At 72.7% G+C, this 113,718-nt stretch carries 104 protein-coding genes, 2 pseudogenes and 1 riboswitch (1 of these 107 running past the window's edge); of the genes and pseudogenes, 69 read left to right on the top strand and 37 right to left on the bottom strand.

Annotated elements, in window-relative coordinates; all coding sequences use genetic code 11:
- The first annotated feature begins 76 nt into the window (after positions 1 to 76).
- From H0H10_RS12345 to H0H10_RS12330, 4 genes are all read left to right on the top strand, one after another.
- A complete protein-coding gene (locus H0H10_RS12345) occupies positions 77 to 1,258 on the top strand; it encodes an ArsA family ATPase (protein ID WP_188180952.1) in 1,182 nt (393 codons plus the stop codon).
- 57 nt (positions 1,259 to 1,315) lie between these two features.
- Positions 1,316 to 1,822 (top strand): DUF5304 domain-containing protein, encoded by a 507-nt coding sequence (locus H0H10_RS12340; RefSeq protein ID WP_188180951.1) that lies wholly within the window; start codon positions 1,316 to 1,318, stop codon positions 1,820 to 1,822.
- Between the two features lie 63 nt (positions 1,823 to 1,885).
- Positions 1,886 to 2,839, top strand: coding sequence for an ROK family glucokinase (locus H0H10_RS12335; protein ID WP_188180950.1), 954 nt, complete (start codon positions 1,886 to 1,888; stop codon positions 2,837 to 2,839).
- Between the two features lie 80 nt (positions 2,840 to 2,919).
- Complete coding sequence (locus tag H0H10_RS12330; RefSeq protein WP_188180949.1) at positions 2,920 to 3,681, top strand: endonuclease/exonuclease/phosphatase family protein; 762 nt, start codon at positions 2,920 to 2,922, stop codon at positions 3,679 to 3,681.
- A 34-nt stretch (positions 3,682 to 3,715) separates the two neighbouring features.
- On the opposite strand, the gene H0H10_RS12325 is transcribed toward H0H10_RS12330, so the two are convergent.
- Together H0H10_RS12325 and H0H10_RS12320 are read right to left on the bottom strand one after the other, a co-directional pair.
- Positions 3,716 to 4,324 carry a hypothetical protein gene (locus H0H10_RS12325; RefSeq protein WP_188180948.1) on the bottom strand — a complete coding sequence of 203 codons (609 nt, stop codon included), beginning with the start codon at positions 4,322 to 4,324 and terminating at the stop codon, positions 3,716 to 3,718.
- On the bottom strand, positions 4,317 to 5,114 hold the full coding sequence (locus tag H0H10_RS12320; protein ID WP_188180947.1) for an alpha/beta hydrolase: 798 nt from the start codon (positions 5,112 to 5,114) through the stop codon (positions 4,317 to 4,319). Before H0H10_RS12320 ends, H0H10_RS12325 begins: the two co-directional genes overlap by 8 nt.
- 179 nt (positions 5,115 to 5,293) lie before the next feature.
- Between H0H10_RS12320 and H0H10_RS12315 the strand changes: the two genes are divergently transcribed.
- From H0H10_RS12315 to H0H10_RS12295, 5 genes are all read left to right on the top strand, one after another.
- Positions 5,294 to 6,088 carry a lysophospholipid acyltransferase family protein gene (locus H0H10_RS12315; protein ID WP_188181053.1) on the top strand — a complete coding sequence of 265 codons (795 nt, stop codon included), beginning with the start codon at positions 5,294 to 5,296 and terminating at the stop codon, positions 6,086 to 6,088.
- Between the two features lie 60 nt (positions 6,089 to 6,148).
- Positions 6,149 to 7,381 carry a MacS family sensor histidine kinase gene (gene macS, locus H0H10_RS12310; protein WP_188180946.1) on the top strand — a complete coding sequence of 411 codons (1,233 nt, stop codon included), beginning with the start codon at positions 6,149 to 6,151 and terminating at the stop codon, positions 7,379 to 7,381.
- Positions 7,378 to 8,055, top strand: coding sequence for a response regulator (locus H0H10_RS12305; protein WP_188180945.1), 678 nt, complete (start codon positions 7,378 to 7,380; stop codon positions 8,053 to 8,055). Before macS ends, H0H10_RS12305 begins: the two co-directional genes overlap by 4 nt.
- 58 nt (positions 8,056 to 8,113) lie before the next feature.
- The gene (locus tag H0H10_RS12300) at positions 8,114 to 9,142 is read left to right on the top strand and encodes a 6-phosphofructokinase (protein ID WP_188180944.1); all 1,029 of its coding nucleotides are present in this window, start codon (positions 8,114 to 8,116) and stop codon (positions 9,140 to 9,142) included.
- A 61-nt stretch (positions 9,143 to 9,203) separates the two neighbouring features.
- On the top strand, positions 9,204 to 10,199 hold the full coding sequence (locus H0H10_RS12295) for a 2-hydroxyacid dehydrogenase (protein WP_188180943.1): 996 nt from the start codon (positions 9,204 to 9,206) through the stop codon (positions 10,197 to 10,199).
- On the opposite strand, the gene H0H10_RS12290 is transcribed toward H0H10_RS12295, so the two are convergent.
- Positions 10,151 to 12,043 (bottom strand): anthranilate synthase family protein, encoded by a 1,893-nt coding sequence (locus H0H10_RS12290; protein WP_188180942.1) that lies wholly within the window; start codon positions 12,041 to 12,043, stop codon positions 10,151 to 10,153. The two genes, H0H10_RS12295 and H0H10_RS12290, sit on opposite strands and share 49 nt — an antisense overlap.
- A 103-nt stretch (positions 12,044 to 12,146) precedes the next feature.
- Positions 12,147 to 12,203: a trp operon leader peptide gene (locus H0H10_RS41225; protein ID WP_071659820.1), complete on the bottom strand. Its 57-nt coding sequence runs from the start codon at positions 12,201 to 12,203 to the stop codon at positions 12,147 to 12,149.
- A gap of 125 nt (positions 12,204 to 12,328) precedes the next feature.
- Between H0H10_RS41225 and H0H10_RS12280 the strand changes: the two genes are divergently transcribed.
- The gene (locus H0H10_RS12280) at positions 12,329 to 13,681 is read left to right on the top strand and encodes a class II 3-deoxy-7-phosphoheptulonate synthase (protein WP_188180941.1); all 1,353 of its coding nucleotides are present in this window, start codon (positions 12,329 to 12,331) and stop codon (positions 13,679 to 13,681) included.
- 148 nt (positions 13,682 to 13,829) lie between these two features.
- Positions 13,830 to 14,099, top strand: a complete 270-nt coding sequence (locus H0H10_RS12275; RefSeq protein ID WP_188180940.1) for a (2Fe-2S)-binding protein — start codon at positions 13,830 to 13,832, stop codon at positions 14,097 to 14,099.
- Here H0H10_RS12275 and bfr read toward each other — a convergent pair.
- The gene (bfr, locus tag H0H10_RS12270; protein WP_188180939.1) at positions 14,096 to 14,614 is read right to left on the bottom strand and encodes a bacterioferritin; all 519 of its coding nucleotides are present in this window, start codon (positions 14,612 to 14,614) and stop codon (positions 14,096 to 14,098) included. The two genes, H0H10_RS12275 and bfr, sit on opposite strands and share 4 nt — an antisense overlap.
- A 183-nt stretch (positions 14,615 to 14,797) precedes the next feature.
- On the opposite strand from bfr, the gene H0H10_RS12265 reads away from it, so the two are divergent.
- Complete coding sequence (locus H0H10_RS12265) at positions 14,798 to 15,445, top strand: sulfite oxidase-like oxidoreductase (protein WP_188180938.1); 648 nt, start codon at positions 14,798 to 14,800, stop codon at positions 15,443 to 15,445.
- 19 nt (positions 15,446 to 15,464) lie between these two features.
- Here H0H10_RS12265 and H0H10_RS12260 read toward each other — a convergent pair whose 3' ends face one another.
- The 5 genes from H0H10_RS12260 to thiO all read right to left on the bottom strand — a co-directional run bounded on the left by H0H10_RS12260 (position 15,465) and on the right by thiO (position 20,694).
- On the bottom strand, positions 15,465 to 16,343 hold the full coding sequence (locus H0H10_RS12260) for a deoxyribonuclease IV (RefSeq protein ID WP_188180937.1): 879 nt from the start codon (positions 16,341 to 16,343) through the stop codon (positions 15,465 to 15,467).
- A 37-nt stretch (positions 16,344 to 16,380) separates the two neighbouring features.
- Entirely contained in the window at positions 16,381 to 18,306 is a 1,926-nt protein-coding gene (pknB, locus tag H0H10_RS12255; RefSeq protein WP_188180936.1) for a Stk1 family PASTA domain-containing Ser/Thr kinase, read from the bottom strand.
- A 207-nt stretch (positions 18,307 to 18,513) separates the two neighbouring features.
- A complete protein-coding gene (locus H0H10_RS12250) occupies positions 18,514 to 19,311 on the bottom strand; it encodes a thiazole synthase (protein ID WP_188180935.1) in 798 nt (265 codons plus the stop codon).
- A gap of 4 nt (positions 19,312 to 19,315) precedes the next feature.
- Entirely contained in the window at positions 19,316 to 19,516 is a 201-nt protein-coding gene (thiS, locus tag H0H10_RS12245) for a sulfur carrier protein ThiS (RefSeq protein ID WP_188180934.1), read from the bottom strand.
- Positions 19,513 to 20,694, bottom strand: a complete 1,182-nt coding sequence (gene thiO / locus H0H10_RS12240; protein WP_188180933.1) for a glycine oxidase ThiO — start codon at positions 20,692 to 20,694, stop codon at positions 19,513 to 19,515. Before thiO ends, thiS begins: the two co-directional genes overlap by 4 nt.
- A riboswitch (TPP riboswitch) is annotated at positions 20,692 to 20,803 on the bottom strand. It overlaps the preceding gene by 3 nt.
- A gap of 52 nt (positions 20,804 to 20,855) precedes the next feature.
- On the opposite strand from thiO, the gene H0H10_RS12235 reads away from it, so the two are divergent.
- The 6 genes from H0H10_RS12235 to H0H10_RS12210 all read left to right on the top strand — a co-directional run bounded on the left by H0H10_RS12235 (position 20,856) and on the right by H0H10_RS12210 (position 26,256).
- Positions 20,856 to 21,197, top strand: a complete 342-nt coding sequence (locus H0H10_RS12235; protein ID WP_188180932.1) for an avidin-fold protein — start codon at positions 20,856 to 20,858, stop codon at positions 21,195 to 21,197.
- Positions 21,198 to 21,276: 79 nt separating this feature from the next.
- A complete protein-coding gene (locus tag H0H10_RS12230) occupies positions 21,277 to 22,527 on the top strand; it encodes an NAD(P)/FAD-dependent oxidoreductase (RefSeq protein WP_309141776.1) in 1,251 nt (416 codons plus the stop codon).
- Positions 22,528 to 22,604: 77 nt separating this feature from the next.
- Positions 22,605 to 22,970: an Rv2175c family DNA-binding protein gene (locus H0H10_RS12225; protein ID WP_188180931.1), complete on the top strand. Its 366-nt coding sequence runs from the start codon at positions 22,605 to 22,607 to the stop codon at positions 22,968 to 22,970.
- 613 nt (positions 22,971 to 23,583) lie between these two features.
- Positions 23,584 to 24,231 (top strand): thiamine phosphate synthase, encoded by a 648-nt coding sequence (gene thiE / locus H0H10_RS12220; protein ID WP_188180930.1) that lies wholly within the window; start codon positions 23,584 to 23,586, stop codon positions 24,229 to 24,231.
- Between the two features lie 121 nt (positions 24,232 to 24,352).
- Positions 24,353 to 25,276, top strand: coding sequence for a methylenetetrahydrofolate reductase [NAD(P)H] (metF, locus tag H0H10_RS12215; RefSeq protein ID WP_188180929.1), 924 nt, complete (start codon positions 24,353 to 24,355; stop codon positions 25,274 to 25,276).
- A gap of 56 nt (positions 25,277 to 25,332) precedes the next feature.
- Positions 25,333 to 26,256, top strand: coding sequence for an SCO2102 family sporulation regulator (locus tag H0H10_RS12210; RefSeq protein WP_188180928.1), 924 nt, complete (start codon positions 25,333 to 25,335; stop codon positions 26,254 to 26,256).
- A 31-nt stretch (positions 26,257 to 26,287) separates the two neighbouring features.
- On the opposite strand, the gene H0H10_RS12205 is transcribed toward H0H10_RS12210, so the two are convergent.
- The 4 genes from H0H10_RS12205 to H0H10_RS12190 form a co-directional block, all read right to left on the bottom strand.
- Entirely contained in the window at positions 26,288 to 27,784 is a 1,497-nt protein-coding gene (locus H0H10_RS12205; RefSeq protein ID WP_188180927.1) for a phytoene desaturase family protein, read from the bottom strand.
- A 489-nt stretch (positions 27,785 to 28,273) separates the two neighbouring features.
- A complete protein-coding gene (locus H0H10_RS12200; protein WP_188180926.1) occupies positions 28,274 to 28,903 on the bottom strand; it encodes a TetR/AcrR family transcriptional regulator in 630 nt (209 codons plus the stop codon).
- Positions 28,904 to 28,950: 47 nt separating this feature from the next.
- Positions 28,951 to 31,035 carry a YhgE/Pip family protein gene (locus H0H10_RS12195; RefSeq protein ID WP_188180925.1) on the bottom strand — a complete coding sequence of 695 codons (2,085 nt, stop codon included), beginning with the start codon at positions 31,033 to 31,035 and terminating at the stop codon, positions 28,951 to 28,953.
- Entirely contained in the window at positions 31,007 to 31,804 is a 798-nt protein-coding gene (locus H0H10_RS12190) for an ATP-binding cassette domain-containing protein (RefSeq protein WP_188180924.1), read from the bottom strand. The genes H0H10_RS12195 and H0H10_RS12190 overlap by 29 nt, the downstream gene beginning before the upstream one ends.
- 186 nt (positions 31,805 to 31,990) lie before the next feature.
- Here H0H10_RS12190 and H0H10_RS12185 point away from each other — a divergent pair, with 186 nt between their 5' ends.
- The 3 genes from H0H10_RS12185 to H0H10_RS12175 all read left to right on the top strand — a co-directional run bounded on the left by H0H10_RS12185 (position 31,991) and on the right by H0H10_RS12175 (position 34,176).
- Entirely contained in the window at positions 31,991 to 32,554 is a 564-nt protein-coding gene (locus H0H10_RS12185; protein ID WP_188180923.1) for an SAV_6107 family HEPN domain-containing protein, read from the top strand.
- Between the two features lie 172 nt (positions 32,555 to 32,726).
- On the top strand, positions 32,727 to 33,497 hold the full coding sequence (locus H0H10_RS12180) for a methyltransferase (RefSeq protein ID WP_188180922.1): 771 nt from the start codon (positions 32,727 to 32,729) through the stop codon (positions 33,495 to 33,497).
- Between the two features lie 277 nt (positions 33,498 to 33,774).
- A complete protein-coding gene (locus tag H0H10_RS12175) occupies positions 33,775 to 34,176 on the top strand; it encodes a spore wall synthesis complex protein (protein ID WP_188180921.1) in 402 nt (133 codons plus the stop codon).
- Between the two features lie 291 nt (positions 34,177 to 34,467).
- On the opposite strand, the gene H0H10_RS12170 is transcribed toward H0H10_RS12175, so the two are convergent.
- The 4 genes from H0H10_RS12170 to H0H10_RS12155 all read right to left on the bottom strand — a co-directional run bounded on the left by H0H10_RS12170 (position 34,468) and on the right by H0H10_RS12155 (position 40,188).
- Complete coding sequence (locus H0H10_RS12170; protein WP_188180920.1) at positions 34,468 to 36,858, bottom strand: transglutaminase TgpA family protein; 2,391 nt, start codon at positions 36,856 to 36,858, stop codon at positions 34,468 to 34,470.
- A 115-nt stretch (positions 36,859 to 36,973) separates the two neighbouring features.
- On the bottom strand, positions 36,974 to 38,338 hold the full coding sequence (locus H0H10_RS12165) for a DUF58 domain-containing protein (RefSeq protein ID WP_188180919.1): 1,365 nt from the start codon (positions 38,336 to 38,338) through the stop codon (positions 36,974 to 36,976).
- The gene (locus tag H0H10_RS12160) at positions 38,338 to 39,375 is read right to left on the bottom strand and encodes an AAA family ATPase (RefSeq protein WP_188180918.1); all 1,038 of its coding nucleotides are present in this window, start codon (positions 39,373 to 39,375) and stop codon (positions 38,338 to 38,340) included. The genes H0H10_RS12165 and H0H10_RS12160 overlap by 1 nt, the downstream gene beginning before the upstream one ends.
- 264 nt (positions 39,376 to 39,639) lie before the next feature.
- Positions 39,640 to 40,188 carry a beta-class carbonic anhydrase gene (locus H0H10_RS12155; protein WP_188180917.1) on the bottom strand — a complete coding sequence of 183 codons (549 nt, stop codon included), beginning with the start codon at positions 40,186 to 40,188 and terminating at the stop codon, positions 39,640 to 39,642.
- 424 nt (positions 40,189 to 40,612) lie between these two features.
- Between H0H10_RS12155 and rsmH the strand changes: the two genes are divergently transcribed.
- The 16 genes from rsmH to divIVA all read left to right on the top strand — a co-directional run bounded on the left by rsmH (position 40,613) and on the right by divIVA (position 58,361).
- Positions 40,613 to 41,569, top strand: a complete 957-nt coding sequence (rsmH, locus tag H0H10_RS12150; protein ID WP_188180916.1) for a 16S rRNA (cytosine(1402)-N(4))-methyltransferase RsmH — start codon at positions 40,613 to 40,615, stop codon at positions 41,567 to 41,569.
- A gap of 49 nt (positions 41,570 to 41,618) precedes the next feature.
- Positions 41,619 to 42,140 (top strand): cell division protein FtsL, encoded by a 522-nt coding sequence (gene ftsL, locus H0H10_RS12145; protein ID WP_188180915.1) that lies wholly within the window; start codon positions 41,619 to 41,621, stop codon positions 42,138 to 42,140.
- Entirely contained in the window at positions 42,137 to 44,101 is a 1,965-nt protein-coding gene (locus H0H10_RS12140) for a peptidoglycan D,D-transpeptidase FtsI family protein (RefSeq protein ID WP_188180914.1), read from the top strand. The genes ftsL and H0H10_RS12140 overlap by 4 nt, the downstream gene beginning before the upstream one ends.
- A 173-nt stretch (positions 44,102 to 44,274) precedes the next feature.
- Entirely contained in the window at positions 44,275 to 45,795 is a 1,521-nt protein-coding gene (locus H0H10_RS12135) for a UDP-N-acetylmuramoyl-L-alanyl-D-glutamate--2,6-diaminopimelate ligase (protein ID WP_188180913.1), read from the top strand.
- 4 nt (positions 45,796 to 45,799) lie between these two features.
- Positions 45,800 to 47,215, top strand: coding sequence for a UDP-N-acetylmuramoyl-tripeptide--D-alanyl-D-alanine ligase (locus H0H10_RS12130; protein WP_188180912.1), 1,416 nt, complete (start codon positions 45,800 to 45,802; stop codon positions 47,213 to 47,215).
- Positions 47,215 to 48,306 carry a phospho-N-acetylmuramoyl-pentapeptide-transferase gene (gene mraY / locus H0H10_RS12125; RefSeq protein WP_188181051.1) on the top strand — a complete coding sequence of 364 codons (1,092 nt, stop codon included), beginning with the start codon at positions 47,215 to 47,217 and terminating at the stop codon, positions 48,304 to 48,306. Before H0H10_RS12130 ends, mraY begins: the two co-directional genes overlap by 1 nt.
- On the top strand, positions 48,288 to 49,745 hold the full coding sequence (murD, locus tag H0H10_RS12120) for a UDP-N-acetylmuramoyl-L-alanine--D-glutamate ligase (protein WP_188180911.1): 1,458 nt from the start codon (positions 48,288 to 48,290) through the stop codon (positions 49,743 to 49,745). Before mraY ends, murD begins: the two co-directional genes overlap by 19 nt.
- A 73-nt stretch (positions 49,746 to 49,818) precedes the next feature.
- Complete coding sequence (gene ftsW / locus H0H10_RS12115) at positions 49,819 to 51,180, top strand: putative lipid II flippase FtsW (RefSeq protein ID WP_188180910.1); 1,362 nt, start codon at positions 49,819 to 49,821, stop codon at positions 51,178 to 51,180.
- 6 nt (positions 51,181 to 51,186) lie between these two features.
- Positions 51,187 to 52,281 carry an undecaprenyldiphospho-muramoylpentapeptide beta-N-acetylglucosaminyltransferase gene (murG, locus tag H0H10_RS12110; protein WP_188180909.1) on the top strand — a complete coding sequence of 365 codons (1,095 nt, stop codon included), beginning with the start codon at positions 51,187 to 51,189 and terminating at the stop codon, positions 52,279 to 52,281.
- Between the two features lie 25 nt (positions 52,282 to 52,306).
- Positions 52,307 to 53,104 carry a cell division protein FtsQ gene (gene ftsQ / locus H0H10_RS12105; protein ID WP_188180908.1) on the top strand — a complete coding sequence of 266 codons (798 nt, stop codon included), beginning with the start codon at positions 52,307 to 52,309 and terminating at the stop codon, positions 53,102 to 53,104.
- 288 nt (positions 53,105 to 53,392) lie between these two features.
- Positions 53,393 to 54,595 carry a cell division protein FtsZ gene (ftsZ, locus tag H0H10_RS12100; protein ID WP_188180907.1) on the top strand — a complete coding sequence of 401 codons (1,203 nt, stop codon included), beginning with the start codon at positions 53,393 to 53,395 and terminating at the stop codon, positions 54,593 to 54,595.
- On the top strand, positions 54,592 to 55,320 hold the full coding sequence (gene pgeF, locus H0H10_RS12095) for a peptidoglycan editing factor PgeF (RefSeq protein WP_188180906.1): 729 nt from the start codon (positions 54,592 to 54,594) through the stop codon (positions 55,318 to 55,320). Before ftsZ ends, pgeF begins: the two co-directional genes overlap by 4 nt.
- Positions 55,321 to 55,326: 6 nt before the next feature.
- Positions 55,327 to 56,046 (top strand): YggS family pyridoxal phosphate-dependent enzyme, encoded by a 720-nt coding sequence (locus H0H10_RS12090; RefSeq protein WP_188180905.1) that lies wholly within the window; start codon positions 55,327 to 55,329, stop codon positions 56,044 to 56,046.
- 129 nt (positions 56,047 to 56,175) lie between these two features.
- Positions 56,176 to 56,817 carry a cell division protein SepF gene (locus H0H10_RS12085; RefSeq protein ID WP_188180904.1) on the top strand — a complete coding sequence of 214 codons (642 nt, stop codon included), beginning with the start codon at positions 56,176 to 56,178 and terminating at the stop codon, positions 56,815 to 56,817.
- 49 nt (positions 56,818 to 56,866) lie between these two features.
- Positions 56,867 to 57,151, top strand: a complete 285-nt coding sequence (locus tag H0H10_RS12080; protein WP_007448661.1) for a YggT family protein — start codon at positions 56,867 to 56,869, stop codon at positions 57,149 to 57,151.
- Between the two features lie 55 nt (positions 57,152 to 57,206).
- Complete coding sequence (gene divIVA, locus H0H10_RS12075; RefSeq protein WP_188180903.1) at positions 57,207 to 58,361, top strand: apical growth/hyphal branching protein DivIVA; 1,155 nt, start codon at positions 57,207 to 57,209, stop codon at positions 58,359 to 58,361.
- Between the two features lie 497 nt (positions 58,362 to 58,858).
- On the opposite strand, the gene ileS is transcribed toward divIVA, so the two are convergent.
- Positions 58,859 to 61,990, bottom strand: coding sequence for an isoleucine--tRNA ligase (gene ileS / locus H0H10_RS12070; protein WP_188180902.1), 3,132 nt, complete (start codon positions 61,988 to 61,990; stop codon positions 58,859 to 58,861).
- Positions 61,991 to 62,610: 620 nt separating this feature from the next.
- Between ileS and H0H10_RS12065 the strand changes: the two genes are divergently transcribed.
- The 5 genes from H0H10_RS12065 (at position 62,611) to H0H10_RS12045 (ending at position 67,510) form a co-directional block, all read left to right on the top strand.
- Entirely contained in the window at positions 62,611 to 63,636 is a 1,026-nt protein-coding gene (locus H0H10_RS12065) for a TraR/DksA family transcriptional regulator (RefSeq protein WP_188180901.1), read from the top strand.
- Between the two features lie 89 nt (positions 63,637 to 63,725).
- A complete protein-coding gene (lspA, locus tag H0H10_RS12060) occupies positions 63,726 to 64,358 on the top strand; it encodes a signal peptidase II (RefSeq protein ID WP_188180900.1) in 633 nt (210 codons plus the stop codon).
- 52 nt (positions 64,359 to 64,410) lie between these two features.
- The gene (locus H0H10_RS12055) at positions 64,411 to 65,355 is read left to right on the top strand and encodes an RluA family pseudouridine synthase (protein WP_188180899.1); all 945 of its coding nucleotides are present in this window, start codon (positions 64,411 to 64,413) and stop codon (positions 65,353 to 65,355) included.
- Entirely contained in the window at positions 65,352 to 65,834 is a 483-nt protein-coding gene (locus tag H0H10_RS12050; protein ID WP_188180898.1) for a GNAT family N-acetyltransferase, read from the top strand. The genes H0H10_RS12055 and H0H10_RS12050 overlap by 4 nt, the downstream gene beginning before the upstream one ends.
- 89 nt (positions 65,835 to 65,923) lie before the next feature.
- Positions 65,924 to 67,510: a Na+/H+ antiporter gene (locus tag H0H10_RS12045; protein ID WP_188180897.1), complete on the top strand. Its 1,587-nt coding sequence runs from the start codon at positions 65,924 to 65,926 to the stop codon at positions 67,508 to 67,510.
- 40 nt (positions 67,511 to 67,550) lie between these two features.
- Here H0H10_RS12045 and H0H10_RS12040 read toward each other — a convergent pair whose 3' ends face one another.
- On the bottom strand, positions 67,551 to 68,675 hold the full coding sequence (locus H0H10_RS12040; RefSeq protein ID WP_188180896.1) for a mechanosensitive ion channel family protein: 1,125 nt from the start codon (positions 68,673 to 68,675) through the stop codon (positions 67,551 to 67,553).
- Positions 68,676 to 68,713: 38 nt separating this feature from the next.
- Between H0H10_RS12040 and H0H10_RS12035 the strand changes: the two genes are divergently transcribed.
- On the top strand, positions 68,714 to 69,355 hold the full coding sequence (locus H0H10_RS12035) for a dienelactone hydrolase family protein (RefSeq protein WP_309141775.1): 642 nt from the start codon (positions 68,714 to 68,716) through the stop codon (positions 69,353 to 69,355).
- A gap of 5 nt (positions 69,356 to 69,360) precedes the next feature.
- On the opposite strand, the gene H0H10_RS12030 is transcribed toward H0H10_RS12035, so the two are convergent.
- The 5 genes from H0H10_RS12030 to H0H10_RS12010 all read right to left on the bottom strand — a co-directional run bounded on the left by H0H10_RS12030 (position 69,361) and on the right by H0H10_RS12010 (position 75,456).
- Positions 69,361 to 70,359, bottom strand: coding sequence for a zinc metalloprotease (locus H0H10_RS12030; RefSeq protein WP_188180894.1), 999 nt, complete (start codon positions 70,357 to 70,359; stop codon positions 69,361 to 69,363).
- A 331-nt stretch (positions 70,360 to 70,690) separates the two neighbouring features.
- A complete protein-coding gene (locus H0H10_RS12025; RefSeq protein WP_188180893.1) occupies positions 70,691 to 72,361 on the bottom strand; it encodes an alkaline phosphatase D family protein in 1,671 nt (556 codons plus the stop codon).
- 115 nt (positions 72,362 to 72,476) lie between these two features.
- Positions 72,477 to 73,277: a DsbA family protein gene (locus tag H0H10_RS12020; protein ID WP_188180892.1), complete on the bottom strand. Its 801-nt coding sequence runs from the start codon at positions 73,275 to 73,277 to the stop codon at positions 72,477 to 72,479.
- Positions 73,278 to 73,355: 78 nt separating this feature from the next.
- Complete coding sequence (locus H0H10_RS12015; protein ID WP_188180891.1) at positions 73,356 to 74,063, bottom strand: hypothetical protein; 708 nt, start codon at positions 74,061 to 74,063, stop codon at positions 73,356 to 73,358.
- Positions 74,064 to 74,130: 67 nt separating this feature from the next.
- Positions 74,131 to 75,456 carry a DUF2252 domain-containing protein gene (locus H0H10_RS12010; RefSeq protein WP_188180890.1) on the bottom strand — a complete coding sequence of 442 codons (1,326 nt, stop codon included), beginning with the start codon at positions 75,454 to 75,456 and terminating at the stop codon, positions 74,131 to 74,133.
- Between the two features lie 236 nt (positions 75,457 to 75,692).
- On the opposite strand from H0H10_RS12010, the gene dnaE reads away from it, so the two are divergent.
- Positions 75,693 to 79,232 (top strand): DNA polymerase III subunit alpha, encoded by a 3,540-nt coding sequence (gene dnaE / locus H0H10_RS12005; RefSeq protein ID WP_188180889.1) that lies wholly within the window; start codon positions 75,693 to 75,695, stop codon positions 79,230 to 79,232.
- A 111-nt stretch (positions 79,233 to 79,343) separates the two neighbouring features.
- Here dnaE and H0H10_RS12000 read toward each other — a convergent pair whose 3' ends face one another.
- Complete coding sequence (locus H0H10_RS12000) at positions 79,344 to 79,508, bottom strand: hypothetical protein (protein ID WP_188180888.1); 165 nt, start codon at positions 79,506 to 79,508, stop codon at positions 79,344 to 79,346.
- A 221-nt stretch (positions 79,509 to 79,729) separates the two neighbouring features.
- On the opposite strand from H0H10_RS12000, the gene H0H10_RS11995 reads away from it, so the two are divergent.
- From H0H10_RS11995 to H0H10_RS11980, 4 genes are all read left to right on the top strand, one after another.
- The gene (locus H0H10_RS11995; RefSeq protein ID WP_188180887.1) at positions 79,730 to 80,950 is read left to right on the top strand and encodes an NYN domain-containing protein; all 1,221 of its coding nucleotides are present in this window, start codon (positions 79,730 to 79,732) and stop codon (positions 80,948 to 80,950) included.
- A gap of 120 nt (positions 80,951 to 81,070) precedes the next feature.
- The gene (locus H0H10_RS11990) at positions 81,071 to 82,045 is read left to right on the top strand and encodes an ABC transporter ATP-binding protein (protein ID WP_188181050.1); all 975 of its coding nucleotides are present in this window, start codon (positions 81,071 to 81,073) and stop codon (positions 82,043 to 82,045) included.
- Between the two features lie 104 nt (positions 82,046 to 82,149).
- On the top strand, positions 82,150 to 82,974 hold the full coding sequence (locus tag H0H10_RS11985) for an ABC transporter permease (RefSeq protein ID WP_188180886.1): 825 nt from the start codon (positions 82,150 to 82,152) through the stop codon (positions 82,972 to 82,974).
- Between the two features lie 34 nt (positions 82,975 to 83,008).
- Positions 83,009 to 83,698 (top strand): AAA family ATPase, encoded by a 690-nt coding sequence (locus H0H10_RS11980; RefSeq protein WP_188180885.1) that lies wholly within the window; start codon positions 83,009 to 83,011, stop codon positions 83,696 to 83,698.
- A gap of 513 nt (positions 83,699 to 84,211) precedes the next feature.
- Here H0H10_RS11980 and ybaK read toward each other — a convergent pair.
- The 4 genes and pseudogenes from ybaK to H0H10_RS11960 all read right to left on the bottom strand — a co-directional run bounded on the left by ybaK (position 84,212) and on the right by H0H10_RS11960 (position 88,643).
- The gene (gene ybaK / locus H0H10_RS11975) at positions 84,212 to 84,715 is read right to left on the bottom strand and encodes a Cys-tRNA(Pro) deacylase (protein WP_188180884.1); all 504 of its coding nucleotides are present in this window, start codon (positions 84,713 to 84,715) and stop codon (positions 84,212 to 84,214) included.
- Positions 84,716 to 84,745: 30 nt separating this feature from the next.
- Positions 84,746 to 85,486 (bottom strand): LON peptidase substrate-binding domain-containing protein, encoded by a 741-nt coding sequence (locus tag H0H10_RS11970; protein ID WP_188180883.1) that lies wholly within the window; start codon positions 85,484 to 85,486, stop codon positions 84,746 to 84,748.
- Positions 85,487 to 85,497: 11 nt separating this feature from the next.
- Positions 85,498 to 86,528: pseudogene (locus tag H0H10_RS11965) on the bottom strand (hypothetical protein).
- A 537-nt stretch (positions 86,529 to 87,065) separates the two neighbouring features.
- A complete protein-coding gene (locus H0H10_RS11960) occupies positions 87,066 to 88,643 on the bottom strand; it encodes an oxidoreductase (RefSeq protein WP_188180881.1) in 1,578 nt (525 codons plus the stop codon).
- Positions 88,644 to 88,834: 191 nt separating this feature from the next.
- Between H0H10_RS11960 and hisD the strand changes: the two genes are divergently transcribed.
- The 8 genes from hisD to hisF are packed head-to-tail and all read left to right on the top strand — an operon-like array spanning position 88,835 to position 94,551.
- Positions 88,835 to 90,160, top strand: a complete 1,326-nt coding sequence (hisD, locus tag H0H10_RS11955; protein WP_188180880.1) for a histidinol dehydrogenase — start codon at positions 88,835 to 88,837, stop codon at positions 90,158 to 90,160.
- A complete protein-coding gene (locus H0H10_RS11950) occupies positions 90,157 to 91,275 on the top strand; it encodes a histidinol-phosphate transaminase (RefSeq protein WP_188180879.1) in 1,119 nt (372 codons plus the stop codon). The genes hisD and H0H10_RS11950 overlap by 4 nt, the downstream gene beginning before the upstream one ends.
- Positions 91,272 to 91,865 (top strand): imidazoleglycerol-phosphate dehydratase HisB, encoded by a 594-nt coding sequence (gene hisB, locus H0H10_RS11945; protein ID WP_019328035.1) that lies wholly within the window; start codon positions 91,272 to 91,274, stop codon positions 91,863 to 91,865. Before H0H10_RS11950 ends, hisB begins: the two co-directional genes overlap by 4 nt.
- A 5-nt stretch (positions 91,866 to 91,870) precedes the next feature.
- Complete coding sequence (locus tag H0H10_RS11940; protein WP_188180878.1) at positions 91,871 to 92,035, top strand: CG2302 family histidine operon protein; 165 nt, start codon at positions 91,871 to 91,873, stop codon at positions 92,033 to 92,035.
- A complete protein-coding gene (gene hisH / locus H0H10_RS11935; protein ID WP_188180877.1) occupies positions 92,032 to 92,676 on the top strand; it encodes an imidazole glycerol phosphate synthase subunit HisH in 645 nt (214 codons plus the stop codon). Before H0H10_RS11940 ends, hisH begins: the two co-directional genes overlap by 4 nt.
- A gap of 2 nt (positions 92,677 to 92,678) precedes the next feature.
- The gene (gene priA / locus H0H10_RS11930) at positions 92,679 to 93,404 is read left to right on the top strand and encodes a bifunctional 1-(5-phosphoribosyl)-5-((5-phosphoribosylamino)methylideneamino)imidazole-4-carboxamide isomerase/phosphoribosylanthranilate isomerase PriA (RefSeq protein ID WP_188180876.1); all 726 of its coding nucleotides are present in this window, start codon (positions 92,679 to 92,681) and stop codon (positions 93,402 to 93,404) included.
- A complete protein-coding gene (locus H0H10_RS11925) occupies positions 93,401 to 93,799 on the top strand; it encodes a Rid family hydrolase (RefSeq protein ID WP_188180875.1) in 399 nt (132 codons plus the stop codon). Before priA ends, H0H10_RS11925 begins: the two co-directional genes overlap by 4 nt.
- On the top strand, positions 93,796 to 94,551 hold the full coding sequence (hisF, locus tag H0H10_RS11920) for an imidazole glycerol phosphate synthase subunit HisF (RefSeq protein ID WP_188180874.1): 756 nt from the start codon (positions 93,796 to 93,798) through the stop codon (positions 94,549 to 94,551). The genes H0H10_RS11925 and hisF overlap by 4 nt, the downstream gene beginning before the upstream one ends.
- Before the next feature lie 4 nt (positions 94,552 to 94,555).
- Here hisF and H0H10_RS11915 read toward each other — a convergent pair whose 3' ends face one another.
- Positions 94,556 to 95,191 carry a TIGR03085 family metal-binding protein gene (locus tag H0H10_RS11915; protein ID WP_188180873.1) on the bottom strand — a complete coding sequence of 212 codons (636 nt, stop codon included), beginning with the start codon at positions 95,189 to 95,191 and terminating at the stop codon, positions 94,556 to 94,558.
- A gap of 73 nt (positions 95,192 to 95,264) precedes the next feature.
- Here H0H10_RS11915 and hisI point away from each other — a divergent pair, with 73 nt between their 5' ends.
- The 11 genes from hisI to lgt all read left to right on the top strand — a co-directional run bounded on the left by hisI (position 95,265) and on the right by lgt (position 104,206).
- Entirely contained in the window at positions 95,265 to 95,675 is a 411-nt protein-coding gene (hisI, locus tag H0H10_RS11910; protein WP_373566831.1) for a phosphoribosyl-AMP cyclohydrolase, read from the top strand.
- Between the two features lie 11 nt (positions 95,676 to 95,686).
- Positions 95,687 to 97,177 carry an anthranilate synthase component I gene (locus H0H10_RS11905; RefSeq protein ID WP_188180871.1) on the top strand — a complete coding sequence of 497 codons (1,491 nt, stop codon included), beginning with the start codon at positions 95,687 to 95,689 and terminating at the stop codon, positions 97,175 to 97,177.
- A gap of 61 nt (positions 97,178 to 97,238) precedes the next feature.
- Positions 97,239 to 97,880 carry a TIGR02234 family membrane protein gene (locus tag H0H10_RS11900; RefSeq protein ID WP_188180870.1) on the top strand — a complete coding sequence of 214 codons (642 nt, stop codon included), beginning with the start codon at positions 97,239 to 97,241 and terminating at the stop codon, positions 97,878 to 97,880.
- A gap of 176 nt (positions 97,881 to 98,056) precedes the next feature.
- Positions 98,057 to 98,308 carry an HGxxPAAW family protein gene (locus tag H0H10_RS11895; RefSeq protein ID WP_188180869.1) on the top strand — a complete coding sequence of 84 codons (252 nt, stop codon included), beginning with the start codon at positions 98,057 to 98,059 and terminating at the stop codon, positions 98,306 to 98,308.
- A gap of 100 nt (positions 98,309 to 98,408) precedes the next feature.
- Positions 98,409 to 98,921: a DUF2752 domain-containing protein gene (locus tag H0H10_RS11890; RefSeq protein WP_188181049.1), complete on the top strand. Its 513-nt coding sequence runs from the start codon at positions 98,409 to 98,411 to the stop codon at positions 98,919 to 98,921.
- 117 nt (positions 98,922 to 99,038) lie between these two features.
- Positions 99,039 to 99,848 (top strand): indole-3-glycerol phosphate synthase TrpC, encoded by an 810-nt coding sequence (trpC, locus tag H0H10_RS11885; RefSeq protein WP_188180868.1) that lies wholly within the window; start codon positions 99,039 to 99,041, stop codon positions 99,846 to 99,848.
- A gap of 20 nt (positions 99,849 to 99,868) precedes the next feature.
- Positions 99,869 to 100,063 carry a tryptophan biosynthesis modulator TrpM gene (trpM, locus tag H0H10_RS41220; RefSeq protein WP_373566830.1) on the top strand — a complete coding sequence of 65 codons (195 nt, stop codon included), beginning with the start codon at positions 99,869 to 99,871 and terminating at the stop codon, positions 100,061 to 100,063.
- A gap of 112 nt (positions 100,064 to 100,175) precedes the next feature.
- Positions 100,176 to 101,462, top strand: a complete 1,287-nt coding sequence (gene trpB, locus H0H10_RS11880) for a tryptophan synthase subunit beta (RefSeq protein WP_188180867.1) — start codon at positions 100,176 to 100,178, stop codon at positions 101,460 to 101,462.
- On the top strand, positions 101,459 to 102,274 hold the full coding sequence (gene trpA / locus H0H10_RS11875) for a tryptophan synthase subunit alpha (RefSeq protein ID WP_188180866.1): 816 nt from the start codon (positions 101,459 to 101,461) through the stop codon (positions 102,272 to 102,274). Before trpB ends, trpA begins: the two co-directional genes overlap by 4 nt.
- Positions 102,275 to 102,363: 89 nt before the next feature.
- Positions 102,364 to 103,134: a DsbA family protein gene (locus tag H0H10_RS11870; RefSeq protein ID WP_188180865.1), complete on the top strand. Its 771-nt coding sequence runs from the start codon at positions 102,364 to 102,366 to the stop codon at positions 103,132 to 103,134.
- An 85-nt stretch (positions 103,135 to 103,219) separates the two neighbouring features.
- Positions 103,220 to 104,206: a prolipoprotein diacylglyceryl transferase gene (lgt, locus tag H0H10_RS11865; RefSeq protein WP_188180864.1), complete on the top strand. Its 987-nt coding sequence runs from the start codon at positions 103,220 to 103,222 to the stop codon at positions 104,204 to 104,206.
- 74 nt (positions 104,207 to 104,280) lie between these two features.
- On the opposite strand, the gene H0H10_RS11860 is transcribed toward lgt, so the two are convergent.
- The 6 genes and pseudogenes from H0H10_RS11860 to H0H10_RS41215 form a co-directional block, all read right to left on the bottom strand.
- Positions 104,281 to 105,105 (bottom strand): HpcH/HpaI aldolase/citrate lyase family protein, encoded by an 825-nt coding sequence (locus tag H0H10_RS11860; protein ID WP_188180863.1) that lies wholly within the window; start codon positions 105,103 to 105,105, stop codon positions 104,281 to 104,283.
- Positions 105,102 to 106,307 carry a CaiB/BaiF CoA transferase family protein gene (locus tag H0H10_RS11855; RefSeq protein WP_188180862.1) on the bottom strand — a complete coding sequence of 402 codons (1,206 nt, stop codon included), beginning with the start codon at positions 106,305 to 106,307 and terminating at the stop codon, positions 105,102 to 105,104. Before H0H10_RS11855 ends, H0H10_RS11860 begins: the two co-directional genes overlap by 4 nt.
- Entirely contained in the window at positions 106,304 to 107,689 is a 1,386-nt protein-coding gene (locus tag H0H10_RS11850) for an ADP-ribosylglycohydrolase family protein (RefSeq protein ID WP_188180861.1), read from the bottom strand. Before H0H10_RS11850 ends, H0H10_RS11855 begins: the two co-directional genes overlap by 4 nt.
- Positions 107,677 to 108,864 (bottom strand): ADP-ribosylglycohydrolase family protein, encoded by a 1,188-nt coding sequence (locus tag H0H10_RS11845; RefSeq protein ID WP_188180860.1) that lies wholly within the window; start codon positions 108,862 to 108,864, stop codon positions 107,677 to 107,679. The genes H0H10_RS11850 and H0H10_RS11845 overlap by 13 nt, the downstream gene beginning before the upstream one ends.
- Before the next feature lie 8 nt (positions 108,865 to 108,872).
- Positions 108,873 to 110,129 carry an ADP-ribosylglycohydrolase family protein gene (locus H0H10_RS11840; RefSeq protein ID WP_188180859.1) on the bottom strand — a complete coding sequence of 419 codons (1,257 nt, stop codon included), beginning with the start codon at positions 110,127 to 110,129 and terminating at the stop codon, positions 108,873 to 108,875.
- 608 nt (positions 110,130 to 110,737) lie between these two features.
- Positions 110,738 to 111,739, bottom strand: a pseudogene (locus tag H0H10_RS41215) (ADP-ribosylglycohydrolase family protein); the annotation flags it as partial.
- 258 nt (positions 111,740 to 111,997) lie between these two features.
- Between H0H10_RS41215 and H0H10_RS11830 the strand changes: the two are divergent.
- The gene (locus H0H10_RS11830) at positions 111,998 to 112,729 is read left to right on the top strand and encodes a VIT1/CCC1 transporter family protein (protein ID WP_188180858.1); all 732 of its coding nucleotides are present in this window, start codon (positions 111,998 to 112,000) and stop codon (positions 112,727 to 112,729) included.
- Positions 112,730 to 113,100: 371 nt separating this feature from the next.
- On the top strand, positions 113,101 to 113,718 hold the start of the coding sequence (gene gltB, locus H0H10_RS11825; RefSeq protein ID WP_188180857.1) for a glutamate synthase large subunit. 3,981 nt of this gene lie beyond the right edge of the window; only the first 618 of its 4,599 coding nucleotides appear in the window; the start codon lies at positions 113,101 to 113,103; the stop codon falls past the right edge of the window.

Below are 113,718 nucleotides of genomic sequence, written 5' to 3'. Positions count from 1 at the left end.
CCGCGGTCCGTCGCGGACGGCCCGCCGAGGAGCGACGGCGGTCGACGACCGGTCCGCGCAGGTACCGTTCAGCCTCATGCGCACCATCCTGATCACGGGCCCCGGCGGCAGCGGTCGCACGACCGTCGCGGCCGCCACCGCGCTCGCCGCCGCCCGTGCGGGCACCCGCACCCTGCTCCTCGGCGCCGACCGCGACGACACGCTCGGCGCCGTGCTCGGGACGGCCACGGGACCGGCCCCGGCCCCCGTCGAGCCGAACCTCACCGTCCGGCGGCCCGACGCGGCCCAGGGGTTCCGGGACGACCTGGCCGCCCTCCAGGACCGCGCCGCCTCCGCCCTCGACCTGCTCGGCGCCGCCCGCCTCGACCCCGAGGAACTCACCCCCCTGCCCGGCGCCGAGGAACTCGCCCTGCTGCGCGCCCTGCGCGACGCCGCCCTCGCCGAGGGCGACGGCGTCCACGAACTCCTCGTCGTCGACCTCCCGCCCGCCCCACGCGCCCTCGCCCTGCTCGCCCTGCCCGAGGAACTGCGCCGCTACCTGCGCCGCCTGCTCCCGCCCGAGCGGCAGGCGGCCCGCGCCCTGCGCCCCGTCCTCGGCCGGCTCGCCGGCGTCCCCCTGCCCGCCGAGTCGCTGTACGAGGCCGCCGCCCGCTGGGACCTGGAACTCGCCGCCGCCGAGGCCGTCGTCGCCGACCCGAACACCGTCGTACGGCTGGTCGCCGAGCCCGGTCCGGCCGGTGCCGACGCCGTGCGCACGACCGCGCTCGGCCTCGCCCTGCGCGGCCTGCGCACCGACCTGCTGGTCGCCAACCGGGTCCTGCCCGAGGACGCCCCCGCGGACAGCTGGCTCGCCGGTCCCGTCGCCCAGCAGCGCAAGACCCTGGAGGAGTGGCAGGGCACCCACGACGTGCGCACCGTGGCCCACCTCGGGCGCGACCCGCGCGGCGCGGACGACCTCCTGGCCCTGGACGTGCCGGGCGCCGGCCCCGCCGAGCCCCCGGTGCAGTGGCCCGTCACCGACCGGCTGGCCGAGGACGGCGTGCTGGTCTGGCACATCCCGCTGCCCGGCGCCATACGCGACGAACTCGACCTCGTCCGGCGCGGTGACGAACTCGTCGTCAGCGCCGGGACGTTCCGCCGGATCGTGCCGCTGCCCTCCGCGCTGCGCCGCTGCACCGTCGACGGGGCCGCCCTGCGCGACGGCGAGCTGAGCGTCCGGTTCGCGCCCGACCCGCGGCTGTGGCCCCGGACCCGCTGAACGGCCCGGCCTCGTTCGGGTAACGTCGGAGGGACGAACCGTAGTCAGGAGTCCGTCATGAGCGAAGAGCTCCCCCCGTCCGAGTCCGCTCGCGACGACGCGGTCGACGAGGTGCGGGCGACCGACGCCGACGCCTGGGCCACGGCCTGTGCCGAGGACCTGGAGGCGGAGAAGGCCCGCCGGCGCACCCAGTACGGTCCGCCCCCGGGCTCGGCCGCCGAGGAACTGCGCCGGCTCGTCGACACCGTCGCGGAGAAGCTGTCCGGCCTGCAGACCCCGCTCTTCGGCGCGGTCGCCGGGCCCGCCGCCCAGCAGATGGTCCGGCAGGTCGTCCAGCAGGCCAAGGCCGCCGTCGAACCCGTCATCGAGCGCAACCCCGAGGTCTTCGACCACCTCGCGGCGGCCGGCGGCGAACTGCTCGCCGCCTACCGCTCCGCGGTCCAGAACCAGGAGCGCCGCTGGACCACTTCGCACACCGAGCCGCGCGATGCGCGCGACCTGGACGACGACCACGACGACGGCGACGAGGGCACCGGCCCCGGCCAGCGCATCGACTTGGACTGACGTCCCTCGCGGGGCCTCGGGTACGGTTGGCCGTAGCGGGGCTCGACCGAAACTGAGGGATTCATGGGACTCACCATCGGCGTCGACATCGGCGGCACGAAGATCGCGGCCGGCGTGGTCGACGAGGAAGGCAACATCCTCTCGACCTTCAAGGTGCCGACCCCCACCACGCCCGAGGCCATCGTGGACGCCATCGCCTCGGCGGTGGAGGGCGCACGCGCGGGGCACGAGATCGTCGGCGTGGGCATCGGTGCCGCCGGATACGTCAACCGCCAGCGCTCGACGGTGTACTTCGCGCCCAACATCGACTGGCGCAACGAGCCGCTGAAGGAGAAGGTCGAGGCCCGGGTCGGCCTCCCCGTCGTCGTGGAGAACGACGCCAACGCGGCGGCCTGGGGCGAGTACAAGTTCGGCGCCGGCAAGGGCCACCGCAACGTCATCTGCATCACGCTCGGCACCGGCCTCGGCGGCGGCATCATCATCGGCAACAAGCTGCGCCGCGGCCACTTCGGCGTGGCCGCCGAGTTCGGCCACATCCGCATGGTCCCGGACGGCCTGCTGTGCGGCTGCGGCTCGCAGGGCTGCTGGGAGCAGTACGCCTCCGGCCGCGCCCTCGTGCGCTACGCCAAGCAGCGCGCCAACGCCACCCCGGAGCGCGCCGAGGTGCTGCTCGGCCTCGGCGACGGCACTCCGGACGGCATCGAGGGCAAGCACATCTCCATGGCCGCCCGCCAGGGCGACCCGGTCGCCGTGGACTCCTACCGCGAGCTGGCCCGCTGGGCGGGTGCCGGCCTCGCCGACCTGGCCTCCCTCTTCGACCCGTCCGCCTTCATCGTCGGCGGCGGCCTGTCGGACGAGGGTGACCTGGTCCTCGACCCGATCCGCACCTCGTACAAGCGCTGGCTGGTCGGTGGCAACTGGCGTCCGGTCGCCGACGTGATCGCCGCCCAGCTCGGCAACAAGGCCGGCCTGGTGGGCGCGGCCGACCTGGCCCGGGAGCCCGACCCCATCATGTGACGAGCGCCCGCGCAGCCTCTCCGTACGCCCGCGCCCGCCGCCCCCACGGGGCCGGCGGGCGCGGGCGTATCTTGATCGGCATGGAGACGACGCCGGCCCCGCTGCTTCCCGACTCCCGGACCGAACCCGACGGTTCCGCCGTCATCCGCGTCCTCAGCTACAACATCCGCTCGATGCGCGACGACACCGGCGCCCTGGCCCGGGTGATCGCCGCCTGCGCCCCGGATCTGGTCCTCGTGCAGGAGGCGCCGCGCTTCTTCCGCTGGCGCAAGAAGCTCGCGCGGCTGGCCGCCGCCTCCGGGCTGGTGATCCTCTCGGGGGGTGCCACGGCCGCCGGACCGGCGCTGCTGTGCTCCCTGCGGGCCACCGTCGAGCGCACGGAGGACGTGCTGCTGCCGCTCACCCCCGGCCTGCACCGCCGTGGCTTCGCCACCGCCGTCGTCCGCTTCGGCGGTGCCCGGCTCGGCGTCCTGAGCTGCCATCTGTCGCTGCAGAAGGACGAGCGGTACGAGCAGGGCGGCATGCTCCTGGACCGGCTGGCCGCGATGGGCGTGGAGCACGCGGTCGCGGGCGGCGACCTGAACGAGCGCCCTGGCGGCCCGACCTTCCGCCGGCTCGCCGAGGAACTGCGGGACTGCCGGACCACCGCTCCCTGGGGCGGCGAGCACACCTCGACGCCGGCCGACCCGCACCAGCGCATCGACGCGCTCTTCGTCACCAAGGGCGTCGAGGTGCTGGGCTGCGGGGTCCCCGTCGGTCACCCCGGGGTGACGGAGACGGACCTGAGGGCGGCCACCGACCACCTTCCGGTCCTGGCCGCCCTCAGAATCCCCGCCGCCTAGGGCCCGATCCGGACGACAGGCCCTGGCCCGGGGCTCAGACCACCGCGCCCCGGCCCGGGTCGTCGTCGTCCTCGTCGCCGGGGCGCATCCGCATCACCAGCGTGGCGAAGCCGCCGAGGAAGCCGCCGATGCACAGGGTCGTCAGCCACCAGGTCATGTCCCAGCCCAGCAGGATCGCCAGCAGCAACAGGACGGGGCCGCCGAGGACCCCCAGCCAGGCGAACCTGGCGGTGGTGTCGCCCTCGGGCAGCGGCGGCGGCTCGGGCGGCACGAAGTGGCCCTCGTCGTCCTCGTCGAAGTCGTCGTCGGAGGGCTCGGACGGGGCGTAGTCGCGCGGGCCGCCCACCCCGGGGGCGAACGCCACGGAACTGCCGAGCGGCCGGGCCGGGGCGGGCGCGTCCCCGGCCCCCTTCCCCTCCGGGCGCTCCTCGCCGGGCCCGTCCTCGTTCGTCTCGGCCTCCAGGAGCGCCAGGTCCTCCACCGACTTGAACGGCTTGGCGCCCGGCGGGTCCGGCGGCTCCTCCCCGTACCCGGCGACGATCGCGGCCCAGGCGGCCTCCTCGTCGAAGGGCACGTTCTGCTCGTCCGGGTCGCGCTGCTCCCGGTTCTCGCGGTCCTCGCGGTCGGCGTCGTGCTCAGCCACCTGCGACCGTCCCTTCCTTGCCGAGGCCGGGCTCCATGAGCGGACCGGGCGTCAGCCGCCCGATGAAGGAGACGCTCTCCTGATGGATCCGGTCCGCGTCGTGATCCAACGTCGCCACGTGGTAACTCTGTTCCAGCAGGACCTCCGTCACGTCCGTCGACGAGACCCGGCCGAGGATGCGGGCGGAGTCGGCCGGCGGCACCACCTGGTCCTGCGGGCTGCGCAGGAGCAGCAGCGGCTGCGTGACCTGCGGCAGCTCACCGTCGACGCGCCGGAAGAAGTTGCGCAGGGAGTGGGCCGCGTGCAGCGGCACCCGGTCGTAGCCGAGTTCCGCGGCGCCCGGCTTGGCGATGTCGCTGGCGATGCCCTTCGTCGTCCGGACGAGGTGCCGGGCCATCGGCAGGGCGTACGCGGACAGGCCGTGCACCTTGTTCGCGGGGTTGACGACCACCACACCGGAGACCGCGTCGCCGTGCCTGGCCGCCAGCCGCAGCGCCAGGGCGCCGCCCATGGACAGCCCGGCCACGAACACCTGCCGGCAGCGCCCGCGCAGGGCGCGCAGCTCGCGGTCCACCTCCGCGTACCAGTCCTGCCAGGCGGTGACCTGCAGGTCCTCCCAGCGCGTGCCGTGCCCGGGCAGCAGCGGCAGCGAGACGGTCAGACCGCGCTCGGCGAGGTGCTCCGCCCAGGGGCGCAGCGACTGCGGGGAACCGGTGAAGCCGTGACAGAGGAGGACGCCGGCCTCCCCGCCCTCATGGCGGAACGGCTCGGCTCCAGGGAGGACCGGCACCTTTCGGTCTCCTGTTCGTGAAGGGGCTGGCACGTCGTCTGCGGGCACTGCGTCGGTCGCAGGTACTTCACCGTACGCGACCGCACTGACACCGACCAGGGCCGTCGGCGCCATTGGCGGTCCTCCGGGATAGGGTCTGACTCAGAGACACAGGAGGCACTCGGTTGTTGTACGGCGCGATGAAGGTCACCGTCGGGGGTTCGCTGAAGCTTGCCTTCCGGCCCTGGGTGGAGGGCCTGGAGCACGTCCCGGCCGAGGGCCCCGCCATTCTGGCGAGCAACCACCTGTCGTTCTCCGACTCGTTCTTCCTGCCGGCCGTCCTCGACCGCAAGGTGACCTTCATCGCCAAGGCCGAGTACTTCAACACCCCCGGGATCAAGGGCCGGCTGACCGCCGCGTTCTTCAAGGGCGTCGGCCAGCTCCCGGTGGACCGCTCCGGTGCGCGCGGCGCGGGCGAGGCCGCCATCAAGAGCGGCATCGAGGTCCTGGAGCGCGGGGAGCTGTTCGGCATCTACCCCGAGGGCACCCGCTCGCCCGACGGCCGCCTCTACCGCGGCAAGCCGGGCGGCCTCGCGCGCGTGGCACTGGCCACCGGCGCGCCCGTCATCCCCGTCGCCATGATCGACACGGAGAAGATCCAGCCGCCCGGCAAGGTGGTGCCGAAGCTGATGCGGCCCGGCATCCGCATCGGCGAGCCCCTGGACTTCACCCGCTACCAGGGCATGGAGCACGACCGGTTCGTCCTGCGCGCGGTGACCGACGAGGTCATGTACGAGATCATGAAGCTCTCCGGCCAGGAGTACGTCGACATGTACGCGACCGCCATGAAGCGGCAGATCGCGGAGGCGGCGAAGGCGGAGAAGGAGGCGGGCAGGGCCGCGAGGGCCGCGCTCGCACAGGCGGAGAAGGAACAGGCCGCGAAGGAGAAGGCGGCCGAGCGGGACCGGCCCGGCGAGCAGCGCTCCGAGCCCTGACGGGGGCAGGAGCGGCCGGACGGAGGGGACCGGGGGCGGACGGCCGGACGAGGGGGGAGCATGGCCAGGCGCGAGAGAGTCATGAGGATGTCGGTCGAGCAGCCGCTGTGGCGTGCGCTCACCGCCTACCGCGTGCTCACCATGCTGTACGCGATCGGCCTCTTCGCCACCGCCTACCACGAGTTCACCCGGCCCTGGATCGCCGTCGCCTACTTCGCCGTGCTGTCCGTGTGGACGCTCGCCACCCTCCCCAGGGTCGCGAGCGCGGCCCGCTGCACCAAGCGCTTCCTCGCCGTCGACCTGACCATCGCGCTCACCGGCATCCTGCTCACCCCGGTCGCCGACGCCCATGAGCGGGTCATGGACGGCGGCCCGACCATGCCGTCGATATGGACCGCCGGTTCCGTCCTCGCCTTCGCGGTCAAGGGCGGCTGGCGCTGGGCGGCCCTCGCCTCCACGCTCGTCGCCGTCGCCAACCTGATCGAGCGCGGCAGCCCCGCCCGCGACACCGTCCACAACGTGATCCTCGTCTGGGTCGCCTCCATCGCCATCGGCTACGTCGTCGAGGTCGCCCGCGCCTCCGAGCGCACCCTCGCCCGTGCCCTGGAGATCGAGGCGGCCACGAGGGAGCGGGAACGGCTCGCCCGGGACATCCACGACAGCGTCCTGCAAGTGCTGGCGATGGTGCAGCGGCGCGGGGCCGTCATCGGTGGCGAGGCGGCCGAGCTGGGCCGGATGGCGGGCGAGCAGGAGGTGGCGCTGCGCACCCTGGTCTCCGGCGGCCTGGTGCCCGTCTCCCGGGTGTCGGAGGACGCGGCCGAGGGAGCGGTCGTACGGGCGGTGGACGAACCGGCGGACGAGCCCGGCGACGGCCCGGTCGACCTGCGTTCCCTGCTCGCCCCGTACGCCGGTGCGCGCGTGAGCCTCGCCGAACCGGGGGCGCCGGTGCTGCTGGCCCCGGTCGCCGCGCGGGAGGTCGCCGCCGCCGTCGGGGCCGCCCTGGACAACGTCCGCCGGCACGCCGGTGAGCACGCGCGCGCGTGGATCCTGGTCGAGGACGAGCCCGACCAGGTGATCGTCACCGTACGGGACGACGGACCCGGCATCCCCGAGGGCCGGCTCGCCGAGGCCGAGGGGGAGGGCCGGCTCGGAGTGGCCCTGTCGATCCGGGGACGCCTGCGCGACCTCGGCGGCACGGCCGAACTGATCTCGGTGCCGGGCCAGGGCACGGAGGTCGAACTGACGGCACCGAAGCAGACCCGGCAGATCACGGGGGAAGGCGGCAGACGATGAGCGAACAGCAGGGTCCGATCAGGGTCATGGTGGTCGACGACCACCCCATGTGGCGCGACGCCGTCGCCCGGGACCTGGCCGAGTCCGGCTTCGAGGTGGTCGCCACCGCCGGCGACGGCGACCAGGCCGTGCGCCGGGCCCGCGCCGCCGCGCCCGACGTCCTCGTGCTCGACCTCAACCTGCCCGGCAAGCCCGGCGTGCAGGTCTGCAAGGAGGTCGTCGGCGCCGACCCGACCGTGCGCGTCCTCGTGCTGTCGGCGAGCGGGGAGCACGCCGACGTGCTGGAGGCGGTGAAGTCCGGCGCGACCGGCTATCTGCTGAAGTCGGCCTCCACCCAGGAGCTGCAGGACGCCGTGCGCAGCACGGCCGCCGGCGACCCGGTCTTCACCCCCGGCCTGGCCGGACTGGTCCTCGGCGAGTACCGCCGCCTCGCCTCCGAACCGGCCCCGGCCCAGGACACCGGCGAGCCGGGGGCGCCCCGCCTCACCGACCGCGAGACCGAGGTGCTGCGCCTGGTCGCCAAGGGCCTGAGCTACAAGCAGATCGCCGAACGCCTGGTCATCTCCCACCGCACCGTGCAGAACCACGTGCAGAACACCCTCGGCAAGCTCCAGCTGCACAACCGCGTCGAGCTGGTGCGGTACGCGATAGAACGGGGTCTGGACGACGCGTGACCCCGCGCGGGACAGTGGCGGTGGCCTGAACCACCCACCGTGGCAAGGGGATTACGCGATGAAGGTCGGAGTACTGACCGGAGGCGGCGACTGTCCCGGGCTCAACGCCGTCATCCGGGCCATCGTCCGCAAGGGCGTGCAGGAGTACGGCTACGACTTCGTCGGCTTCCGGGACGGCTGGCGCGGTCCCCTTGACGGCGACACCGTCCGCCTCGACATCCCGGCCGTCCGGGGCATCCTGCCCCGCGGCGGCACCGTCCTCGGCTCCTCGCGCACCAATCCGCTCCGGCACGAGAACGGCATCCGGCGCATCAAGGACAACCTCGCCAAACTCGACGTCGAGGCCCTGATCACGATCGGCGGCGAGGACACCCTCGGCGTCGCCACCCGCCTCGCGGACGAGTACGGCGTGCCCTGCGTCGGCGTGCCCAAGACCATCGACAACGACCTGTCCGCCACGGACTACACCTTCGGCTTCGACACCGCCGTCGGCATCGCCACCGAGGCCATCGACCGGCTGCACACCACCGCCGAGTCGCACATGCGGGTCCTGGTCGTGGAGGTCATGGGCCGGCACGCCGGCTGGATCGCGCTCCACTCGGGCCTGGCCGGCGGCGCCAACGTCATCCTCATCCCCGAGCAGCGCTTCGACACCGAGCAGGTGTGCGCCTGGGTGACCTCACGGTTCCGGGCGTCTTACGCCCCGATCGTGGTCGTCGCCGAGGGGGCGATGCCGAAGGACGGCGACATGGTGCTCAAGGACCGGTCACGGGACTCCTTCGGGCACGTGCGGCTGTCCGGGGTGGGGGAGTGGCTGGCGAAGGAGATCGAGCAGCACACCGGCAAGGAGGCCCGGACGACCGTCCTCGGCCATGTGCAGCGCGGCGGCACGCCCAGCGCGTTCGACCGCTGGCTCGCCACCCGCTTCGGCCTGCACGCCATCGACAGCGTCCGCGACGGCGACTTCGGCACCATGGTCGCGCTGCGCGGCACGGACATCGTCCGGGTCCCGATCGCCGAGGCCACCGCACGGCTGAAGACCGTCGACCCGAAGCTGTACGCGGAGGCCGGGGTGTTCTTCGGCTGACCGGCACCGCCGGATGCCGCGCCGTATATTCGGCCGAAAGCCCAGCGACGCGGGAGCGGCCGTGGAGATCCTCGCCTTCGGAGTGCAAGCCGACGAGCAGCCCCTGATCGAGAAGGCTTTCCGCGGCCGGTACGAGGTCCACTGCCTGGACGTCTTCCTGAGCGCGGACACCGCTCCCATCGCGGCCGGCCACGAGATCATCTCGTCCAGCGTCAACGCCGACCTCGGCGCGGACGTCCTGGAGATCCTCGCGGCCGGCGGCACCCGCATGGTCGCCCAGCGCTCCACGGGCTTCAACAACATCGACCTGGACACGGCCGAGCGCCTCGGCATGACCGTCGCCCGCGTCTCGTACTACTCGCCCTACGCGGTCGCCGAGTTCGCCTGGGCCCTGGCCATGGCCGTCAACCGCCGGATCGTGCGGGCCTCCAACCGCACCCGCGACTTCGACTTCCGCCTGCAGGGACTGATGGGCCGGGACATGCACGGCCGGACCGCGGGCGTCCTCGGCACCGGCAGGATCGGCGAGGCGTTCGCCCGGATCGCCCGCGGCTTCGGCATGCGGCTGCTCGGCTGGGACGTGGCCGAGAACCCCGTCTGCATGGAACTCGGCATGCGCTACGTGCCCAAGGAAGAGCTGCTCGCCGAGTCCGACCTGGTCACCCTGCACGTCCCGCTGATGCCCGACACCCGTCACCTCATCGACGCCGGCGCCCTGAAGACGATGCGGGACGACGCGATCCTGGTCAACTCCAGCCGCGGCGGCCTGATCGACACCGCCGCCCTCGTCGAGGAGCTGCGCGCCGGCCGCTTCACCGGCGTGGGCCTGGACGTGTACGAGGCGGAGGCGGGCCTGTTCTTCCTCGACAAGTCCCTGGAGGCCATCACGGACGACACCCTGGCCCGCCTCGTCACCTTCCCGAACGTCCTGGTCACCTCGCACCAGGCGTACTACACCGAGGACGCCGTCGGCCAGATCGTCGACGCCACGGTGCGCAACGTCACGGACTACCTGGACGGCCGCCGCTCGGAGAACGTGCTCGTCCCGCGCAGCTGACCCACCAGCTGCCGCACGATCGCCGCGCCGTCCAGCGTCAGCACCGACTCCGGGTGGAACTGCAGCCCGGCGAAACCGGGCCCGCGCAGCGCGTGCACCTCGCCGCCCGCCGAGCGGCTCACCTCCACGCCGTGCGCGGCCAGCTCCTGGGCGGCGTCGTCGTCGCAGTGCGCCACGAAGCTGTTGTAGAAGCCGACGGTCTCCGGCCGCCCGAACAGCTCGATCCGCGTCTGCGCCCCCTGGTACGGCACCTCCTTGCGGACGATCTCCAGCCCCAGCTCCGCCGCGATCAGCTCGTGCCCCAGGCACACGCCCAGGACACCGTGCCGGCCGCCCCTGATCACCTCGGCGGTCAGGGCGCGCAGGAAGCGCATCTTGGGATCGGCCGTGTCGCACGGGTCGCCGGGGCCGGGCCCCAGCACCACCGGGCCGCCCTCGTGCCCGAGCACCGCCTCCCGGAGCCCCGGCTCGTCGTACCGGCGCACGGTGACCTCCAGCCCGCCGGCGCGCAGCACGTGCGCGAGCATCGCCGTGAAGGTGTCCTCCGCGTCGACGACCAGGGCGTGGCCCTCGAGCGCCTGCGACGGCTCCTGCATCCGCAGCCAGAACGGGGCCAGCGAGGCGCGGCGCCCGTCCAGTGCCGCGCGCACCCGCGGGTCGTCGGCCAGCTTCGGCCGCCCGGCCTCCGCACGCGGCCGGGACGGGCGTACGCCGAGGGCGGCCAGCACTCCCGCCGCCTTGGCGTGGGTCTCCGCGACCTCGCCGGCCGGGTCCGAGCCCCGCACCAGCGTGGCGCCGACCGGCACCCGCAGCCGGCCGCGCGCGTCGATGTCGGCGGTGCGGATGAGGATGGGGGAGTCGAGGGTCTGCGCACCGCCCGCGTCCCGGCCGAGCAGGGCCAGCGCTCCCGCGTAGTAGCCGCGCCCGCCGACCTCGTGCCGTTCGATGACCCGGCAGGCGTTCTGCACCGGCGAGCCGGTGACCGTCGCCGCGAACATGGTCTCCCTCAGCACCTCCCGCACGTCCAGCGAGGACCGGCCGCGCAGCTCGTACTCGGTGTGCGCGAGGTGTGCCATCTCCTTCAGCCGGGGCCCGACGACCACACCGCCCATGTCGCCGACGGTGCACATCATCTTGAGCTCCTCGTCGACCACCATCGACAGCTCCTCGATCTCCTTGCCGTCGGCGAGGAAACGCAGCAGGTGCTCCGGGGTCGGCCCCTCGGCGGGATAGCGGTAGGTCCCGCTGATCGGGTTCATCACCACGGTCCCGCCGGACATCCGCACGTGCACCTCGGGACTCGCGCCGACCAGCGTCCGCTCCCCGGTGTGCACCACGAACGTCCAGTACGCGCCCCGCTCGCCCTCCAGCAGCCGCCGGAACAGCGCGAGCGCGTCGGCCCGCCCGAACCCCGGAATCGCTCCCTGGTAGGTCCGCCGGATCACGAAGTTCGCGCCCTCGCCCCGCCCGATCTCCTCGTCCAGCACCCGGCCGACGATCCGCGCGTACTCCTCGTCGCCGACGTCGAACCCGCCGCCCTCGACGCGGACGTCGTGGGAGGGCAGCCGGTCCAGGGCCTCGGCGAGCGGGATCTCGTACCGCTCCTCGGGGGTCAGGACCAGCAGCGGCGTGCCGTCGTCGCGGACGTCGAAGCCGCGCTCGCGGATCTGGCGGAAGGGGACGAGCGCCAGTCCCTCGTCGGGCAGGCCGGCGAGGGAGTCGCGCGCCGTGACCGGGCCGAGCAGCAGCTCCACCGTGTCGTCGTCGCGGCCGGGGGTGCGGCGGCGCAGCAGGGCGAACGGGCGGGGGTCGGCGGGCAGGTCGCGCAGGTCGGGCAGTGGCATGGGTCCGTCCTTCTCGTCTGTCGGTGAGAGGAACGGCCCCTGGTCGCGAAAACACCGAAGGCCGCCCCTCGGGCGGCCTTCGCGAAGTCTTGCGTACGCGCAGTCAGTGGGCCGCCGGAGAAGCGGTCCACCACCAGTTCTGGGTCGAATGCGCGAACATGCGGCGCAGCCTACCGCATGCCCGCGGGGTGTCGCCGGTGTTCCGGAGTCCGCAGGGCGTGCCCCGTGTCTCATTACCTGGGCACTCGGCGGGGACCCGTGGTGCGACCCCGTAATGTTGAGGTCGTGACCGTGAACGCTAAGACCAGCGCGAGCGCTGGCAACACCTGGCGAGACCTGCCCGCGGCGCAGCAGCCCGAGTACCCCGACCCCGAGGCTCTGCGCGCAGTGATCGCGGACCTCGAGTCGTATCCGCCGCTCGTCTTCGCGGGCGAGTGCGACCAGCTGCGCGCCCGGATGGCGGCCGTCGCCAAGGGAGAGGCGTTCCTCCTCCAGGGCGGCGACTGCGCCGAGGCCTTCGACGCGGTGTCCGCGGACCACATCCGCAACAAGCTCAAGACGCTGCTCCAGATGGGCGCCGTGCTCACCTACGCGGCATCGGTGCCCGTGGTGAAGGTCGGCCGGATCGCCGGCCAGTACTCCAAGCCGCGCTCCAAGCCCACCGAGACCCGTGACGGCGTCACCCTGCCGACCTACCGCGGCGACTCCGTCAACGGCTTCGAGTTCACCGAAGCGGCCCGCGTCCCGGACCCCGAGCGGCTGAAGCGCATGTACCACGCGTCGGCCTCCACGCTGAACCTGGTGCGCGCCTTCACCACCGGCGGCTACGCCGACCTGCGCCAGGTGCACGCCTGGAACCAGGACTTCGTGAAGTCGTCCCCGTCCGGCCAGCGCTACGAGCAGCTCGCCCGGGAGATCGACAACGCGCTGAACTTCATGCGGGCCTGCGGCACGGACCCGGAGGAGTTCAAGACCGTCGAGTTCTACGCCTCGCACGAGGCGCTGCTGCTCGACTACGAGTCCGCGCTCACCCGCGTCGACTCGCGCACCGGGCAGCTGTACGACGTCTCGGGCCACATGGTGTGGATCGGCGAGCGCACCCGGCAGCTGGACCACGCGCACATCGAGTTCGCCTCGAAGATCCGCAACCCGATCGGCATCAAGCTCGGCCCGACGACGACGGCCGAGGAGGCGCTGCAGTACATCGAGCGCCTGGACCCGGAGCGCGAGCCGGGCCGGCTGACCTTCATCGTCCGCATGGGCGCCGACAAGATCCGGGACAAGCTTCCGGAGCTGGTCGAGAAGGTCACCGCCTCGGGCGCCACCGTGGCCTGGGTGACCGACCCGATGCACGGCAACACCTTCGAGGCGGCCTCCGGGCACAAGACCCGCCGCTTCGACGACGTGCTGGACGAGGTCAAGGGCTTCTTCGAGGTCCACAAGGCGCTCGGCACCCACCCGGGCGGCATCCACGTGGAGCTGACCGGCGACGACGTCACCGAGTGCGTGGGCGGCGGCGACGAGATCTTCGTCGACGACCTGCACCAGCGTTACGAGACGGCCTGCGACCCGCGGCTCAACCGCAGCCAGTCGCTCGACCTGGCCTTCCTGGTCGCGGAGATGTACCGGGACCAGTGACGGGCCCGCCCGTCACGGCGATGCGCACTGGGGCGCGGATCACATCCGATCCGCGCCCCTGGCACTTTTCCGGAACCTGAGGGATGGGTAAGGTTAGGTTTGCCTCACCGATCAGTCGGGCCCTCCGGTCAGTCGGTACGGCACGACCATGATCCCCAGTCGGGAGGTGAACCGCGTGTTCGTCTGCAGCTGCTTCGGTGTGACCGAGGAACAGGTGAAGTCTCACGCGGAGGCCGGCGCCTGCACGCCCCGGCAGATCGCCTCGGCCTGCAAGGCCGGTACCGACTGCGGCGGCTGCGTCCGCCGCATCCAGGCGCTGCTCGGCCGCGGCGCCTGTCCCCGCCGGCAGCTGATCGACAAGGGTGAGGCGGCCCTGTCCGAGCTGCCCCGCGCCGCCGGTCTGCCCGAAGCGGCCTAGTGGGTCGAGAACCCGCTCGTCCCCGGTCCTGACGCGTCCGGCTGGGACTGCTCGATGACCGTCGACAGGTACAGCGACTCGCCCAGCTTCTCGATCAGGTCCAGCTGGGTCTCCAGGTAGTCGATGTGGTGCTCCTCGTCGGCGAGGATCGCCTCGAAGATGTTGGCGGACGTGATGTCGTTCTTGTTGCGCATCACCTCCACGCCGCGGCGCAGCCGGTCGATCGCCTCCACCTCGATCTCCCGGTCGGCCTGGAACATCTCGGTCACGGTCTGACCGACCCGCACGTGGAAGAGCCGCTGGTAGTTGGGCAGGCCGTCGAGGAGCAGGATGCGGTCGGTGAGCAGCTCGGCGTGCCGCATCTCGTCGAAGGACTCGGCGCGCGTGTACTTCGCGAGCTTCGTCCACCCCTTGTGGTCCTGCAGCTTCGAGTGCAGGAAGTACTGGTTGATCGCGGTGAGCTCGGCGGTCAGCTGCTCGTTGAGGAATTCGATGACCTCGGGGTCGCCCTGCATCGCGTGAGGCTCCTTCCAACGGGAACTGGCGGGTTGCGCCGCATGATGGCACCGGCGGCGAAGATCGTCCAGTAAGTCTTCACTTAGTAAGTAAGTCCATGCTCAGTCGGAGTTGTGCCTGTTTGTCCGAATGCGAGCGGGGCCGGTCAAGGACATCGGTCCGGGTCTGTCAGGATGGAAGGCATGGGTCAGCCGGTGGAACACGAATCGGGAGAAGGCGGTACGGGAGGGGCGCCGCGGTTCGAGCTTCCGCCGGGGCAGCGACTGCAGCGCGGCTGGCCGGTCACGCACTACGGACCGGTCCCCAAGTTCCGGCCCGAGCGGTGGGAGTTCCGGGTCTTCGGCGCCACCGCCGACGGCGAGAAGCACCGCTGGAGCCATGAGGAGTTCACCGCCCTGCCGTACACCACGGTCGTGGCCGATCTGCACTGCGTCACCAAGTTCAGCATGCTCGGTGCCGAGTGGGGCGGCATCCCGGCCCGCACGATCCTCGGCATCGCCCCGCCCGCGCCCGCCGTCACCCACGTGATGGTGTGGGCGGAGTACGGATTCAGCTCCAACCTGCGGCTTTCCGACTTCGCCGCCGAGCGCACCCTCTTCGCCACCCACAAGGACGGCGAGCTGCTGACGGCCGAGCACGGCTTCCCGCTCCGGCTCGTCGTCCCCCATCTGTACGCGTGGAAGGGCCCCAAGTGGGTCCGCGGCATCGAGTACATGACCGCCGACCGCCGTGGCTTCTGGGAGGAGCGCGGCTACCACAACATCGGCGACCCCTGGAAGGAACAGCGCTACTCCTACCAGGAGGAGCCCGGGGACGGCCCCGAGCTCTGACGCCTCCCGGCCCCGGCCCTCAGCCGTCGCGCAGCTTCTTCAGCCGCTCCACGTCCGCCGCGTGCCCCTCCTTGCCGCCCGGCGTCTCGATGATCAGCGGAACGCCCTCCGTCGCGGGGTGGGTCATCAGCGCCCGGAACGGGTCCTCCCCTATGTGACCCGCGCCGATGTTCTCGTGGCGGTCCTTGTGGGCGCCGGCCACGTCCTTGGAGTCATTGGCGTGGACCAGCTTCAGCCGGCCCTCGCCGACCGTGTCCACCAGCAGGTCCAGGGTCTGGTGCATGCCGGACGGGCCGGTCAGGTCGTGGCCCGCGGCGAAGATGTGGCAGGTGTCCAGGCACACGCCCAGCTTCGGGTGGGCGTCCAGCGCCTCGAAGTACGGCCCGAAGTCCCAGGTCCGTGAGCACAGGGAGGCGCCCTGGCCGGCGGTCGACTCCAGCAGCAGGTACGGGTCGTCGTCGTGGGTGAGCTCGTCGAGCAGCGGCAGCATGTGCTCCCGCACCTGCTTCAGCGCCACCGACCGCTCCCGTCCGCCGGTCGCGCTGCCGGTGTGCACGACCACCCCGAGCGCCCCGATCGCCCGGCCCCGGCGCAGCGAGTGCCGCAGCGACCGGACCGACTGCTCCACCGTCGCCTCCGTGTGCGAACCGAAGTTGATCAGGTACGGGGCGTGCACGTAGGCGGGGATCGACCCGGCCGCGCAGGCCGCGCGGAACGCCTCGTCCTGCTGCGGGTTGCCGGCCGGCGTGGCCCAGCCGCGCGGGTTGGCGACGAAGACCTGCACGGCCTCGGCCTTCAGCTCGTGCGCGTACGACAGGCCCACGGAGTGCAGGCCGCCGGCCACGGGGACGTGGCCGCCGACGGGGTTGCGGGGGAGGGCGGACTGTTGACTGTTCACCCGTCAAGGGTGTCATGCGCCCGGACCGTGCCCGCGGTCACCGGATCCTGATGGTGATCGTCGAACCCTTGGGTGCCGTGTCCCCGCCGTCCACGGACTGGCCGTCGACGGTGTCGCCGAACAGTCCGAGCAGACCGCGGTCCTCGTCCACCTCGAAACCGGCGTCCCGGAGCTTGCGCTTCGCGTCGTCCACCTTGTCACCGACCACGTCCGGGACCTCGACCATCTCCGGGCCCTTCGACACCGTGAGCGTGACCGTGTCGCCCTCGGCGGCCCGGCCGCCGGCGTTCGGAGTCTGCCGGGCGACCCGGCCGGCGTCGTACTCGGAGTTGACCCGCTCGGCCGCGACCTTCACCTTCAGGCCGGCCTCCGTCAGCTCGGCCCGCGCGTCCGCCAGGTCGTCACCGGTGACGTCGGGCACGTCCACCGGGGCGCCCTTGCTGACGACGAGGGCGACCGCCGAGCCCGCGTGCACCTTCGTGCCCGCCGCCGGCTCGGTGGAGATCACGAAGCCCTTCGGTACGTCCTCGTCGAACGCCCGGGTCACCATGCCCGGCTCCAGCCCGTCCTGCTCCAGCAGGGTCCGTGCCCGGTCCAGCTTGTAACTCCCCACGTCCGTGACCTTCACGGTCTCGGGGCCGTCGGAGATCGTGAAGGACACGGAGTCGTTCCTGCGGATGCGGGCGCCCGCCCCGGGGTCGGTGCTGACGACCCTGCCGCGCTCGACCGTGTCGCTGTAGGTGTGGCGGACCTTGCCGACGTCCAGCCCGGCGTCCGCCAGCCGGTCCCGGGCCTGCGCCTCGGTCTTGGACAGCAGCGGCGGCACCTTGGTGAACTGGCCGGAGTTGATGTACCAGATGCCCGTACCGGCGCCGAGCACCAGCAGGACGGCCACGACGACCGCCAGCGGGCCGCGCCGCAGCACCGGCCGGCGGCGCGACGGCGGCGGGGTGTCCAGCCTGCTGGTGCGGTGCACCCCGTCCGCGGGGTCCTCGCCGTCCTCGTTCACGGGGAGCGGCCGGGGCATCGTCAGCGCGCGCGGGATCACGCTCGTGCGGTCCTCGGCGTTGTCGTGCTCCGCGCTGAGCGCCTGCGGCGGCACCGCGTCCAGCTGCCCGGCGCTCAGGGCCCCGCGTGCCGTACGGGCCCGCGCGAGCAGCGCCACGGCGTCGTGCGGACGGACCTCCGGGTTGCGCGCGGTCGCCGAGGCGACCAGCTCGTCCAGTTCGTACGCCAGGTCCGGGACGGCGGCCGAGGGCGGCGGCACGTCCTCGTGGAGGTGCTTGTAGAGCACCTGGGCGGGGGAGTCCCCCTCGTGCGGCTTGCCGCCGGTCAGCATCTCGTACAGCACGACGCCGCACGCGTAGACGTCGACCCTCGGGTCCGCGGTGCCCTGCTCGATCTGCTCGGGGGCGAGGTAGGAGACGGTGCCGAGGACCGCCCCGGTGGTGCTGGTCACCGTGTCCACGGCGCGGACCAGCCCGAAGTCGGCGACCTTGACCCGGCCGTCGTCCCCTATCAGCACGTTCTCCGGTTTCATGTCCCGGTGCACGAACCCGGCCCGGTGCGCGGCACCGAGCGCGGCCAGCACCGGCTCCAGGATGTCCAGCGCCGCCCGCGGCCGCAGCGCCCCGCGCTCGCGCAGCACGTCGCGCAGGGTGCAGCCCGAGACGTACTCCATGGCCAGGTACACGTACGCCCCGTCGGCCCCTTGGTCGAACACCTGTACGACATTGGGGTGGTCGAGGCGGGCCACCGACTTCGCCTCGCGGATGAACCGCTCGACGAACGTGGCGTCGGCCGCGAGCGTCGGGTGCATCACCTTCAGCGCGAGCACGCGGTCCAGGCGGGTGTCCACGGCCCGGTAGACCGTGGCCATCCCGCCGACCGCGATCCGCGCGTCGACGCGGTACCGGCCGTCGAGCACCTGCCCGACCAGAGGGTCCTGAAGGGTCGTGTCCACGCAGGTGAGTGTACGAGCCACCGCCGACACGCCGCGTCCACGACGGGGATCGGACGGCTACTGCAGCGGACCTGTGACGCTTCCCACGCCCGGGCGCGGCCGGGCGGCCGCCGACGGCGTGGAACTCCCACGGGCGAGGCCCACCTCTTGGCCGACTGGAAACGGGTGGTGCGCGGGTGGGAGACCCAACGGCGGCACAGCGCAGGGCTACTGGAAAGCGGGCCGCTCAGGATCCAGTACCGCCAAGCCCTCCGCAGGAGAGGACGCCTCGGCGAAGTGGCGCCGGGGAATCCGCCCCGCGAGCCGGGCCAGCCGCCCCGCCTCCACGGCATGCCGCATGGCCTCCGCCATGAGCACCGGCTCCTGCGCCCGCGTCACCGCCGAGGCGAGCATCACACCCGCGCACCCCAGCTCCATCGCCAGCGCCGCGTCCGACGCCGTACCGGCCCCGGCGTCCAGGATCACCGGCACGCGCGCGTGCTCCACGATCAGCTGGAAGTTGTGCGGATTGCGGATGCCGAGCCCCGAGCCGATCGGCGAGCCGAGCGGCATGATCGCGGCACACCCGACGTCCTCCAGCTTCCGCGCCAGCACCGGGTCGTCGTTCGTGTACGGCAGCACGGTGAACCCGTCGTCGACCAGCGTCTCCGCCGCGTCCAGCAGCTCGATCGGGTCCGGCAGCAGCGTGCGCTCGTCGGCGATGACCTCCAGCTTGACCAGGTCCGTGCCGAGCGCCTCGCGCGCGAGGCGGGCGGTGAGCACCGCCTCCCCGGCGGTGAAGCAGCCCGCCGTGTTCGGCAGCACCCGGATGCCGAGCCGCTCCAGGACGGACAGCACCGAACCGTGCACCGAGGGGTTCACGCGCCGCATCGCGACGGTCGTCAGCTCCGTCCCGGAGGCGGCCAGCGACCGCTCCAGCACGTCCAGGCTGGGCGCGCCGCCCGTACCCATGATCAGACGGGACGTGAAGGACGTACCGCCGAGGACAAACGGATCGTCGGCCATGGGGTCAGCCTCCTTGGACGGCGGTGAGGACTTCGACGCGGTCGCCGTCGGCCAGCGCGGTGGCGGACCACTGCGCGCGCGGGACGACGGTCTCGTTCAGGGCGGCGGCCACGCCGGACGGGGCCGTGGTGAGGGTCCTCACCAGGTCGTCCAGGGCCGTGCCGGGGGCCACCTCGCGCGGCTCCCCGTTGACGGAGACGTTCATGCGGGCTGCTCCATGAGTGCGGCGGCGGCGCCGAAGCGCCGGGGGGTGAACGGGCGGGCCTCGTCGGGGAGTTCGCCGGTGGTCAGGACGTGCGCCATGACGTCGCCGGTGACCGGTGTCAGCAGCACGCCGTTGCGGTAGTGCCCGGTGGCCAGCAGCAGCCCCGGCAGCCCGGTCGGACCGAGCAGCGGCGCGTTGTCCGGGGAGCCGGGGCGCAGTCCTGCCCGGGTCTCGGTCAGGGGCAGCTCCGTGATGCCGGGCACCAGTTCGTGGGCGTCGCGCAGCAGCTCGTACACGCCGCCCGCGGTCACCGTCGTGTCCCAGCCCAGCTCCTCGCTGGTGGCCCCGACGACGAGTTCGCCGCTCTCCCTGGGCACCAGGTAGACCGGGTTGCCGCGCACCACGGCACGCACGGTCCGGCTCAGCAGCGGACCGTGCGACCGGGGCATCGTCAGCCGCAGCACCTGCCCCTTGACCGGCCGCACCGGAGGCAGCACGTCCTTGGGGACGCCCGCGAGCCGCCCGCTCAGGCTGCCCGCGGCCAGGACCACCTGCCCGGCCGCCAGCGCGGTGCCGTCGGCCGTCACGACCCCGGTGGCCCGGCCCCCGGCGACGGTGAGCCGGCCGGCCCGCGTCCGGTGGAGGACGACGCCGGAGCGCTCACAGGCGGCCACGAGCGCGCGGGCGAGGCGCCGGGGGTCGATCTGGTGGTCGCCGTCCACCCTGAGCCCCCCGCGCACGCCGGGCGCGAGCATCGGCTCCAGGCGCCGGCACTCACGCCCCGCCAGCCACTCGGACTCCAGGCCCGAGCGCTGTTGCAGCGCGTGCAGTTCCCGCAGGTGGGCCCGGTCGTCGGCGTCCAGGGCGACGGCGAGGGTGCCGCACCGGCGGTAGCCGAGGTCGTGGCCCGTCAGGTCCGTCAGCTCGGCCGCAAAGTCCGGGTAGCGGCGGGCGGAGGCGAGGTTCAGGGCGAGCAGGGTCTGCTCGCCGTAGTGCAGTTCCGTGACGGCGGCGAGCATCCCGGCCGCCACCTGGGCGGCCCCGCCGCCCGGTTCGGGGTCCACGACGGCGGTGGCGAGCCCGTGCTGCGCGGCCCGCCAGGCCGTGACCAGACCGATGATCCCGCCCCCCACGACGAGGACGTCCGACGTACGCGGTGACGACGGTGGAGACGACATGGGCGTCCAGCCCCTCCCTTCGCCGGCATGACCCGGATCAGGTTCGTACGGTCGGAGGCCGCCAGCCTCCCTCTCAGCCCGGTGCGTCCGGGCTCCCGCGAGTGCTTTACGTTGGCCACCCTAGCCCGACGCCGTACGTCTCAGTAAGGGAGCCTCCGCCCGTGGCACGTTCACTCGACGGTCTCGTCCTCGCCCCCGTCGCCGACCAGGCACCCGGCCAGGTGGGCACGCGCACCCGGTTCGCCTACCACGAGCAGGACGGCGCGATCTGGGCCGAGTACGAGGGCGGGGACGTGGTCCGCGGCCGGCTCGTGGGCACCAGGGACGGCGACCGGCTCGACTTCCGGTACGTGCAGCTGAAGACCGACGGCAGCACGTCGTCGGGGCACTGCGTGTCGACGGTCGTCGACCTGCCGGACGGGCGGGTGCGCCTGGAGGAGACCTGGGAGTGGGAGTCGCAGCCGGGCCGCGGCACGAGCGTCGTCGAGGAGATCGCCGAGTGACGGCGCTGCCGCGCGGTGTGGAGCAGTTCACTGAACGCGCTTGCTGACCGGTGATTCGTCAGGTGTCTATGGTGATCAGGTGAGCGAGCAGACGCAGGAACGGGCGGAGCCCGCCGGCCGGCGCGTGGTCGTGGTCGGCGCGGGCATGGCCGGCGTGCAGACCGCGGTCGCCCTGCGGGAGCAGGGTTTCACGGGCACCGTGACACTGATCGGCGCCGAGCCCCACCAGCCGTACGACCGGCCCCCGCTCTCCAAGGCGGTGCTGCTCGGCACGGCCGAGGGATCCGCCTTCGAGGTCGACTTCGAGGCGCTCGGCATCGACCTGCGGCTCGGCTGCGAGGCGCTCGGCGTGCGCCCCGACGCGCGCGTCCTCGACACCTCCGCCGGGCCCGTGCCCTACGACGTCCTCGTCCTCGCCACGGGCGCGGAACCGATTCGGCTGCCCGGCACCGAGGGCGTCCCGGGCGTCCATCTGCTGCGCACCCTGGACGACGCCGAGCGGCTGCGCCCGGTCCTCGCCCGGCAGCACGACATCGTGGTCGTCGGGGCGGGCTGGATCGGCGCCGAGTTCGCCACCGTCGCGCGCGAGGCGGGCTGCGCGGTGACCGTCGTGGAGGCCGCCGACCGGCCCCTCGCCGGGGCGCTGCCCCCCGAGGTCGCCGCCCCGATGAGGGCCTGGTACGCCGATGCCGGTGCCGTGCTGCGCACCCACGCGCGCGTGGAGCGCGTCGAGCCCGGTGAACCCGGCGAGGTCGTCCTGGACGACGGCTCGCGGCTCCCCGCCGGTGCGGTCGTCGTCGGCATCGGTGCCCGGCCCGCCACCGCCTGGCTCGCCGGCTCCGGCATCGAGCTGGGCGCCCACGGCGAGGTCCTCGCCGACGACCGCCTGCGCACCTCCGCGCCGGACGTGTACGCCGTCGGCGACTGCGCGTCCTTCCCCTCCGGCCGCTACGGCGAGCGGCTGCTCGTGCACCACTGGGACAACGCCCTCCAGGGCCCGCGCACGGTCGCCGCGAACATCGTCGGCGCCGCCGCCGGCGTGGCCCCGGCGGTCTACGACCCCGTGCCGTACTTCTGGTCGGAGCAGTTCGGCCGTTTCGTCCAGTACGCCGGGCACCACACGTCCGCCGACACCATCCTGTGGCGCGGGGATCCCGCCGGCCCCGCCTGGAGCGTCTGCTGGCTGCGCGACCACCGCCTGGTCGCCCTGCTGGCGGTGGGCCGCCCCCGGGATCTGGCCCAGGGCAGACGCCTGATCGAGGCCGGTACGGCGATGGACCCGCGGCTGCTGGCCGATCCGGCCAGGCCGCTGAAGGCGGCCACGGCGTAGCGGCCGGGCGCGACGCGTCCGACCTGCCCGGACGGGTCCGGCTTCCGACTGTCGGTGCGGGATGGCAGGCTGGAGACGTGACCGAGATTGACACGAAGATCGATGCTCTCGTCCCTGCCTGGCTCACCCTCCCCGACATCGCCGAGATGATGGGCGTCGAGGTGACCCGTGTACGGCAGCTGGTCAAGGAGGGCCAGCTCATCGCCGTACGCCGCGGTGAGAACCGCGCGCTGCACGTCCCTGCCGCGTTCATCGACGGGGACAAGGTCGTCAAGGGCCTGACCGGCACTCTGACGCTCCTGCGGGACGACGGCTTCACGGTCGAGGAAATGCTGGAGTGGCTCTTCACGCCCGACCCGTCCCTGCCCGGAACCCCCGCGCAGGCGCTGAGCGAGAACCGCGGCACGGAGGTGAAGCGCCGCGCCCAGGCGCTCGCCGTCTGACCTGACACACCGCCCGGCGCGCGGGCCACGAAGCCCCACTCCGCCCGCGCCGCCGCGGCCCGCACCGGCACCGGCCGCCACGACGGATCGGGCCTCGCGCCCGTTCGCCGATGTGCCCGTCTGCCACGGCGACGGCTCCGCTCGGCGGGCCGTGCGCCGGGGCGACTGCTGCCCGGGCGGCGGGTGCGCTGCGGCGGCCGGTCCGCTGCGGTGCCGGTGCGCGAGGGCGCCCGTTCGCCACGGCGGCTGGTCCGCCACGGTGGGCCGTCTGTCAAGGTGGTGGCGGGATGGCTGCCGCACCGGTGCGCCGGCGGGTTGCCTGCCCGGGCGACGGTGGCGCTGCGGTGCCGGTCCGCCACGGCGGGTTGTCCGTCACGGCGGCCGGTTCGCTGCGGCGACGGTTCGCGAGGCGGTCCGTTCGCCGCGTGGGCGGTTTGCCGCTGTGGGCCGTTCGGCCGTGGCCGGCCGGTCCACCCGCTGCGGGCGGCCGTATGCCGCGACCCGCTCATCCGCCACGGCGGCCCGTCCGCCACAAGGGGCCGTTGCACGGCGGCCCGTACGCCGCGACGGCGGGGGACACCCCGTACGTCACCGACCTGGGGGGACCCACCTGATGACCGACACCGCACGCGCCCGGCTCGCCGACGCCCGGCTCTACCTGTGCACCGACGCCCGCAAGGAGCAGGGCGACCTGCCCGAGTTCCTGGACGCCGTGCTGGCCGGCGGCGTCGACATCGTGCAGCTGCGCGACAAGGGCATGGAGGCGGCGGAGGAGCTGGAGCACCTGGCGGTATTCGCCGACGCCTGCGCGCGCCACGGCAAGCTGCTCGCGGTCAACGACCGGGCGGACGTCGCCCACGCCGCCCGCTCCGACGTGCTGCACCTCGGCCAGGGCGACCTCCCGGTGCCCGCGGCCCGGGCGATCCTCGGCGACGGCGTCCTCGTCGGCCGTTCCACGCACGCCGAGTCCGAGGCGGCCGCCGCCGCCGTCCAGGAGGGCGTGGACTACTTCTGCACGGGCCCGTGCTGGCCCACCCCCACCAAGCCGGGCCGTCACGCACCCGGCCTGGACCTCGTCCGGTACACGGCTTCGCTGGGCACCGACCGCCCCTGGTTCGCCATCGGCGGCATCGACCTCGGCAACCTCGACCAGGTCCTGGAGGCCGGCGCCCGCCGGGTCGTCGTGGTCCGCGCGATCACCGCCGCGGACGACCCCGGCGCGGCGGCGGCGGAGTTCGCGAAGCGGCTGCGGCAGGCCTAGCCCCGGCCGCTCCGGCCGGGTGCCTCGGGCATGTGTCCAAGGGGTGGACAACAAACAGATAATCCGGACAAATACCCCGCCTCCGGTTGGGGGACCGACGCCCCCTGGCTAACCTGCCCGTATGGCCCTCGGAACCGCATCCACCAGGACTGATCGCGCACGCACCGTGCGCGACATCCTCGCCACCGGCAAAACGACGTACTCGTTCGAGTTCTCGGCGCCGAAGACGCCCAAGGGCGAGAGGAACCTGTGGAGCGCGCTGAGGCGGGTGGAGGCGGTCGCCCCGGACTTCGTCTCCGTGACCTACGGCGCCGGCGGTTCCACCCGCGCGGGCACGGTCAGGGAGACCGAGCAGATCGTCGCCGACACCACGCTCACCCCCGTCGCACACCTCACCGCGGTCAACCACTCCATCGCGGAGCTGCGCAACATCATCGGCCAGTACGCCGACGCCGGTATCCGCAACATGCTGGCCGTGCGCGGCGACCCGCCCGGCGACCCCATGGGCGACTGGATCCCGCACCCGCAGGGCCTGACCTACGCGGCCGAACTCGTCGAACTCATCAAGGAGTCCGGCGACTTCTGCGTCGGCGTGGCCGCCTTCCCGGAGATGCATCCGCGCTCCGTCGACTGGGACACCGACGTGGCGCACTTCGTCGACAAGTGCCGCGCGGGCGCCGACTACGCGATCACGCAGATGTTCTTCCAGCCGGAGTCGTACCTGCGGCTGCGCGACAGGGTCGCCGCGGCCGGGTGCGAGACCCCGGTGATCCCCGAGGTCATGCCGGTGACCAGTGTGAAGATGCTGGAGAGGTTGCCGAAGCTCAGCAACGCCGCGTTCCCTGCCGAGCTGAAAGAGCGGATCCTCACAGCAAAGGACGATCCGACGGCTGTACGCTCCATTGGCATCGAGTTCGCCACGGAGTTCTGCGCGCGGCTGCTGGCCGAAGGTGTGCCCGGACTGCACTTCATCACGCTCAACAACTCCACGGCGACGCTGGAAATCTACGAGAACCTGGGCCTGCACCACCCACCGCAGGCCTAGACCTGCCGCACATACTTACGACACACTGCGTAGCGGCCACTGGGAGAGGGGCGTACATGGGCTGGACGGTCCTCTACATCGCGTTCGGCGTCGTCGCACTGTGGCTGCTCGGTGAGGTGCTGCTGCAGTACAAGGCGCGCCTGCGCTGGCGGCTGCTCGCCTTCGCCGGCTTCCTCGGCGTCGTGGTCGGCGTGCTGATCCCGTCCGTCATCGTCATCGGACTCGGCGCGGCGGCCTTCGCCGTCGGCCAGACCTACGTCACGCTGTCGTTCCGCCGCGGCTTCGCGGCCGGCTGGGCGGTCTCCGCCCCGGCGGGCCTCAGCAGGCGCCGCCGGCCCGAACCGGGCCGCCAGGAACCGACGTTGGAGGTCTCCGGGCTGGAGGCGGCCGACCCCGGCCCCGACCACCGCGCCCCGGGCCACGACAGCCTCGCGTACGGCCACGGCGACTACGACCGCGACGACGTCTTCACCCCCGCCCGCCCCGCCGATCCCACGGCCGCGGAGACCACCGCCGTCTACGAGCCGCAGCCCATGCCGGACGACACGGGCTCCTACGGCGTGTACGGCGACTCCGGTTACGGCGGACAGGACGGGCAGGTGCCCGCCGCGCCGACCGCCGACCCGTCCCACGCCTACGACTACTCCGGCTACGGCCAGCAGGGTTACGGCTACGACGGGGGCCAGCAGCAGTACGCCGCCTACTCCGACCCGTACATCGGCACGCACACCTACGGCCAAGCCGCGTACGGCACCGGTTACGACGCCACCGGCCAGCAGGTCTACGGCCAACAGGGCTACGCCCAGGACCAGTACGCCACCGGCGGCTACGGCGAGACCCCGCCCGGCGGTGTGTGGGTGCCGCAGCAGCGCAGCACCGACGACCCGTACGGCGGCGCCCTCCCGCCGGAGCAGACGTACCCGCAGCAGGGCAACGGCCAGCCGCAGGGCCAGGGTTACGACGAGCAGTACCGCTTCTGACGCCTCGGGGGACCGCCCGGCGGCCGGGCGCTCACTGGGAGCCCCGGAACCCGGGCCCCTCCACGATCAGTCCGGCGACCAGCGCGCCCGACATGCCCGCGTGCGGCAGACCGCCGCCGGGATGCGACCAGCCGCCCACCGTGAACAGACCGCCCGTACGCGTGACGTTCGCCGGGTGCAGCAGGCGACCGCCGGCCGCCGCCAGCGCGGGCGCCGGTACCGCTCCGCCCTCCGCGCCGGTCGCCTCCTCGACGTCGGCCGGGGTGCACACCTCGTGCCACAGGAGACGGTCGCGCAGGTCCGGTATCTCCCGCCCGGCGACCGCGATCACGTGCTCGGCGTGCGCCTCGGCGTCCGCCCCGGTCCCCGAGGGCACCACCGAGGTGAGCGTCACCGCCTCGTGGTCCGCGTCCGGGACCGACTCCGGGTCGCCGGGCCGCAGCACGGTGACCGTGGGCCGCGCGGCCACACGGGGCACCGCGCCGAACAGGGACTCCAACTCGGCCTCGCGGTCCTCCGCGTGCACCACCGTGCGGTGAGCCGTGCCCTTTGGGCGGGCGCCCCGGAGCGCCAGCAGCACCGTGAGCCGGCTCGCCGCCCCGCGCTGCGGCGGGACCTCCCCCTCGCCCCGCACCGCCGCCCCGCCGGCGAGGCGGTCCAGCACACCGGGCGCGACACCGGCGACCACGAACCCGGCCTCGTCCACCGTGCCGTCGGCCAGCCGCACGCCGGCGGCCCGGCCGTCCTTCTCCACGATTCCCGTGATCTGCGTGCCGAAGCGGAACTCGACCCTGCGCTCCCGGCACCGGTCGTACACCGCCCGCGCCAGTTCCCGCAGACCGCCGCGCACGTACCAGGTGCCGAAGGCGTGCTCCATGTACGGCAGTACGGCGGCGCTGGCCGGGGCGGAGCGGGGATCGAGGCCGTGCGCGAGCGCGTGGCTCTCCAGGAGGGCGGCGAGGCGGGCGTCCTTCAGCTCCAGGGCGCCAACCTCGGCGAGGGTGACGGCCCGGCGGGTGCGCAGCAGCCGCTTGTACGGGACCGCGGGATAGGGCTCGCGCTCGCCGAGCACCCGCCAGTCCGGCCACAGCGGCTCCTCCAGCAGCGGCCGGCGGGTCCGGTCCCAGGCCTCCCGGGCCCGCACCAGGAAGTCCCCCCAGCGCTGCCCGGCGGACGAGCCGAGCGCCTCGTCGAGGGCGGCGACGACGCCCGCGCGCGAGGCGTTCGGCAGGGAGAACCGCGTGCCGTCCGCGAAGACGTGCCGCGACGACGGGTCGACCTGGACCAGCTCGACACACCGCTCCAGCGGCTCCTTGCCGGTCTTGACGAACAGATCGCGCCAGACCGCGGGCAGCGGCAGCAGGGCGGGGCCGGTGTCGAACGAGAAGCCGTCCCGCTCGAAGCGGCGCAGCGCCCCGCCGTACGTCTCCGTCCGCTCGTACACCACCACCCGGTGGCCCGCGACGGCCAGCCGGGCGGCGGCCGCCATCGCGCCCATCCCGGCGCCGATCACCGCAATCCGTGCCATGCCAGGGACTTTATCGGCCGCCACCGACAATCCGGGCCGAGGGGCGGCGCCGGCCGGCGCCCCCACGGTCTCCTCACGAGCGCGGCCGCACACCTTACGGGCGCTGAGTACGGCGGCGGGCGCGCACGTGACCGGTCGCGGTCGCCGGGCGTTGGGCTTGCGTGCGCAGGACTGAGTATCCGTACCTAGCCGGGGAGATGAGTACGCGCGCGGATGGGGCCCCACCTGGGGGAACGAGAGAGTGGAGGCACGGAGAGGGGCACGGCCGCGGCACCGGCGACACGGGGCGCCGGAACGGGGCCGGCCCGCGATCCGCTCCTTCCGCCGGCCGCTGCCGGCGGGAGCGAGGACGGGGGAACCCGGGGGAACGACCGAGAACGGGGGTTCCGACGGGGGGACGTACGGGGGAGCAGGAGGAGGCGCCGGTCCGGCGGTGGCCCGCGGGGGACGCGGCCACCACGGACCGGCGCCTTCCTGTGCGGCCGGGCCTCAGGGGCGGCCGCTCACCCGCCCCTGGAGCAGCCGGGACAGGGCCGCGTGCACGTCGTCGAGGGAGCGTTCCGGCTGGAACGACTTCCAGTCCAGCGCCGCCACCAGCACCATGCCGACCAGGGCGGCGGCGGTCAGCGGCACGTCGATCTCCTCGCTGAACTCACCGCTGTCCACGCCCTCGCGCAGCACCCCCTCCACCACCGCGACGGCCTCCTGCCGGACCACCAGCAGCGTGGACTGCCAGGCCCGGTTGGTGCGCCACAGCTCCGCCACGTACAGCTGGGTGAAGGCCGGGTAGCGGTCGATGAAGACCAGCCCCGCGCGGATCATCGCGTCCAGGGCGTCGACCCGGCCGCGGCCCTCCCGTGCCGTTCGCTCGGCGGCCTCCCGCAGGGATGCGGTCAGCAGACCGACGCCGTGCCGCAGCAGCTCCTCGAACAGGACGGACTTGCTGGCGAAGTTGTAGTAGACCGTGCCCTTCGCGACCCCGGCCCGTTCGGCGATCTCGTCCACGGTGGTGGCGGAGAAACCCTGCTCGGCGATGAGGGTGACGGCCGCCTCGTAGAGCTTCTGCCGGGTGGCCTCGCGACGGCTGCTGCCCTGCGGGGCGGCGCTGCTGCTTTCCATGGTCCCGATTGTCACAGGAACCCTTCCGGGGGTCGTCACCGCAGGTCTCACAGGGTCAGCTCCGGGTGCAGCCGGTCGAGCGTCCACACCTGGCGCCGGCGCGCCGACAGTGCGGTCAGCGCCAGGGCGGCCGCGGTGAACGCCGCCAGCACCACGCACGCGTGCCACACCGGTTCCAGACCGCCGCCCGTGATGAGCCTCCTGAGCGCCTCGACGACGTAGCTCATCGGGAGGAAGGGGTGGAGGGCGTTGAAGAAGCCCGGGCTGGTCTGCACCGGGTAGGTGCCGCCCGCCGACGTCAGCTGGAGCATGAGCAGGGCGAGGACCAGGATCCGGCCGGCCGCCCCGAAGCGGGCGTTCAGCCACTGCACGATGGCCGTGAAGCACGCCGTCACCAGGAAGAGGAAGCCCACCGTCCCGGCCGCCCGGGCCATCTGCAGGCCGACCGCCCAGTGGAGCACCGACATCAGGGCCACCGTCTGGAGCACCCCGATCGCCACCACCGGCAGCCAGCCCGCCAGCGCGATCCGCCAGGCGGAGGCGCCCGCGGCGAGCGCACGCCGGTTCATCGGGGCGATCAGCATGTAGGCCACCATCGCGCCCACCCACAAGGAGAGCGGGATGAAGTACGGGGCGAATCCGGTGCCGTAGTTGGGTGCCTGGTGCAGGGACTCGGAGACCAGCCGGACCGGGTCGGCCATCACGCCCGTCCGCCGGTCGCGCTCCTGCTCGTCGTAGTCGGGGATCCGCCCGGCGCCGTCGTGCAGTCCGCCGGCGAGCTTCGAGGAGCCGTCGACGAGCTTGAACATGCCTCCGTTCAGATCGTCCGCGCCCGTCCTGAGCCGGCCGACGCCCTCGTCCAGGTCCACCGCGCCGGTCTTGGCCGTACCGAGCCCCTTGTGCAGCTTCCTGGCTCCGGCGGCGACCTTTCCGGCGCCCTCGTTCAGCTCGTTGATCTTCGTGACGGCGTCGTCGAGGTCCTCCGAGAGGTTCGGCGCGCGGTCGGCGAGGGCCTGGGCCTGCTTCTGGAGGGCGGCGAGGTTCTCGTCGAGCTTCTTCAGGTCGCCGTCCTGGTCGGCGACGAGGGTGTTGACGTCGTCCGCGATCACCGCCACGTCGGCGGCGCTGTCCTTTGCCTTCTTCAGGTCGGCGCAGGCGGGGTCGGGCAGCGCCGGGTCCTCGCACCGCGCCCGGTGGATGCCGCTGAGCGTGTCGGAGGCCGCGTGGGCGCCCTTCGCGGCGGTCGGGGCCGTCCTGACCAGCGTCTCCAGGTGGTCGCGGATCGCCCCGGAGGAGTCGGCGACGAGCTGGGCCGTGTCGCCGATGGTCTTCTCGTTGTCCTCCAGGAACGGCCCCACCTTTCCGGCGGTCCCGTTGACCTTGTCCGCGAGGGCTTGCGTGCCCTCGGAGACCTGCTTCGAGCCCTCCTCCAGGTCGCCGGCGCCCTTGTCGAGCTTCTTCAGGCCCTTGGACAGCTTGCCGCTGCCGTCCTCGGCGTCCTTGAGACCGTCGGCGAGGTCCTTGGACCCCTTCTTCGCCTTGCCGATGCCGCCCTTGAGGTCGTCGGCGCCCTTCGCGGCCTTCACGGTCTCGCCGTGGATGTCGGAGAAGGAGACGAAGATCCGGTCCAGGAACGACCTCGACGCCTTGCTGGACGCGGCCTCGCGCACCTCGCCGAACACCGTCCGGGAGATCTGCCCGACGATGTAGTTGTTCGCGTCGTTCGTGCGCACCTGGAGGGCGCCGGTCTCGGGGGAGTCGCCGGCGCTGGAGGCGATGCGCCGGCTGAAGTCGGCGGGCATGGTGAGGGACAGGTAGTAGGTGCCGTCCTCCACGCCCCGGCGGGCCTCGGCGGCACTCACCTCGTGCCAGTCGAAGACCTCGCTCTCGCGCAGGCCCTCGGTGATGTCGTCGCCCGCGGTGAGCTTCTCGCCGCCCGCGTTCGCCCCCTTGTCATCGTTGACGAGCGCCACGGGGATGCGGTCCAGACGGCCGTACGGATCCCAGAACGACCACAGGTACAGCGCGCCGTACAGCAGGGGCAGCACCAGCAGCGCGACCAGTGCGGCACGCGGCAGCCTCCCGCGCCCGAAGCGCCTGAGCTCAAGCGCGGCCAGCCTCGGCGAGCGCATCGGCCGCCCCCTTCTCTTCGTCCTCCGCGTCTTCTTCCTCTTCGTCCTCTTCGCGGCCGGCGCCGTCCCTGTCGTCCGGCCCGGTGGAGACGACCACCGCACCCTCCGGCGCCTCGCTGCACACCGCCAGGACCGTCGTGCCCGAGTCGGCGATCGACGCCAGCAGCGACCAGATCCCGGCCCGTTCGGCGGCCGAGAGCTTCAGGTCGGTGTCGTCGACGCCGAGCAGGCCCGGGCGGCCGATCAGCGCCAGGGCGATCGACAGGCGCAGCGCCTCGGTGCGTTCCAGGTCCCGCACGGCCGTGCGGGAGCCCTTGGGCAGCGCCTCCCGGTCGAGGCCGGCCGCGGCCAGCGCCGTGTCGATCCGCAGCCTCGTCTGCGCCGCCCGCTCCCCGCGCGGGCGCAGCAGCCCGCGCACCGAGTCGCCGAACCGGCGCTGCAGCAGCGCCCGCTCGCGCAGGTGCTCGCCGACGGTCAGGGCCGGGTCGAGGTCGGTGACGCCCGGGACGTGCGCGAGGGCGCTTGTCCGCCGCACCGCGGACATCTGCCGGGGCAGGGCCCGGCCTCCCACGGTGGCCGTCCCCTCGGTCGGTTTCATCCGGCCGGTGAGCGCGAGCAGCAGACAGGTGCGGCCCGATCCGGACGGCCCCCTGACCGCGATCAGCGCGCCGGGTCCGGCGTCGACGGAGATGCCGCGGAACGCCCAGCCACGCGGCCCCTTGAGTCCGAAGTCGTGGGCCGTCACACCGAGCCCGGTCGGACCCTCCACGGCACCTCACCCCCTGGTCACTGCATCCACGCTTTTGAACTGACTGGTCAGTGCAAAACCTAGCCCGAACCTTCGATCGAAGCAAAAGCCCAGGTCAGAACGGATTGTCAGTGGCATACCTCACGATGGGCACATACGGCACCCCGTAGCAGGGCGTGCCGTCACGGAGACGACAGGAGGATCGTCATGGCCCACTCGTCCGCAGCCGCCGCCCGCCGGCGCAGCGCAACCGGCCCTGCCCCCTCACTGACCGGCCCGGCGAGCGACGTGCACCCGGTGCTCCGCCGGACCACGGCCCCGCCCGCCGCCCTCGACCTGCTCGCCCAGGCCCGCGCCGGCCTGGAAGAGGCCACCGTCCTGCCCACGCCGAACGAGCGCTACGCGACGGCCCACCTCGCCGCCCTGCGCACCGCCGCCGCCGTGCTCGCCGCGCGCGGCCGCCCCGAGACCACCCCGCGGGCCCGGGCCCGCATCAGGAGTGCCTGGGACGTGCTCCCCGAGATCGCGCCCGAGCTCGCCGACTGGAGCGCGCTGTTCGCCTCCGGCGCCCGGCGCCGCGCCCTGGCCGAGGCGGGCATCGAGGGCGCGGCCGGCAGCCGGGACGCCGACGACCTGATACGGGACGTGGCGATGTTCCTGCGCATCGTGGAGCGGATGCTCGTCCTCCAGCCGGTGCTGCCGCAGCCGCGCCCGGAAGGGGACCGCCCGGCGGGCGACGGCACGGGCCGTGACATGCCGGACGCGGGCTGAGGACCCCGGCGCCCCCGGACGCAGCCCGTGCGGTACCGGAGTGGCCGGGCCGGGCCCCGGAGGCAATAGGGTGGGGAGGGCCTGAAGCCTTCCCTCCCGCGCTCGCGGCCGGGGAGGCGCACCGTTCGCTCCGCCGCATCGAGGCGGTGCCGCGCCGAGGAGTCAAACTGCCGTGTCGGACCCGATGCGCCCCCGCGCTTCCCTCCGTACCGCCGTGGTCTGGGAGGTCCTCAAGGACGCCCTCGACCGCCGGGTCAAGGCCACGGGTCGCCAGGCGCTGGACGTCCTCGACACCGGGGGCGGCAGCGGCAACTTCGCCGTGCCGGCGGCCCGCCTCGGGCACCGCGTGACCGTCGTCGACCCGAGCCCCAACGCGCTGTTCGCGCTGGAGCGCCGGGCCGCCGAGGCCGACGTCGCCGACCGGGTGCGGGGCGTCCAGGGCGACGCCCACGGCCTCTTCGACGTGGTCGAGCGCGGCGGCTACGACGTGGTGCTGTGCCACGGGGTGCTGGAGTACGTGGACGACCCCGCCGAGGGCGTGCGCAACGCGGTCGCCGCCCTGCGCACCGAGGGCGTCCTCAGCCTGCTCGCCGCCGGCCTGGGCGGCGCGGTGCTCGCGCGGGCCCTCGCCGGCCACTTCACCGAGGCCCGGCGGGCCCTCGACGACCCGAACGGCCGCTGGGGCACCGGGGACCCCGTGCCGCGCCGTTTCACCGCCGAACAGCTCACCGGCCTGGTCGAGGGCGCGGGCCTCAGGGTCGCCGCCGTGCACGGGGTACGGGTCTTCGCCGACCTCGTTCCCGGCGTGCTCGTGGACACCGAGCCCGGCGCCCTGGACGCCCTGCTGAAGCTGGAGGCCGCGGCGGCCGAGCTCGCGGCCTTCCACTCGGTGGCCACGCAGCTCCACGTGCTCGGTGAGACCAAGGGGACCACAGCGGCCTGAGCAGCCTCCTGTGGTACGCCGCTGATCAGCGGCGCGGCCGCAGATGGAGTACGCCACAGGCCCCCCGAACGGGGGTCCGGCGCCGTATGATCGAGGGAGACCGCCCGGCATGACCGGTCGGCCGCCGGGGAATGGGAACCTCAGCGAGCCGGCGCGTCCATGACGGAGTCCGGTTGGCCAATTGGCGTAGAGGGGCGGGTTTCACGGGGGCGATTCCCTGCCTATCCTGAAGGGACCCCCCGGGTCGCCCCGGCGACTGCACGATGAGGAGGACTCCGTGCCGCTCTCGGAGCACGAGCAGCGCATGCTCGAGCAGATGGAGCGAGCGCTGTACGCCGAAGATCCCAAGTTCGCGACAGCGCTCGAGGGAAGCGGGCTGCGTACGTACACCCGGCGACGGGTCTACCAGGCGGTCGCGGGCTTCCTCGTAGGTATTGCGCTCCTCATGGCCGGTATGGTCGCCAAGCAGGTCTGGCTCAGCGTGGTGGGATTCCTCGTCATGCTCGGCTGCGCGGTCCTCGCCGTGACCGGCTGGCGCAAGGCCCCCAAGCCCGGTGAGCAGGCCGCTCCCGGTGCCGGACCGCAGGCCCGTCGTCAGGGACGGCAGAAGCGTTCCGTTATGGACCGGATCGAGGAGCGCTGGCAGCGGCGCCGGGATGAACAGCAAGGCGGTCAATAGCCCGGCGAGCAGCCGCTCCCCAGAACACCAGTGAGGGGGTGACCACCGGCAGGGTGGTCACCCCCTCGTCCATGCCCCGGCCTCGTCCATGTTCCGGCTCGTGCGCGCCCGCTCCGGTTCGTGGCTGTTCCGGCTCGTGCCCGCCCCCGGGCAGCAACCCGAACATGTCCCGGGCAGCCCACCCCTCACGGAACCATCACGCCGCCGAGAAGCCCTGCGGGGCGGTGGCACCGGATGGGCCCTGCGGGACGGTGGCGCCGGCCCGGCCGGGCCCTGCGCCACCGTCCCCGCTCAGCCCTGCTGCCCCGACGGCTTCCGCAGCGTCGGCCGGGCCGCCGAGGCCCGCTGCTTGAGGGCGCTCCACCGGGCCGATGCGGCCCAGGCCACCCGCACGGCCGAGCGCGGCGCGAAGCGCGCGCGCAGTCTCGTGCCGCGGCTTGCCGTGGCACGCAGCCCGGCGGTCGCACGGTGGACGTCCTCCGCCAGGCCCGCCGTCGGGCGTGGCCGGGGGGCGTAGAGGACCTGTTCCACGGCGTCCGCGACCCGGTGCACCGCCGCCGACGCCGTCGGATCGAGCTGCCCGAGCCGGACGATCCGGGCCGCGGCCCTGCGCGGAGTCCGCGACTCCTCCGGCGCGATCCCGAAGTCCCACGCCGTGTCGGCCAGCTCCTGCCACACCGCGAGGGTGTGCGGCACCGCGTCCGCCTCGGAGCGGCCGTGTGCCCCCAGCCGTACCGACCGGGCGCGCACCCGCCACAGCATCGGCGCCGACGGGATCAGCAGCACCGCGAGCCCGCCGACGGCCCAGGCCAGGAACACGTACCACTTCGGTCCGCCGCCCCCCGAGGACGGAACGGCCAGTGCCGACTCGCTCTCGCAGGCCTCCAGCTTCTTCTCCTCCGCCGTGCAGCTCTGGCTCGCCGAGGGGGCGGCCGAGGGCTCCGACGACGCGTTCCGGGACGGCACGTCGGGATCCGGGACCGCGCTGCCCGGTGTGTCCGTCAGCGTGTACGACGGGATCGAGCCCCGGGTCGGCGTCGGCTCGAAACGGGTCCAGCCCACGCCCTCGAAGTACAGCTCGGGCCAGGCGTGCGCGTCCCGCAGTCCCACCGACACCGAGCCGTCCGCCTGCGGGGAGCCCGGCGCGAAACCGACCGCGACCCGGGCCGGTATGTCCAGGGAACGGGCCATCGCCGCCATGGCGAAGGAGAAGTGGATGCAGAAGCCCTGCTTGTCCTTGAGGAAACGGGCGATCGCCTGCGAGCCGCTGCCGACCTCCACCTGCGTGTCGTACTCGAAACCGCCGTTGAGCGAGAAGTACTCCTGGAGCTCGACCGCCTGTTCGTAGGGGTTCGCCGCGCCCGCGGTGACCTGGCGGGCGGTCCTGGACACCACCGCCGGCAGCGAGTCCGGCAGCTCGGTGTACTCGCGCCTGAGGGCCGCCGGCGGCTCCGGGGCCGCGGCGAGCTGCTCGGCCGTCGGCCGCACGTCCAGGCTCCGCACCTGGTACGTCAGCCCGCGCGTGTTCTGGCCGTGGTCGCCGACCAGGGTCATGCCGACGGGTTCGTAACGCCAGTTGCCGCCGATCCGTACGCCGCTGGGCGGGTAGGGCATGGGCAGCCAGTCCTGGGCGTACCAGTCGGCGGCCCTGATCGTGGCCTCGGTCTCCGTGCGCCTGACGTCCGGACCGAGACCGGTCGGGAGCGGGAACGTGCCGTCCGGCACGGCGGTGATGTGCCGCTTGGACGGCTTCCAGGTGGTGCCGTCGAAGTCGTCCAGGGAGACGATCCGCAGGTAGAGGTTCGAGATGTCCTCCGAATCGGTCTCCACGGACAGGACCTGGCGGTCCTCGTCGACGTTGAGACTGTCGCGCAGGGAGACCAGCGGGTTCACCGCGGAGATCGTGCCGCCGCCTCCGGAGCCGGCGCCCCCGCCCGTCCTGGCGCCGTCCAGCAGCCCGCCGTCCATCGCGGGGAGGGCGAGCGGCACGACCAGGGCGATGCCCAGGGCGAACGCGCCGATGCGGCGGCCGGTGCGGGCAGGGGCCACGGCGCCGCTCGGCTCCCCGCCCGGGGTGCGCGGCGCCCCGCCGAAGACCCGGCCCCACTGGGAGAGCCGGTCGCGTCCCTCGGCCAGGAGCAGCATGAGATAGCCGGCCGCCGCCACCAGGAACCACAGCCAGTCGGTGCCGCCCTCGGACAGCCCCGCGGCCACCGAGTACAGCGCGAGCAGCGGCAGCCCGGCCGGGGCGGCGCTGCGGAAGGTCACCGCGAGGGTGTCCACCAGAAGCCCGATCACCAGGACGCCGCCGACGAGCATCAGCCGGATGCCGTCGGACTCCAGGGGCGCCGGGATCGCGTACCGCGCTATGTCGTCGGAGCCCTGTCGCAGCAGGTCGGCGAAGCGCTGGAAGGCCTGCGGGCCGGGGATCAGCCCGGCGAGGGCCTGCTGCCGGGCGAAGACCAGGGTCAGCAGTACCAGGGTGACCAGGGCCTGGGCGGCGATGGTCAGCGGCCGGGCCAGCGGCACCCTGCGGGTCGCCGCGCCCACCCCGCTCTGGACCGCCAGCAGGAACGCGGCCTGCAGGATCCAGGTGGCCGGATCGACCAGCGGCAGCAGCGCACACGCCGCCATCAGCGTGGCCGCCCATGCGCACAGCGCAAGTCGTGCCCGCCCGCTCATCGCGTGCCCTCCCGGCCGGTGGTCGTGGTGGGGCCGGTGCGTTCGTGGTGCGGTTGCCGCCGGTGTCGCGTGGGCGTGGCCGCCCGTGCCCACCGTGCGAGTCGTGCCCGCCCGCTCATCGCGTGCCCTCCCCACCGGTCGCCGCCGCGAGTCCGGTGCGCTCGCGGTCCGCCAGCCGCCACAACTCCTCCAGGGAGGCGCCCCGCGGCACGCTCACGGCCGTCCAGCCCGCCTCGCGCAGCATCCGCAGCCGCTCCCCGCTTCCTTCCAACGGGCCGGGCACGTCGGCCGGTTCCCGCAGCCAGGTCTCGCTGTCCAGGACGAACGCGACCGCGCCCCCGCTGCGCTGCCGCATCTTGGCGGCCACCGTCGCCTGTTCCTCGTCCAGGTCGCCGAAGAACGCCACCAGCAGCCCCTCGTTCCCCCCGCGCAGCACGTCGTACGCCCGGGACAGGCCCGTGCCGTCGGAGTGGTCGATCACCGCCAGGGTGTCCATCATCAGACCGGCCGCGTCCGCCGTCTCCTGGCTGGCGCCCGCGAATCCGTCGGCGCCCTCGCCGGGCACCGCATTGCCGGTGTCCGTGAGCAGCCGGACGGAGAAGCCCCGCTCCAGCATGTGCACCAGCACCGACGCCGCGCCCGAGACGGCCCACTCGAACGCGGAGTCGGGGCCCGCGCCCTCGTAGGCCAGGCCCCGGGTGTCCAGGAGCACCGTGCAGCGGGCGCGCTGCGGCTGCTCCTCGCGGCGCACCATCAGCTCGCCGTAGCGCGCGGTGGACCGCCAGTGCACGCGGCGCAGGTCGTCGCCGTGGCGGTACCCGCGCGGGATCACGTCGTCCTCGCCCGCCAGCGCCAGCGAGCGCTGCCGCCCGTCGCCGTACCCCTTCGCCTCGCCGCTCAGCCGCACCGGAGGCAGCGCCTCCACGCGCGGGATCACGGTCAGCGTGTCGTACGTCGAAAAAGACCTGGTCAGCTCGCACATCCCGAACGGGTCGGTCAGCCGCAGCTGCAGCGGGCCCAGCGGATAGCGGCCCCGCAGGTCGGAGCGGACCCGGTAGGACACCTCGCGGCGACCGCCCGGCTCGACCCGGTCGAGCACGAAGCGGGGACGCGGACCGAGCACATAGGGCACCCGGTCCTGGAGCATCAGCAGTCCCGTGGGCAGCCGTGAGACGTTGTCGACGCGCAGATGGACGCGGGCCTCGCTGCTCGCGGGGACCCGCGCCGGAGACAGCCGGCGGCTGCCCGCGACCCGGTAGCGGGTGCGGTAGAGCACCGTCGCGCACAGCAGGGGCAGCACGCTGAGCAGCAGCCCGACGCGGAGCAGGTCGCTCTGCCCGAGGACGTACGCGCAGACGGCGGCGGCGACACCGGCCGCCAGGAAGGACCGTCCGCGGGTGGTCAGGCCGGCCAGGGCGGTGCGGATGCCGCTCTTCTCGCCCCGGTCCTCCTCCGCCCTGCCCGTCCCCCCGGCGTCCATCACAGCCTCCGCGGCGGCTGCTGGCCGTACGCCGACGCACCGTGGTGCACCCCGAAGCCGGTCTGCTGCTGGGGCGCGGCGGGAACCGGGGTGCGCTGCAGGATCTCCTGGACGACCTGTTCGGCGGTGCGGCGGTTGAGCTGGGCCTGGGCGGTGGGCAGCAGCCGGTGGGCCAGGACGGCGACGGCGAGGGCCTGCACGTCGTCCGGCAGCGCGTACTCCCGGCCGCTCAGGGCGGCGGACGCCTTCGCCGCGCGCAGCAGATGCAGCGTCGCGCGCGGCGAGGCGCCGAGTCTGAGGTCCGGGTGGGTGCGCGTGGCGGCGACCAGGTCGACCGCGTACCGCCGGACCGGGTCGGCGACGTGCACGCCGCGGACCGCCTCGATCAGCTTCAGGATCTCGTGCGCGTGCGCCACCGGCTGCAGGTCGTCCAGCGGGCTCACCCCGCCGTGCACGTCGAGCATCTGCAGCTCGGCGTCCGGACTGGGGTAACCGATGGAGACACGGGCCATGAAGCGGTCGCGCTGGGCCTCCGGCAGCGGGTAGGTGCCCTCCATCTCGACCGGGTTCTGCGTCGCCACCACCATGAACGGGCTCGGCAGTTCGTAGGTCTGTCCGTCGATGGTGACCTGGCGCTCCTCCATCGACTCCAGCAGCGCCGACTGCGTCTTCGGCGAGGCGCGGTTGATCTCGTCGCCGATCACCACCTGCGCGAAGATCGCACCCGGCTTGAACTCGAAGTCCCGGCGCTGCTGGTCCCAGATGGACACCCCGGTGATGTCCGAGGGCAGCAGGTCGGGCGTGAACTGGATACGCCGCACGGAACAGTCGATGGACCGTGCCAGCGCCTTGGCCAGCATGGTCTTGCCGACTCCGGGGACGTCCTCGATCAGCAGGTGTCCCTCGGCGAGCAGCACGGTCAGCGAGAGCCGTACGACCTCGGGCTTGCCCTCGATCACGCCCTCCACCGAACCGCGCACGCGCTCGACCACAGCGGTCAGATCAGTGAGGCTCGCTCGATCGTCATAGGTCGTCACCCGGCCCTCCTCGGCCCTTCCCCGCGCTCCCCGAGGAGCGGGGGATACCCCAGCTTTCCGGACCGATGCACTGCGCTGCGGACCGGCCCACCCCGAATCACGGACACCACGCGGAAAAAGTTCCGCGCGACGCCCGCTTCCCCGCATTCTTGCTGCCGTTACCGATTCGTGTCACTCGCCTGTGGACAACTGGCCGCGATATGTCGGGCCTTACGTCCTTTGCGGTGCTTCGGCGGCGGGAACCGGCAGGACGGGCACCGCCGGTCAGGCGGGGTCGACCTCGCGCAGGAGACCCGTCTTCACGTCGAAGACGAAGCCGCGCACGTCGTCGGTGTGCAGCAGGAACGGCGAGGTCCGCACCCGCTTCATCGACTGGCGCACGTCCTGGTCGACGTCCCGGAAGGACTCCACCGCCCAGGAGGGGCGCTGGCCGACCTCCATCTCCAGCTCGTGCCGGAACTCCTCGGTGAGGGACTCCAGGCCGCAGCCGGTGTGGTGGATGAGGACCACGCTGCGGGTGCCGAGGGCGCGCTGGCTGATGGTGAGGGAGCGGATCACGTCGTCGGTGACGACGCCGCCCGCGTTGCGGATGGTGTGGCAGTCGCCCAGGTTGAGGCCGAGCGCCGCGTGCAGGTCGAGACGCGCGTCCATGCAGGCCACGACGGCGACGTGCCGGACGGGGCGGGCGTCCATCCCGGGATCGGTGAACGCGGCGGCATAGCGCGCGTTCGCCTCGACGAGCCGGTCGGTGACCGTGCCGTCTCCGGCTATGGGGGACTCGGAGCCCGCGGGAACCGATGCAGAAGTCGTCATATCCATGACGTTACTGGTCACTCGTCCGGCAGGCCCGTCGTGAGACAGGACAAAGAACGCCATCACCGCTTGTTGTGAGCCAACCCACAGGACCATACGGGTGCACCCGCACGGGTGACGTGCCGCGCGGTGCCGGTCGCCGCGCGCCGGCGCCCGCGACGCGCAGGCCGGTTGATTGACCGGGCGACAGGGTGGACTAAAGTGACGCGAAGCGGGAGGCGAGGCTCCCCCCGCTGGACTGAATTTCCCGGAGACCTGGACGATGCTCCGCCAGGGCTCCCCACGTGCGCGGCGCGTACGTACGGCTCGGCCTCCTCCCGCTCCTGGTCGGCTGACGCTTCCGGCGCCGGCAGACCTCCCCTTCACGAGCGGGCGGGGACCCGGCGGTACGTACACGCCGCGCCGGACCGAGAGGCCGCCCCACTTGAGCCAGAGTCGACACGTCCCGGTGATGCTCCAGCGGTGCCTGGACCTGCTGGCGCCTGCCCTTGAAGAGCCGGGGGCCGTGGTCGTCGACTGCACGCTGGGCCTGGGAGGACACAGCGAGGCACTGCTGGAGCGCTTCCCCGAGGCGCGGCTCGTCGCCCTCGACCGGGACAAGGAGGCCCTGCGCCTGTCCGGCGAGCGGCTCGCCCGCCACGGGGAGCGCGCCACCCTGGTGCACGCCGTCTACGACGAGCTGCCCGAGGTCCTCGACCGGCTGGGCATCCCGCGCGTGCAGGGCGTCCTGTTCGACCTCGGCGTCTCCTCCATGCAGCTCGACGAGGCCGGCCGCGGCTTCGCCTACGCCCAGGACGCCCCGCTGGACATGCGCATGGACCAGACGACGGGCATCAGCGCCGCCGAGGTCCTCAACACCTACCCGCCGGGCGAACTGGTGCGGATCCTGAGGGCGTACGGGGAGGAGAAGCAGGCCAAGCGGATCGTCTCCGCGATCGTGCGCGAGCGCGAGAAGGAGCCCTTCACCACCAGCGCCCGGCTCGTCGAGCTGATCCGCGCCGCGCTCCCGCAGGCCGCCAAGCGCACCGGCGGCAACCCGGCCAAGCGCACCTTCCAGGCCCTGCGCATCGAGGTCAACGGCGAACTGGCCGTGCTGGAGCGGGCGATCCCGGCCGCCGTCAAGACGCTCGCCGTGGGCGGGCGGATCGCCGTGCTGTCGTACCACTCCCTGGAGGACCGGCTGGTCAAGCAGGTGTTCGCGGCCGGCGCCGCGAACACGGCACCGCCGGGACTGCCGGTCGTCCCCGAACGCTACGCGCCCCGGCTCAAGCTGCTCACGCGCGGTGCCGAACTTCCCACCGAGGAGGAGATCGCCGAGAACCGGCGGGCGGCACCGGCACGGCTGCGCGGTGCCCAGCGCATCAGGGAGGACGTCGAGTGAGCCAGGCCAGGCGGGGTGCCGGCGCGTCGGCAGGGCCGAGGGAGGGCGAGTGAGCGGGAAACCCGAACTCAAGGGGAGGGCCGCTCGGCTCGCCCGGCTGTTCCCGCCGGGCGGCGGACGCGGACAGGCCGCCCGCGCCCCCTTCGTCCTCCTCGTGGTCCTGCTCCTCGGCGGCGGCCTCATCGGGCTCCTGGTGCTGAACTCCGCCCTGAGCGAGGGCTCCTTCCAGCTGGACGACCTGAAGGAGGAGACCAAGAACCTCACGGACGAGGAGCAGGCCCTCCAGCGGGACATCGACGCCTACTCCGCCCCCCGGGCCCTCCAGCGCCGGGCCCGCGAGCTGGGCATGGTGCCCGGCGGCGACCCCGCCTTCCTCGGCCCCGACGGCACCGTCAAGGGTGTCCCGAGCCCGGCGTCCGCCTCCGGGGCGACCCCTCTGGTCATCGCCCCCGAAGCGCTCACGGCACCCCCCGCCACCGCGCCCCCCACCACGCAGCCCGCCCCGGCCCCCACCGCAGCGCCCACGACGGCCACGCCCTCCACGATCCCGACCCCGACCCCCGGCAGGTGACGGAAGTGTCCGACAGGGAACCGCGCCGCCGCGTGCCCGGACCCGCGCGGCCCGTCCGTCCCGGCGGACGGCGGCAGCCGGGACCCGGCGCCCGCCCTCCCCGCCGCCCGGGCCCGCCCCGGCCGGCCCCGCCCCGCGTCATCAAGCTGGGCAGCCCCCGCCCACGCCTGCGCATGATCGGCCTGGCGCTGACCCTGGTGCTGGTCGCGTTCGTCGTACGGCTGCTCCAGGTCCAGGCCGTCGACGCCGGCACGTACACCGCCAAGGCCGAGCAGAACCGGTACGTGGTCCACACCCTGCCCGCCGAGCGCGGCGGCATCACCGACCGCAACGGTGTGGCCCTCGCGACCACTGTGGACGCCTACGACATCACGGCCGACCCCACGATGTTCACCCGCGAACGGCTCGGCGTCGGCGACGGACCCGAGCAGGCGGCGGCGCTGCTCTCACCGATCCTCGGCGAGAGCCAGGAGGCGCTGGCCGGCAAGCTCCGCCCGAAGAACAGGGAACTGCGCTACGTCCGTCTGGCCCGCGCCAAGACCCCGCAGGTCTGGAACCAGATCAAGGACCTGAAGTCCGCCCTGGCCGAGAAGGCGGAGACCGACGGTTCCACGGTCAACGTCCTCGCGGGCGTCTTCGCCGACCCCAGCAGCAAACGCGTGTACCCCAACGGCGACCTCGCCGCCGCGATCCTGGGCTGGGTCAACGCCGAGGGAGAGGGCGGCGGTGGCCTGGAGCGGCAGCTGGAGAAGACCCTGGCCGGCGAGGACGGCAAGATCCGCTACGCCCAGTCGGGCGGACGGCAGGTGCCCACCGCGGGCTCCACCGAGACGCCCGCCGTGCCCGGCAGCGACGTCGAGCTCACCATCGACCGGGACATCCAGTGGGCCGCGCAGGACGCCATCACCGAGCAGGTGGAGAAGTCCAAGGCGGACGGCGGCTACGTCATCGTCCAGGACACGGCCACCGGCGAGATCCTCGCCATGGCCAACTCACCGGGCTTCGACCCGGGCGACGTGGCCCACGCCGACCCGAAGGCGCTCGGCAACGCGGCCCTCCAGGACGCCTTCGAGCCGGGCTCCACCGCCAAGGTGCTGTCGATGGCGGCCGTGCTGGAGGAGAACGTCGCCACGCCGATGACCCACCTCACCGTCCCCAACCGGCTCAAGCGCGGCGACCGGCTCTTCAAGGACGACGTCGACCACCCCACCTGGTACCTCACGCTCAACGGCGTGCTCGCCAAGTCCAGCAACATCGGCACCATCATGGCCACCGGCGAGCTGGGCAGGACCCAGAAGGAGGCCAACCAGGTCCTCTACTCGTACCTGCGCAAGTTCGGCCTCGGCGGCTACAGCGGGCTCGGCTTCCCCGGCGAGACCAAGGGCATCCTGGCGCCCCCCGACCAGTGGTCGACCTCGCAGCAGTACACGATTCCTTTCGGCCAGGGCGTGTCCGTGAACGCCCTCCAGGCGGCGTCCGTCTACTCGACGATCGCCAACGGCGGCGTCCGCGTCGAACCCACGCTCGTCCGCGGCACGAAGGGGGCCGACGGACGCTTCACGCCCGCACCGGAACCCAAGAAGACCCGTGTGATCAGCGAGAAGACCGCGAAGACGCTCTCCGAGATGCTGGAGTCCGTGGTGGACGACGAAGAGGGCACCGGCACCAAGGCCCGCATCCCCGGCTACCGGGTGGCGGGCAAGACGGGCACGGCCAACCGCGTGGATCCGGCCACCGGCAAGTACCACGGCTACACCTCGTCGTTCGCCGGCTTCGCCCCCGCCGACAAGCCCCGTGTCACCGTCTACTGCGCCATCCAGAACGCCACCGCGGGCAGCTACTTCGGCGGCCAGATCTGCGGTCCCATCCACAAGCAGGTCATGGAGTTCGCACTCAAGACCCTCCAGGTCCCCCCGACCGGGGCCAAGGCCGCGAACCTGCCGGTCACCTTCAAACCCTGATCAGTACCGAACCAGCACCGAGCCACCAGGAACCACCCGTGACAACGATCACCCCGGATCCCGGGAACCAGAGCGCCCCCCGCACCTCACTTCGCCCGGAAGCGGGTACGCCCGGTACGCTCACCGCCGTGCCACAGCCTGATCAGTCCCAAACCACCCAGAAGGGCCAACCCGTGACATACCCGGGACCGCCCCGGCCGGTGCAGGTCTCCGCCACACCCCTGGCGGAACTCGCCGGTCAGCTGGGTGTCACCGCGCCGGAGAGCACCGCCGGGGTCACGGGCATCACCCATGACTCGCGTGCGGTCCGCCCCGGCGACCTGTACGCCGCCCTCCCCGGAGCCCGCGCCCACGGCGCCGACTTCGTCACCCAGGCCGCCGGCCTCGGCGCCGCCGCCGTGCTGACCGACCCGTCCGGCGCGGAGCGCGCCGCCGCCACCGGTCTGCCCGTGCTCGTCGTCGACGACCCGCGCGGCCGGATGGGCGAGCTGGCAGCCACGATCTACGGCCGGCCCGGCCGGGACCTGCTCCAGATCGGCATCACCGGCACCTCCGGCAAGACCACCACCGCCTACCTCGTCGAGGGCGGTCTGCGGACGGCGAAGTCCACCGGCCTCATCGGCACCGTCGAGATGCGCATCGGCGACGAGCGCATCAAGTCCGAGCGCACCACGCCCGAGGCCACCGACCTCCAGGCCCTGTTCGCGGTCATGCGCGAACGCGGCACCGAGGCGGTCGCCATGGAGGTCTCCAGCCACGCCCTCGTGCTCGGCCGGGTCGACGGCTGCGTCTTCGACGTCGCGGTCTTCACCAACCTCAGCCCGGAGCACATGGAGTTCCACTCCGGCATGGAGGACTACTTCCAGGCCAAGGCGCAGCTGTTCACGCCGGCCCGCAGCAGGCTCGGTGTGGTGAACACCGACGACGAGTACGGCCGCCGGCTGGCGAACGAGGCCACGGTCCCGGTCGTCACCTACTCCGCCGAGGGCCACCCGGACGCCGACTGGCGCGCCGAGGACGTCCGGGTCGGACCGCTGGACTCGACGTTCACCGTGATCGGCCCCAAGGGCGAGCGGATCGCCGCGAAATCCCCGCTGCCGGGTCCCTTCAACGTGGCGAACACCCTCGCCGCGATCGCCGCCCTCGCCGCCGCCGGCCTCGATCCGCAGGCCGCCGCCGACGGTGTCGCCGCCGTACCGGGCGTGCCGGGCCGGCTGGAGCGCGTGGACGCCGGGCAGCCGTATCTCGCGGTGGTCGACTACGCCCACAAGACCGACGCGGTCGAATCCGTCCTCAAGGCCCTCCGCAAGGTCACCGAGGGCAAGCTGCACGTCGTCCTCGGCTGCGGCGGCGACCGCGACACCACCAAGCGCGCCCCCATGGGCGCCGCCGCGGCCCGGCTCGCCGACACGGCCGTACTGACCTCCGACAACCCCCGCTCCGAGGATCCCCTCGCGATCCTCGCCACCATGCTCCAGGGCGCGGCGTCCGTGCCCGCGCACGAGCGCGGCGAGGTCCAGGTCTTCGAGGACCGGGCCGCCGCCGTCGCCGCGGCCGTCGCCCGGGCCGAGCCCGGCGACACCGTACTGGTGGCGGGCAAGGGCCACGAGCAGGGGCAGGACATCGCCGGGGTGGTCCGTCCCTTCGACGACCGCCAGGTGCTTCGCGAAGCTATCCAGAAGACCCAGGGATGAACTTGTGATCGCCCTCTCTCTCGCCGAGATCGCAGAAGTCGTCGGCGGGCAGATGCACGACATACCGGATCCGTCCGCCGAGGTGACCGGACCGGTCGTCCGGGACTCCCGCGAGGCGGGACCCGGCAGCCTCTTCGTCGCCTTCGTGGGCGAGCGGGCGGACGGCCACGACTTCGCGTCGGCGGTCGTCGAGGCCGGCGCGGTGGCCGTGCTCGGCTCCCGCCCCGTCGGCGTGCCCGCGATCGTCGTGGAGGACGTGCAGGCCGCGCTCGGCGCCCTCGCCCGCCATGTCGTGCACCGCCTCGGGGCCACCCTCGTGGCCCTCACCGGATCCGCCGGCAAGACCAGCACCAAGGACCTGATCGCCCAGGTCCTGCAGCGCAAGGCGCCGACGGTGTTCACGCCGGGCTCGCTCAACAACGAGATCGGGCTGCCGCTCACCGCTCTCACGGCCACCGAGGAGACGAAGTTCCTCGTGCTGGAGATGGGCGCCCGCGGCATCGGCCACATCCGGTACCTGACCGGACTGACCCCGCCGAAGATCGGCCTGGTGCTCAACGTCGGCTCCGCCCACATCGGCGAGTTCGGCGGCCGGGAGCAGATCGCGCAGGCCAAGGGCGAACTCGTGGAGGCCCTTCCGGCGGCGGAGGAGGGCGGGACCGCGATCCTCAACGCGGACGACCCGTACGTCCGGGCCATGGCCTCCCGAACGAAGGCGAAGGTGATCCTTTTCGGAGAGTCCGACGAAGCGGACGTGTCCGCCGAGAACGTGCGACTCACGGACAGCGGACAGCCCTCCTTCAGGCTTCACACACCCTCCGGTGCAAGTGATGTGACCATGCGCCTGTACGGTGAGCACCACGTGTCGAACGCGCTCGCCGCGGCCGCCGTCGCCCACGAGTTGGGCATGTCCGCAGACGAGATCGCCACCGCGCTCTCCGAGGCGGGCTCCCTCTCCCGCTGGCGGATGGAGGTCACCGAGCGCCCGGACGGCGTGACGGTCGTCAACGACGCCTACAACGCGAACCCCGAGTCCATGAAGGCCGCTCTGCGCGCGCTGGTGGCCATGGGCAAGGGACGCCGTACGTGGGCGGTGCTCGGCAAGATGGCCGAGCTCGGGGACGAGGCGCTCGCCGAGCACGACGCGGTCGGACGGCTCGCCGTCCGGCTCAACGTCAGCAAGCTCGTCGCGGTCGGTGGCAGGGAAGCCGCCTGGCTGCAACTGGGCGCATACAACGAGGGTTCGTGGGGTGAGGAGTCGGTGCACGTGTCCGACGCACAGGCGGCGGTCGACCTGTTGCGCAGCGAGTTGCGCCCGGGGGACGTCGTGCTCGTGAAGGCGTCCCGTTCGGTGGGTCTGGAGAGCGTCGCCACGGCGCTGCTGGAGACCGGCGCCGAGGGTGAGGTTGCCGCCCGATGATGAAGCAGATCCTGTTCGCGGGAGTCATCGGCCTCTTCCTCACGCTGGTCGGCACCCCGCTGCTGATCAAGCTGCTGGCCCGCAAGGGCTACGGCCAGTACATCCGCGACGACGGCCCGCGCGAGCACGCCAGCAAGCGCGGTACGCCGACCATGGGCGGCATCGCCTTCATCCTGGCGACGGTCGCGGCGTACTTCCTGGCCAAGGTGATCACGAGCTACCTGGACCCGGAGGCCGACGCGGCGCCGACCTTCTCCGGCCTGCTGGTGCTCGGCCTCATGGTCGGCATGGGCCTGGTGGGCTTCCTCGACGACTACATCAAGATCGTCAAGCGGCGTTCGCTGGGCCTGCGGGCCAAGGCGAAGATGGCCGGCCAGCTGATCGTCGGTATCGCCTTCGCGGTGCTCGCGCTGCAGTTCGCGGACAACCGCGGCAACACGCCGGCCTCCACCAAGCTGTCGTTCATCACGGACTTCGGCTGGACCATCGGCCCGGTGCTGTTCGTCGTCTGGGCGCTGTTCATGATCCTCGCGATGTCGAACGGCGTGAACCTGACCGACGGCCTGGACGGCCTCGCCACCGGCGCCTCGGTCCTCGTCTTCGGCGCCTACACCTTCATCGGCGTCTGGCAGTTCCAGGAGTCCTGCGCCAACGCGCTGACCCTCACCAACCCGGGCGCCTGCTACGAGGTGCGCGACCCCCTCGACCTGGCGGTGGTGGCCTCCGCGCTGATGGGCGCCTGCCTCGGCTTCCTGTGGTGGAACACCTCGCCGGCCAAGATCTTCATGGGCGACACCGGTTCGCTCGCGCTCGGCGGCGTCCTCGCGGGTCTGGCGATCTGCTCGCGCACCGAGCTGCTCCTCGCCATCCTCGGCGGTCTGTTCGTCCTGATCACCATGTCGGTGGTCATCCAGGTCGGCTCCTTCCGCCTCACCGGCAAGCGCGTCTTCCGGATGGCGCCACTCCAGCACCACTTCGAACTCAAAGGCTGGTCAGAGGTCCTTGTCGTGGTCCGCTTCTGGATCATTCAGGGTATCTGTGTAATTGTCGGACTTGGCCTCTTCTACGCGGGATGGGCAGCGGAAAAGTGACCTCATCGGCGCTCTCGGAACTGCGGGGCAAGCACGTCACCGTCGCCGGACTCGGCGTCTCGGGCCTCCCGGCGGCCAAGGTCCTGCACGGCCTCGGCGCGCACGTCACGGTCGTCAACGACGGCGCGGACGAGCGCGCCCGGGCGCAGGTGGCCGAGCTGGAGGCGCTCGGCGTCACCGTGCGCCTCGGTGACGGCACAGCATCCGACAGCGGCTCCGCCGCGGGCCTCCCCGAGGGCACCGAACTGATCGTCACGGCGCCCGGCTGGAAGCCGGACAAGCCGCTGTTCGCGGCGGCCGGGCGGGCCGGCGTCCCCGTCTGGGGCGACGTGGAGCTGGCCTGGCGGCTGCGCGGCCCCGACGCCGCCCCGTGGCTCGCGGTCACCGGCACCAACGGCAAGACCACCACCGTCCAGATGCTCGCCTCCATCCTCCGGGCGGCGGGCCTGCGCACCGCCGCCGTGGGCAACATCGGGGTCTCGCTCCTCGACGCGGTGCTCGGCGAGGAGAAGTACGACGTGCTGGCCGTGGAGCTGTCCAGCTACCAGCTCCACTGGGCGCCGTCCCTGCGCGCGCACTCCGCGGCGGTGCTGAACCTCGCCCCCGACCACCTCGACTGGCACGGCTCCATGGAGGCGTACGCCGCCGACAAGGGCCGCATCTACGAGGGCAACCGCGTCGCCTGCGTCTACAACGTCGCCGACAAGGCCACCGAGGACCTGGTGCGCGAGGCCGACGTGGAGGAGGGCTGCCGGGCCATCGGCTTCACCCTCGGCACGCCGGCCCCCTCCCAACTCGGCGTCGTGGAGGGCATCCTGGTCGACCGCGCCTTCGTCGAGGACCGGCAGAAGAACGCCCAGGAGCTGGCCGAGGTCTCCGACGTCAACCCGCCGGCCCCGCACAACATCGCCAACGCCCTTGCGGCGGCGGCCCTCGCCCGCGCCTTCGGGGTGTCCGCGGCGGCCGTGCGCGACGGGCTGCGGGCCTTCACCCCGGACGCCCACCGCATCGCGCACGTGGCCGACGTGGACGGGGTGGCGTACGTCGACGACTCCAAGGCCACCAACACCCACGCCGCCGAGGCGTCGTTGGCGGCCTACGAGTCGATCGTGTGGATCGCGGGCGGGCTCGCCAAGGGCGCCACCTTCGACGAACTGGTCGCGGGGGCGGCGAAGCGACTGCGCGGAGCCGTGCTGATCGGCGCCGATCGCGCGCTGATCCGCGAGGCCCTCGCGCGACACGCCCCGGAAGTACCCGTCGTCGACCTCGACCGGACCGACACTGGGGCGATGCTCCAGGCCGTCCAGGAGGCGCAGCGGCTCGCGCGGCCCGGTGACACCGTGCTGCTGGCCCCGGCCTGCGCTTCCATGGACATGTTCACCAACTACAACAAGCGCGGTGACGCGTTCGCGGAGGCCGTTCGCGAACTCGGAGCCTGACCGGCCGCCTGCGCCGGGCGACCATGGGAGGGACGCGTGGGACGGTCCAGGCCGACGTACGGCGGAGGCTGCGATGCCCGGTAGCCGTACCGGGCGTCCGCCCGTGCAGCGGAGCGTCGGACGGATCTCCGCGCCGAGGCCGCCGCGGGAGAACCCGGTCCTGCGTCTGTACACGCGCCTGCGCCGCGCCTGGGACCGGCCGCTGACCGCGTACTACCTGATCCTCGGCGGCAGCCTGCTGATCACCGGGCTCGGCCTGGTGATGGTCTACTCGGCCTCCCAGATCACCGCGCTCCAGCTGTCCCTGTCGGGGTCGTACTTCTTCCGCAAGCAGTTCCTGGCCGCCCTGATCGGCGCCGGGCTGATGATCGCCGCCATGCGCATGCCGGTGAAGCTGCACCGCGCGCTGGCCTACCCGATCCTCGCGGGCGCCGTCTTCCTCATGGCCCTGGTGCAGGTGCCGGGGATAGGGATGTCGGTCAACGGCAACCAGAACTGGATCTCCGTCGGGGGACCCTTCCAGCTCCAGCCCAGCGAGTTCGGCAAGCTCGCCCTGGTGCTGTGGGGCGCCGACCTGCTCGCCCGCAAGCAGGACAGGAGGCTGCTGACCCAGTGGAAGCACATGCTGGTGCCGCTGGTGCCGGTCGCCTTCATGCTGCTCGGGCTGATCATGCTGGGCGGCGACATGGGTACGGCGATCATCCTGACGGCGATCCTGTTCGGCCTGCTGTGGCTTGCGGGCGCGCCCACGCGGATGTTCACCGGCGTGCTGTCGATCGCCGCGCTGCTCGGTGTGATCCTCATCAAGACCAGCCCCAACCGCATGGCCCGGCTCGCCTGCCTCGGTGAGACCGACCCCGGTCCGGGTGATTCCTGCTGGCAGGCGGCGCACGGCATCTATGCCCTCGCCTCGGGCGGACTGTTCGGTTCCGGCCTCGGTGCGAGTGTGGAAAAATGGGGCCAACTACCCGAAGCGCACACCGACTTCATCTTCGCCGTCACCGGTGAGGAACTGGGCCTGGCGGGGACGCTGTCGGTGCTCGCCCTCTTCGCGGCTCTAGGCTATGCGGGTATCCGCGTGGCCGGACGCACGGAGGACCCCTTCGTGAGGTACGCCGCGGGAGGCGTGACCACCTGGATCACGGCCCAGGCCGTGATCAACATCGGCGCGGTCCTCGGACTGCTGCCGATCGCCGGCGTCCCCCTCCCGCTGTTCTCCTACGGGGGATCCGCCCTGCTGCCGACCATGTTCGCCATCGGGCTGCTGATCGCCTTCGCGCGCGACGAGCCCGCTGCGCGGGCGGCGCTTGCGATGCGGCAACCTCGCTTTGGTAGAAAGCGGGGAGCCGGGGGTTCCGGGTCGAAGCGGAGCCCTCGGGGTTGGAACACGATGCGACGGCGCGCCTCGGCGGCGCGCTCGTCCGGAGAGCGGTGAATTTCGGTGCATGTCGTACTCGCCGGCGGAGGAACCGCGGGCCACATCGAGCCCGCGCTCGCCCTCGCGGACGCCCTGCGCAGGCAGGATCCGACCGTGGGGATCACGGCCCTGGGCACGGAACGCGGCCTGGAGACCCGACTCGTGCCCGAGCGCGGTTACGAGCTGGCGCTGATCCCGGCCGTACCGCTGCCGCGCAAGCCCACGCCCGAGCTGATCACCGTCCCGGGCCGGCTGCGGGGCACCATCAAGGCGACCGAGCAGATCCTGGAGCGCACCAAGGCCGACTGCGTGGTCGGCTTCGGCGGCTACGTGGCCCTGCCCGGCTACCTCGCGGCCAAGCGGCTCGGAGTGCCGATCGTCATCCACGAGGCCAACGCGCGCCCGGGGCTGGCCAACAAGATCGGCTCGCGCTACGCCAGCCAGGTCGCCGTCTCCACGCCCGACAGCAAGCTGCGCAACTCCCGCTACATCGGCATCCCGCTGCGCCGCTCCATCGCCACCCTCGACCGGGCCGCCGCGCGCCCCGAGGCCCGCGCGATGTTCGGGCTCGACCCCAACCTGCCCACGCTGCTGGTCTCCGGCGGCTCGCAGGGCGCCCGCCGCCTCAACGAGGTGGTCCAGCAGGTCGCGCCCTGGCTCCAGCAGGCCGGAATCCAGATCCTGCACGCGGTCGGCCCGAAGAACGAACTGCCGCAGGTGCACCAGATGCCGGGAATGCCCCCCTACAGGCCGGTAAGTTACCTGGACCGGATGGACCTCGCGTACGCCGCCGCCGACATGATGCTCTGCCGCGCGGGCGCGATGACCGTCGCCGAACTCTCCGCCGTCGGACTCCCGGCCGCCTACGTCCCGCTGCCCATCGGCAACGGCGAACAGCGGCTCAACGCCCAGCCGGTGGTCAAGGCCGGCGGCGGCCTGCTGGTCGACGACGCGGACCTGACGCCCGAGTGGGTGCAGCACAACGTCCTGCCCGTGCTCGCCGATCCGCACCGGCTGTACGAGATGTCCCGCGCCGCCGCCGAGTTCGGCCGCCGGGACGCCGACGACCTGCTCGTCGGCATGGTGTACGAGGCGATCGCCGCCCGTGCGCACCGCTAGGGACATGTGACGGAGGGCAGGGATCGTGGCCGGACCGACGACCGCCGCGCAGCGCGGTGAACGCCGGCAGGAGTCGTCCGGCCCGCCCCCGGTGCGGCGCCTCGGCCCGGTGCGCCTTCGCCGGATCGCCGTCCCGGCCCTCGTCCTGGTGCTCCTGGGAGCCGGGACCCTCTGGCTGCTGTACGGCTCGTCCTGGCTGCGCGTGGAACGCGTGTCGGTCTCCGGGACGCGCGTCCTGACGCCCGCCGAGGTGCGCGAGGCCGCCGACGTGCCCGTCGGGGCGCCGCTGATTTCCGTCGACACGGACGCGATCGAGGCGCGGCTCGGCGGGAAATTGCTCCGCGTCGACTCCGTGGACGTGGTCCGGTCCTGGCCGCACGGAATCGGGCTGAAAGTGACGGAGCGTACTCCGGTTCTGATTGTGCAAAAGGGCGGAAAGTTCATCGAAGTGGACGATGAAGGTGTCCGATTCGCCACGGTTTCTCGCGCTCCGAAAGGTGTGCCCGCATTGAAATTGGAGCCCGCCCGTTCCGGCTCGGCCGCCGCGAGTCTGCGCCGCTTCGGCGAGGACCGTCTGGTGCGCGAGGCGGTACGGGTGGCCGGTCGTATTCCGGATGCCGTCGCCCGGGACACCCGGGTCGTCAAGGTCCGTTCGTACGACGACATCTCGCTGGAGTTGAGCGGTGGGCGGACCGTGGTGTGGGGGAGCGCCGAGCAGGGCGAGGAGAAGGCCGGTGCGCTCACCGCGCTGATGAAAGCGGCTCCCGATGCGCGGCACTTCGACGTGAGCGTTCCCACCGCCCCGGCATCGTCGGGGAGTTGACGCGCATCCGCGCAGGCCAGCACCCTGGTTGGGCAGCGCTACGGCTGATCACATAGGGTGAAAAGAAAAACGGGAGGTTCGGCGTGTTCGTTGAACGCGCGCCACTTGTCGACTTAGTGTCCTGTTCAGAAGACTCCAAGGAACGGACACACTGGTAACCCTAAACTTCAGGGTTAGGGTTCGGGTCGGCGATACGGACCGTCCCATTCGGCATCAGTCGTCGGGTCTCTGGGCGCAGCGCGTCACGGTGATTCGACGACACGTAACTCGAGGCGAGAGGCCTTCGACGTGGCAGCACCGCAGAACTACCTCGCAGTCATCAAAGTCATCGGTGTCGGCGGCGGTGGTGTCAATGCCATCAACCGGATGATCGAGGTCGGTCTCAAGGGCGTCGAGTTCATCGCCATCAACACCGACGCGCAAGCTCTGTTGATGAGCGACGCCGACGTCAAGCTGGACGTCGGCCGTGAACTCACCCGCGGACTCGGCGCCGGAGCGAACCCGGCCGTCGGCCGCAAGGCCGCCGAGGACCACCGCGAGGAGATCGAGGAGGTCCTCAAGGGGGCCGACATGGTCTTCGTGACGGCCGGTGAAGGCGGCGGCACCGGCACCGGCGGCGCGCCCGTCGTGGCCAACATCGCCCGCTCGCTGGGTGCCCTCACCATCGGCGTGGTCACCCGCCCGTTCACCTTCGAGGGACGGCGCCGGGCGAACCAGGCCGAGGACGGCATCGCCGAGCTCCGTGAAGAGGTCGACACCCTCATCGTCATCCCCAACGACCGGCTGCTGTCCATCTCGGACCGCCAGGTCAGCGTGCTCGACGCGTTCAAGTCCGCCGACCAGGTGCTGCTCTCCGGTGTCCAGGGCATCACCGACCTCATCACCACGCCCGGCCTGATCAACCTCGACTTCGCCGACGTCAAGTCGGTCATGTCCGAGGCCGGTTCGGCCCTCATGGGCATCGGCTCCGCCCGCGGTGACGACCGCGCGGTGGCCGCGGCCGAGATGGCGATCTCCTCGCCGCTGCTGGAGGCGTCCATCGACGGCGCCCGCGGCGTGCTGCTCTCCATCTCCGGCGGCTCCGACCTCGGTCTCTTCGAGATCAACGAGGCCGCCCAGCTGGTCAGCGAGGCCGCCCACCCCGAGGCCAACATCATCTTCGGCGCGGTCATCGACGACGCCCTCGGCGACGAGGTCCGGGTCACCGTGATCGCGGCCGGCTTCGACGGCGGCCAGCCCCCCGCCAAGCAGCGGGACAACGTCCTCGGCTCCACCGCCCCCAAGCGCGAGGAGCCCGCGCCGGTGCGGCAGCCCGAGAGCCGCCCGTCCTTCGGCTCCCTCGGCAGCGTCAAGCCGAAGGAGGAGCCCGAGCCGGCCGCGCCGGAGCCGGTGAGCGACCTGCCGCCGGTCACCCCGCCGCCGGTCCCGCCGTCGAGGACCTACACGGACAGCGCGGCCGAGGAACTGGACGTGCCGGACTTCCTGAAGTGATAGGACAGCGCGACACCGTGAACGGCGCGCACTTCGGCTTCACCGACCGGTGGGGCGGAGTGAGCGCCGTTCCGTACGAGGAGCTCAACCTCGGCGGCGCCGTCGGCGACGACCCCGCCGCCGTCACGGCCAACCGGGAACTGGCGGCGAAGTCGCTGGGGCTGGACCCCGCCCGGGTGGTCTGGATGAACCAGGTGCACGGGGCCGACGTGGCGGTGGTCGACGGTCCCTGGGGGGACCGGCCGGTCCCGCGGGTCGACGCGATCGTCACCGCCGAGCGGGGGCTCGCCCTCGCCGTCCTGACCGCGGACTGCGTGCCGGTGCTGCTCGCCGACCCCGTCGCGGGGGTCGCCGCCGCGGCCCACGCGGGCCGGCCCGGCATGGTCGCCGGGGTCGTCCCCGCCGCCGTACGGGCCATGACGGAACTCGGCGCCGACCCTGCCCGGATCGTCGCCCGCACCGGTCCCGCCGTGTGCGGCCGGTGCTACGAGGTGCCGGAGGAGATGCGTGCCGAGGTCGCCGCGGCCGAACCGGCGGCGTACGCGGAGACGAGCTGGGGCACACCGGCGGTCGATGTGAGCGCCGGCGTGCACGCGCAGCTCGAACGGCTCGGGGTGTGCGACCGGGCGCAGTCGCCGGTGTGCACCCGGGAGTCGAAGGACCACTTCTCGTACCGTCGCGACCGCTCCACCGGGCGGCTCGCGGGCTATGTCTGGCTGGACTGATGGGACATGACGGACCGTAAGGATGAACTCGCCGGAAATCTGGCGAAGGTGGAGGAGCGCATCGCCGCCGCGTGCGCGGCCGCCGGACGCGAGCGTGACGAAGTCACCCTGATCGTGGTCACCAAGACCTATCCGGCGAACGATGTGCGAATTCTCTCGGAACTCGGCGTGCGCCACGTCGCCGAGAACCGCGACCAGGACGCGGCTCCCAAGGCCGCGGCTTGCTCGGATCTGCCCCTTTCCTGGCACTTCGTCGGACAGTTGCAGACCAACAAGGTGCGATCTGTGGTCGGTTATGCCGATGTCGTGCAGTCCGTCGACCGTTCCAAGCTCGTCACAGCTCTGTCGAAGGAGGCGGTGCGGGCCGGCCGCGAGGTGGGCTGCCTCATCCAGGTCGCGCTCGACGCCGGGGAGAGCGGGCGGGGTGAGCGCGGCGGCGTGGCGCCCGCGGGAATCGAAGAGTTGGCCGACCTCGTCGCCGGGGCGCCGGGCCTGCGGCTCGACGGACTGATGACCGTCGCCCCGCTCACGGGGGAGTACGCCGGGCGCCAACGGGCCGCGTTCGAGCGCCTCATGGATTTGTCGACCTACCTGCGCCGAGCCCATCCGGCTGCGAACATGGTCTCCGCAGGGATGAGCGCGGACCTCGAGGAGGCCGTGGCCGCCGGAGCGACACATGTGCGCGTCGGTACCGCGGTACTCGGAGTCCGCCCCAGGCTCGGGTAACGTCGCCAAGAAGTCGGACCACAGTAGAAAATATGGTCATTACCGTCGAAAGGCGGACGCAACGACCCCGTGGATCGCGGGCACTTGGCAGTCGTCAGCCGATCCACCACAGAGCGGAGGACTCAGAGCATGGCCGGCGCGATGCGCAAGATGGCGGTCTACCTCGGCCTCGTGGAGGACGATGGGTACGACGGCCGGGGGTTCGACCCCGACGACGACTTCGAACCGGAACTGGACCCGGAACCCGAGCGGGATCACAGGCGGCACGAACCGTCACATCAGTCGCACGGTTCACATCAGCCTCAACGGGACGAAGAGGTACGAGTCGTCCAGCCGCCCGCGCCGCGCGAGCCGGTGTCCCGCTCCGCTTCGCTCGCCGCGGAATCGGGGCGTCCGGCGCGCATCGCGCCCGTGGCGTCCATCACACAAGAACGCGCAAGCCTGGAAAAGAGCGCACCGGTCATCATGCCCAAGGTCGTGTCGGAACGAGAGCCCTACCGGATCACCACGCTTCACCCACGGACCTACAACGAGGCCCGTACCATCGGGGAACACTTCCGTGAGGGCACTCCGGTGATCATGAATCTCACTGAGATGGATGACACAGATGCGAAGCGACTTGTCGACTTTGCCGCGGGTTTGGTGTTTGGTCTTCACGGCAGTATCGAGCGGGTGACGCAGAAGGTGTTCCTGCTGTCTCCTGCTAACGTCGATGTCACGGCGGAGGACAAGGCCCGCATCGCAGAGGGCGGGTTCTTCAACCAGAGCTGAGACGCACCACCGGTGAGAGCATGGATCAGGGGAGAGGGAAGCACAGGTCATGAGCGTGGTCCTGGATGTCGTCTACATCGCGCTGATGTGCTTCCTCATCGTGCTCATCTTCCGGTTGGTCATGGACTACGTCTTCCAGTTCGCCCGCTCGTGGCAACCCGGCAAGGCGATGGTGGTCGTTCTGGAGGCCACCTACACTGTCACCGATCCACCGCTGAAGCTTCTGCGGCGGTTCATCCCGCCGCTGCGTCTCGGGGGCGTGGCGCTCGACCTGTCCTTCTTCGTACTGATGATCATCGTCTACATCCTGATCTCGATCGTGAGCCGGCTGTGAGCGATGAGAGAGATACGGGCTTGCCGAATGCCGACGACAACGTTGAGGTGAAGAGATGCCGTTGACCCCCGAGGACGTGCGGAACAAGCAGTTCACGACCGTCCGCCTCCGAGAAGGCTATGACGAGGACGAGGTCGATGCCTTCCTCGACGAGGTCGAAGCCGAACTGACCCGACTGCTCCGTGAGAACGAGGACCTGCGCGCCAAGCTGGCCGCCGCCACGCGCGCGGCCGCGCAGAACCAGCAGAACATGCGCAAGCCTCCGGAGCAGCCGCAGGATCAGCAGCAGCAGGGCGGTATGCCTCAGCAGGGCATGCGAGGTCCCGGCGCTCCGGTGCCCGCCGGCATATCGGGCCCGCCGCAGCAGCAGATGGGTGGCCCCATGGGTGGTCCGCCCCAGCTGCCGAGCGGTGCCCCGCAGCTGCCCGCCGGTCCCGGCGGTCAGGGTGGCCCGCAGGGTCCCGGTCCGATGGGCCAGGGTCCGGGGCCGATGGGCCAGGGCCCGGGTCCGATGCAGGGCCAGATGGGTCCCGGTCCGATGGGCGGCCCCATGGGCGGCCCGCAGGGCCCCGGCGGTCCGGGTGGTCCCGGCCTGCCCGGTCAGGGCCCCGGTGGCGACAGCGCCGCGCGCGTTCTGTCGCTGGCCCAGCAGACCGCCGACCAGGCGATCGCCGAGGCGCGTTCCGAGGCCAACAAGATCGTCGGCGAGGCGCGTTCGCGGGCCGAGGGTCTGGAGCGGGACGCCCGTGCCAAGGCGGACGCCCTGGAGCGGGACGCGCAGGAGAAGCACCGCGTCGCGATGGGCTCCCTGGAGTCCGCCCGCGCCACGCTGGAGCGCAAGGTCGAGGACCTGCGCGGCTTCGAGCGCGAGTACCGTACGCGACTGAAGTCGTACCTGGAGTCGCAGCTGCGTCAGCTGGAGACCCAGGCCGACGACTCGCTCGCTCCGCCGCGCACGCCCGCGACGGCCTCCCTCCCGCCGTCCCCGGCGCCCTCGATGGCTCCGGCCGGCGCGAGTGCCCCGTCGTACGGCGGCAACCAGTCGATGGGCAGCGGTCCGAGCACGTCGGGGCCGTCCTACGGCGGTCAGCAGCAGATGTCGCCGGCGATGACCCAGCCGATGGCTCCGGTGCGGCCGCAGGGGCCGTCGCCGATGGGGCAGGCGCCGTCGCCGATGCGGGGCTTCCTGATCGACGAGGACGACAACTGACGGGTTGACGAACGGTAGTACGGCGTAGCCGTCGGCAGCGTTCAGGGCGGGCCCCGGGTTTCTGACCCGGGGCCCGCCTTTAGCTGTGCTCGGCGCTGGTGCGGGGCGGGGGTGGGCCGCGCGGCCCGGCGCTGACGGGGTGCCTCCCCCAGAGGGGGTACCCCCAGCGCCCACCCGTGCCGCCCTGGGGGTACCTCCCAGGCCGTTCAGGCACTGGGGGAGGCACGACTGCCCGCAGCTACGGGCGGTGCGCGTCTGCCGGCAGCTGCGGCGGTGGGCGTCTGCGCGGCTGCGGCGGTGGGTGTCTGCCTGCGGCTGCGGCGGCGCGTCTGCCCGCAGCTACTGCGGCACCGATAGCCCGCGGCTGCGGCGGTGCGGCTGCTCGTGGCTGTGGTGGTGGGCGGCTGTCCGTGGGCGTGGTGGTGCGGGTCTGTCCGTGTTGCCGAGAGGGCCCGGTTCCCGTGGGGGAACCGGGCCCTCGTGTGGGCGTGGCTCGGTTATGCCTTGCGGAGGCGGAACGTCAGGGTCAGGGCCTCGTCCGTGAACGGGTCCCCGTACGTGTCGTCCGCCTCGCCCTGGGCGAAGTCCGTGGCCAGGACCTCGTCGGCGATCAGGCCGGCGTGCTCGGTCAGGGCGGCGACGGTCGCCTCGTCCGTGGCCGACCAGCGCAGGGCGATCCGGTCGGCGACGTCGAGGCCGCTGTTCTTGCGGGCCTCCTGGATCAGGCGGATCGCGTCCCGGGCCAGGCCCGCGCGGCGCAGCTCCTCCGTGATCTCCAGGTCCAGGGCGACCGTGGCGCCCGAGTCGGAGGCGACCGACCAGCCCTCGCGCGGCGTCTCCGTGATGATCACCTCGTCGGGAGCGAGGGTGATCGTCTCGCCGTCGACCTCCACCGTGGCCGTGCCCTCGCGCAGCGCGAGGGACAGCGCGGCGGCGTCCGCGGCCGCGACGGCCTTCGCCACGTCCTGGACGCGCTTGCCGAACCGCTTGCCCAGCGCGCGGAAGTTGGCCTTCGCGGTCGTGTCGACCAGGGAGCCGCCGACCTCGCTGAGCGACGCCAGCGACTCGACGTTCAGCTCCTCCGTGATCTGCGTGTGCAGCTCGGGCGAGAGCGCGTCGAAGCCGGCCGCCGCGATCAGCGCGCGCTTCAGCGGCTGGCGGGTCTTGACGCCGGACTCCGCGCGCGTGGCCCGGCCCAGCTCGACCAGGCGGCGGACCAGGACCATCTGCTTCGACAGCTCCGGGTCGATCGCCGAGAGGTCCGCCTCCGGCCAGGAGGAGAGGTGGACCGACTCCGGGGCGCCGGGCGTGACCGGCACGATCAGGTCCTGCCAGACCCGCTCGGTGATGAACGGGGTCAGCGGGGCCATGAGCTTGGTGACCGTCTCGACGACCTCGTGCAGCGTGCGCAGCGCCGCCTTGTCGCCCTGCCAGAAGCGGCGGCGGGAGCGGCGCACGTACCAGTTCGACAGGTCGTCGACGAACGCGGACAGCAGCTTGCCGGCGCGCTGGGTGTCGTAGCCCTCCAGCGCCTGGGTCACCTGGTCGGTGAGCGCGTGCAGCTCGGACAGCAGCCAGCGGTCCAGCAGCGGACGGTCGGCCGGGGCCGGGTCGGCCTCACTCGGCGCCCAGCCCGTGGTGCGGGCGTACAGGGCCTGGAAGGCGACGGTGTTCCAGTAGGTGAGGAGCGTCTTGCGGACGACCTCCTGGATGGTGCCGTGGCCGACGCGGCGGGCCGCCCACGGGGAGCCGCCGGCCGCCATGAACCAGCGGACCGCGTCGGCGCCGTGCTGGTCCATCAGCGGGATCGGCTGCAGGATGTTGCCCAGGTGCTTGGACATCTTCCGGCCGTCCTCGGCGAGGATGTGGCCGAGGCAGACGACGTTCTCGTAGGACGACTTGTCGAAGACGAGCGTGCCGACGGCCATCAGGGTGTAGAACCAGCCGCGGGTCTGGTCGATGGCCTCGCTGATGAACTGCGCCGGGTAGCGGGACTCGAAGAGTTCCTTGTTCTTGTACGGGTAGCCCCACTGCGCGAACGGCATCGAGCCCGAGTCGTACCAGGCGTCGATCACCTCCGGCACGCGCGTGGCCGTCTTGGCGCAGGTCGGGCAGGCGAAGGTGACCTCGTCGATGTACGGGCGGTGCGGGTCCAGCTCCGACTGGTCCGTGCCCGTCAGCCCGGTGAGCTCGGCGCGGGAGCCGACGACCGTGAGGTGGTCGTCCTCGCAGCGCCAGATCGGCAGCGGGGTGCCCCAGTAGCGGTTGCGGGACAGCGCCCAGTCGATGTTGTTGTTCAGCCAGTCGCCGTACCGGCCGTGCTTGACCGAGTCCGGGAACCAGTTGGTCTTCTCGTTCTCCGCCAGGAGACGGTCCTTGATCGCCGTGGTGCGGATGTACCAGGACGGCTGTGCGTAGTACAGCAGCGCGGTGTGGCAGCGCCAGCAGTGCGGGTAGCTGTGCTCGTAGGGGATGTGCTTGAACAGCAGGCCCCGGGTGTCCAGGTCCTCCGTCAGCTTCTCGTCGGCCTTCTTGAAGAAGGCGCCGCCGACCAGCGGGACGTCCTCCTCGAAGGTGCCGTCCGGGCGGACCGGGTTGACGACGGGCAGGCCGTAGGAGCGGCAGACCTTGAGGTCGTCCTCACCGAAGGCGGGGGACTGGTGGACCAGGCCCGTGCCGTCCTCGGTGGTGACGTAGTCGGCGTTGACGACGAAGTGGGCCTCGGCCGGGAACTCGATCAGCTCGAACGGGCGCCGGTACGTCCAGCGCTCCATCTCGGCGCCGGTGAAGGTTTGGCCGGTGCTCTCCCAGCCCTCGCCGAGGGCCTTGCCGACCAGCGGCTCGGCGACGACCAGCTTCTCCTCGCCGTTCGTCGCGACGACGTAGGTGACCTCGGGGTGCGCGGCGACCGCCGTGTTGGAGACGAGGGTCCAGGGGGTGGTCGTCCACACCAGGAGCGCGGCCTCGCCGGCCAGCGGGCCGGAGGTGAGCGGGAAGCGGACGTAGACGGACGGGTCGACGACCGTCTCGTAGCCCTGCGCCAGCTCGTGGTCGGACAGGCCGGTGCCGCAGCGGGGGCACCAGGGGGCGACGCGATGGTCCTGGACCAGCAGACCCTTGTTGAAGATCTCCTTCAGGGACCACCAGACGGACTCCACGTACTCGGGGTCCATGGTCCGGTAGGCGTCGTCGAGGTCGACCCAGTAGCCCATGCGGGTGGTCAGCTCGGCGAAGGCGTCGGTGTGGCGGGTCACCGACTCGCGGCACTTGGCGTTGAACTCGGCGATGCCGTACGCCTCGATGTCCTGCTTGCCGGAGAAGCCCAGCTCCTTCTCCACCGCCAGCTCCACCGGGAGGCCGTGGCAGTCCCAGCCGGCCTTGCGGGCCACGTGGTAGCCACGCATGGTGCGGAAGCGGGGGAAGACGTCCTTGAAGACGCGGGCCTCGATGTGGTGGGCGCCCGGCATGCCGTTGGCGGTGGGCGGGCCCTCGTAGAACACCCATTCGGGGCGGCCCTCGGACTGCTCCAGGCTCTTGGCAAAGATCTTCTGCTCGCGCCAGAAGTCGAGCACCGCGTGCTCGAGCGCGGGCAGGTCGACCTGGGCGGGCACCTGGCGGTACTGCGTCATCGATCTTCCTCCGGCGGACGTGCTGCCTTCCGTCGGAGGGACGAGAGCCGCGGAGCCGTATGGCTCCGTACGCCGCTGTGTGCGGCGCGCTCCCGCGGTACCACCCTCCTTGGCCCCCGGTGCGTCCTGTGCACCGGTGAGCCCCCTCATTGGGGTCGCGAGGCCGGTTCTACTCGCCCTGGCTGGTCCTCCACGGCTTTCTTCCGGCGGCTCCGGGGTGATCTTCACGTCGCGCTCGCCCCCGGGCTCCCACCGTCCCCGGGTCGCTCTGGGCTGCGTACGCCGCTACTCGTCCCCATCCACGCTTTTCGCTCCGCCCAGTGTACGGCGCCGCACGGACGGCGGCCGACCGGTTTCCGAGCGGGGCGCGGCGGGGCAGCCGTATCGCCCCGGCCGACCCGAACGGCGCGGCCGATCGTCCACCTCCCGGCAGGCCGGGGCCGGTGCGAGCCCGGCGGATTACCCGGCGGGGAGCTGGGCACAACGGATGCATGCTCGTCGCGCGGTGAGCGCGGGGCGGGCGAATCGGGCGGCGTGCCCCGTTGCCGTGGGACTCGAGTCGATTTATCGTCCCAGCACGATTCGCGCGCAAGATCACAAAATGTGAAGGGGCCGCGGCCATGGTGGCGAAGAAGACCGCCGTACAGCAGTCGGCGTCCGGCAGGTCCGCGAATGCCTCCGGCGGTGCGGCCAAGGGCGTGGGCGGGAAGAAGAACACCCGCGGCGCGGCGAAGAAGGCGGCGACGGCGAAGAAGGGGACGAGCACCGGGCGGACATCGGCGCAGGCGGCCACGGAGGGTCCCGCCGAGCCGCTCGGCACCGCGAAGGGCGCCGCGGACGGGAACGCCGCCAAGCGGCAGGGCGCCGCCGGGAAGGCCGGCGGCAAGCAGGACGTCGCCCGGAAGAGGGCCGCCGAAGAGGGTGTGGTCGGCGGCAGGAGCGGTGCCGGGCAGGGCGTCGTCGACAGGAGCGGCGCGAAGGAGGGCGTCGCCGGGAAGAGCGGTGCCGGCAGGAGCGTGGCCAAGAAGGGTGCCGGCAGGCAGGGCGGTGTGGCGGAGGGCGCCTCCCCAGGGGGCGCGGCCCGGGACACCACGAGCCGCGCGGTCAGGAACAGCACGGCCAAGAAGGCGGGCGCGGCTCAGGCCGCGGAGCAGACGGGAGCCACAGCAGTGGTTGCGAAGAAGACTCCTGGCACGGCCACGGCGGCCACGTCCGCCGTTCCGAAGGCACGGGGCGTCGCGGCGGAGCCCGGCGATCTCGCGGTGCGCCCCGGTGAGGACCCCTGGACCCCGGAAGAGGTCGAGGAGGCGCGCGGTGAGCTGCAGTCCGAGGTGGACCGCCTGCGCACCGAGCTCAGCACCTCCGAGCAGTCGCTCCAGGGCCTGATGCGGGACTCCGGTGACGGTGCCGGCCACGACGAGGCGGACACCGGCACCAAGAACATCACACGCGAGCACGAGCTGGCGCTGGCCGCCAACGCGCGCGAGATGCTCATCCAGACCGAGCGCGCCCTGGAACGCCTCGACGCCGGCACCTACGGCCTGTGCGAGAACTGCGGCAAACCCATCGGCAAGGCCCGCATGCAGGCGTTCCCCCGGGCCACCCTGTGCGTCGAGTGCAAGCAGAAGCAGGAGCGCCGGTACTGATCCGTCACCGTGTGCGTCCTGCGCACGTGGGGCGGGGGAGGTGTGCCGTACCCTCGTCCTCAGTCAGGTACCTAGGTCGAGGGACTCACGTGGCAGAGGCGGAGCGCATCATCGGTACTCCGGACACCCCGGACGCGGCGGGGGACGGGCAGGAGCGGCCCGACGCCGGGCAGGCAGCGGGCCCGGAGCAGGCGGAGGTCCCGCAGGAGACGCAGGGCCCGGCCGACCGGCCCCGGGGCAGGCGCCGGATCGCCGTCCTGTTCGCGGTCGCCGCGTTCGCGTACCTCCTCGACCTGGTCAGCAAGATGATCGTGGTCGCCAAGCTGGAGCACCACGAGCCCATCGAGGTCGTCGGGGACTGGCTCCGGTTCGAGGCGATCCGCAACGCCGGCGCGGCCTTCGGCTTCGGCGAGGCCTTCACCGTGATCTTCACGGTGATCGCGGCGGTCGTGATCGTCGTGATCGCCCGCCTGGCGCGCAAGCTGTACAGCCTGCCGTGGGCGATCGCGCTCGGCCTGCTGCTCGGCGGCGCGCTCGGCAACCTCACCGACCGGATCTTCCGCTCGCCCGGCGTCTTCGAGGGCGCCGTCGTCGACTTCATCGCGCCCAAGCACTTCGCGGTCTTCAACCTCGCGGACTCGGCGATCGTCTGCGGCGGCATCCTGATCGTGCTGCTGTCCTTCCGCGGTCTGGACCCGGACGGGACCGTGCACAAGGACTGAGCGCCGCAGACCGCCGTACGGGCTTGCCGGACCCGTCCGGCATACTCGACGGGTGAGCACGCTTCCCGAGATCCGCACCCTGCCCGTACCCGACGGCCTGGAGGGCGAGCGCGTCGACGCCGCCATCTCCCGCATGTTCGGCTTCTCCCGCACCAAGGCCGCCGAGCTGGCCGCGGCGGGCAAGGTGCTGGTCGACGGGTCGGTGGTCGGCAAGTCCGAGCGGGTGCGCGGCGGGGCCTGGCTGGAGGTCGAGATGCCGCAGGCGCCCGCGCCGGTGCAGGTGGTCGCCGAGCCGGTCGAGGGCATGGAGATCGTGCACGACGACGAGGACGTGGTCGTGATCGTCAAGCCGGTCGGGGTCGCCGCCCACCCGTCGCCCGGCTGGAGCGGTCCGACCGTCATCGGCGGCCTCGCCGCCGCCGGGTACCGCATCTCGACCTCCGGCGCCGCCGAGCGCCAGGGCATCGTGCACCGCCTCGACGTGGGCACCTCCGGGCTGATGGTGGTGGCCAAGTCGGAGCGCGCGTACACCTCGCTCAAGCGCCAGTTCAAGGAGCGCACGGTCGACAAGCGCTACCACACGCTCGTGCAGGGCCACCCCGACCCGACCAGCGGCACCATCGACGCGCCCATCGGCCGCCACCCGAACCACGACTACAAGTGGGCGGTCACCGCCGACGGCAAGCCCTCCGTCACGCACTACGACCTCGTCGAGGCGTTCCGCGCGGCCTCCCTGCTCGACGTGAAGCTGGAGACCGGCCGCACGCACCAGATCCGCGTCCACATGGCCGCCCACCGCCACCCCTGCGTCGGCGACCTGACCTACGGCGCCGACCCGACGCTCGCCAAGCGCCTGCGCATCACGCGCCAGTGGCTGCACGCCGTACGGCTCGGCTTCGAGCACCCCGGCAGCGGCGACTGGGTCGAGTACGCCAGCGACTACCCGGATGACCTGCAGCACGCCCTGGACCGGGTCCGCGAGGAGACCTACGCATGAGCGCTCCCGCGCACGTGCCGTCGTACCAGGTGCGCATCGCCGAGGACCCCGCCGACCGGGAGGCGTGCTTCGCGGTGCGCAAGGACGTCTTCGTCGTCGAGCAGCGGGTCCCCGAGGACATCGAGTACGACGCCTACGACGCCGTCGCCGTGCACGTCCTCGCGGTCCGGGAGGACGGCGTACCGCTGGGCACCGGGCGGCTGCTGCACGGCGCGTCCGCCGCGGCGAAGACCGGCGGCGACCCGGCCGTGGGCTCCCTCGGGCGGCTCGCGGTGACCCGGGCGGCCCGCGGACTGGGCGTGGGGGCCGCGCTGGTGCGGGCCGTCGAGGAGGCGGCACGCGCGCGCGGGCTCACGGCGGTGGACCTGCACGCCCAGACGCACGCGCTGGGCTTCTACGAGCGGCTGGGGTACGAGGCGTACGGGCCGGAGTTCCCCGACGCGGGGATACCGCACCGCGCGATGCGGCGCGCTCTGTAGCCGAGGCCGCCGTACGGGCTGGTGGGGCCGTCCGCGTGGCAGGGTGGGAACTGCCCGTGTGAACGCCGAGACCCACCGGAGCGCTGACCGTGGACCAGTTGGCTCTGCTGTTCGTGCTGTTGCTCGGGGCCCTGATCAGCGTCCCGGTCGGGGACCGGCTCGGGCTCCCGGCGCCGGTGCTGATGACGGTGCTCGGGATCGTCCTGGCGCTGCTCGAGTTCGTGCCCAACGTCGACATCCCGCCCGACCTCATCCTGCCGGCGCTGCTGCCGCCGCTGCTGTACGCGGCCGTGCGCCGGACGTCCTGGCGGCAGTTCGCGGCCAACAAGCGCCCGATCTTCCTGCTCGCGGTCGCGCTGGTCTTCGTCACCATGGCGTGCGTGGCCACCGTGGCGCACGCGATCGTGCCGGGGCTGCCGCTCGCCGCCGCCTTCGCCCTCGGGGCGCTGGTGGCACCGCCCGACCCGGTCGCGGCGACCGCCGTCGCCGGGCAGCTGGGGCTGCCGCGCCGGCTGGTGTCCATCCTGGAGGGCGAGGGGCTGTTCAACGACGTGACGGCCATCGTCCTGTATCACGTGGCCATCGCCGCCGCGGTCGGCGGCACCTTCTCGCCGTGGAAGGCCGGGCTGGAACTGGTGCTGTCCGCCGTCGTCGCGGTCGCCGTGGGGCTCGCGCTCGGCTGGGGCGCCTACAAGCTGCTGGACCTGCTGGGAGACGCCACCCTGCAGATCGGGCTGACGCTGCTGGTGCCGTACGCGTCGTACGTCCTGGCCGAGGAACTGCACGGCTCGGGGGTGCTCGCCGTGCTCACCACCGCGATGTTCCTCGCCGAGTACGCCGTCGGCGCCGACGACGTGATGACCCGGCTCGCCGGGCACACCGTCTGGGACGTGGTCGACACGCTGGTCACCGGGGTCGCGTTCGGACTGATCGGGCTGGAGCTGCACAACGCGATCCGCACGGCCTCCGGGCGGTGGAGCGAGCTGCTGGGCTGGGCCGCCGTGGTGTTGGTCGTGGTCGTCCTCGTACGGCTGGTGTGGCTGCTGCCGGCCACCTGGCTCACCCAGCGCCTGCACGCCCAGCGGGACCACGACGAGGACATCCCGACGAGCTGGCGGGAGACCGTCGTCATGTGGTGGGCGGGCATGCGCGGCGTCGCCTCGGTGGCGCTGGCGCTCGCGATCCCGCTGAGGACGGACGACGGCTCCCCCTTCCCCAACCGCGAAGAGATCATCTTCGTCGCCTTCGGCGTGATCATGGGGACGCTGCTGGTGCAGGGGCTGACCCTGCCGTGGCTGGTGAACCGGCTCGGGGTGCGGGCGGACACCGAGCGGGAGAAGGAGTTCGAGCGGGAGCTGGCCGTGCGGGCCGCGAAGGCGGCGAAACGGCGGCTGAGGGAGATCGAGGCGGTCGAGGAACTGCCGGAGGAGCTGTCCGAGCAGATGCTGCGGCGGGCCTTCGACATCGGGGTGCGGATCAGCCCGGAGATCGGCGACGAGGAGCGGCGCGAGGCCCACGAGCAGCGGGTCCGGCGGCTGAAGCGGATCCGGCGCATCCAGGCCGAGATGCTGAGCGCCGCCCGGCACGAGGTGCTGGCGGCGCGCAGCGAACCCGGCGCCGACCCGGAGATCGTGGACCGCGTACTGCGCCATCTCGACGTACGCAGCCTGCGCTGACCCTTCGCCCGCCACGCCCGTCGCCGGGCTGCCGGTGTCCTCACAGGCCCCTCGTCGGCTGGTCGGGGAGGCGGTGCGCGGCGGCGTCGGAGGCGGGGCGGGGCCGACGGACGTCGCCGCGGCCGGGCGGCGGGACCGCGTCCGCGGTGTTGACCCGCGGCAGCGCGTACGGGTGCTCCTCGGCCAGCCAGCGGATCATCTGCTCGCGCACCTCGACCCGTACCGTCCAGATGTCGTCCGCGTCCTTCGCCGTGACCAGGGCCCGCACCTGCATGGTGTTCGGGGTGGTGTCGGTGACCGACAGGTTGTGGGCGCGGCCGTCCCAGGCCGGGCACTCGCGCAGGATGTCGCGCAGCCGCTCGCGCATCGCGTCCAGCGGAGCGGTGTGGTCCAGGTGCCAGTAGACGATGCCGGTCATCTGCGGGGTGCCGCGCGACCAGTTCTCGAACGGCTTGGAGGTGAAGTACGACACCGGCATGGTGATCCGGCGCTCGTCCCAGGTGCGCACGGTCAGGAACGTCAGCGTGATCTCCTCGACCGTGCCCCACTCGCCGTCCACCACGACCGTGTCGCCGATGCGCACCATGTCGCCGAAGGCGATCTGCAGCCCCGCGAACATGTTGCCGAGCGTGGACTGCGCGGCGATGCCGGCCACGATGCCGAGGACACCGGCCGAGGCCAGCAGCGAGGCGCCCGCCGCGCGCATCGCCGGGAACGTCAGCAGCATGGACGCCGCGGCGACGACACCGACGACCGCCGAGACCACCCGCATGATGAGCGACACCTGGGTGCGCACGCGCCGCACCCGGGCCGGGTCCCGCTGGGCGCGGGCCTGGGCGTAGCGGGAGTAGGTCGTCTCGACGACCGCCGCGGCGATCCGGATCACCAGCCAGGCCGCCGCGCCGATCAGCACCAGCGTCAGGGTCCGCCCGATGCCGACCCGGTGGTCCGGCAGCAGCCGGGCCTCGACGTACGACCCTCTCAGCAGCGCCGCGCACAGCACGAGCTGGTACGGGACGCGAGCACGGCGCAGCAGCCCCCACAGGGGCGTCTCGTGGTGGCGTTGGTCGGCCTTGCGCAGCAGCAGGTCGGTCGCCCAGCCGATGAGCAGCGTCAGGCAGACGGAGCCGCCGACCACGACCAGCGGGCGGAGTATGTTCTCCATGCCCACGAACGTAACCGGAGCCGCCGGGTCATGAACATGTGACTTCGCGGCGGTCCCGGGTACGGCCGGTCGGTCGCGTTGTCACACCCGGCTGGCACCATGGCCCCATGAACATCGTGCTCTTTCATTCGACCTATGGCCTTAGGCCCGCGGTGCGGCAGGCCGCCGACCGGCTGCGCGACGCCGGCCACCAGGTGTGGACACCGGACCTCTTCGAGGGCCGCACGTTCGACACGGTCGAGGAGGGCATGGCCCACAAGGAGGAGATCGGCAAGGAGGAGCTGCTGAAGCGGGCGGTCCTGGCCGTCGCGCCGTATTCCGAACGCGGGCTGGTGTACGCCGGTTTCTCCCTCGGCGCCTCGGTCGCCCAGACCCTCGCCCTCGGCGACCACCAGGCGCGCGGACTGCTCCTGCTGCACGGCACCTCGGACATCGCCCCCAACGCCGCGGTGGACGACCTGCCGGTGCAGCTGCACGTCGCCGAGCCGGACCCGTTCGAGACGGACGACTGGCTCAGCGCCTGGTACCTGCAGATGGGCCGGGCCGGCGCCGACGTGGAGGTGTACAGATACGCCGGGGCCGGCCACCTCTACACCGACCCCGGCCTGCCGGACTACGACGAGGAGGCCGCCGAGGCCACCTGGCGGGTGGCGCTCGGCTTCCTGGAGTCGCTCGGCTAGACGGCTCAGCCCGCGGCGCGGTACGCGGCCCAGCTCTGCTGCATGCGCGTCACCTGGCCCGAGCTGAACTGGTACATGCAGGCGTCGTACGTGTAGTCCATGAAGTTGTGGATCGGGTCGGCGCCCGCCTTGCGGGTGCAGGTGTCCCGGCCCTCGGGGCACTCGTAGGCGGGGCTCTTCTCGGCCGGGGTGTCCTCGACGTAGTCGCCGTTGCCGTTGCAGCCGCCCTGGAAGGTGTGGTATAGCCCCAGCCAGTGGCCGACCTCGTGGGTCGCGGTGTCGCCCTGGTTGTAGTTCGCGGCCGAGCCGCCCGGCAGCGAGGCGTCCAGGATGACCACGCCGTCCATGGACGGGCTGGAGTTGTAGGAGCTGGGGAAGGTGGCCCAGCCGAGGAGGCCGCCACCGAGGTTGGCGGTGTAGATGTTCAGCGCGTTCGCGCCGCCCTTGCGCAGCGCGGACTTCATCGCCTTCTCCTCGGCCGAGCCGGAGGAGACGTTGTACCAGGCGGCGTTGTCCGTGTAGTCGGTGCCGGCCAGCGTGAACTGGAAGCCCGAGTCGACGTTTCCGGTGCCCTGGCCGGCGAACGCGGCGTTCAGCACGTTCATCTGGGCGGTGATGTCGGCCGAGTCCAGCTGGCCGGCCGCGCCGTCGTGGATGACGTGGAAGTAGACCGGGATGGTCGCGGTGGCGGTGGGCGCGAGGCTGCGGCCGGCGTCCCGCAGCTTGTCGAGCTTCTTGCGCAGATCGGCGTCCATGGCCTGGGCCTTGGCCGCGCTCACCTCGTTGGGCTCGGCGGCGTGCTCGCCGGACCCGGGGCGGGCCTCGCGGGCGGAGGCGTGGGCGTCCGCGTGGGTGTCCTCGACGCACTCGGCGGCGGTGGGGGCGCCGGCCGCCGCGACGCCCATGGGCGCCGACAGCGGGGTGAGCATCAGGGTTCCGGCCACGACGGCGGTGGCGAGAACACGTCTGCGCGTCGAGGGAGATATCCGGGCAAGCGCACGCATGCTGGCTCCTAGCGGATGCGGTGGGGAGAGGGGCGCAGGGGTCTTCCTGGCCGCCGCCCGGAGATTACGTGGACATGCCCAGTCGCGAAGAGCAGTGATCAGGCCCAATCAAATTCCCGGCAAACCTGGGGAATTGGGGAGATGAACCGATGGCCTGTCCGGAGTCCGAGATCTCGGCGTAACGAATGCCGTGACCGGGGCGGGTGGTGTGTCCGGGTTCGGGTCACGGCTCGCACCACCCGCCGTAATGGAGTCGGGGGCGATGTCATCTCGCCTTAACAGTGCAGGCAGTCACTGCGGTTGGCTGAAAATCGCCCCTTCGTCACAGCTGTCACACAGGGTCGTGGACGCGCTCGACCTTCTGCGTGCCGCTGCGGGTCCGGTACGACCGCGCCCAGGAGGAGGCCGCGTCCGCCTCGGTGCGGTCGGACAGCACGTAGTAGTCCATCTGCGCCCGGTCGGCGGTGATGTCCAGCACGCCGTAGCCGTGCCGGTCCGTGTCGACCCAGTGGACGTGCCGGTTGGCCGCGCGGATCAGCGGCGCGGCGACCGCGGAGACCGTGCCCTCGCGGACCTTCAGGATGTCGTCGAGGTTGTCGGAGGTCACCGAGGTGACGACGAACTCCGTGGCGGCCGAGGCGGACAGCGGATAGGTACCGGCGCTGACCGGCACGTCGTTGGCCCAGGCCATGTGGATGTCGCCGGTCAGGAACACCGTGTTGCGGATGCCGTTCGCGCGCAGATGGGCCAGCAGCTCGCGCCGGTCGTCGGTGTAGCCGTCCCACTGGTCGGTGTTGAGGGCGAGGCCCTCCCTGGGCAGGCCCAGCAGCTCGGCGAGCGGCTTCAGCAGCTCGGCGGAGAGCGAGCCGATCGCGAACGGCGCGATCATCACCGGGTTGCCGACCAGCCGCCAGGTGGTGTCGGACGCCGACAGCCCGGCCTTGAGCCAGTCGAGCTGGGCGCGGCCGGTGAGCGTGCGGTCCGGGTCGTCGACCTCGCCGTTGCCGAGGGCGGCCTGCTGCGAGCGGTAGGACCGCAGGTCGAGCAGCGACAGGTCGGCCAGCTTGCCGAAGCGCAGCCGCCGGTAGGTGGTGCCGGCGATCGCCGGGCGCACCGGCATCCACTCGAAGTACGCCTGTTTGGCGGCCGCCTGACGCGCCGCCCAGGCGCCCTCCGCGCCCTCCGTGTGGTTCTCGGCTCCGCCCGACCAGGTGTCGTTGGCGATCTCGTGGTCGTCCCAGATCGCGACGACCGGGGCCGCCGCGTGCAGCGCCTGGAGGTCGGGGTCGGTCTTGTAGCGGGCGTGCCGGATGCGGTAGTCGGCGAGGGTGACGATCTCGTGGGCGGGCGCATGCGGGCGTACGACCGTGTCGCGGGTGCCGTACTCGCCGGTGCCGTACTCGTAGATGTAGTCGCCCAGGTGGAGCCAGGCGTCCAGGTCCCCGCGGGCCGCGAGATGGCGGTACGCGGCGAAGTGGCCGGCCTCCCAGTTGGCGCAGGAGACGACGCCGAAGCGCAGGCCCTCGACGGCCGCGTCGGCCGCGGGGGCGGTGCGGGTGCGCGCGGCGGGTGAGTCGGTGCCGCCGGCGAAGAAGCGGAACCAGTAGTCGGTGGCGGGGGCGAGGCCCCGGACGTCCGCCTTGACGGTGTGGTCAAAGGCGGCGGTCGCGGTGACGGAACCCTTGGCCACGATGTTCGTGAACGCCCGGTCCGTGGCGACGACCCAGCTCACCTCGGTGTCGGGGCCCGTGCCCGAGCCCGGTATCGCCTCGGGCGTGGGCGTCACCCGGGTCCACAGCAGGACGCCGTCGGGCAGCGGATCGCCGGAGGCGACCCCGTGCAGGAAGGCGGGGGCGGCGTCGGCCGCGCCGGCGGGCGGGGCGGCGGTGAGCGGAGCCGCCAGAACGGCGCCGGCCGCCGCGGCCTTGACGACCGTACGGCGGCTGGGCGGGAGGGAGTTGGCCGTGGAGGCGTTCTCGGATGATCTGTATCGACTGGTCACGGCCGATCAGGTTACTGATCGGTATGACCAAGAGCGGGCGAACTCGAAAAAAGTTCGCCCGCTCTTTCGCCGTGCTTCCGTGGGGCGTCACCGCCCGACGGCGGTCACGCGGAGGTCACTTGGTGACGCCGGCGTCCTTGAGCGCCTTCTCCCAGTCGGCGACGGTGCCCGGGTTCTCGATCACCTTGTCGTTGATCTTGATGGTCGGGGTCGACTGGACGTCCTCGGTCTTGTCGAAGGACTCGCTCATCTTCATCGCCCAGGCGTCGTAGGTGCCCTTCTCCACGGCGTCCTGGAACTTCTTGTTGTTCTTCAGGGCGTCGACCGTGTTCGCCACCTTGATCAGGTAGTCGTCCTTCGCGAACTCGTCGGACGACTCCTCGGGGTGGTACTCGGCGGAGTAGAGCGCCGCCTTGTAGTCGAGGAACGCCTCGGGGCTGACGTTCAGCGCGGCACCGAGCGCGCTGAGCGCGTTCTTGGAGCCCTCGCCGCCGAGATTGCCGTCGAGGAAGGTGCCGAGCGTGAAGGAGAGCTTGTAGTCGCCGTCCTCCATGCCCTTGTTGACGGTCTCGCCGACGGTCTGCTCGAAGGAGGCGCAGGCCGGGCAGCGCGGGTCCTCGTAGAGGTGGACCACGTTGTCGGTCTTGGAGTCGCCGACGGTGACCGTCGTGCCGTTCTTGCCCGAGGTGTTGGCCGGGGCGACCACCTTGGCCTCGGCGGCCTTGTCCCAGCCCGAGGGCTCGTTGCTCTGGACGACCGCGTAGCCGATGCCGCCGGCCACCGCCAGGACGCCGACGATGGAGCAGGCGACGATGATCTGCCGCCTGACCTTGTCGCGCTTGGCCTGGCGCTCGCGCTCCAGGCGCAGCCGCTCACGGGCCGCCGTCTTCGCCGCCTGGCTGTTCCGCTTGCTCATGGTGTCGATCTCCGTGGGGACGCGCACACGTGGGTGTGCGGGAAACGTATGGGGGACTGCTGGTGCTCTTGGGAGGGGTCACGCGAAGGCGACCGAGCACGGCGGTCCGCGCCGTCCCAGGGAGTGCGCGAGGATCCGCTGGCGAACGGTGGCGGTGCGGCCGAGCGGCCGGGTCGGGCGGCGGACCTCCGGGGGCCGCCGTACGGCCACGGCCGCGACGGCGAGCAGCAGCGGCCGGACCGCCGTCGACGCCGTGGCGGCCACGGCCCGCAGCAGCTGGACCAGCGCCCGCTCGCCGCGGCGCAGCCAGGCCGCCGCCAGCAGGCCGACGCCGATGTGCGCGCCCAGCAGCAGCCAGGAGGTCGCGGGATCGGCGTGGGCCAGCGCGGCCGCCAGCCGGTCGGTGTCGGCGCCGGTCATCCGGGTCAGCGGGGTGCCGGCGCCCACGCCGGTGCCGTCGCCGCACAGGACGTCGAGACCGACCGAGGCCAGCGGGCCCGCGACCGGGCCGCCGGCCCGGCCGTAGCAGACGTGCTGGCCGGTGGTGAACACCGTGTCGGCCGCCAGCTCCAGGGGGATCAGCAGGGCGGCGATCCGCCCGAAGCCGCGCTCGCGGCCCGCCAGGGCGTAGGCGATCAGGAACACGGCGGCGGTGACCGCGGCGACCGTGCTCAGCGGCAGCGGGACCCCGGACAGCAGGACGTGCGACGCGGTGCTGAGCGTCACGACGAGTGCCGTGAACAGCGCCGCGCGTACGGCTCTGATCGGGGTTCCGGATATGTCCATGGCGATAGGAGAGTGTGTCACGGGCTCCGGTAAAGGAACCCTAAAGGGTGGCTGTGAGAGCCCGGGGTCACAGCCCTGGGATCCGGCCGTTGCGGAAGAGGTCGACGAAGATCTGGTGGTCGGCACGCGCGCGTGCGCCGTAGGAGTGCGCGAAGTCGACCAGCAGGGGGGCGAAGCCGTCCTCGTCGGCGGCGATCGCCGCGTCGATGGCCCGCTCCGTGGAGAACGGCACCAGGGACTCGCCGGACTGGTCGTCCGCCGCCGAGTGCATCGTGGCCGTCGCCCGGCCCAGGTCGGCGACGACCTCGGCGATCTCCTCCGGGTCGTCGATGTCGCCCCAGTCCAGGTCGACGGCGTACGGCGAGACCTCGGCGACCAGCTGGCCCGCGCCGTCCAGCTCGGTCCAGCCCAGCCACGGGTCGGCGTGCGCCTGCAGGGCGCGCTGGGAGATCACCGTGCGGTGTCCCTCGTGCTGGAAGTAGTCGCGGATCGCCTGGTCCGTGACGTGCCGGGAGACGGCCGGGGTCTGGGCCTGCTTGATGTAGATCACGACGTCGTTCTCCAGGGCGTCGCTGTTGCCCTCCAGGAGGATGTTGTACGACGGCAGGCCGGCCGAGCCGATGCCGATGCCGCGGCGGCCGACGACGTCCTTCACGCGGTAGGAGTCCGGGCGGGTCAGGGACGACTCGGGGAGCGTCTCCAGGTACCCGTCGAAGGCCGCCAGCACCTTGTAGCGGGTGGCCGCGTCGAGCTCGATGGAGCCGCCGCCGGGGGCGAAGCGGCGCTCGAAGTCGCGGATCTCCGTCATCGACTCCAGCAGGCCGAAGCGGGTCAGTGAGCGGGCCACGCGCAGCGCGCCCAGCAGCGGCCCCTCGGCGGTGTCCAGCGTGAACGGCGGCACCTCGTCGCTCTTGGCGCCGGTCGCCAGGGCGTGGATGCGCTCGCGGTACGCGCCCGCGTACACCCGCACCAGCTCGGTGATCTGCTCGTCGCTGAGCGCCTTCGCGTACCCGATCAGCGCGACGGACGCCGCGAAGCGCTTCAGGTCCCAGGTGAAGGGGCCGACGTAGGCCTCGTCGAAGTCGTTGACGTTGAAGATCAGCCGGCCGGTGGAGTCCATGTACGTGCCGAAGTTCTCCGCGTGCAGATCGCCGTGGATCCACACCCGGGACGTGCGGTCGTCGAGGTACGGTCCGCCCCGCTTGTCCGTCTCCAGGTCGTGGTAGAAGAGGCACGCCGTGCCCCGGTAGAACGCGAAGGCCGAGGCCGCCATCTTCCGGAACTTCACGCGGAACGCGGCCGGGTCGGCGGCCAGGAGCTCGCCGAAGGCGGTGTCGAAGACGGCGAGGATCTCCTCGCCGCGGTGCTCATCGGTGAGCTGCGGAACCGACATCGCTGGGTGCCTCCTGGTGCGGGTGGTGCGTGACAATTGGAGCGGATCGTCCATCCCGGTGAACGTTCGAGGGGACGTACGAGTGCCCGTTTCCCGGGGTCCCGCCCGAGACGCGGGCCCCCGCACGAAGGTACGCGGGGAAGCCCTCGGAGTGTCAGTGGCGAGGCATAGACTTCGACGCTGACCCCCCGGACTGTCCGCAGCCCGTCGCCCACCGTTTTCCGAGGAGGCCGAACGTGTCCAAGCCGCCGTTCACGCACCTGCACGTCCACACCCAGTACTCGCTGCTGGACGGTGCCGCGCGGCTGAAGGACATGTTCAACGCGTGCAACGAGATGGGCATGACCCACATCGCCATGTCCGACCACGGCAACCTCCACGGGGCGTACGACTTCTTCCACTCCGCGAAAAAGGCCGGAATCACCCCGATCATCGGGATCGAGGCGTATGTCGCCCCGGAGTCGCGCCGCAACAAGCGCAAGATCCTTTGGGGCCAGCCGCACCAGAAGCGGGACGACGTCTCCGGTTCGGGTGGCTACACCCACAAGACGATGTGGGCCGTGAACAAGACCGGCCTGCACAACCTCTTCCGGCTCTCCTCCGACGCCTACGCCGAGGGCTGGCTGCAGAAGTGGCCCCGGATGGACAAGGAGACCATCGCCCAGTGGTCCGAGGGCATCGTCGCCTCCACCGGCTGTCCCTCCGGAGAGGTCCAGACCAGGCTGCGCCTCGGCCACTTCGACGAGGCCCTCAAGGCGGCCGCCGACTACCAGGACATCTTCGGCAAGGACCGCTACTTCCTGGAGCTGATGGACCACGGCATCGACATCGAGCACCGGGTCCGCGAGGGTCTGCTGGAGATCGGCAGGAAGCTCGGCATCCCGCCGCTGGTCACCAACGACTCGCACTACACCTACGCGCACGAGGCGAGCGCCCACGACGCCCTGCTGTGCATCCAGACCGGCAAGAACCTCTCCGACCCGGACCGCTTCAAGTTCGACGGCACCGGCTACTACCTGAAGTCGACCGAGGAGATGTACGCCATCGACTCCTCGGACGCCTGGCAGGAGGGCTGCGCCAACACGCTCCTGGTCGCCGAGATGGTCGACACCGAGGGCATGTTCGAGAAGCGCGACCTCATGCCCAAGTTCGACATTCCCGAGGGGTACACCGAGGTCACCTGGTTCAAGGAGGAGGTCCGCCGCGGCATGGAGCGCCGCTACCCCGGCGGCATCCCCGAGGACCGCCAGAAGCAGGCCGAGTACGAGATGGACACCATCATCTCGATGGGCTTCCCCGGCTACTTCCTCGTCGTCGCCGACTTCATCATGTGGGCCAAGAAGCAGGGCATCGCGGTCGGCCCCGGCCGAGGCTCCGCGGCCGGCTCGATCGTCGCCTACGCCATGGGCATCACCGACCTCGACCCGATCCCGCACGGCCTGATCTTCGAGCGGTTCCTCAACCCCGAGCGCATCTCGATGCCCGACGTCGACATCGACTTCGACGAGCGCCGGCGCGTCGAGGTGATCAGGTACGTGACGGAGAAGTACGGCGCCGACAAGGTCGCCATGATCGGCACCTACGGCACCATCAAGGCCAAGAACGCGATCAAGGACTCCGCGCGGGTGCTGGGCTACCCGTACGCGATGGGCGACCGGATCACCAAGGCCATGCCCGCCGACGTCCTCGGCAAGGGCATCCCGCTCTCCGGCATCACCGACCCCGAGCACCCCCGCTACTCGGAGGCGGGCGAGGTCCGCGGGATGTACGAGAACGAGCCGGACGTGAAGAAGGTCATCGACACCGCCCGCGGCGTCGAGGGCCTGGTGCGGCAGATGGGCGTGCACGCCGCCGGCGTGATCATGTCCAGCGAGACCATCACCGAGCACGTCCCCGTCTGGGTCCGGCACACCGACGGCGTGACCATCACGCAGTGGGACTACCCGAGCTGCGAGTCGCTCGGCCTGCTGAAGATGGACTTCCTGGGCCTGCGCAACCTCACGATCATGGACGACGCCGTCAAGATGGTGAAGGCCAACAAGGGGATCGACATCGATCTTCTGAGCCTCCCGCTCGACGACCCGACGACCTTCGAGCTGCTCCAGCGCGGCGACACCCTCGGCGTCTTCCAGTTCGACGGCGGCCCCATGCGCTCCCTGCTGCGCATGATGAAGCCCGACAACTTCGAGGACATCTCCGCCGTCTCGGCCCTGTACCGGCCGGGCCCGATGGGCATGAACTCGCACATCAACTACGCCCTGCGCAAGAACGGCCAGCAGGAGATCACGCCGATCCACCCGGAGCTGGAGGAGCCGCTCAAGGAGGTCCTGGACGTCACCTACGGCCTGATCGTCTACCAGGAGCAGGTGCAGAAGGCCGCCCAGATCATCGCCGGCTACTCGCTCGGCGAGGCCGACATCCTCCGCCGCGTGATGGGCAAGAAGAAGCCCGAGGAGCTGGAGAAGAACTTCGTCATCTTCCAGGCCGGCGCCCGGAAGAACGGCTACAGCGACGAGGCCATCCAGGCCCTGTGGGACGTGCTGGTCCCCTTCGCCGGCTACGCCTTCAACAAGGCGCACTCGGCCGCCTACGGACTGGTGTCGTACTGGACCGCGTACCTGAAGGCGAACCACCCCGCCGAGTACATGGCCGCGCTGCTCACGTCGGTCAAGGACGACAAGGACAAGTCGGCCGTCTACCTCAACGAGTGCCGCCGCATGGGCATCCGCGTGCTCCCGCCGAACGTCAACGAGTCGGAGGCGAACTTCGCCGCGCAGGGCGACGACGTGATCCTCTTCGGCCTCTCCGCCGTGCGCAACGTCGGTACGAACGTCGTCGAGTCGATCATCAGGTGCCGCAAGGCCAAGGGGAAGTACACCTCCTTCCCCGACTACCTGGACAAGGTGGAGGCGGTCGTCTGCAACAAGCGGACCACGGAGTCGCTGATCAAGGCCGGCGCCTTCGACGAGATGGGGCACACCCGCAAGGGCCTCACCGCGCAGTACGAGCCGATGATCGACAACGTGGTCGCGGTCAAGCGCAAGGAGGCCGAGGGCCAGTTCGACCTCTTCGGCGGCATGGGCGACGAGCAGAACGACGAGCCCGGCTTCGGCCTCGACGTCACCTTCAGCGACGAGGAGTGGGACAAGACCTATCTCCTCGCCCAGGAGCGGGAGATGCTCGGCCTGTACGTCTCCGACCACCCGCTCTTCGGCCTGGAGCACGTGCTGTCCGACAAGGCCGACGCGGGCATCTCCCAGCTCACCGGAGGCGACTTCGGCGACGGCGCGGTCGTCACGATCGGCGGCATCATCTCCGGCCTGCAGCGCAAGATGACCAAGCAGGGCAACGCCTGGGCCATCGCCACCGTGGAGGACCTGGCCGGCTCCATCGAGTGCATGTTCTTCCCGGCGACCTACCAGCTGGTGTCCACCCAACTCGTCGAGGACGCCGTCGTGTTCGTCAAGGGCCGTCTCGACAAGCGGGAGGACGTGCCGCGGCTCGTCGCGATGGAGCTGATGATCCCGGACCTGTCCAACGCCGGCACCAACGCGCCCGTGGTGCTCACCATCCCGGCGACCCGGGTCACCCCGCCCATGGTCAGCCGGCTCGGCGAGATCCTCACGCACCACAAGGGCGACAGCGAGGTCCGCATCAAGCTCCAGGGGCCGACCAGGACGACGGTGCTGCGCCTGGACCGGCACCGGGTGAAGCCCGACCCGGCCCTGTTCGGCGACCTGAAGGTGCTGTTGGGCCCGTCCTGCCTGGCGGGCTGAGCGGACCCGACGGTCAAGGGGCGCACCCCGCGTGGGTGCGCCCCTCGTATGTTCCCGGGCCTCGGCGGCCCGGCCCGCGGATGTCCGGCGCGGATGCCGGCCGCGCCGATGTCAGTTGTGGCCGAAACGCTTCTGCCGCTTACGGGAGGCGATCTCGCCGGGAGCCATGTGCGGGGCGTGCTCTTCCTCCCGCTCCAGCACCGCCGCGTCCGCCGTCTGCGGGCTGCGCTGGGCCTGGGACTGCTTACGGTCACGGTTGTTCTTGTTCTTGGCCATGGTGTGCCTCCTGTGGGGGATCTAGGGGCCAGGGCCGGGACCAGATTCACATAAGCCGATAAAGAACGCATGTCGGCTAATTACCGTGTGTGACAAGGCTCATTGGAGCGCGCGGCCCCGAAACGCCACGCCGAAGATCGAGTTCGGGCCGTTAACCACCGCGTGGTCGGGCAGACTCGAAGGAAGCCCGAAGCAAACCTCCCGGAAAGAGGGTGGATCGCGTGGACCGCTGCATCGTCCTGGTGGACGCCGGGTATCTGCTGGGGGCCGCCGCCAGTCTCCTCGCCGGGGAGCCGTCGCGCTCCCGCATCACCGTCGATCACGCCGCCCTCATCCAGGGGCTGCGCGAACGCGCCGAGTCCGACACGCAGCAGCCGCTGCTGCGCATCTACTGGTTCGACGGCGCCCCCGACCGCGTCCCGCAGCCCGAGCACCGCAGGCTGCGCGTGATGCCCCGGGTCACCGTCCGCCTGGGCGCGCTCACCCGCAGCGACGGCCGCTGGGCCCAGAAGGGCGTGGACGCCGCCATGCACGCCGAGCTGACCGAACTGGCCCGCAACCGCGCCTGCTCCGACGTCGTCCTGGTCACCGGCGACGGCGATCTGCTGCCGGGCATGATGGCCGCCAAGGAACACGGCGTCGCCGTCCACCTGTGGGCCGTGCAGGCCGCCGACGGCGACTACAACCAGTCCGAGGACCTGGTCGCCGAGGCCGACGAGCGACGCGTCCTGGACCGTACGTGGATCACCAAGGCCGTACGCGCCAAGGAACTCGGCGGCATCTGCGCGCCACCGCCCGCGCCCCGGCCCGAGATCGCCGCGATCCTCTCGGCGCCGCTGCCCGAGTCCGCCCTCACCGCCGCCGCCGAGCGGCCCGGACCGGCCGAGGAACCGGCCCACCCCACGGTCCCCGCCGCCACCCGCAACGGCGCGGGGGAGCGCGTCCCGCCGGCCAAGGGCGTCCCCACCCCCAAGGACCTCGCCGCCCTGCGCGCCCCCGGCGCCCAGCCCGCCCCGCACCCGCCGACCGCCACCCTGCGCTGGTCCTCCGACAAGGGCTGGGTCGACCGGCCCGCCGCCGAGCCCCCCGAGGCCGCCTCGATGCCGACCCTCGCCCAGCTCACCACGGCCGAGCAGCGGTGGGCCGACCGCGAGGAGGACATCACCACGGTCGGCGGCGATCCCTACGAGGTGGGGCAGGTCTTCGCCCGCCGCTGGGTGGAACGCCTGGGCGACCAGAGCCACCTGCAGAAACTCTCGGCCATGTACCCCCGCATCCCGCACCGCGTCGACGGCGAGCTGCTGCGCTACGCCGCCCGCTTCGGCCTGCTGGCCCACAAGGACGACCAGATCGACGAGCACGACCGGTACGCGATCCGGGCCGGGTTCTGGCGGGAGATCGACCTGCGGACGGCGACCGACCGCGCCCCCGCGGGCGAGTGAGTCCCCGGATGAATCGACTCTTATGGGCCGACCCGGGGACGGAGCGGAGTTACGGACCCCGTAGTCTCGTCCCTTGTGAGTGAGCGCGCGGCACAGGCATTTCGGCACGGTGGCGACGTCGTGTGCGTGGTGCGCGGACTGACCAAGACCTATCCGGCGGTACGCGGCAGGCGCGGCGTCCCGGCCACGCCCGAGGTACGGGCGACCGACGACGTCACGCTGGACATCCGCCGCGGCGAGATCTTCGGACTGCTCGGACCGAACGGCGCCGGCAAGTCCACCCTCGTACGGCAGCTCACCGGGCTGATGCGGCCCGACGGCGGCAGCGTCGGGATCCTCGGGCACGACATCGTGCGCCACCCGGAGCGGGCCGCGCGGATCCTCGCCTATCTCGGCCAGGAGTCGAGCGCGCTGGACGAGCTGACCGTGTCCCTAGCCGCCGAGACCACCGGGCGGCTGCGCGGCCTCGACGCCCGCGAGGCGCGCGCCGAGCGCGACGCCGTCCTCGACGAGCTGGGCCTCACCCCGATCGCCGGACGCCCGCTGAAGAAGCTCTCCGGCGGACAGCGCCGCCTGGCCTGCTTCGCGGCCGCGCTCGTGGGGGAGCGCCCGCTGCTCGTCCTCGACGAGCCGACCACCGGCATGGACCCGGTGGCACGGCGCGCCGTGTGGGCCGCCGTCGACCGGCGGCGGGCCGAGCGCGGCACGACCGTGCTGCTCGTCACCCACAACGTGATCGAGGCCGAGACCGTGCTCGACCGGGTCGCCGTCCTCGACCGGGGACGCGTGATCGCCTGCGACACGCCGTCCGGGCTCAAGGAGAAGGTCGCGGGCGAGGTCCGCGTCGACCTGGTGTGGCGCGAGTCCGCGCCGCTCGGCGTCCCGGAGGTCGCCGCGCTGCGCGACCGGGCCGCCGAGTCGGGACGCCGCTGGACACTGCGGCTCGCGCCCGAGGAGGCCCGCGCGGTCGTCGCCACCGTCACCGGCGGGGCCGCCTTCGCCGCCCTGGACGACTTCACCCTGGCCACGCCCAGCCTGGAGGACGTGTACCTGGCGCTGGGCGGTGCCGCGCGGCAGGGGCTGGTGAGGGCGTGAGCACCGAAGCGGTGAGACCGGGGACCGCCGCGTCCGTACCGGACGGGACGAGCGCCGCGGTGAAGACGGCCGCTGCGAAGACTGGTGAAGGGGAGCAGCACGACGTGAGTGTCGTACCCGCCGATGTCCTGCCGGGCGGTGCCCTGGCCGTCGAGGAGAACGGCGCCGCCGGAGCGGCCGAGCTGGGCCCCCGGGCGCGGCTGTGGCCCTCCCTGGCGGCCGTCTACCGGGCGCAGCTGTCCCGGGCGCGGGTCGCGCGGATCCCGCTGCTGTTCGTGGCCACCTTCCAGTCCATCGGCATCATGATCCTGATGCGCGGGGTCGTGGACGGCGGCGGCGAGGCGCGGGCCGTGGTCGCCGGGTCGGCGGTCCTCGTCGTGGCCTTCGTCGCGCTGAACCTGCTGGCCCAGTACTTCGGCCAGCTGCGCGCGAGCGGCGGGCTCGACCACTACGCGACGCTGCCCGTGCCGCCGGCCGCGGTGGTACTGGGCGCGGCCGGCGCGTACGCGTCCTTCACCGTGCCGGGGACCGTGGTGACCGCGGTGTTCGGGTGTCTGCTGTTCGGGCTGCCCCTGACCCATCTGTGGGTGCTGGTGGCGGTGATCCCGCTGGCGGGCGCCGCGCTCGCCGGGCTGGGCGCCGCGCTGGGCCTGCTCGCGCCGCGGCCCGAGCTGGCGACGCTGCTCGGCCAGCTGGGCATGTCGGCGGCGCTGCTGCTGGGGGTGCTGCCGGCCGAGCGGATGCCGGAGGCGGTGCGCCTGGCACGGGACCTGCTGCCGTCGACGTACGGCGTGGAGGCTTTCGCGCGCACGTTCGCCGAGCGGCCGGACTGGGCCTTCGTCCTCGGCGACCTCGCCGTGTGCGGGGCGGTCGGCGTGGTCTCGCTGGCCGTGGCCACCTGGGCGTACCGCCGAGCCGCCGTCCGGTGACGCGCCTCGGGGACGCGTTTGGCACGATGGCGGGGTGACCGCACCTCTGACTCCGCCTCCGCCACCGCACGAACACTCGTCGTACCAGGGCGGGCCGGTGCCGCCCCCCGTCGGTGCGCACGCGGTCGGAACCGCGTACCGGCCCCAGCGTGAACAGGACGGTTCCGGGATGATGACCGAACTGCGCCAGGCCGCCGTGACCGTGGTGGCGGTGGCGCTCTCAGGGGTCCTGCTGGGTGTGCTGTGGTGGCGGCTGGCGCCGAGCGTGCCGCTGGTCGGTGACATGATCGACGGGAACTGGGTCGTCTACCTGAAGGACTCCGAGGGCGAGCAGGCGGTCGGCGTCGACGGAACGTTCACGCTGCTCGCGCTGGCGTTCGGAGCGCTGAGCGGGCTGGTGGTCTTCCTGCTGCGGCGGCGCGGCGGCGTGCCGCTGGTGGTGGCCCTCGGCGTCGGCGGGCTGCTCGGATCGCTGCTGGCCTGGCGGGCCGGGGTGTGGCTCGGTCCCACGCAGGACGTGATCGCGCACGCCCGGGAGGCGGGCAAGGGCGTGACGTTCTCGGCGCCGCTGAAGCTCGGCGCGAAGGGCGCGCTGCTCGCGTGGCCGGTGTCGGCGCTGGTGGTCCACCTGGGCCTGACGGGGCTGTTCGGACCCCGGGACCCGGACCCGTACCCGCAGTACCCGCAGCATCAGCAGGGACCGTACGGGGGGAAGTCCGCGTAGGTCCCGCCGCGTACGGCGACCGACCGCCCACGGAGCCCGGCCCGAACGCCCCGCCGGGCCACGCACCCGCGCCCAGGCGGGCCGCGCCCCGTGCCCTGGCCGGCGCCGCTCGCGCCTCGCCGTCACCCCGGTGGGCGTGCGACGGCAGACGTGGCCACCTTGCCGCGGGACACCCGCGCAGCCTGACGCCTGTCACCGGCGGACGGGGCACCGGCACCCCAGGGCCTGCCCGACAAATTCCCGCCTGCCCGGCGACGCCTGGCACGCACGCACCCCCCACCGCCTGAACGGCGTGGGGGGACCCCCGTCGAGGGCGTTCCGGCGCCTTGCGATCGCGCGCACCGGACGCCGCCGGGCCCGCCCCGCGGGCGGACGAGGGGAACGTGCCGGACAGGCCCTAGGCGGGCCGCCGGCCGTGGTTCGCGCGGCCCTTCTTCGTGCGCCACCGGCGCTTGCGTGTTCGCTTCGACATGCCCCTTCTGCTTAACCGAGAAAGGGCCGCCCGTCGAGGGGTCACGCACGGCCGACGGGAGCGACGACCGCGTCCGTCAGCTTGGCCAGGTCGTCGGGGGAGAGCTCGACCTCCAGTCCCCGGCGGCCGGCCGAGACGCAGATCGTGTCGTGGGCGGAGGCCGACGCGTCCAGCACCGTCGGGAGCCGCTTGCGCTGGCCGAGGGGGGAGATGCCGCCGCGGACGTAGCCGGTGGTGCGCTCGGCCAGGGCCGGGTCGGCCATCGCCGCCCGCTTGCCGCCCACCGCCGCCGCCAGCGCCTTCAGGTCCAGCTGGCCCGCCACCGGGACCACCGCGACCGTCAGCGCGCCGTCGACGTCCGCCACGAGCGTCTTGAAGACGCGGTCCGGCGAGACGCCCATCGCCTCGGCCGCCTCCTCGCCGTAGGACGGGTGGGCGGGGTCGTGGTCGTAGGAATGGATCGTGTACGCCACCCCGGCCGCCGTGAGCGCCACCGTCGCCGGCGTGCCTCCCGACTGCTGCTGCTTCTTCGCCTTCTTCGCCATGCCGGCCAGTACCTCGACAGTGATCGTGCGTCAGTTGAAACTCGTCGGGCCGCGCGTCAGCTCCGACGCCGGCAACGACGGCAGCGTACGGATGATGGCCGTCTCGGTGCGAAGGAGTTTCAGCTCGTCGCGCAGCCGGGACGCGGTGTCCGGCGCCTGGAGCAGGCGCTGCTTGGTCGGGACGTCCAGCATCATCGCGGCCGCCACCAGGTAGGAGACGACGCCGGGCTCGTCCGGCAGGTCGGCGCCGGTCGCCAGCGACCGCTCCCGCGCCCCCGCCAGCCGCTTCTGGTACTGCCGGAAGGACCGCAGCACGCCCTCGGCGAGGGCCCCCGCCTCGTCGCCCGGCTCCTCGGGCAGCGTCTCCAGCTCGGCCGTCAGGAACGGGCCCGAGGCGTCCACCGACAGCAGCCGTACCCGGGTCGTGCCGGTCGCCAGCACCTCGAAGGTGCCGTCGGCCCGCTCCCGGATGGTCGCCGCGTCCGCGATGCAGCCCACCTTGTGGAAGGCCCGGGCCGGATCGGAACCGAAACCGGCGGCGGCCCCGCGCTCGGGCACCGCGGTCGGATCCGGCATGCCGGGGGCGCTCGGCGCGACCTCGTGGCCGTCGCGGATCGCCACGACGGCGAACCGGCGCGGCTCGTCCTCGGGGGTCTTCAGCAACTCGCGCATCATGGCGCGATAGCGCTCCTCGAAGACGCTGAGCGGGAGCACCAGCCCCGGGAACAGCACCGAGTTCAGGGGGAAGAGGGGGAGCCGGACGGTGGTCACGACGCAGAAGCCTAATGGCCGCCGGGGCGGACGCGACCTCCCCGCCCACTTCCTGGATGGCCGGAACACGTCAGCCCCGGCCGCCGGCCACCGCCGCGCGGACGCCGTCGCGGACCTGGAGGAACCGCCCGAGCGGATCGTCCCCGTCCCGGTCCCAGGGGAACGACGTGACGTACGGGCCGGTCAGCCGCAGCTGCTCGGCCGCGTCCCGCGGGCGCTCCAGGCGCACCAGGACGTACGTCAGCAGATTGCGCAGCTCGGCCGCCCACGGGTCGGCCGCCGGGTATCCGGCCGCGTGGGCGATGGCCAGGTCGGCGGCGGCGTCCAGCCGTGCGCGGTCCACCGTGGTGCCCCCGCCCGCCGTCAGACACGCGAAGGCCGCCCGCACGGGCAGTGCCCGCACGAGGGCGTCCTCGGGCGCGTCCTGCGCGGCCGTCTCGGCGAAGTCCAGGCACTCGCGGTGGGCGCGGGGCGAAGCGGCGGCCAGGTAGTCCAGGGCGGCGACGTGGCAGCCGTAGTGGTGCGGCGAGCGGCGGACCGCCTCGGCCCACAGCCGCTCGAACTCGGCGTGCCCGGTGCGCGCGCCGCGTGCGGTGTCCAGCGCGATCCGCCACGGCACCGGGTCGGGACCGCTGCCCTCGGCGGCCGCCGTGACCGCCGGGCCCGCCTGGCGCAGCAGCTCGGCGCGGACCGGCGAGTCCCAGCAGCGGTCCACCATGAGCCGGACCCCGACCAGCAGGGCGTCGGGGTCGTCCGGCCGGGCGGCGCGCCAGTCGTCCAGCCACCCGGAACGGGAGCGTGCGAAGGCCGCCAGCCGGGTCGCGTAGCGGTCCCGGTGCTCCCACTCGGCGTTCTCCCGGGTGGCGGCCAGCAGAGCGGCCACGGGGGCGTACTCGCCGTGCGCCGCCGCGACCAGAGCCGGGCCGAGACGGTCGTCGGGCGCGTCGAGCAGCACCTCGTCGTCGGCGGCCGGCCGGGCGGCGGGGCGCGGCACGCGGCGGCCGGCCCGGGCCGTGCGGAGGAACGCGGGCAGCAGAGCCATGGTGCCTCCTTCGCGCCGTGACGGGCGCCGCGCTTTCCGACCTGCGGAGAGAAGACAGCCGGCACCCCGCGATGGTTGTGCGCCCGGCCACCCCTCCCACCCGACCGGCCCAACCCTCCCGCCGACCGGTACCCGGGCCCACCCCCTCCGCACCGCCGCACCCGGGCCGCCGGCAGGCCGGACAACCTGGGAAGCCGCACCGTCTCCGGCCCACGCCGCCGACCGCCGTCCTCGGCCCACTGCCGTGCCGCCGGGCCCGCCGACGGGCGCCGCGCGACGGCACCGGGTCGCGGGGCTGAGCGCGATGGGTCTGCTCGGCCCAGTCGCGGGTACGGCCCGCACCGGTCACCGCACGCCGGCTCGGCAGGCGACGCGCGGAATCGGACCGGGTCCGACCCGTCCGCCGCCGCGCCCAGGCCGCGAAGGCGTCCGTCCGGCTCGCGCACGCGGCGGCGGGATCAGCCCCCCGGTCGTCACAACCGCGCGCCGCCTGCTCGGGGCGAGCGGCGCGCCGCCCAGGTCCGCCTGCCCCGCCGGTCAGCTCCTGCGCAGGAGGCGTGTCGCGCCCGCCGCGACCGTCGTCGCCAGGATCCAGCCGAGCAGGACCATCGCCGCCGCCAGCCACTGCCAGCCGTCGCGCAGCTGCCAGAAGCCCACCTGGCCCAGGTCGATGACCGGCAGGAGCAGGTCGAGGGCGAACAGGGCGGGGTTCCAGTCCGGGTGCTCGCCGTTCTTCAGCGGCGGCGGCTCGGCGTGGGCGAAGGCGAACGAGCCCGCCGCCCACAGCACCGCCATCCACACCGCGGCCCGCCCCGGCCGGTAGCCGTAGGCGACCGTCCAGTCCTGCGCGTACCCCACCAGCTTCGCGGCGAGCGGCAGGCTCTCGCGGCGCCGGCGCTGCTTGGCGAGCAGCACCTCCCGGGCGTCCTCGTCCTCGCCGCCCGCCCGCAGCACGGCGGCCAGCCGCTCGTACGGCTCCGGGTTGTACTCGGCGGTCGCCGCCGCCACCCACCGCAGCCGCTTCTCCAGCGGGAACGGCCCCCGGGGCACGAGGTTCTCGTAGGAGAAGCCGCCCATGTGCAGCCGCCCCGGACCGGGCCAGCTGTCCGCCCGGTCCATCAGGTTGACGATCCGGGCCCCGGACAGCACCACCCGGCCGCGCGCCGGGCGCTCGCCGAGGAACCGCAGCTCGGGCGCCTGCACCCGGCGCAGCGACAGCTCCTGGTCGTCGGTGAGGGTGAACCGGGCCTGCTCGAAGTCGACGGCGTCGCCGAACCGCCCGTCGTCCAGCCGGACGCCGCCCTCGCACTCGAAGCGCTGGATCCGCGTCCCCTGCGCCGGGGTCGTGCCCCGCAGCAGCGGGCTGCCCAGGCCCGCCGGAGTCAGGTACAGCGTGCGCTCCACGGTCAGCTGGGGGGCGTTCAGCGCGTGCCGCGTGTACGGGTTGAGCAGCCGGGCGCCGCGCAGGCTCAGCGAGACGCCGACCTGGGCGCCGCGCAGGCTCACCTCGCCGTACGACTCCAGCATCTCGGCCTGCAGGTCCTGTCCGACGGTCATGCCGTCGGCGGCGATGGAACGGCCGCTGCGGTCCCGGTGCACGATCGCCTGGTTGAGCAGCAGGTCGGTGCCTATGCGGGCGTCGGTCAGCCGCACCCCGCCGAGGAAGCGGCAGCGCGGCAGATGCAGATCGCCCTCGGTGTGCAGCCGGGCCGCCTCCAGCCGCGGCACCGAGCAGTCCACCAGCCGGGCGGTCGTGAAGCGGGCCTCCGGCAGCAGGACCTCGTGCTCGAAGCGGCAGGCCTGCAGCTCCACGTACGGCACCACCGTGCCCCCGGCGAGATCCATCGTGCCGCTGATCTGCACGCCGACGAGCTTGAGCGAGGACACGCGGCCCGCGAGCGCGGGCGGCCCGTCCAGGAGCAGCCAGCACACGATGCGGGCCCGCACGGTCCGCTCCGGCCCCCAGGGGTGGCCGCCGTGCGGATCGTCGGCGACCGTGTCACCGGTGCGCAGGTCGTACACACTGCCGCTGCGGAACGCCTGCCACATGCCGGCCTCCGCCGCGGTCAGGTCGTCCGGCAGTTCCCCGGCACGGCGGCCGGCCCCCTCGGTCACGGTTCTTCACCCCCCTCCCCGGCTACTCTCCAGTCAGTACCTTCGTACGACCGTTCATGCCCGCTCCGTCACGCTCCGAACACTGAACGTGAGGAAGATCTTCCGGATTCCCGTGATGATCCGTCCGCGGTCTGTATCAGCCATTGATACGCGCGGACGGTCTGCGACGCGGGTCTGAGAGAATTGGTTCCGTGATCTCCCGAATCGATCTGCGCGGCGACGCCCTCCCCGAGGGCCCCGCCCTGCGCGACCTGCTGCCCCGAGCCGACTTCGACGTTGCGGCCGCCCTGGAGAAGGTGCGTCCGATCTGCGAAGCCGTGCATCATCGTGGCGACGCGGCGCTGATCGACTTCGCCGAGCAGTTCGACGGCGTCAGGCTCGACCAGATCCGGGTGCCGGCCGCCGCGCTCACGCGCGCGCTGGACGAACTCGACCCGGCCGTGCGCGCGGCCCTGGAGGAGTCCATCCGCCGCGCCCGCCTGGTCCACCGCGAGCAGCGCCGCGCGACCCACACCACGCAGGTCGTGCCCGGCGGCTCGGTCACCGAGAAGTGGATGCCGGTGGAGCGGGTCGGTCTGTACGCGCCCGGCGGACGGTCGGTCTACCCGTCGTCCGTGGTCATGAACGTCGTGCCCGCGCAGGAGGCCGGCGTCGAGTCGATCGCGCTCGCCTCCCCGGCCCAGGCCGAGTTCGGCGGCCTGCCGCACCCGACGATCCTCGCCGCCTGCGCCCTGCTCGGCGTCGACGAGGTGTACGCGGCCGGCGGCGCCACCGCCGTCGCGATGTTCGCGTACGGCACCGAGTCCTGCGCGCCCGCCAACATGGTCACCGGCCCCGGCAACATCTGGGTCGCCGCCGCCAAGCGCTACTTCACCGGCAGGATCGGCATCGACGCCGAGGCCGGCCCGACCGAGATCGCGATCCTGGCCGACGCCACCGCCGACCCGGTGCACGTCGCCTCCGACCTGATCAGCCAGGCCGAGCACGACCCGCTGGCGGCGGCCGTCCTGGTCACCGACTCCGTGGAGCTCGCGGACGCGGTCGAGAAGGAGCTCGTGCCGCAGGTGGAGGCCACCAGGCACGTCGAGGACCGGATCCGCCCGGCGCTCGCCGGCCGCCAGTCCGCGATCGTGCTGGTCGACGGCCTGGACGAGGGCCTGCGCGTGGTCGACGCCTACGGCGCGGAGCACCTGGAGATCCAGACGGCCGACGCGGCGGCGGTCGCCGAGCGGGTGAAGAACGCCGGCGCGATCTTCGTGGGCCCCTGGGCGCCCGTCTCGCTGGGCGACTACGCGGCCGGGTCCAACCACGTCCTGCCCACCGGCGGCTGCGCCTGCCACTCCTCGGGCCTGTCCGTGCAGTCCTTCCTGCGCGGCATCCACATCGTCGACTACACGCGGGACGCGCTCGCCGAGGTCGCGCACCACGTGGTGACGCTGGCGGAGGCCGAGGACCTGCCCGCGCACGGCGCGGCGATCAAGGCACGGTTCGACTGGAAGGTTCCCGAGGGCAAGTGACCGACGTACGCATCGACGACCTTCCCGTACGGGACGAGCTGCGCGGCAAGTCCCCCTACGGTGCGCCCCAGCTGGACGTGCCCGTACGGCTGAACACCAACGAGAACCCCTACCCGCTGCCCGAGCCGCTGGTCGAACGGATCGCCGAGCGGGTCCGCGAGGCCGCCCGCGGCCTCAACCGCTACCCCGACCGGGACGCGGTCGAACTGCGCACCAAACTCGCCGAGTACCTGACCGGCACCTGCGGGTACGAGGTCGGTCTCGCCAACGTCTGGGCGGCCAACGGCTCCAACGAGGTCATCCAGCAGTTGCTGCAGACCTTCGGCGGTCCGGGCCGCACGGCGATCGGCTTCGAGCCGTCGTACTCGATGCACGCCCTCATCGCGCGCGGCACCGGCACGGGCTGGATCTCCGGCCCCCGCAACGAGGACTTCACGATCGACGTGCCGGCCGCCGAGAAGGCCGTCGCCGAGCACCGCCCGGACGTTGTCTTCATCACCACCCCCAACAACCCCACCGGCAACGCGGTCCCGCCCGAGACGGTCCTCGCGCTGTACGAGGCCGCGCAGGCGGCGAAGCCGTCGATGGTGGTCGTGGACGAGGCGTACATCGAGTTCAGCCACGGCGACTCGCTGCTGCCGCTGCTGGAGGACCGCCCGAACCTGGTCGTCTCCCGCACGATGTCGAAGGCGTTCGGCGCGGCCGGCCTGCGCCTCGGCTACCTCGCCGCGCACCCGGCCGTCGTCGACGCCGTCCAGCTCGTACGGCTGCCGTACCACCTGTCCGCCGTGACCCAGGCGACGGCCCTGGCCGCCCTGGAGCACACCGGCACGCTGCTGAAGTACGTCGAGCAGCTGAAGGCCGAGCGGGACCGGCTCGTCGCCGAACTGCGCGCGGCCGGCTACGAGGTGACCGAGTCCGACGCGAACTTCGTCCAGTTCGGACGGTTCGAGGACTCCCGGGCCGCGTGGCGGAAGATCCTCGACCGGGGCGTCCTGGTCCGGGACAACGGCGTACCGGGATGGCTGCGGGTGACCGCCGGCACCCCGGAGGAGAACGACGCGTTCCTCGATGCGGTACGCGAACTGAAGAAGGAACAGGAGCAGAGCGGATGAGCCGCGTCGGGCGCGTGGAGCGCACCACCAAGGAGACCTCGGTCCTCGTCGAGATCGACCTCGACGGCACCGGCAAGACCGACATCGCCACCGGCGTCGGCTTCTACGACCACATGCTCGACCAGCTCGGCCGGCACGGTCTGTTCGACCTGACCGTGAAGACCGACGGCGACCTGCACATCGACTCCCACCACACCATCGAGGACACCGCCCTCGCGCTGGGCGCCGCCTTCAAGCAGGCCCTCGGCGACAAGGTGGGCATCTACCGCTTCGGCAACTGCACGGTCCCGCTGGACGAGTCCCTCGCCCAGGTCACCGTCGACCTGTCCGGCCGCCCCTACCTCGTGCACACCGAGCCCGAGAAGATGGCGCCGATGATCGGCGAGTACGACACCACGATGACCCGGCACATCCTGGAGTCCTTCGTCGCCCAGGCGCAGATCGCTCTGCACGTGCACGTGCCCTACGGGCGCAACGCGCACCACATCGTGGAGTGCCAGTTCAAGGCGCTCGCCCGGGCGCTGCGCTACGCCTCGGAGCGCGACCCGCGCGCGGCCGGCATCCTGCCCTCCACGAAGGGTGCGCTGTAAACGCCATGAACGGTACGTCCACCGCACTGATCGTCGTCGGTCTCTTCCTCATCGGCGGGATCATCTCCTTCGCGAAGCAGAAGATGCCCGCGGGCCTCATCGTGCTGCTCTCCATCGGCGCCGGGATGTGTCTGCTCGCGGGTGTCCTGAGGCTGGAGGTGTGGAATTGAGCGCCACCGCCAAGCGGGTCGTCGTCTTCGACTACGGCTTCGGCAACGTCCGCTCCGCCGAGCGCGCCCTCGCGCGCGTGGGAGCCGACGTCGAGATCACCCGTGACTTCGACAAGGCCATGAACGCCGACGGGCTGCTGGTGCCCGGCGTCGGCGCCTTCGCCGCCTGCATGGACGGCCTGAAGGCCGCCCGCGGCGACTGGGTCGTCGACCGCCGGCTGTCCGGCGGACGCCCGGTCATGGGCATCTGCGTCGGCATGCAGATCCTCTTCGCGCGCGGCATCGAGCACGGCGTGGAGGCGGAGGGCCTGGACGAGTGGCCCGGCACGGTCGAACCGCTCCAGGCCGACGTCGTGCCCCACATGGGCTGGAACACGGTCGAGGCACCGGCCGACTCGCAGCTCTTCGCCGGCCTGGACCCGGACGCCCGCTTCTACTTCGTGCACTCCTACGCCGTCCACGACTGGACCCTGGAGACCCACAACCCGGCGTTCGCCGCCCCCAGGGTCACCTGGTCCACGCACGGCAAGCCCTTCGTGGCCGCCGTGGAGAACGGCGCCCTGTGGGCCACGCAGTTCCACCCCGAGAAGTCCGGCGACGCCGGAGCCCAGCTCCTCACCAACTGGATCGAGACCCTGTAGAGATGAGCAAGCTCGAACTCCTCCCCGCCGTCGACGTCCGCGACGGCCAGGCCGTGCGCCTCGTGCACGGTGAGTCCGGCACCGAGACCTCCTACGGCTCCCCGCTGGAGGCCGCCCTCGCCTGGCAGCGCGCCGGCGCCGAGTGGCTGCACCTGGTCGACCTCGACGCCGCGTTCGGCACCGGGGACAACCGCGAGCTGATCGCCGAGGTCGCGAAGGCCATGGACATCAAGGTGGAGCTGTCCGGCGGCATCCGCGACGACGACACCCTCGCCGCCGCCCTCGCCACCGGCTGCACCCGCGTCAACCTCGGCACCGCCGCCCTGGAGACCCCCGAGTGGGTCGCCAAGGTCATCGCCGAGCACGGCGACAAGATCGCGGTCGGCCTGGACGTCCGGGGCACCACGCTCCGCGGCCGCGGCTGGACCCGCGACGGCGGCGACCTCTACGAGACGCTGGACCGCCTGAACAAGGAGGGCTGCGCCCGGTACGTGGTCACCGACATCGCCAAGGACGGCACGCTCCAGGGCCCGAACCTGGAGCTGCTGAAGAACGTCTGCGCGGCCACCGACCGCCCGGTGGTCGCCTCCGGCGGCGTGTCGTCCCTGGACGACCTGCGGGCCCTCGCGGGCCTCGTCCCCCTCGGCGTCGAGGGCGCCATCGTCGGCAAGGCGCTGTACGCGAAGGCGTTCACCCTGGAAGAGGCCCTGGAGGCCGTGTCGTCATGACGTCCGTACGGCGCGTGCAGAGCGGAAGCCCCTGGGAGGAGATCTTCGGCTCCGCACGCGCCGTCGCGGCGGGCGACCGCGTCCTGGTCGGGGGCACGACCTCCTTCAAGGGCGACGTACTCTACGGGGAGGGCGACCCGTACGAGCAGGCCAAGGTGGCCTTCGCCACCGCGATCGAGGCGATCGGCGAGTTCGGGCTCGGCATCGAGTCCGTGATCCGTACCCGTGTGTACCTGGCACACTCCCGGGACGTCGACGAGGCGGGCCGGGCCCACAAGGAGCTGTTCGACGCCGTGCGCCCGGTCACGACCCTCCTGATCGTGGAGGGCTTCATGGACTCCCGGGTCCTGGTGTCGGTGGAAATAGAAGCATTCAGAGGAGCCGTGGAGTCATGACCCTGGCGGTCCGAGTCATCCCCTGCCTGGACGTGGACAACGGCCGGGTCGTCAAGGGCGTCAACTTCCAGAACCTGCGCGACGCGGGCGACCCCGTCGAGATGGCCAAGGTGTACGACGCCGAGGGCGCCGACGAGCTGACGTTCCTGGACATCACCGCCTCGTCGGGCGACCGCGAGACGACCTACGACGTGGTGCGCCGCACCGCCGAACAGGTGTTCATCCCGCTGACCGTCGGCGGCGGCGTGCGCACCGCCGAGGACGTGGACAAGCTGCTGCGGGCGGGCGCGGACAAGGTCGGCGTCAACACCGCCGCCATCGCCCGCCCCGACCTCATCCGGGAGATCGCCGAACGCTTCGGCCGGCAGGTCCTCGTCCTGTCCGTCGACGCGCGCCGCACCGACGCGGGCACCTTCGAGGTGACCACCCACGGCGGCCGGCGCGGCACCGGCATCGACGCGGTGGAGTGGGCGCACCGCGCCGCCGAGCTGGGCGCCGGCGAGATCCTGCTGAACTCCATGGACGCGGACGGCACCAAGGACGGCTACGACCTGGAGATGATCGCGGCGGTCCGCAAGCACGTGAGCGTCCCGGTCATCGCCTCCGGCGGAGCCGGCAGGCTCGCCGACTTCCCGCCGGCCGTCGCGGCGGGCGCGGACGCGGTCCTCGCGGCCTCCGTCTTCCACTTCGGCGACCTGCGCATCGGCCAGGTCAAGGAGACGCTGCGGGGGGCGGGGCACCCCGTCAGGTAGCCCCTCAGATGCCGAGCCGCTTCGTCTCGTGCAGCTGGGCGATCGCCTCCTTCTCGCCCTCCAGCTCCACCTTCGCGGCGCTCTGCCGGCCGTAGGCGAACAGCAGCAGCTCGGACGGCTCGCCCGTCGCCGTCACCACCGGCGTGCCGCGGTGGGCGACCGCCGTCTGGCCGTTCGGCCGGCGCAGCACCAGACCGGTCGGGATGCCGCGCCCCATCAGGCGGGCGGTCCGCTCCAGCCGGGACCACAGGGTGTCCTGGAACACCGGGTCCAGCTCGCGCGGCGTCCAGTCGGGCTGGGCGCGGCGGACGTCCTCCGCGTGGACGTAGAACTCCACCGTGTTCGCCGCCTCGTCGATCTGCTTGAGCGAGAACGGCGAGAAGCGCGGCGGACCGGTGCGGATGAGCTGGATCAGCTCCTCGTACGGCTTGGCGCCGTACTCGTCCATCACCCGGTCCAGCCGGGACGCCAGCTGTTTGATCAGGGTGCCCCCGGCGGCGTCCGGCCGGCGCTCGCGCACCACCACGTGGGCGGCGAGGTCCCGGGTACGCCAGCCCTCGCACAGCGTGGGGGCGTCCGGGCCCGCCGTCTCCAACAGGTCGGCGAGCAGAAGTCGTTCACGCTTGGCGAATGTCGACATGGAGTCAGCCTACGACCGCTCCCCGGGTCCGCCCAGTGGACAGTGCCCGGGAGGGGGCCTCGGGCGCGGCACAATGGGCGTCATGACCAGCAGCTCCCCCCGGCGGCCCAGCCCGCTCGACCCGGAGATCGCCGCCCGCCTCAAGCGCAGCGCCGACGGCCTCCTGCCCGCCATCGCCCAGCAGTACGACACGGGGGAGGTGCTGATGCTCGGCTGGATGGACGACGAGGCTCTGCACCGCACACTCACCACCGGCCGCTGCACGTACTGGTCGCGCAGCCGCCGGGAGTACTGGGTCAAGGGCGACACCTCCGGACACGTCCAGTGGGTGAAGTCCGTCGCCCTGGACTGCGACGCCGACACCGTCCTGGTCAAGGTCGACCAGGTCGGCGCCGCCTGCCACACCGGCGCCCGCACCTGCTTCGACGCCGACGTGCTCCTCAAGGACGGCGCGGGCTCCCCCGCGTCCGCCGCGGATCAGTAGGGTCGGCCGCCATGGACCTCGACACCTTCCGCAAGCTCGCCACCGACCGCCGGGTCATCCCGGTCACCCGCAAGCTCCTCGCCGACGGCGACACCCCGGTCGCGCTCTACCGCAAGCTCGCCGCCGAGCGCCCCGGCACCTTCCTGCTGGAGTCCGCGGAGAACGGGCGCTCCTGGTCCCGCTACTCCTTCGTCGGCGTCCGCAGTGCCGCCACCCTCACCGAGCGCGACGGGCGGGCGCACTGGCTGGGCACCCCGCCCGTCGGCGTCCCCACCGGCGGCGACCCGCTCGCCGCCCTGCGCGCCACCGTCGAGGCCCTGCACACCCCCCGCGACCTCGCCCACGACCTCGGCCTGCCCCCCTTCACCGGCGGCATGGTCGGCTACCTCGGCTACGACATCGTGCGCCGCCTGGAGAAGGTCGGCCCCGGCGAGCGGGACGACCTGAAGCTCCCCGAGCTGACCATGCTGCTCACCAGCGACCTCGCCGTCATGGACCACTGGGAGGGCTCCGTCCTGCTGATCGCCAACGCGATCAACCACAACGACCTGGAGACGGGCGTCGACGAGGCGTACGCCGACGCCGTGGCCCGCCTGGACGCCATGGAGGCCGACCTCACGCGCGCCGTCGCCCAGCCCCCGGCCGCGCTGCCGCCCTCCGAGCTGCCCGAGTACACCGCGCTGTGGGGCGGCCCCGACTTCCAGGAGGCCGTCGAGGACATCAAGGAGCGCATCCGCGCGGGCGAGGCCTTCCAGGTCGTGCCCTCGCAGCGGTTCGAGACGCCGTGCACGGCGAGCGCGCTGGACGTGTACCGGGTCCTCAGGGCCACCAACCCGTCCCCGTACATGTACCTGTTCCGCTTCGACGGCTTCGACGTCGTCGGATCGTCCCCCGAGGCGCTGGTCAAGGTCGAGGACGGGCGGGCCATGGTCCACCCCATCGCCGGCACCCGGCCCCGCGGCGCCACCCCGCAGGAGGACCAGGCCCTCGCCGAGGAACTGCTCGCCGACCCCAAGGAGCGCGCCGAGCACCTCATGCTGGTCGACCTGGGCCGCAACGACCTGGGGCGGGTCTGCGAGCCCGGCTCGGTCGAGGTCGTCGACTTCATGTCCGTCGAGCGGTACTCGCACGTCATGCACATCGTCTCGACGGTGACCGGACGCGTCGCCCCGGGCCGGACCGCCTTCGACGTCCTCACCGCCTGCTTCCCGGCCGGCACGCTCTCGGGCGCCCCGAAGCCGCGCGCCCTGCAGATCATCGACGAACTGGAGCCGTCCCGGCGCGGTCTGTACGGCGGCTGCGTCGGCTACCTCGACTTCGCGGGCGACTCCGACACGGCGATCGCCATCCGCACGGCCCTGCTGCGCGACGGCACCGCCTACGTCCAGGCGGGCGCGGGCGTCGTCGCCGACTCCGACCCGGTCGCCGAGGACACCGAGTGCCGCAACAAGGCGGCGGCCGTGCTGCGGGCGGTGCACACCGCCAACCGGCTGGGTCGATAGGGCGCTTCTCACGTCCCCTTACCGAACCCCGGGTGACGGTTCGCCCGGGGTTCGGGCGATAGTGGAGTACGTGACTGCTGTTCCTCACCCCCGTAGCCAAGCCGCAGGGCCCGCCCGGGCCGGCCGCCGGAGCCTCGCCCTCGCCCTCCTCTGCGGTGCTCTCGGCGCGGCCGTCGCCCTGCTCGCCACCCGGCAGGAGTGGTCGGAGGGCACCGCGACGGTGGCCGGCGGCGCGTTCCCCCTGACCGCCAAGGGCAGCGACGTCACCGGCGTCCCCGCGGCGCTCGCCATAGTGGGCCTCGCCGCCCTCGTCGCCGTCTTCGCCGTCCGCCGCGCCGGGCGGTTCGCCGTCGCCGCCCTGCTCGCGCTGTGCGGTGCCGGCACCGTCGCCGCCGCCCTGCTGGGCGCCACCGACAGCTCCGCGCTCGACGACAAGGCCGCCAAGGCCGCCGGCGACACCTCGGCCACCGTGGACGCCCTCTCGCACACCGCCTGGCCCTACGTCGCCGCCGTGGGCGGCGTCCTGCTCCTGCTGGCCGGACTGCTGGCCCTGCGCTACGGCCGGCAGTGGCCCGCGATGTCCGGCCGCTACGAGCGGGGTGCCGCCCGTCCGCGCCGCACGGCGCAGGCGGCCGCCGACCCCGACCGCCCCGAGGACCTCTGGAAGGCCCTCGACCGGGGCGAGGACCCGACCGGCGCCTGAACCTCCCGCTCGCGCGTGGGATTCGGCCCCGTACGGGCGGGCACCCGGTCACCGGCACACACCGGACACCGCCGCGGGCACGCGGGGACCACCCCCGATCACCGGACGCGCACGCGTGCGGGACAATGGGCGCGAGCGTCCTGCTCAGACACGTACACAGCAACGAGGAGCAAGCAATGGCGGGCAGCAGCCACGGTCACACCCCGGCCGCCTGGACCGGTGTCATCATCGCCTTCATCGGTTTCTGCGTCGCGGGCGCGTTCATGGTGATGGCGCAGCCGGTGGGCTTCTGGGCCGGCATGGCCATCACGCTCCTCGGCGCCGTCGTCGGCGGCATCATGCGGATGATGGGCCTCGGCCAGCCGAAGCACGTCCACCCCGTCCACCAGGTCGCCGACAAGCGCCAGCCGGCCGGCGTCGAGGGCTGACCCGGTAGGGCGGTCGCCCACCCCGCTTCCCGAGGGGCGGATCCGGCACACGGGTGCCGGGTCCGCCCCTCACGTGCGGGTACGGCCCGTGCGGGGCAGAATGCGGGGCGTGGACGCCCAGAGCCGGAAGCCGCCGCCGTACAGCACGACCACACCCCCGCCGACCGGCCCGACCGGCTCGGCCGCGCCGACCGGCCCGACCCGCCCGACCGCCGCGGTCCTCGCGGGCCGGCTGGCCGTCCCGGCCGGAGTGCTCGCGGCCGTCGCCGGTGCCTTCGCGTACGTGGGGCGCGTGGACCCCAACGAGCCCGGCCACTACCCCGTATGCCCGCTGCTGCGCTTCACCGGCATCTACTGCCCCGGCTGCGGGGGCCTGCGCAGCGCCCACGCCTTCGTCCACGGCGACGTCCTGACCGCGCTGCACGCCAACGCGCCGGCCGTCGCCGGCTTCCTGGGCTTCGCGGTGCTGTGGACCGTCTGGGTGGTCCGCGCGGCACGCGGCCGGCCGCTCCGCATCGACCTCGGACCCGTGCACCTGTGGACGCTGGGGGCGTTGCTGCTGCTCTTCACCGTTGTCCGGAACCTGCCGTTCGGTGGCTGGCTGCTGCCTTGATCACCCGTCGAATGTCCAGGTAGTGGGACCGCCGTCAACCGGATGCGAGACCCGGGCCCTCCTCCGGATACCATCGCAGTGACCACAGATTCCGCCGTCAGGAAGGGGGCCGCTCGCGTGAGTGTGCTCGACGAGATCATCGACGGAGTCCGTGCCGACCTCGCGGAGCGGCAGGCGCGCGTCAGCCTCGACGAGCTCAAGGAGCGCGCGGCCAAGGCTCGCCCCGCCAAGGACGGCGTGACCGCACTGCGCGGCGACGGCGTCAAGGTGATCTGCGAGGTCAAGCGGTCCAGCCCCTCCAAGGGCGCGCTGGCGGCCATCGCCGACCCGGCCGGACTCGCCGCGGACTACGAGGCCGGGGGTGCTGCCGTCATCTCCGTCCTCACCGAACAGCGCCGCTTCGGCGGCTCGCTGGCCGACCTGGAGGCGGTCCGCGCACGCGTGGACATCCCCGTACTGCGCAAGGACTTCATCGTCACCTCGTACCAGCTGTGGGAGGCCCGCGCCTACGGCGCCGACCTGGCACTGCTGATCGTCGCGGCCCTCGACCAGCCGGCCCTGGAGTCGCTGATCGAGCGGGCCGAGTCCATCGGGCTCACCCCGCTCGTCGAGGTGCACGACGAGGAAGAGGTCGAGCGCGCGGTGGACGCCGGCGCCAAGGTCATCGGTGTCAACGCCCGCAACCTGAAGACGCTGGAGGTCGACCGCGGCACCTTCGAGCGGGTCGCCCCGGAGATCCCGGCCGGCATCGTCAAGGTCGCCGAGTCCGGCGTCCGCGGCCCCCACGACCTCATCGCCTACGCCAACGAGGGCGCCGACGCCGTCCTGGTCGGCGAGTCCCTGGTCACCGGCCGCGACCCGAAGACGGCCGTCTCCGACCTGGTCGCGGCCGGCGAACACCCGGCACTGCGCCACGGCAGAGGCTGACCCCGGTAGGCTTGGCGCCGATGACGCTCCCCATCACCCTGACGACCCGGGACCCGTACGCCCGCCTCGCGCGCGGCTGCCGGCCCCGAGGCTGCCGCGCGCCCGCACGCCGGGTGCACGGCCGCCGGGTGAGGTACGTCATCGGTGACGAACCTGGGCAGGTGAACGGCCGTCGATGGCAGCGCCCTGCTTGCAGGGGCGCGGGGCTGTATTGAATATGCGACTCCGTCGCGCGGGCGCGACCAGCCACAACGGGCTCGCAGCCGACTGACAGACCCCGCCCCCACGGCGATTAGTCCCCAACGACACTCACCGTGAGGTTCACGCATGCCCAGCCAGTTCTTCATCCCCGACCCAGAGGGTCAGATCCCCAGCGCCGAAGGCTACTTCGGCCCGTTCGGCGGCAAGTTCATCCCGGAGGCCCTCGTCGCCGCCGTCGACGAGGTGGCCGTCGAGTACGACAAGGCCAAGGCCGACCCCGAGTTCGCCCGCGAGCTCGACGACCTCCTGGCCAACTACACCGGCCGCCCGAGCGCCCTCACCGAGGTGCCCCGGTTCGCCGAGCACGCCGGCGGTGCCCGGGTCTTCCTCAAGCGGGAGGACCTGAACCACACCGGCTCGCACAAGATCAACAACGTGCTCGGCCAGGCCCTGCTCACCAAGCGCATGGGCAAGACCCGCGTCATCGCCGAGACCGGCGCCGGCCAGCACGGCGTCGCGACCGCGACGGCCTGCGCGCTGTTCGGCCTGGACTGCACGATCTACATGGGTGAGATCGACACCCGGCGGCAGGCCCTCAACGTGGCCCGGATGCGCATGCTCGGCGCCGAGGTCATCGCCGTGAAGTCCGGCAGCCGCACGCTGAAGGACGCCATCAACGAGGCCTTCCGCGACTGGGTCGCCAACGTCGACCGCACCCACTACCTGTTCGGCACCGTCGCCGGCCCCCACCCCTTCCCGGCCATGGTCCGCGACTTCCACCGCGTCATCGGCGTCGAGGCCCGCCGCCAGCTCCTGGAGCGCGCCGGACGCCTGCCCGACGCCGCCATCGCCTGCGTCGGCGGCGGCTCCAACGCCATCGGCCTCTTCCACGCCTTCATCCCCGACGAGGGTGTCCGCCTCATCGGCTGCGAGCCCGCGGGCCACGGCATCGAGACCGGCGAGCACGCGGCCACCCTGACCGCGGGCGAGCCCGGCATCCTGCACGGCTCCCGGTCCTACGTCCTCCAGGACGACGAGGGCCAGATCACCGAGCCCTACTCGATCTCGGCCGGCCTCGACTACCCCGGCATCGGCCCCGAGCACTCCTACCTCAAGGACTCCGGCCGCGGCGAGTACCGCGCGGTCACCGACGACGCCGCCATGCAGGCGCTGCGCCTGTTGTCGCGCACCGAGGGCATCATCCCGGCCATCGAGTCCGCCCACGCCCTGGCCGGCGCCCTGGAGGTCGGCAGGGAGCTGGGCAAGGACGGGCTGATCGTCGTCAACCTGTCCGGCCGAGGCGACAAGGACATGGACACCGCCGCCCGCTACTTCGGCCTGTACGACACCGACGCCGAGGTCGCCGCCGACGAGGCCGGCACCACCGCCGAGATCGAGGGGGACGCCAAGTGAGCGGGAACGTGCAGCTGCTGAACGACACCCTCGCCGCGGCGAGGGCCGAGGGCCGCTCCGCCCTCATCGCCTACCTCCCGGCCGGGTTCCCGACCGTGGACGGCGGCATCGAGGCGGTCAAGGCCGCCCTGGACGGCGGCGCCGACGTCGTCGAGGTCGGTCTGCCGCACAGCGACCCGGTGCTGGACGGCCCGGTCATCCAGACCGCCGACGACATCGCCCTGCGCGGCGGAGTGAAGATCGCCGACGTCATGCGCACGGTGCGCGAGGCGTACGAGGCCACCGGCAAGCCGATCCTCGTCATGACGTACTGGAACCCGATCGACCGCTACGGCGTGGAGCGCTTCACCGCCGAGCTGGCCGAGGCGGGCGGCGCCGGGTGCATCCTGCCCGACCTGCCCGTCCAGGAGTCGGCGCTGTGGAGGGAGCACGCCGACAAGCACGGGCTCGCCACCGTCTTCGTGGTCGCGCCCAGCAGCAAGGACGAACGGCTCGCCGAGATCACCGCGGCCGGCAGCGGCTTCGTCTACGCCGCCTCCCTCATGGGTGTCACCGGCACCCGGGAGACGGTCAGCTCGCAGGCCGAGGACCTGGTGCGCCGTACCCGCGCCACCACCGACACCCCGGTCTGCGTCGGACTCGGCGTCTCCGACGCCGTACAGGCCGCCGAGGTCGCCCGCTTCGCCGACGGCGTGATCGTCGGCTCCGCGTTCGTCAAGCGGATGCTGGACGCCCCCGACCACGCCGCCGGGGTCGAGGGCGTCCGCGCGCTCGCCGCCGACCTGGCGAAGGGCGTACGCCGGCAGGTGTGACCACCGGGAACGGCATATGGGTTTCCCTCGTACGGGTGGACCTGGGACCGGGGAGGCGCGGTGCGCCTCCCCGGTTCGTTCTGCGGGGTGTGAGCGAGAAGAACCGTGAGGGAAAGCGCACCGCCCGGGAGCGGCTGGCGGTCGAGCGTGAGAAGCAGAAGGCCCGGGACAAGCGCCGGCGCGCGCTGATCGTGGGCGCGTCGGTGGTCTGCGTGCTGGGACTGGCGGCGGTGATCGGCGTGATCGCGGCGAACGCGGGCAAGGACGACGACGAGTCGGCGGGCCCGGTCGTCGCGCCCTCGGGCGCACAGGGCAAGGACAGCCTCGCGATCCCGGTCGGCAAGGAGAGCGCCAAGTCGACGCTCACCATCTGGGAGGACTTCCGCTGCCCGGCCTGCAAGGCCTTCGAGCTGGCGTACCGCGACACGATCCACGAGCTCACCCGCAAGGGACAGCTCAGGACCGAGTACCGCCTGGCGACGATCATCGACGGCAACATGGGCGGCAGCGGCTCCGCCAAGGCGGCCAACGCCGCGGCCTGCGCCCAGGACGCCGGCAAGTTCCCGGCGTACCACGACGTGCTGTACGACAACCAGCCGCCGGAGCCCGACGACGCCTTCGCCGACACCGGCAGGCTGATCGAGCTGGCGGGCAAGGTGGACGGCCTGGACACGCCCGCGTTCCAGGAGTGCGTGAAGAACGGCACGCACGACAGCTGGGTCGAGAAGTCCAACAAGGCGTTCACGACCGGCGACTTCAGCGGCACGCCGACCGTGCTGCTGGACGGCAGGAACATCTACCAGGACCGCTCGATGACCCCGGCCAAGCTGAAGCAACTCGTGCAGGACGCCAACAAGTAGGGCCCGGCGCACGCCCGCCCGTTACGGACCCGTAGCCGGGCCACCCGGCGCGGGTCGCGTCCGACACGGTAGCGTCGACCCTGCCATGGAACTTGCCTTCATTCCCAGCCCGTCGCGCGGGGTGCTGTACCTCGGTCCCATCCCGCTGCGCGGCTACGCGTTCTGCATCATCATCGGCGTCTTCGTTGCCGTCTGGCTCGGCAACAAGCGCTGGATCGCCCGCGGCGGGCGGGCCGGCACGGTGGCCGACATCGCGGTCTGGGCCGTTCCCTTCGGCCTGGTCGGCGGCCGGCTCTACCACGTGATCACGGACTACGAGCTGTACTTCAGCGAGGGCCGTGACTGGGTGGACGCCTTCAAGATCTGGGAGGGCGGCCTCGGCATCTGGGGCGCCATCGCCCTCGGAGCCCTGGGCGCCTGGATCGGCGCCCGGCGCCGGGGCATCCCGATGCCGGCCTACGCCGACGCCGTCGCCCCCGGCATCGCCTTCGCCCAGGCCATCGGCCGCTGGGGCAACTGGTTCAACCAGGAGCTGTACGGCCGGGCCACCGACCTGCCGTGGGCCGTGGAGATCACCTCCTCGGCGGACGGGCGGGTACCGGGCACCTACCACCCGACGTTCCTGTACGAGTCGCTGTGGTGCATCGGTGTCGCGCTGCTCGTGATCTGGGCCGACCGCCGCTTCCAGCTGGGCCACGGCCGGGCGTTCGCGCTGTACGTCGCCGCGTACTGCGCGGGCCGCTTCTGGACCGAGTACCTGCGCGTCGACGACGCCCACCACATCCTGGGCCTCCGGCTGAACAACTGGACCGCCCTGATCATGTTCCTGCTCGCCGTGACGTACATCGTGCTCTCCGCGCGGATGCGGCCGGGCCGGGAGGCCGTGGTCGAACCGGCCGCGGCGGCGTCCGGTGAGGCGACCGGGGACGATGCGGCGAAGTCCGGCACGGACTCGGACGGCGAGGGCGAACCGAAGGCCGCGGACGACGCCGGGGACGGCACACAGGGCAAGGACGAAGGACAGGGCAAGGACGACGTGAAGGACGGCGCCGAGTCGGCCAAGAAGAGCTGACGCCCGGCCTCACACACGCCACCGAGGGCGCCCGGAGGATGTTCCGGGCGCCCTCGCGTGTGCCGGGGCGCAGGTCAGGGGACCGAGGGGCGCCGGGCCAGTGACAGGGTGCGCCGGGCCGCCGCCACCACCGCCGCGTCGATGAACCGGCCGTCCGGCAGCGCCTGGGCGCCCGGCTGCGCCGTGGCCGCCTTGAGAATCGTCTCCGCCTCCTCCAGCTCCCGCTCGGTCGGCAGATAGGCCCGCTCGATGATCGGCAGCTGACGGGGGTGGATGGCGGCACGGCCGAGGAAGCCCAGGGCCCGGCCGTGGGCGCAGGAGGCCGCCAGGCCCTCCAGGTCCCGGGTGTCGGGATGCACCGACTGCGCGGGCGGCGCCAGACCCGCCGCCCGCGCGGCCACGACCACGCGGGAGCGGGACCAGTCGAGTCCGGTGTCGTCGCGTACCCCCAGGTCGGCCCGGAGGTCCGCCTCGCCGAGGAAGACACCGCGCAACGACGGATGGGACGCGGCGATGCCGTACGCCCGCTCCACGCCCAGGGCCGTCTCCAGCAGCGCGTACAGGGGCGGGCCGGCGGTGGCCTCGGCGACGCCGGTGATCTGCTCGGCGGACGTCACCTTGGGCAGCCGCAGCCCGGACAGTCCCGGCAGCGCGGCCACCGCCGCGAGGTCCGCGGCGGCGAGCGGGCCGTCCAGGGCGTTCACGCGGACGTGGACCGGGACGGGCTGCGGATCGGTCAGCAGCTCGGCGGTGGCGTCACGGGCGTAGTCCTTGCGGTCGGGGGCGACCGCGTCCTCCAGGTCGATCACGACGACGTCGGCACCGGCGGCCAGCGCCCCGGCGACCACGCGCGGGCGGTCCCCGGGGGCGTACAGCCAGGTCAGCGGGGGTGCTGTCATACGACGCCCTCCTCGCGGAGTCCCTTCACGTCCGCCGGGGTCAGGCCCAGCTCGGTGAGGACCTCCTCGGTGTCCGCGCCGTGCGGACGGCCCGCCCAGCGGATCGCGCCGGGGGTGGCGGACAGCCGGAACAGCACGTTCTGCATGCGCAGCGGGCCCAGCTCCGGATCGTCGACCGTGGTGACGGTGTCCAGGGCCCGGTACTGCGGATCGGCCATCACGTCCCGTACGTCCTGCACGGGCGCCACCGCGGCCTCGGCCTCCTCGAAGGCGGCCAGGACCTCGGCCCGGGTGTGCCGGGCGATCCAGTCGCCGACCGCCTCGTCCAGGACGTCCGCGTGGCGGGCCCGGCCGGCACCCGTGGCGAACCACGGCTCGTCGGTCAGTTCCGGGCGGCCGACCAGGCGCATCACGCGTTCGGCCACCGACTGGGCCGAGGTCGACACCGCGACCCAGGTGCCGTCGGCGGTGCGGTAGGTGTTGCGCGGGGCGTTGTTCTGGGAGCGGTTGCCGGTGCGGGGCTGGACGTGGCCGAGCTGGTCGTACCAGAGCGGCTGCGGACCGAGCACCATCAGCATCGGCTCGATGATCGCCATGTCGACGACCTGGCCCTCGCCGGTGCGCTCGCGGGCGGCGAGCGCCGTCATCACCGCGTACGCCGTCGCCAGACCGGCGATCGAGTCGGCGAGACCGAAGGGCGGCAGGGTCGGGGGTCCGTCCGGTTCGCCGGTCATGGCGGCGAAGCCGCTCATCGCCTCGGCGAGGGTGCCGAAGCCGGGGCGGTGCGCGTAGGGGCCGAACTGGCCGAAGCCGGTGACCCGGGCCAGTACCAGCCGGGGATTGACGGCGGACAGCTCGTCCCAGCCCAGGTCCCACCGCTCCAGGGTCCCCGGGCGGAAGTTCTCGACGATCACGTCCGCGGTCGCGGCGAGCCGGAGCAGGGTGGTCCGCCCGGCGGGCCTGGACAGGTCCAGGGTGATCGCCCGCTTGTTGCGGCCCAGCACCTTCCACCACAGGCCCACCCCGTCCTTCGACGGGCCGTGGCCCCGGGAGGGGTCGGGCCGGGTGGGGTGCTCGACCTTGACGACCTCGGCACCGAAGTCGCCGAGCATGGTGGCCGCGATGGGGCCCGCGAAGAGGGTGGCGAGGTCCAGGACGCGCAGACCGGTCAGGGGCGCGGGACGCGCGGAGGGGGCGGTCATGGGCGGGTGGCCTCCCGGTGGGTGAGGTGGGCGAGGGTGTCGAAGCCGGTTCCGTCGAACTCCGCGACGGAGGTGGAGAGACGGTTCTTCAGCGGCGCCGTCCAGTGGTGGGGCAGGGCGCCGGGGCTGCCGGCGAGGAGCCCGGCGACGCTGCCGGCGGTGGCGCCGACGGAGTCCGTGTCCCAGCCGCCGGAGACGGCACGGCGGATGGAGCCGGTGAAGTCGCCGTCCGCGTGGGTGAGGGCGGCGGCGATCAGCGCGGTGTTGGGCACCGCGTGGACCCAGTGGTGGGTGGGGGAGTGCGTGGCGTGGAGTTCGTCCACGACGGTGTCGAAGTCGTCGTGCGCCCCGGCGAGTTCGACGGCGTGGCGGACGGCCCGGGCGAGACGGGAGCCGGGCGGGACGACGGTGAGGCCGGTGCGCAGACAGGCGTGGACGTCGTGGCTGCCGGTGGCGGCGGTGGCGAGGACCGCGGCCGCGAACATCGCCGCGTAGACGCCGTTGGCGGTGTGGGTGAGAGTCGCGTCCCGGTACGCCTGTTCGGCCGCGGCGGCCGGGTCGCCGGGGTTGGTCCAGCCGTGCACGTCGGCGCGGATCAGGGCGCCGATCCACTCCCGGAAGGGGTTGCGGTGCCGGGCGGTGTGCGGGGGTTCCAGGCCGGAGAGGAGGTTGCGGTAGGCGACGCGCTCGGCGGTGAAGGCGCGGCCGGCGGGGAGTTCGTCCAGCCACAGGCGGGCCGCGTCGGCGGTGGTGAAGGCCCTGCCGTGGCGCCCGAGGAGCAGGAGGTTGAGGAGGCAGTAGTTGAGGTCGTCGTCCTCGGGCATGCCGTCGATGTTCTCGGCGAGGGAGTTCGACGCGGAGCGGCGGTTCCAGGGGTAGGCCGTCAGGAGGTCCGCGGGGACGCCGTGGGCGGTGAAGTAGGTCTTCAGGGGCCAGTTGCCGGCGGCCTGTGCGAGGAGGCGGATGCCTCTCAGGGGCAGCTTCTCCACGGGCTTGCCGAGCAGGCAGCCGGCGGCCCGGCCCAGCCAGGCGGCCTCCAGCCGCGTCCGGTACGCCTGCCCGTCGCCGTGCGCGGTCCGGCTGTGCACGGGCCGGCGGTCCGGCCAGTCGGGGCACAGGTCCTTGATCCGGTCGAGGTCCGTCGGTTCGGTGGCGGCCAGTTCGCCGGGGAGTTCCGCCAGTTCGTCCAGCAGGTCCTCCGCCAGCAGGCGCAGGTAGGGGGAGGCCGGTTCCGGGGAGGCGCCCGACCGGGCGGGCGCGTCGCAGCCGCCCGCCGCGCGCCAGCGGGCCGCGATCGCCGACGGGTCGCGGCCGTCCTGGGCGGCCTGGCGCAGTTCGTGGCCGATCAGGTCCTCGGGCTGGACCCAGGTCAGTCGGAGCATCTGGTCCCCCCGCTCGTCCCGCCGATGCCGGCGAACGCCTCCTCGTGCGCGCGCCGCCGTCGTACGTCCCGTTCGAAGATCTCCCGGGTCACCTCGGTGAGCGCCGCCGCCGGCTGCCACAGGTCCAGTCGGCTGGCCTCCGCGACCGTCTTCGCCCAGTCCTCCGGGACCGGTGCGCCCAGGGCCCCGGCCAGCGCGCCCGCCATCGTGGCGATGGAGTCGCAGTCGCGGCCGTAGTTCACCGCGCCGAGGACCGCGTGCCGGAAGTCGCCGCCGGAGACCAGCAGCATGCCGAGGGCGACGGGAAGTTCCTCGATCGCGTGCAGCCGGGACGGGCGGCGGGCGGCCAGGGAGGGGGAGCGGTAGTCGGGGCCCACCGTGTCGTAGGGGGCCACCGCCTCCCGCAGGGGGCGCAGGGCGCTCTCGAAGTCGGTGTGGCGGGCGGCCACTTCGCAGACCTGCTCGATCGCGGCCCGTGTGCCGTCCTTCGCCAGGGACAGGCAGGCCGCCACCACCGAGTCCGGGCTCGCGCCGGGCGCGCACGCCGCGGCCACGCCCGCCGCGAGGACGCCGGCCGCCTCACGGCCGTACGACGACTGGTGCGCGCCCGCGACGTCCAGCGCCTCGGCGTACGCGCCCGCCGGGTTGGCCGCGTTGACCAGGCCGACCGGGGCCATGTACATGGCCGCACCGCAGTTGACGATGTTGCCGACGCCCGCCTCGCGCGGGTCGGCGTGGCCGTAGTGCAGCCGGGCCACGAGCCACTTCTCCGCGAGGAAGATCCGCTGGAGCGGCAGCGCCTCGGCCTCCAGCTCGGGGATCCAGCGCGGGGTGTTCATCAGGTCCGGGACCAGGTGCTCGGCGACCGCGTAGGCGTCGAGGTGGTCGCGGACCGTGGCGTACATCCGGACCAGCGCATGGGTCATCAGGGTGTCGTCGGTGACGTGCCCGTCGCCCTTGTGGTACGGGGCGATGGGCCGGGCGGTCCGCCAGGCGTCGCCGTTCCAGGGGCCGACGACGCCGTGGATCCGGCCGCCGTGCCGCTCGGTGATCTGCTCGGGGGAGTAGCCCTCGACGGGGCCGCCGAGGGCGTCGCCGACGGCCGCGCCGACGAGGGCTCCGGTGATCCGCTCCTCCAGGCCGGCCGTCCGGTTTTCTCCTGTTTGGGGTGTCATGGACCGCATCATCCTCCTGGCCGGGACGGTTGCGTGGCTTGCAGGAGCCCGGCGAGTTCCACCAGGTCCGTGCCGGTGAGCCGGGGCAGTACGCAGCCGGGGAGCGTGCGGCAGGCGTCCCGCCAGGACGCGGGGACCGACGCGCCGCCGCCGAGCGCGCCGGTGAGGGCGCCCGCCAGCGCCGGAGCGGAGTCCGCGACCCGGGACAGACAGGCCGCGGCCGGCACCGCCTCGGCGAGCCGGCCGCGGGCGGCGGTGGCGAGGGCGAGGGCGACCGGGACCGTCTCGGCGGCGGCGATGCCGTAGCTGTAGACGTGGTCGACGATCTGGTGCTCCAGCAGCGGGCCGAGAGCGAAGGCGCTGTCGGCCCGCGCCGCCAGTGCCAGCGCCTGCCGGGCGTTGCGGCCGATCTCGGTCTCGCCGGGCAGCTCGGCGAGCGCGGCTGTCACGCAGGCGTCCACGTCCGCACCGTCGAGGGCGCGGGCCAGCGCCGCCGCCATGGCCCGGGCGCCGTGCACGCCGTCGCCGTCCTGGGTGTAGCGGGCGTCGAACTCGGCGAGGTCGGCGGCGCCCCGCGGGTCGCCGCGGTGGGCGACGGCGAGGACGCAGGCCCGCACGCAGGCCGCGTCGTCGAAGTAGTGCGGATTGTCGTGGCCGGTGGCGGGCGGGCGCAGGCCGGTGGCGAGGTTGCCGAGCCCGGCCCGGACGGAGATCCGGGCGCGCAGGGGCAGCACCGCCGACTCGACCTCGGGGGCGCGTTCGGCCGCCGCGGCCACTTCGCTGGCGACGGCGTTCCAGGTGAGGTCGATGGCGGCGCGGGTCCGGCGTTCCCGGCTCAGGTCCCCGAGCGCTTCGTCGTCCCCGGCCCGCAGCAGGGCCTCCGCGGCGAACGCCGCCCATTCGGCGTCGTCGGACGGGCCGAGGCGCAGCGGCTCCGGGGGCTGGTTCAGGGCGATGGGCACGGGGAGCGTGGTGGTCGCGTTCTGCTCGGCGAAGGTGTCCAGTTCGCGGGTGAGGCGCCGGGTCCATTCCGGCATCCGGGCGGCCCGGTGGCGGGCGGCCGGCCAGCCGGCGGCGTCGCCCGCGGCCAGCCCGAGGAGCAGCCCCTCGATCCGGTCGGACGGCGCCGCTTCCCGCGCCGGGGAGACGCACTCGGGGCCGGGCCGCTGACCGCTCCCGGCGGCCACGGGATGCTTCGGCGCGCCGGGCGGCGCGGCGTACGCCGTGGTCACCGGCTCCTCGCCCGGGGGACGGGTCCTGCTCATGGCCGCACCTCCGCCACCTCGTCGTCCCCTGCGGGTCCGGCTTCCGGCGCGACCGCGGCTCCCCGCCCCCCGCCGTCGCGCCGTCCGGGGTTGCCGTCTGCTGCGTTGCCGCCGTGCCGTCCGGGCGAGCCGCCAGGTACGTGACTGCCGTGCTCACCGAGGCTGCCGTCTGCTTCGTCGCTGTGGTGCCTGCCGGGGGAGCCGTCCGGTGGGTGACTTTCGTGCCGTCCGGGCGAGCTGTCCGCTGCGTGAGTGTCGTGCTTGTCGGGGGCGCTGTCCGGTGCGTCACCGTCACGCCTGCCGGGGGCGCCGTCCGTGGCATGACTGTGGCACCTGCCGAGGGAGCCGTCCGGTGGGTGACTGTCGTGCCTGCCGGGGGAGCCCGCCGGTGCGAGACTGTCGTGTCGTCCGGCGCTGCCGCCCGGTACGAGGCCCTTGGGCCGGCCGCCGGACGGTAGCGGGCCGGTGTGCCGCAGTGGACCGCCGCCCCGTACGGGGCCGTCACCCCGTGCGGGGCCGCCGCGCCGTCCGGGGGCGCCGGTGCCCGCCGGGCGGTCGTCGCGCAGGAGGGCCCGGCCCAGGGTGCTCCGCGTGGTCTGCCGTGTCGCCCTCCCGCCGTCCGGTGTCAGCAGGTCCGCCACCTCCAGGACGTGGTGTCCGGCCATCGCCGGCAGGCAGGTTCCGCGGGCCGGGCCGATCGCCGCCGCCCAGTCCGGCGGGATGGCGGAGGCGCCCCGCGTCGCCCCGGCCAGGGCGCCCGCCACCGCCGCCGTCGTGTCGGCGTCACGGCCCATGTTCACGGCCGTCAGGACGGCGTCCGTGAAGTCGCCGTCGGCCGCCGCGTACGCGCCGAAGGCGAGAGCCACGGCCTCGGGGGCAAGGTCGGTCCAGGGGTAGCCGCCGATGACCACCGCCGAGCGGACGGCACGTTCGCCACGGTGGGCCGCCGTCATCGCCCGGCGCAGACAACGTGCCGTCCAGGAGTCGTCCGGGACGACGGCCAGGGCGGCGGCCACCACCGCCACGGCCGGCGCCCCGGCCATCGCCGCCGCGACCCCCGCCGCCACCGCCTGGCCGCCGTAGATGCCCTCGCCGTCGTGACTGACCGAACCGTCGATCGCCACCAGCCGGGCCGCCTCGGCGGGACGGCCCGCCGCGAAGACCCCGTAGGGCGCGGCGCGCATGGCCAGGCCGTCGCTCCAGGCGTGGCGGTGCTGGGCGGAGATGGGGGCGGCGAGCCCCCGGCGCAGGTTCTCCAGCGTGCCCCGCTCGCTGAAGCCCGCACCCCGGAACGGGCCCTCCTCCCGGTCCGCGATCCACTCGTGCCAGGCCGCCTCCACATGGGCCGGGGTGAGCGCAGAGCCGTGCCGGGCCAGCAGGAGGCCCGAGAAGATCGCGTACTCGGTGTCGTCGGTGCCGGAGGGGTGCTCGGCCACGTAGCCGGTGATGCGGCCCCAGCGGGCGCGGATCTCGGAGGGCTTCATGTTCTCCGCCGGTGCCCCGAGCGCGTCGCCGACGGCCAGGCCGAGCAGCGCGCCGCGCGCCCGGTCGCGGAGTTCGGCGGCGTGCCCGGGCGCGGGGACCGGGGGAGTGCAGGCGGTCGATGCCATGCGGACTCTCCTTTCGGGGGCGCCCCTGAAGGCGCGGAGCCCTTTGCGGAACTGTCCCCGGTGCGGTGTGTGCCGCAGCCTCACCGGCCCCAGCATCACCCGGTCGACATATGTGCGGCCGCATCCACGAATGAGCGCCAGAAGACAAAAGCGCAGGTAAGCCCAGCCTTTCCTTGCTGGCGCGACGGAAATGCGCGACGTAGATTTGGTGTTGTCGAAAAGTAGAACTCGTCCAAACAAGCTTGCTGGGGGACCCTCATGGCCATCATCGAAACCGAGGCGGCGCTGCACGAGGCGCACCGGGACAACCACACGCACCGGGATGTGAACGGCGGCTGGCTGCGCCCCGCCGTCTTCGGCGCGATGGACGGCCTGGTCTCCAACCTCGCCCTGATGACCGGCGTCGCCGGCGGTACGGCGAGTCAGCACACCGTCGTGCTGAGCGGCCTCGCGGGCCTGGCCGCCGGCGCCTTCTCCATGGCCGCCGGCGAGTACACCTCGGTCGCCTCGCAGCGCGAGCTGGTCGAGGCCGAGCTGGACGTCGAGCGCCGGGAGCTGAAGAAGCACCCGCAGGACGAGGAGGCGGAGCTGGCCGCGCTCTACGAGGCGCGGGGCGTCGAGCCCTCTCTCGCGCGCGAGGTCGCCCGGCAGCTGTCCCGCGACCCCGAGCAGGCCCTGGAGATACACGCCCGTGAGGAGCTGGGCATCGACCCCGGCGACCTGCCCTCGCCGATGGTCGCGGCCGTGTCGTCGTTCGGCTCCTTCGCGCTGGGCGCCCTGCTGCCCGTGCTGCCGTTCCTGCTCGGTGCCGGTGCGCTGTGGCCCGCGGTGCTGCTGGCGCTGGCCGGGCTGTTCCTGTGCGGTGCGGTGGTGGCCAAGGTGACGGCGCGCACCTGGTGGTTCAGCGGACTGCGGCAGCTCGCCCTGGGTGGCGCGGCGGCCGGTGTGACGTACGCCCTGGGCAGTCTGTTCGGAACGGCCGTAGGATGACGGGGGTCGCACTTATGCGTCGGACCGCATAAGTAGCCGTTACTCGCTGGTTTCGAGCGCGTGACCACCGGGCATGAGCCGTAAGCGCTGTGGGCAACGAAGCCCGCCGCGCACGCGTGGAGTGAGCGACGGAGCTCTCTCCGCCCCCTTTTCGGGCCGACGGACACGATCTGTTCGCACGGTCCCCATAGCTTCCACCGCCGGGCGCGGTATCCCCGCCGCCACCCCCCGGTGTCCGCATGTTGGAACGGAGTATCCGGTTCCCGAGAACCGCTCCATCATGTAACCTGCACGAAATTTCGCACCACGCAGAGGGCCAACGTCGTCCCTCGGCACTTGCCACATGCCACATGACGACGACGGGAGAGCCGATGCGTACGCCGCGCCAGCCGTCCCAGCACTCCGCGAATGGCCAGAACTGGTCGTTCATGGATGCTCGCCCTGCTGCGCAGGGTATGTACGACCCCCGCAACGAGCACGACGCCTGCGGCGTCGGCTTCGTCGCCACCCTCACCGGCGAGGCGTCCCACACCCTGGTCGACCAGGCCCTCACCGTGCTGCGCAACCTGGAGCACCGCGGGGCCACCGGCTCCGAGCCCGACTCGGGCGACGGCGCCGGCATCCTCTCCCAGGTGCCCGACGCCTTCTTCCGCGAGGTGGCCGGATTCGAACTGCCCGAGGCGGGCGCCTACGCCGTCGGCATCGCCTTCCTCCCGGGGGACGGCACCGAGGACGCCGTCTCGCGGATCGAGACGATCGCGACCGAGGAGGGCCTGACCGTCCTCGGCTGGCGCGAGGTCCCGGTCGCCCCCGAGCTGCTCGGCGCCACCGCCCGCTCGACCATGCCGGTCTTCCGCCAGATCTTCGTGACGGACGGTGCGTCGCAGGGCATCGCCCTGGACCGCAAGTCCTTCGTGCTGCGCAAGCGCGCCGAGCGCGAGGCCGGCGTCTACTTCCCGTCGCTGTCCGCGCGGACCATCGTCTACAAG

Source organism: Streptomyces griseicoloratus, from assembly GCF_014534645.1.
GTDB classification, from domain to species: domain Bacteria; phylum Actinomycetota; class Actinomycetes; order Streptomycetales; family Streptomycetaceae; genus Streptomyces; species Streptomyces griseicoloratus.
The sequence above is the reverse complement of the archived record's forward strand: the minus strand, read 5'-3'. Positions and strand labels throughout refer to the sequence as shown.

Excerpts from the sequence above, each read along its gene's own strand:
- H0H10_RS12345 (WP_188180952.1), top strand. The coding sequence starts at position 77 with ATGCGCACCATCCTGATCACGGGCCCCGGCGGCAGCGGTCGCACGACC.
- H0H10_RS12340 (WP_188180951.1), top strand. The coding sequence starts at position 1,316 with ATGAGCGAAGAGCTCCCCCCGTCCGAGTCCGCTCGCGACGACGCGGTC.
- H0H10_RS12335 (WP_188180950.1), top strand. The coding sequence starts at position 1,886 with ATGGGACTCACCATCGGCGTCGACATCGGCGGCACGAAGATCGCGGCC.
- H0H10_RS12330 (WP_188180949.1), top strand. The coding sequence starts at position 2,920 with ATGGAGACGACGCCGGCCCCGCTGCTTCCCGACTCCCGGACCGAACCC.
- H0H10_RS12315 (WP_188181053.1), top strand. The coding sequence starts at position 5,294 with ATGAAGGTCACCGTCGGGGGTTCGCTGAAGCTTGCCTTCCGGCCCTGG.
- macS (WP_188180946.1), top strand. The coding sequence starts at position 6,149 with ATGGCCAGGCGCGAGAGAGTCATGAGGATGTCGGTCGAGCAGCCGCTG.
- H0H10_RS12305 (WP_188180945.1), top strand. The coding sequence starts at position 7,378 with ATGAGCGAACAGCAGGGTCCGATCAGGGTCATGGTGGTCGACGACCAC.
- H0H10_RS12300 (WP_188180944.1), top strand. The coding sequence starts at position 8,114 with ATGAAGGTCGGAGTACTGACCGGAGGCGGCGACTGTCCCGGGCTCAAC.
- H0H10_RS12290 (WP_188180942.1), bottom strand. The coding sequence starts at position 12,043 with ATGCCACTGCCCGACCTGCGCGACCTGCCCGCCGACCCCCGCCCGTTC.
- H0H10_RS12275 (WP_188180940.1), top strand. The coding sequence starts at position 13,830 with ATGATCCCCAGTCGGGAGGTGAACCGCGTGTTCGTCTGCAGCTGCTTC.
- bfr (WP_188180939.1), bottom strand. The coding sequence starts at position 14,614 with ATGCAGGGCGACCCCGAGGTCATCGAATTCCTCAACGAGCAGCTGACC.
- H0H10_RS12265 (WP_188180938.1), top strand. The coding sequence starts at position 14,798 with ATGGGTCAGCCGGTGGAACACGAATCGGGAGAAGGCGGTACGGGAGGG.
- H0H10_RS12250 (WP_188180935.1), bottom strand. The coding sequence starts at position 19,311 with ATGGCCGACGATCCGTTTGTCCTCGGCGGTACGTCCTTCACGTCCCGT.
- thiS (WP_188180934.1), bottom strand. The coding sequence starts at position 19,516 with ATGAACGTCTCCGTCAACGGGGAGCCGCGCGAGGTGGCCCCCGGCACG.
- thiO (WP_188180933.1), bottom strand. The coding sequence starts at position 20,694 with ATGTCGTCTCCACCGTCGTCACCGCGTACGTCGGACGTCCTCGTCGTG.
- thiE (WP_188180930.1), top strand. The coding sequence starts at position 23,584 with ATGACCGACACCGCACGCGCCCGGCTCGCCGACGCCCGGCTCTACCTG.
- metF (WP_188180929.1), top strand. The coding sequence starts at position 24,353 with ATGGCCCTCGGAACCGCATCCACCAGGACTGATCGCGCACGCACCGTG.
- H0H10_RS12210 (WP_188180928.1), top strand. The coding sequence starts at position 25,333 with ATGGGCTGGACGGTCCTCTACATCGCGTTCGGCGTCGTCGCACTGTGG.
- H0H10_RS12205 (WP_188180927.1), bottom strand. The coding sequence starts at position 27,784 with ATGGCACGGATTGCGGTGATCGGCGCCGGGATGGGCGCGATGGCGGCC.
- H0H10_RS12200 (WP_188180926.1), bottom strand. The coding sequence starts at position 28,903 with ATGGAAAGCAGCAGCGCCGCCCCGCAGGGCAGCAGCCGTCGCGAGGCC.
- H0H10_RS12195 (WP_188180925.1), bottom strand. The coding sequence starts at position 31,035 with ATGCGCTCGCCGAGGCTGGCCGCGCTTGAGCTCAGGCGCTTCGGGCGC.
- H0H10_RS12185 (WP_188180923.1), top strand. The coding sequence starts at position 31,991 with ATGGCCCACTCGTCCGCAGCCGCCGCCCGCCGGCGCAGCGCAACCGGC.
- H0H10_RS12170 (WP_188180920.1), bottom strand. The coding sequence starts at position 36,858 with ATGAGCGGGCGGGCACGACTTGCGCTGTGCGCATGGGCGGCCACGCTG.
- H0H10_RS12165 (WP_188180919.1), bottom strand. The coding sequence starts at position 38,338 with ATGGACGCCGGGGGGACGGGCAGGGCGGAGGAGGACCGGGGCGAGAAG.
- H0H10_RS12155 (WP_188180917.1), bottom strand. The coding sequence starts at position 40,188 with ATGACGACTTCTGCATCGGTTCCCGCGGGCTCCGAGTCCCCCATAGCC.
- mraY (WP_188181051.1), top strand. The coding sequence starts at position 47,215 with ATGAAGCAGATCCTGTTCGCGGGAGTCATCGGCCTCTTCCTCACGCTG.
- murD (WP_188180911.1), top strand. The coding sequence starts at position 48,288 with ATGGGCAGCGGAAAAGTGACCTCATCGGCGCTCTCGGAACTGCGGGGC.
- ftsW (WP_188180910.1), top strand. The coding sequence starts at position 49,819 with ATGCCCGGTAGCCGTACCGGGCGTCCGCCCGTGCAGCGGAGCGTCGGA.
- H0H10_RS12090 (WP_188180905.1), top strand. The coding sequence starts at position 55,327 with ATGACGGACCGTAAGGATGAACTCGCCGGAAATCTGGCGAAGGTGGAG.
- H0H10_RS12085 (WP_188180904.1), top strand. The coding sequence starts at position 56,176 with ATGGCCGGCGCGATGCGCAAGATGGCGGTCTACCTCGGCCTCGTGGAG.
- H0H10_RS12080 (WP_007448661.1), top strand. The coding sequence starts at position 56,867 with ATGAGCGTGGTCCTGGATGTCGTCTACATCGCGCTGATGTGCTTCCTC.
- divIVA (WP_188180903.1), top strand. The coding sequence starts at position 57,207 with ATGCCGTTGACCCCCGAGGACGTGCGGAACAAGCAGTTCACGACCGTC.
- ileS (WP_188180902.1), bottom strand. The coding sequence starts at position 61,990 with ATGACGCAGTACCGCCAGGTGCCCGCCCAGGTCGACCTGCCCGCGCTC.
- H0H10_RS12065 (WP_188180901.1), top strand. The coding sequence starts at position 62,611 with ATGGTGGCGAAGAAGACCGCCGTACAGCAGTCGGCGTCCGGCAGGTCC.
- H0H10_RS12050 (WP_188180898.1), top strand. The coding sequence starts at position 65,352 with ATGAGCGCTCCCGCGCACGTGCCGTCGTACCAGGTGCGCATCGCCGAG.
- H0H10_RS12040 (WP_188180896.1), bottom strand. The coding sequence starts at position 68,675 with ATGGAGAACATACTCCGCCCGCTGGTCGTGGTCGGCGGCTCCGTCTGC.
- H0H10_RS12030 (WP_188180894.1), bottom strand. The coding sequence starts at position 70,359 with ATGCGTGCGCTTGCCCGGATATCTCCCTCGACGCGCAGACGTGTTCTC.
- H0H10_RS12020 (WP_188180892.1), bottom strand. The coding sequence starts at position 73,277 with ATGAGCAAGCGGAACAGCCAGGCGGCGAAGACGGCGGCCCGTGAGCGG.
- H0H10_RS12015 (WP_188180891.1), bottom strand. The coding sequence starts at position 74,063 with ATGGACATATCCGGAACCCCGATCAGAGCCGTACGCGCGGCGCTGTTC.
- H0H10_RS12010 (WP_188180890.1), bottom strand. The coding sequence starts at position 75,456 with ATGTCGGTTCCGCAGCTCACCGATGAGCACCGCGGCGAGGAGATCCTC.
- H0H10_RS12000 (WP_188180888.1), bottom strand. The coding sequence starts at position 79,508 with ATGGCCAAGAACAAGAACAACCGTGACCGTAAGCAGTCCCAGGCCCAG.
- ybaK (WP_188180884.1), bottom strand. The coding sequence starts at position 84,715 with ATGGCGAAGAAGGCGAAGAAGCAGCAGCAGTCGGGAGGCACGCCGGCG.
- hisB (WP_019328035.1), top strand. The coding sequence starts at position 91,272 with ATGAGCCGCGTCGGGCGCGTGGAGCGCACCACCAAGGAGACCTCGGTC.
- H0H10_RS11940 (WP_188180878.1), top strand. The coding sequence starts at position 91,871 with ATGAACGGTACGTCCACCGCACTGATCGTCGTCGGTCTCTTCCTCATC.
- priA (WP_188180876.1), top strand. The coding sequence starts at position 92,679 with ATGAGCAAGCTCGAACTCCTCCCCGCCGTCGACGTCCGCGACGGCCAG.
- H0H10_RS11925 (WP_188180875.1), top strand. The coding sequence starts at position 93,401 with ATGACGTCCGTACGGCGCGTGCAGAGCGGAAGCCCCTGGGAGGAGATC.
- hisF (WP_188180874.1), top strand. The coding sequence starts at position 93,796 with ATGACCCTGGCGGTCCGAGTCATCCCCTGCCTGGACGTGGACAACGGC.
- H0H10_RS11915 (WP_188180873.1), bottom strand. The coding sequence starts at position 95,191 with ATGTCGACATTCGCCAAGCGTGAACGACTTCTGCTCGCCGACCTGTTG.
- hisI (WP_373566831.1), top strand. The coding sequence starts at position 95,265 with ATGGGCGTCATGACCAGCAGCTCCCCCCGGCGGCCCAGCCCGCTCGAC.
- H0H10_RS11905 (WP_188180871.1), top strand. The coding sequence starts at position 95,687 with ATGGACCTCGACACCTTCCGCAAGCTCGCCACCGACCGCCGGGTCATC.
- H0H10_RS11895 (WP_188180869.1), top strand. The coding sequence starts at position 98,057 with ATGGCGGGCAGCAGCCACGGTCACACCCCGGCCGCCTGGACCGGTGTC.
- H0H10_RS11890 (WP_188181049.1), top strand. The coding sequence starts at position 98,409 with ATGCGGGGCGTGGACGCCCAGAGCCGGAAGCCGCCGCCGTACAGCACG.
- trpM (WP_373566830.1), top strand. The coding sequence starts at position 99,869 with ATGACGCTCCCCATCACCCTGACGACCCGGGACCCGTACGCCCGCCTC.
- trpB (WP_188180867.1), top strand. The coding sequence starts at position 100,176 with ATGCCCAGCCAGTTCTTCATCCCCGACCCAGAGGGTCAGATCCCCAGC.
- lgt (WP_188180864.1), top strand. The coding sequence starts at position 103,220 with ATGGAACTTGCCTTCATTCCCAGCCCGTCGCGCGGGGTGCTGTACCTC.
- H0H10_RS11860 (WP_188180863.1), bottom strand. The coding sequence starts at position 105,105 with ATGACAGCACCCCCGCTGACCTGGCTGTACGCCCCCGGGGACCGCCCG.
- H0H10_RS11855 (WP_188180862.1), bottom strand. The coding sequence starts at position 106,307 with ATGACCGCCCCCTCCGCGCGTCCCGCGCCCCTGACCGGTCTGCGCGTC.
- H0H10_RS11850 (WP_188180861.1), bottom strand. The coding sequence starts at position 107,689 with ATGCTCCGACTGACCTGGGTCCAGCCCGAGGACCTGATCGGCCACGAA.
- H0H10_RS11845 (WP_188180860.1), bottom strand. The coding sequence starts at position 108,864 with ATGACACCCCAAACAGGAGAAAACCGGACGGCCGGCCTGGAGGAGCGG.
- H0H10_RS11840 (WP_188180859.1), bottom strand. The coding sequence starts at position 110,129 with ATGAGCAGGACCCGTCCCCCGGGCGAGGAGCCGGTGACCACGGCGTAC.
- H0H10_RS11830 (WP_188180858.1), top strand. The coding sequence starts at position 111,998 with ATGGCCATCATCGAAACCGAGGCGGCGCTGCACGAGGCGCACCGGGAC.